The 87,206-nt window shown below is 37.9% G+C and carries 98 protein-coding genes, 2 pseudogenes and 1 riboswitch; of the genes and pseudogenes, 27 read left to right on the forward strand and 73 right to left on the reverse strand.

The features are described 5' to 3' along the window. Window positions 1–331: 331 nt before the first annotated feature. The gene (locus AC1UFB_RS13155; RefSeq protein WP_100347764.1) at window positions 332–778 is read right to left on the reverse strand and encodes a DUF6376 family protein; all 447 of its coding nucleotides are present in this window, start codon (window positions 776–778) and stop codon (window positions 332–334) included. Between the two features lie 344 nt (window positions 779–1,122). Between AC1UFB_RS13155 and AC1UFB_RS13160 the strand changes: the two genes are divergently transcribed. Further along, on the forward strand, window positions 1,123–1,701 hold the full coding sequence (locus tag AC1UFB_RS13160; RefSeq protein ID WP_025911058.1) for an exonuclease domain-containing protein: 579 nt from the start codon (window positions 1,123–1,125) through the stop codon (window positions 1,699–1,701). 8 nt (window positions 1,702–1,709) lie between these two features. Here AC1UFB_RS13160 and AC1UFB_RS13165 read toward each other — a convergent pair. From AC1UFB_RS13165 to AC1UFB_RS13220, 12 genes and pseudogenes are all read right to left on the reverse strand, one after another. Further along, window positions 1,710–1,973, reverse strand: a pseudogene (locus AC1UFB_RS13165) (GNAT family N-acetyltransferase); the annotation flags it as partial. A gap of 56 nt (window positions 1,974–2,029) precedes the next feature. Continuing rightward, the gene (mug, locus tag AC1UFB_RS13170) at window positions 2,030–2,533 is read right to left on the reverse strand and encodes a G/U mismatch-specific DNA glycosylase (RefSeq protein ID WP_025911062.1); all 504 of its coding nucleotides are present in this window, start codon (window positions 2,531–2,533) and stop codon (window positions 2,030–2,032) included. A 59-nt stretch (window positions 2,534–2,592) separates the two neighbouring features. Beyond that, the gene (locus AC1UFB_RS13175) at window positions 2,593–3,918 is read right to left on the reverse strand and encodes a C40 family peptidase (protein WP_076512970.1); all 1,326 of its coding nucleotides are present in this window, start codon (window positions 3,916–3,918) and stop codon (window positions 2,593–2,595) included. Window positions 3,919–4,122: 204 nt separating this feature from the next. After that, window positions 4,123–4,938: a uroporphyrinogen-III synthase gene (locus AC1UFB_RS13180; protein ID WP_100347761.1), complete on the reverse strand. Its 816-nt coding sequence runs from the start codon at window positions 4,936–4,938 to the stop codon at window positions 4,123–4,125. A 24-nt stretch (window positions 4,939–4,962) separates the two neighbouring features. After that, entirely contained in the window at window positions 4,963–5,742 is a 780-nt protein-coding gene (locus AC1UFB_RS13185; RefSeq protein ID WP_482589388.1) for an IclR family transcriptional regulator, read from the reverse strand. A 156-nt stretch (window positions 5,743–5,898) separates the two neighbouring features. After that, on the reverse strand, window positions 5,899–7,278 hold the full coding sequence (gene accC, locus AC1UFB_RS13190; protein ID WP_482589389.1) for an acetyl-CoA carboxylase biotin carboxylase subunit: 1,380 nt from the start codon (window positions 7,276–7,278) through the stop codon (window positions 5,899–5,901). 21 nt (window positions 7,279–7,299) lie between these two features. Beyond that, window positions 7,300–7,737, reverse strand: a complete 438-nt coding sequence (accB, locus tag AC1UFB_RS13195; protein ID WP_100347758.1) for an acetyl-CoA carboxylase biotin carboxyl carrier protein — start codon at window positions 7,735–7,737, stop codon at window positions 7,300–7,302. Between the two features lie 21 nt (window positions 7,738–7,758). After that, a complete protein-coding gene (locus AC1UFB_RS13200; RefSeq protein ID WP_061784620.1) occupies window positions 7,759–8,742 on the reverse strand; it encodes a 5-oxoprolinase subunit C family protein in 984 nt (327 codons plus the stop codon). 2 nt (window positions 8,743–8,744) lie between these two features. Further along, window positions 8,745–9,494 carry a 5-oxoprolinase subunit PxpB gene (gene pxpB, locus AC1UFB_RS13205; protein WP_100347757.1) on the reverse strand — a complete coding sequence of 250 codons (750 nt, stop codon included), beginning with the start codon at window positions 9,492–9,494 and terminating at the stop codon, window positions 8,745–8,747. Window positions 9,495–9,508: 14 nt separating this feature from the next. Then, window positions 9,509–10,294: a putative hydro-lyase gene (locus AC1UFB_RS13210; protein ID WP_061784622.1), complete on the reverse strand. Its 786-nt coding sequence runs from the start codon at window positions 10,292–10,294 to the stop codon at window positions 9,509–9,511. 56 nt (window positions 10,295–10,350) lie between these two features. Beyond that, window positions 10,351–11,580 carry an NRAMP family divalent metal transporter gene (locus tag AC1UFB_RS13215; RefSeq protein WP_078989765.1) on the reverse strand — a complete coding sequence of 410 codons (1,230 nt, stop codon included), beginning with the start codon at window positions 11,578–11,580 and terminating at the stop codon, window positions 10,351–10,353. An 18-nt stretch (window positions 11,581–11,598) separates the two neighbouring features. Further along, entirely contained in the window at window positions 11,599–12,363 is a 765-nt protein-coding gene (locus AC1UFB_RS13220) for a LamB/YcsF family protein (protein ID WP_025911075.1), read from the reverse strand. A 256-nt stretch (window positions 12,364–12,619) separates the two neighbouring features. On the opposite strand from AC1UFB_RS13220, the gene AC1UFB_RS13225 reads away from it, so the two are divergent. Further along, window positions 12,620–13,465, forward strand: a complete 846-nt coding sequence (locus AC1UFB_RS13225) for a C40 family peptidase (protein ID WP_051567191.1) — start codon at window positions 12,620–12,622, stop codon at window positions 13,463–13,465. On the opposite strand, the gene AC1UFB_RS13230 is transcribed toward AC1UFB_RS13225, so the two are convergent. The 4 genes from AC1UFB_RS13230 to AC1UFB_RS13245 all read right to left on the reverse strand — a co-directional run bounded on the left by AC1UFB_RS13230 (window position 13,440) and on the right by AC1UFB_RS13245 (window position 19,207). Next, window positions 13,440–14,090, reverse strand: a complete 651-nt coding sequence (locus AC1UFB_RS13230; RefSeq protein ID WP_061784627.1) for an MtnX-like HAD-IB family phosphatase — start codon at window positions 14,088–14,090, stop codon at window positions 13,440–13,442. The two genes, AC1UFB_RS13225 and AC1UFB_RS13230, sit on opposite strands and share 26 nt — an antisense overlap. Window positions 14,091–14,111: 21 nt before the next feature. After that, window positions 14,112–17,312, reverse strand: a complete 3,201-nt coding sequence (locus tag AC1UFB_RS13235; protein ID WP_328100718.1) for a DEAD/DEAH box helicase — start codon at window positions 17,310–17,312, stop codon at window positions 14,112–14,114. Window positions 17,313–17,440: 128 nt separating this feature from the next. Then, window positions 17,441–18,076 carry a response regulator gene (locus tag AC1UFB_RS13240; protein ID WP_482589390.1) on the reverse strand — a complete coding sequence of 212 codons (636 nt, stop codon included), beginning with the start codon at window positions 18,074–18,076 and terminating at the stop codon, window positions 17,441–17,443. Window positions 18,077–18,088: 12 nt separating this feature from the next. After that, on the reverse strand, window positions 18,089–19,207 hold the full coding sequence (locus AC1UFB_RS13245) for a GAF domain-containing sensor histidine kinase (RefSeq protein ID WP_482589391.1): 1,119 nt from the start codon (window positions 19,205–19,207) through the stop codon (window positions 18,089–18,091). A 286-nt stretch (window positions 19,208–19,493) separates the two neighbouring features. Between AC1UFB_RS13245 and AC1UFB_RS13250 the strand changes: the two genes are divergently transcribed. Together AC1UFB_RS13250 and AC1UFB_RS13255 are read left to right on the forward strand one after the other, a co-directional pair. Then, window positions 19,494–19,832 (forward strand): hypothetical protein, encoded by a 339-nt coding sequence (locus AC1UFB_RS13250; protein ID WP_025911084.1) that lies wholly within the window; start codon window positions 19,494–19,496, stop codon window positions 19,830–19,832. 171 nt (window positions 19,833–20,003) lie between these two features. Next, window positions 20,004–20,282 carry a hypothetical protein gene (locus tag AC1UFB_RS13255; protein WP_062686307.1) on the forward strand — a complete coding sequence of 93 codons (279 nt, stop codon included), beginning with the start codon at window positions 20,004–20,006 and terminating at the stop codon, window positions 20,280–20,282. Window positions 20,283–20,361: 79 nt separating this feature from the next. Here the strand turns inward: AC1UFB_RS13255 and ilvD are convergent, their stop codons facing one another. The 6 genes from ilvD to AC1UFB_RS13285 form a co-directional block, all read right to left on the reverse strand. Further along, complete coding sequence (ilvD, locus tag AC1UFB_RS13260; RefSeq protein ID WP_025911088.1) at window positions 20,362–22,038, reverse strand: dihydroxy-acid dehydratase; 1,677 nt, start codon at window positions 22,036–22,038, stop codon at window positions 20,362–20,364. 193 nt (window positions 22,039–22,231) lie between these two features. Further along, window positions 22,232–23,158 carry a manganese-dependent inorganic pyrophosphatase gene (locus AC1UFB_RS13265; RefSeq protein ID WP_025911090.1) on the reverse strand — a complete coding sequence of 309 codons (927 nt, stop codon included), beginning with the start codon at window positions 23,156–23,158 and terminating at the stop codon, window positions 22,232–22,234. Window positions 23,159–23,633: 475 nt separating this feature from the next. Continuing rightward, on the reverse strand, window positions 23,634–23,816 hold the full coding sequence (locus AC1UFB_RS13270) for a hypothetical protein (RefSeq protein ID WP_328100721.1): 183 nt from the start codon (window positions 23,814–23,816) through the stop codon (window positions 23,634–23,636). A gap of 134 nt (window positions 23,817–23,950) precedes the next feature. After that, window positions 23,951–24,193 (reverse strand): hypothetical protein, encoded by a 243-nt coding sequence (locus tag AC1UFB_RS13275; protein WP_025911092.1) that lies wholly within the window; start codon window positions 24,191–24,193, stop codon window positions 23,951–23,953. Window positions 24,194–24,306: 113 nt separating this feature from the next. Beyond that, a complete protein-coding gene (locus AC1UFB_RS13280) occupies window positions 24,307–25,380 on the reverse strand; it encodes a branched-chain amino acid aminotransferase (RefSeq protein ID WP_100347749.1) in 1,074 nt (357 codons plus the stop codon). A gap of 136 nt (window positions 25,381–25,516) precedes the next feature. After that, on the reverse strand, window positions 25,517–26,002 hold the full coding sequence (locus tag AC1UFB_RS13285; protein ID WP_076512975.1) for a hypothetical protein: 486 nt from the start codon (window positions 26,000–26,002) through the stop codon (window positions 25,517–25,519). A 261-nt stretch (window positions 26,003–26,263) separates the two neighbouring features. On the opposite strand from AC1UFB_RS13285, the gene AC1UFB_RS13290 reads away from it, so the two are divergent. Genes AC1UFB_RS13290 through uraH form a run of 3 tightly spaced genes read left to right on the forward strand, consistent with a single transcriptional unit; the run spans window position 26,264 to window position 29,447 of the window. Then, window positions 26,264–27,586: a nucleobase:cation symporter-2 family protein gene (locus tag AC1UFB_RS13290; protein ID WP_482589392.1), complete on the forward strand. Its 1,323-nt coding sequence runs from the start codon at window positions 26,264–26,266 to the stop codon at window positions 27,584–27,586. Window positions 27,587–27,598: 12 nt separating this feature from the next. Next, window positions 27,599–29,089: a factor-independent urate hydroxylase gene (gene pucL / locus AC1UFB_RS13295; RefSeq protein ID WP_100347747.1), complete on the forward strand. Its 1,491-nt coding sequence runs from the start codon at window positions 27,599–27,601 to the stop codon at window positions 29,087–29,089. Between the two features lies 1 nt (window position 29,090). After that, window positions 29,091–29,447, forward strand: coding sequence for a hydroxyisourate hydrolase (gene uraH / locus AC1UFB_RS13300; protein WP_100347746.1), 357 nt, complete (start codon window positions 29,091–29,093; stop codon window positions 29,445–29,447). 40 nt (window positions 29,448–29,487) lie between these two features. Here the strand turns inward: uraH and AC1UFB_RS13305 are convergent, their stop codons facing one another. Then, window positions 29,488–29,994, reverse strand: coding sequence for a GNAT family N-acetyltransferase (locus tag AC1UFB_RS13305; RefSeq protein ID WP_025911101.1), 507 nt, complete (start codon window positions 29,992–29,994; stop codon window positions 29,488–29,490). A 338-nt stretch (window positions 29,995–30,332) separates the two neighbouring features. Here AC1UFB_RS13305 and AC1UFB_RS13310 point away from each other — a divergent pair, with 338 nt between their 5' ends. Then, window positions 30,333–30,815, forward strand: a complete 483-nt coding sequence (locus AC1UFB_RS13310; protein ID WP_100347745.1) for a hypothetical protein — start codon at window positions 30,333–30,335, stop codon at window positions 30,813–30,815. A 44-nt stretch (window positions 30,816–30,859) separates the two neighbouring features. Here the strand turns inward: AC1UFB_RS13310 and AC1UFB_RS13315 are convergent, their stop codons facing one another. Then, the gene (locus AC1UFB_RS13315; RefSeq protein ID WP_482589393.1) at window positions 30,860–31,660 is read right to left on the reverse strand and encodes an HAD family hydrolase; all 801 of its coding nucleotides are present in this window, start codon (window positions 31,658–31,660) and stop codon (window positions 30,860–30,862) included. Window positions 31,661–31,858: 198 nt separating this feature from the next. Here AC1UFB_RS13315 and AC1UFB_RS13320 point away from each other — a divergent pair, with 198 nt between their 5' ends. Next, window positions 31,859–32,308, forward strand: a complete 450-nt coding sequence (locus AC1UFB_RS13320; RefSeq protein WP_025911105.1) for a MarR family winged helix-turn-helix transcriptional regulator — start codon at window positions 31,859–31,861, stop codon at window positions 32,306–32,308. A gap of 28 nt (window positions 32,309–32,336) precedes the next feature. Here the strand turns inward: AC1UFB_RS13320 and AC1UFB_RS13325 are convergent, their stop codons facing one another. The 13 genes and pseudogenes from AC1UFB_RS13325 to AC1UFB_RS13385 form a co-directional block, all read right to left on the reverse strand. Next, window positions 32,337–32,771 carry a hypothetical protein gene (locus AC1UFB_RS13325; RefSeq protein WP_100347744.1) on the reverse strand — a complete coding sequence of 145 codons (435 nt, stop codon included), beginning with the start codon at window positions 32,769–32,771 and terminating at the stop codon, window positions 32,337–32,339. Window positions 32,772–32,888: 117 nt separating this feature from the next. After that, window positions 32,889–33,974: a tyrosine-type recombinase/integrase gene (locus AC1UFB_RS13330; protein ID WP_061784636.1), complete on the reverse strand. Its 1,086-nt coding sequence runs from the start codon at window positions 33,972–33,974 to the stop codon at window positions 32,889–32,891. Window positions 33,975–34,265: 291 nt separating this feature from the next. Next, entirely contained in the window at window positions 34,266–35,459 is a 1,194-nt protein-coding gene (locus AC1UFB_RS13335) for a TcaA NTF2-like domain-containing protein (RefSeq protein ID WP_100347743.1), read from the reverse strand. 29 nt (window positions 35,460–35,488) lie between these two features. Continuing rightward, window positions 35,489–36,433 carry a TcaA NTF2-like domain-containing protein gene (locus AC1UFB_RS13340; RefSeq protein ID WP_157803600.1) on the reverse strand — a complete coding sequence of 315 codons (945 nt, stop codon included), beginning with the start codon at window positions 36,431–36,433 and terminating at the stop codon, window positions 35,489–35,491. Between the two features lie 185 nt (window positions 36,434–36,618). Further along, window positions 36,619–37,191, reverse strand: a complete 573-nt coding sequence (gene thiT / locus AC1UFB_RS13345; protein ID WP_482589394.1) for an energy-coupled thiamine transporter ThiT — start codon at window positions 37,189–37,191, stop codon at window positions 36,619–36,621. A 60-nt stretch (window positions 37,192–37,251) separates the two neighbouring features. Then, a riboswitch (TPP riboswitch) is annotated at window positions 37,252–37,354 on the reverse strand. 67 nt (window positions 37,355–37,421) lie between these two features. After that, window positions 37,422–37,916 carry a GNAT family N-acetyltransferase gene (locus AC1UFB_RS13350; protein WP_482589395.1) on the reverse strand — a complete coding sequence of 165 codons (495 nt, stop codon included), beginning with the start codon at window positions 37,914–37,916 and terminating at the stop codon, window positions 37,422–37,424. A 95-nt stretch (window positions 37,917–38,011) separates the two neighbouring features. After that, window positions 38,012–38,590: a cysteine hydrolase family protein gene (locus tag AC1UFB_RS13355; protein WP_025911113.1), complete on the reverse strand. Its 579-nt coding sequence runs from the start codon at window positions 38,588–38,590 to the stop codon at window positions 38,012–38,014. 21 nt (window positions 38,591–38,611) lie between these two features. Continuing rightward, window positions 38,612–38,923, reverse strand: a complete 312-nt coding sequence (locus AC1UFB_RS13360; protein ID WP_100347741.1) for a cupin domain-containing protein — start codon at window positions 38,921–38,923, stop codon at window positions 38,612–38,614. Further along, complete coding sequence (locus tag AC1UFB_RS13365) at window positions 38,898–39,665, reverse strand: YqcI/YcgG family protein (RefSeq protein WP_328100723.1); 768 nt, start codon at window positions 39,663–39,665, stop codon at window positions 38,898–38,900. The genes AC1UFB_RS13360 and AC1UFB_RS13365 overlap by 26 nt, the downstream gene beginning before the upstream one ends. Before the next feature lie 162 nt (window positions 39,666–39,827). Continuing rightward, window positions 39,828–40,166: pseudogene (locus tag AC1UFB_RS13370) on the reverse strand (alpha/beta fold hydrolase); the annotation flags it as partial. 173 nt (window positions 40,167–40,339) lie between these two features. Next, on the reverse strand, window positions 40,340–42,772 hold the full coding sequence (gene parC, locus AC1UFB_RS13375; RefSeq protein ID WP_328100724.1) for a DNA topoisomerase IV subunit A: 2,433 nt from the start codon (window positions 42,770–42,772) through the stop codon (window positions 40,340–40,342). Beyond that, the gene (parE, locus tag AC1UFB_RS13380) at window positions 42,769–44,745 is read right to left on the reverse strand and encodes a DNA topoisomerase IV subunit B (protein WP_025911122.1); all 1,977 of its coding nucleotides are present in this window, start codon (window positions 44,743–44,745) and stop codon (window positions 42,769–42,771) included. Before parE ends, parC begins: the two co-directional genes overlap by 4 nt. A gap of 297 nt (window positions 44,746–45,042) precedes the next feature. Further along, window positions 45,043–45,465 (reverse strand): CoA-binding protein, encoded by a 423-nt coding sequence (locus AC1UFB_RS13385; RefSeq protein WP_242531504.1) that lies wholly within the window; start codon window positions 45,463–45,465, stop codon window positions 45,043–45,045. 187 nt (window positions 45,466–45,652) lie between these two features. On the opposite strand from AC1UFB_RS13385, the gene plsY reads away from it, so the two are divergent. Further along, complete coding sequence (gene plsY, locus AC1UFB_RS13390; protein WP_482589396.1) at window positions 45,653–46,243, forward strand: glycerol-3-phosphate 1-O-acyltransferase PlsY; 591 nt, start codon at window positions 45,653–45,655, stop codon at window positions 46,241–46,243. Window positions 46,244–46,612: 369 nt separating this feature from the next. Further along, entirely contained in the window at window positions 46,613–46,903 is a 291-nt protein-coding gene (locus tag AC1UFB_RS13395) for a HesB/YadR/YfhF family protein (protein WP_025911127.1), read from the forward strand. A gap of 34 nt (window positions 46,904–46,937) precedes the next feature. On the opposite strand, the gene AC1UFB_RS13400 is transcribed toward AC1UFB_RS13395, so the two are convergent. The 7 genes from AC1UFB_RS13400 to acnA all read right to left on the reverse strand — a co-directional run bounded on the left by AC1UFB_RS13400 (window position 46,938) and on the right by acnA (window position 53,401). Next, on the reverse strand, window positions 46,938–47,360 hold the full coding sequence (locus AC1UFB_RS13400; RefSeq protein WP_242529468.1) for an acyl-CoA thioesterase: 423 nt from the start codon (window positions 47,358–47,360) through the stop codon (window positions 46,938–46,940). Window positions 47,361–47,444: 84 nt separating this feature from the next. Continuing rightward, on the reverse strand, window positions 47,445–48,872 hold the full coding sequence (locus tag AC1UFB_RS13405) for a phospholipase D family protein (protein ID WP_482589397.1): 1,428 nt from the start codon (window positions 48,870–48,872) through the stop codon (window positions 47,445–47,447). 100 nt (window positions 48,873–48,972) lie between these two features. After that, complete coding sequence (gene tlp, locus AC1UFB_RS13410; RefSeq protein WP_100347738.1) at window positions 48,973–49,218, reverse strand: small acid-soluble spore protein Tlp; 246 nt, start codon at window positions 49,216–49,218, stop codon at window positions 48,973–48,975. Between the two features lie 121 nt (window positions 49,219–49,339). Further along, window positions 49,340–49,483 (reverse strand): acid-soluble spore protein N, encoded by a 144-nt coding sequence (locus AC1UFB_RS13415; protein WP_025911133.1) that lies wholly within the window; start codon window positions 49,481–49,483, stop codon window positions 49,340–49,342. Window positions 49,484–49,526: 43 nt separating this feature from the next. Next, window positions 49,527–49,670, reverse strand: a complete 144-nt coding sequence (locus AC1UFB_RS13420; RefSeq protein ID WP_076512981.1) for an FbpB family small basic protein — start codon at window positions 49,668–49,670, stop codon at window positions 49,527–49,529. Window positions 49,671–49,909: 239 nt separating this feature from the next. After that, the gene (locus AC1UFB_RS13425) at window positions 49,910–50,503 is read right to left on the reverse strand and encodes a peroxiredoxin family protein (RefSeq protein WP_025911136.1); all 594 of its coding nucleotides are present in this window, start codon (window positions 50,501–50,503) and stop codon (window positions 49,910–49,912) included. Between the two features lie 177 nt (window positions 50,504–50,680). Then, the gene (acnA, locus tag AC1UFB_RS13430; RefSeq protein ID WP_062686302.1) at window positions 50,681–53,401 is read right to left on the reverse strand and encodes an aconitate hydratase AcnA; all 2,721 of its coding nucleotides are present in this window, start codon (window positions 53,399–53,401) and stop codon (window positions 50,681–50,683) included. A gap of 218 nt (window positions 53,402–53,619) precedes the next feature. Between acnA and sspO the strand changes: the two genes are divergently transcribed. Next, a complete protein-coding gene (gene sspO / locus AC1UFB_RS13435; RefSeq protein ID WP_025911139.1) occupies window positions 53,620–53,769 on the forward strand; it encodes a small acid-soluble spore protein O in 150 nt (49 codons plus the stop codon). A gap of 118 nt (window positions 53,770–53,887) precedes the next feature. Here the strand turns inward: sspO and AC1UFB_RS13440 are convergent, their stop codons facing one another. Continuing rightward, window positions 53,888–54,148, reverse strand: a complete 261-nt coding sequence (locus AC1UFB_RS13440; RefSeq protein ID WP_061784643.1) for a hypothetical protein — start codon at window positions 54,146–54,148, stop codon at window positions 53,888–53,890. 150 nt (window positions 54,149–54,298) lie between these two features. On the opposite strand from AC1UFB_RS13440, the gene AC1UFB_RS13445 reads away from it, so the two are divergent. Beyond that, complete coding sequence (locus AC1UFB_RS13445) at window positions 54,299–54,442, forward strand: small acid-soluble spore protein P (RefSeq protein WP_061784644.1); 144 nt, start codon at window positions 54,299–54,301, stop codon at window positions 54,440–54,442. 11 nt (window positions 54,443–54,453) lie between these two features. Here AC1UFB_RS13445 and AC1UFB_RS13450 read toward each other — a convergent pair whose 3' ends face one another. Then, window positions 54,454–54,600, reverse strand: coding sequence for a hypothetical protein (locus AC1UFB_RS13450; RefSeq protein WP_153301167.1), 147 nt, complete (start codon window positions 54,598–54,600; stop codon window positions 54,454–54,456). Window positions 54,601–54,694: 94 nt separating this feature from the next. On the opposite strand from AC1UFB_RS13450, the gene AC1UFB_RS13455 reads away from it, so the two are divergent. Beyond that, entirely contained in the window at window positions 54,695–55,138 is a 444-nt protein-coding gene (locus AC1UFB_RS13455) for an Hsp20/alpha crystallin family protein (protein ID WP_100347737.1), read from the forward strand. Window positions 55,139–55,277: 139 nt separating this feature from the next. After that, complete coding sequence (gene ku / locus AC1UFB_RS13460; RefSeq protein WP_025911144.1) at window positions 55,278–56,093, forward strand: non-homologous end joining protein Ku; 816 nt, start codon at window positions 55,278–55,280, stop codon at window positions 56,091–56,093. Window positions 56,094–56,107: 14 nt separating this feature from the next. Here ku and AC1UFB_RS13465 read toward each other — a convergent pair whose 3' ends face one another. Beyond that, complete coding sequence (locus tag AC1UFB_RS13465) at window positions 56,108–56,512, reverse strand: hypothetical protein (protein WP_025911145.1); 405 nt, start codon at window positions 56,510–56,512, stop codon at window positions 56,108–56,110. 196 nt (window positions 56,513–56,708) lie between these two features. On the opposite strand from AC1UFB_RS13465, the gene AC1UFB_RS13470 reads away from it, so the two are divergent. Beyond that, window positions 56,709–57,161: a YndM family protein gene (locus AC1UFB_RS13470; protein ID WP_076512982.1), complete on the forward strand. Its 453-nt coding sequence runs from the start codon at window positions 56,709–56,711 to the stop codon at window positions 57,159–57,161. Window positions 57,162–57,396: 235 nt separating this feature from the next. Here AC1UFB_RS13470 and AC1UFB_RS13475 read toward each other — a convergent pair whose 3' ends face one another. The 5 genes from AC1UFB_RS13475 to AC1UFB_RS13495 form a co-directional block, all read right to left on the reverse strand. Next, window positions 57,397–57,795: a DUF2750 domain-containing protein gene (locus AC1UFB_RS13475; RefSeq protein WP_025911147.1), complete on the reverse strand. Its 399-nt coding sequence runs from the start codon at window positions 57,793–57,795 to the stop codon at window positions 57,397–57,399. 108 nt (window positions 57,796–57,903) lie between these two features. Next, window positions 57,904–58,341, reverse strand: a complete 438-nt coding sequence (locus tag AC1UFB_RS13480; protein ID WP_482589398.1) for a nuclease domain-containing protein — start codon at window positions 58,339–58,341, stop codon at window positions 57,904–57,906. A gap of 23 nt (window positions 58,342–58,364) precedes the next feature. Continuing rightward, the gene (locus AC1UFB_RS13485) at window positions 58,365–59,255 is read right to left on the reverse strand and encodes a DUF2357 domain-containing protein (RefSeq protein ID WP_198511896.1); all 891 of its coding nucleotides are present in this window, start codon (window positions 59,253–59,255) and stop codon (window positions 58,365–58,367) included. Beyond that, window positions 59,218–59,529: a hypothetical protein gene (locus tag AC1UFB_RS13490; protein WP_482589399.1), complete on the reverse strand. Its 312-nt coding sequence runs from the start codon at window positions 59,527–59,529 to the stop codon at window positions 59,218–59,220. The genes AC1UFB_RS13485 and AC1UFB_RS13490 overlap by 38 nt, the downstream gene beginning before the upstream one ends. A 74-nt stretch (window positions 59,530–59,603) precedes the next feature. Next, on the reverse strand, window positions 59,604–59,927 hold the full coding sequence (locus tag AC1UFB_RS13495; protein WP_100347733.1) for an MrcB family domain-containing protein: 324 nt from the start codon (window positions 59,925–59,927) through the stop codon (window positions 59,604–59,606). A gap of 283 nt (window positions 59,928–60,210) precedes the next feature. On the opposite strand from AC1UFB_RS13495, the gene AC1UFB_RS13500 reads away from it, so the two are divergent. The 3 genes from AC1UFB_RS13500 to AC1UFB_RS13510 all read left to right on the forward strand — a co-directional run bounded on the left by AC1UFB_RS13500 (window position 60,211) and on the right by AC1UFB_RS13510 (window position 62,575). Further along, window positions 60,211–60,339 carry a hypothetical protein gene (locus AC1UFB_RS13500; protein ID WP_257788883.1) on the forward strand — a complete coding sequence of 43 codons (129 nt, stop codon included), beginning with the start codon at window positions 60,211–60,213 and terminating at the stop codon, window positions 60,337–60,339. Between the two features lie 151 nt (window positions 60,340–60,490). Further along, the gene (locus tag AC1UFB_RS13505; protein ID WP_025911150.1) at window positions 60,491–61,249 is read left to right on the forward strand and encodes a TrmB family transcriptional regulator; all 759 of its coding nucleotides are present in this window, start codon (window positions 60,491–60,493) and stop codon (window positions 61,247–61,249) included. A gap of 156 nt (window positions 61,250–61,405) precedes the next feature. Further along, the gene (locus tag AC1UFB_RS13510; RefSeq protein ID WP_100347732.1) at window positions 61,406–62,575 is read left to right on the forward strand and encodes an MFS transporter; all 1,170 of its coding nucleotides are present in this window, start codon (window positions 61,406–61,408) and stop codon (window positions 62,573–62,575) included. Between the two features lie 28 nt (window positions 62,576–62,603). Here the strand turns inward: AC1UFB_RS13510 and AC1UFB_RS13515 are convergent, their stop codons facing one another. The 4 genes from AC1UFB_RS13515 to AC1UFB_RS13530 form a co-directional block, all read right to left on the reverse strand. Beyond that, entirely contained in the window at window positions 62,604–63,404 is an 801-nt protein-coding gene (locus AC1UFB_RS13515; protein WP_025911152.1) for a YihY/virulence factor BrkB family protein, read from the reverse strand. Window positions 63,405–63,742: 338 nt separating this feature from the next. Then, window positions 63,743–64,042: a TIGR04104 family putative zinc finger protein gene (locus tag AC1UFB_RS13520; RefSeq protein ID WP_025911153.1), complete on the reverse strand. Its 300-nt coding sequence runs from the start codon at window positions 64,040–64,042 to the stop codon at window positions 63,743–63,745. 138 nt (window positions 64,043–64,180) lie between these two features. After that, a complete protein-coding gene (locus AC1UFB_RS13525; protein ID WP_061786634.1) occupies window positions 64,181–65,326 on the reverse strand; it encodes an MFS transporter in 1,146 nt (381 codons plus the stop codon). Window positions 65,327–65,331: 5 nt separating this feature from the next. Next, a complete protein-coding gene (locus tag AC1UFB_RS13530) occupies window positions 65,332–65,739 on the reverse strand; it encodes a MerR family transcriptional regulator (RefSeq protein WP_078989783.1) in 408 nt (135 codons plus the stop codon). 266 nt (window positions 65,740–66,005) lie between these two features. On the opposite strand from AC1UFB_RS13530, the gene AC1UFB_RS13535 reads away from it, so the two are divergent. Both AC1UFB_RS13535 and AC1UFB_RS13540 read left to right on the forward strand, forming a co-directional pair. Next, window positions 66,006–67,646, forward strand: a complete 1,641-nt coding sequence (locus AC1UFB_RS13535; protein WP_482589400.1) for a SulP family inorganic anion transporter — start codon at window positions 66,006–66,008, stop codon at window positions 67,644–67,646. Between the two features lie 124 nt (window positions 67,647–67,770). Continuing rightward, complete coding sequence (locus tag AC1UFB_RS13540) at window positions 67,771–67,926, forward strand: hypothetical protein (RefSeq protein WP_482589401.1); 156 nt, start codon at window positions 67,771–67,773, stop codon at window positions 67,924–67,926. A gap of 65 nt (window positions 67,927–67,991) precedes the next feature. On the opposite strand, the gene AC1UFB_RS13545 is transcribed toward AC1UFB_RS13540, so the two are convergent. Genes AC1UFB_RS13545 through AC1UFB_RS13555 form a run of 3 tightly spaced genes read right to left on the reverse strand, consistent with a single transcriptional unit; the run spans window position 67,992 to window position 70,537 of the window. After that, window positions 67,992–68,357: a GNAT family N-acetyltransferase gene (locus AC1UFB_RS13545; RefSeq protein WP_326046601.1), complete on the reverse strand. Its 366-nt coding sequence runs from the start codon at window positions 68,355–68,357 to the stop codon at window positions 67,992–67,994. A 12-nt stretch (window positions 68,358–68,369) separates the two neighbouring features. Next, window positions 68,370–69,056: a response regulator transcription factor gene (locus AC1UFB_RS13550; RefSeq protein ID WP_035321211.1), complete on the reverse strand. Its 687-nt coding sequence runs from the start codon at window positions 69,054–69,056 to the stop codon at window positions 68,370–68,372. Window positions 69,057–69,070: 14 nt separating this feature from the next. Then, window positions 69,071–70,537, reverse strand: coding sequence for a sensor histidine kinase (locus AC1UFB_RS13555; protein ID WP_119544053.1), 1,467 nt, complete (start codon window positions 70,535–70,537; stop codon window positions 69,071–69,073). 175 nt (window positions 70,538–70,712) lie between these two features. On the opposite strand from AC1UFB_RS13555, the gene AC1UFB_RS13560 reads away from it, so the two are divergent. Continuing rightward, a complete protein-coding gene (locus tag AC1UFB_RS13560) occupies window positions 70,713–71,222 on the forward strand; it encodes a GNAT family N-acetyltransferase (RefSeq protein WP_157803598.1) in 510 nt (169 codons plus the stop codon). Window positions 71,223–71,234: 12 nt separating this feature from the next. Here the strand turns inward: AC1UFB_RS13560 and AC1UFB_RS13565 are convergent, their stop codons facing one another. After that, window positions 71,235–71,750: an SMI1/KNR4 family protein gene (locus AC1UFB_RS13565; RefSeq protein ID WP_025911166.1), complete on the reverse strand. Its 516-nt coding sequence runs from the start codon at window positions 71,748–71,750 to the stop codon at window positions 71,235–71,237. A 215-nt stretch (window positions 71,751–71,965) separates the two neighbouring features. Here AC1UFB_RS13565 and AC1UFB_RS13570 point away from each other — a divergent pair, with 215 nt between their 5' ends. The 3 genes from AC1UFB_RS13570 (at window position 71,966) to spoIIP (ending at window position 74,085) form a co-directional block, all read left to right on the forward strand. After that, window positions 71,966–72,097, forward strand: a complete 132-nt coding sequence (locus AC1UFB_RS13570) for a hypothetical protein (RefSeq protein WP_326046653.1) — start codon at window positions 71,966–71,968, stop codon at window positions 72,095–72,097. A gap of 133 nt (window positions 72,098–72,230) precedes the next feature. Continuing rightward, window positions 72,231–72,767, forward strand: a complete 537-nt coding sequence (locus AC1UFB_RS13575) for an RQC domain-containing protein (RefSeq protein ID WP_100347727.1) — start codon at window positions 72,231–72,233, stop codon at window positions 72,765–72,767. 130 nt (window positions 72,768–72,897) lie between these two features. Beyond that, window positions 72,898–74,085, forward strand: coding sequence for a stage II sporulation protein P (spoIIP, locus tag AC1UFB_RS13580; RefSeq protein WP_100347726.1), 1,188 nt, complete (start codon window positions 72,898–72,900; stop codon window positions 74,083–74,085). A gap of 28 nt (window positions 74,086–74,113) precedes the next feature. On the opposite strand, the gene AC1UFB_RS13585 is transcribed toward spoIIP, so the two are convergent. The 6 genes from AC1UFB_RS13585 to AC1UFB_RS13610 all read right to left on the reverse strand — a co-directional run bounded on the left by AC1UFB_RS13585 (window position 74,114) and on the right by AC1UFB_RS13610 (window position 78,836). Further along, window positions 74,114–75,241 (reverse strand): ATP-binding protein, encoded by a 1,128-nt coding sequence (locus AC1UFB_RS13585; protein ID WP_482589402.1) that lies wholly within the window; start codon window positions 75,239–75,241, stop codon window positions 74,114–74,116. A 137-nt stretch (window positions 75,242–75,378) separates the two neighbouring features. Then, the gene (gene cobA / locus AC1UFB_RS13590) at window positions 75,379–76,125 is read right to left on the reverse strand and encodes a uroporphyrinogen-III C-methyltransferase (RefSeq protein ID WP_035321217.1); all 747 of its coding nucleotides are present in this window, start codon (window positions 76,123–76,125) and stop codon (window positions 75,379–75,381) included. Next, complete coding sequence (locus tag AC1UFB_RS13595) at window positions 76,122–77,504, reverse strand: cobyrinic acid a,c-diamide synthase CobB (RefSeq protein WP_100347724.1); 1,383 nt, start codon at window positions 77,502–77,504, stop codon at window positions 76,122–76,124. The genes cobA and AC1UFB_RS13595 overlap by 4 nt, the downstream gene beginning before the upstream one ends. Window positions 77,505–77,794: 290 nt before the next feature. Then, window positions 77,795–77,992 carry an IDEAL domain-containing protein gene (locus AC1UFB_RS13600; protein ID WP_025911177.1) on the reverse strand — a complete coding sequence of 66 codons (198 nt, stop codon included), beginning with the start codon at window positions 77,990–77,992 and terminating at the stop codon, window positions 77,795–77,797. A 320-nt stretch (window positions 77,993–78,312) separates the two neighbouring features. Further along, entirely contained in the window at window positions 78,313–78,624 is a 312-nt protein-coding gene (locus tag AC1UFB_RS13605) for an ammonium transporter (protein ID WP_100347723.1), read from the reverse strand. After that, a complete protein-coding gene (locus tag AC1UFB_RS13610; RefSeq protein WP_156474913.1) occupies window positions 78,624–78,836 on the reverse strand; it encodes a hypothetical protein in 213 nt (70 codons plus the stop codon). The genes AC1UFB_RS13605 and AC1UFB_RS13610 overlap by 1 nt, the downstream gene beginning before the upstream one ends. Before the next feature lie 292 nt (window positions 78,837–79,128). Here AC1UFB_RS13610 and AC1UFB_RS13615 point away from each other — a divergent pair, with 292 nt between their 5' ends. Further along, on the forward strand, window positions 79,129–79,563 hold the full coding sequence (locus tag AC1UFB_RS13615; protein WP_328101174.1) for a helical membrane plugin domain-containing protein: 435 nt from the start codon (window positions 79,129–79,131) through the stop codon (window positions 79,561–79,563). Between the two features lie 46 nt (window positions 79,564–79,609). Next, window positions 79,610–80,788: an NAD(P)/FAD-dependent oxidoreductase gene (locus AC1UFB_RS13620; RefSeq protein WP_025911184.1), complete on the forward strand. Its 1,179-nt coding sequence runs from the start codon at window positions 79,610–79,612 to the stop codon at window positions 80,786–80,788. Between the two features lie 35 nt (window positions 80,789–80,823). Here AC1UFB_RS13620 and AC1UFB_RS13625 read toward each other — a convergent pair whose 3' ends face one another. The 6 genes from AC1UFB_RS13625 to AC1UFB_RS13650 all read right to left on the reverse strand — a co-directional run bounded on the left by AC1UFB_RS13625 (window position 80,824) and on the right by AC1UFB_RS13650 (window position 87,018). Next, window positions 80,824–82,068, reverse strand: coding sequence for an amidohydrolase family protein (locus AC1UFB_RS13625; protein WP_035320049.1), 1,245 nt, complete (start codon window positions 82,066–82,068; stop codon window positions 80,824–80,826). 72 nt (window positions 82,069–82,140) lie between these two features. Further along, on the reverse strand, window positions 82,141–83,142 hold the full coding sequence (locus tag AC1UFB_RS13630; protein WP_061785424.1) for an ABC transporter substrate-binding protein: 1,002 nt from the start codon (window positions 83,140–83,142) through the stop codon (window positions 82,141–82,143). A gap of 17 nt (window positions 83,143–83,159) precedes the next feature. Then, window positions 83,160–84,008: an ABC transporter permease gene (locus AC1UFB_RS13635; protein ID WP_025908039.1), complete on the reverse strand. Its 849-nt coding sequence runs from the start codon at window positions 84,006–84,008 to the stop codon at window positions 83,160–83,162. A gap of 12 nt (window positions 84,009–84,020) precedes the next feature. After that, on the reverse strand, window positions 84,021–85,367 hold the full coding sequence (locus tag AC1UFB_RS13640; protein WP_482589403.1) for an FAD-binding oxidoreductase: 1,347 nt from the start codon (window positions 85,365–85,367) through the stop codon (window positions 84,021–84,023). A 12-nt stretch (window positions 85,368–85,379) separates the two neighbouring features. Then, window positions 85,380–86,177: an ABC transporter ATP-binding protein gene (locus AC1UFB_RS13645; RefSeq protein WP_404826846.1), complete on the reverse strand. Its 798-nt coding sequence runs from the start codon at window positions 86,175–86,177 to the stop codon at window positions 85,380–85,382. 25 nt (window positions 86,178–86,202) lie between these two features. Further along, the gene (locus AC1UFB_RS13650) at window positions 86,203–87,018 is read right to left on the reverse strand and encodes a creatininase family protein (RefSeq protein ID WP_025908042.1); all 816 of its coding nucleotides are present in this window, start codon (window positions 87,016–87,018) and stop codon (window positions 86,203–86,205) included. Window positions 87,019–87,206: the final 188 nt, after the last annotated feature.

Consider the following 87,206-nt stretch of genomic DNA (forward strand, 5'->3'; position numbering starts at 1 on the left):
CGTATCATACCAAGAGGGCTCTTTTTTGTTCAAGTCCCCGAAAATCCTTCTAACAGGAATGCTCCTTATTAAAAGTCTTTATCTTTACAATACTAGAATTACAGAAAAAAAGACAGCAGACATTCTGTTCACTATTCTTTAAGAGAATTTTTATAAAAAGGTAATTTTTCATCGTTTTTTCACTTTTCTCTTATATAGTAAAGACAGTACTTTTTTTTATAGATATGCCCCTTTTCACTCGTCTCTTGTAGACGAGCTTTTTTATGTTCTAAAATATGGCTAATATAGAAAAGGTATCGGACTAAAATCCAATACCCTTTTCGTTACGAATTTATAATCCCAAGTCTTCAATTTGTTTAACGATGCTTGAGATGTCTTGAATGGATTGAAAGAGCTCCGTATTTTCAAGCGCTGCAGGATCCAACTTTCCACCCTCTATGTTTTCTAGATACGTATTGATTCCGGCTAGCGCTTTCTCATTTTGCTCTAGTACCTGGTTGTGTAAGTCAGCTGCTAATTCAGGGGCATTGAGCTCATTGAAGCTTTCAATTTCTCCTTTCATGTCTTCTAGTTTCGTTTCAAATTCCGCTGCGGCTTTTGAATCTGTAATGGCTTGCTGTGCTAATTCGGGTGCTTCTTCAGCAAATGTTTTTGCCTCCTGTACATAGTCTGTCGCTTCGTTTACGTATGTGAGTGCGTCATTTGCTCCTTCCAGCATTGAACAGCCACCTAATGCAAAAGACGTGCTGGCTAGGATTCCTATCAACCATTTTTTCATTTGTTTTCCTCCCAGAAATTTATTTTCAACCTTTTAAGGTAGAAACCAATAAAAAAACCATCTTCACAATGTTTTTTGTAAAGATGGTTAAAATGACCTTTACCAAAAAACATTTGGCAAAGGTCTCGCTAACAATATTACATATTGCCAACAAAGCCGGAGAGATTCTCTCGGAATGACAACCTTGCTGTAGCAGCTACTCCCCTTTGGGAATTCCGTATAAATTTCTAACATCATTCTACCTTATTTATAAGAAACGCGTCAATTCTCACGAAGGAATGGTTTTTCCATTTAGATAATCAATGGTAGAATAAGAGAATCATAATGATAAGGGAGAGAACGTCTTGTCTGGACAGTCTAAAATACTCGCGTTTGTGGATATTGAAACAACCGGCTTAAGTCCCGCTAGTTGTGAAATGATTGAACTTGGAATTTTACTTTATGAATACGACGAACAGCTCCAAACCCTCACGGAGCTAGACCGCTATAATGGATTTGAAATGCCGACATACCCAATTTATCCTCATATTACTCGGCTAACTGGGATTACAAATGAAATGGTGGAAGGTCAAAGATTTAATGATGAAAAAGTGATCGAGTTGTTTAAGCAAGCTGATGGTATTATTGCGCACAATGCTTCTTTTGACCGTAGCTTTTTACTAAAGCGCTATTCCTTTTTACAAGACCTGAAATGGCACTGCTCGATGAGATCAGTAAAATGGAAAGAATACGGATTTGTCAATAAAAAGCTAACAACGCTCTTAGATGCACATGGAATTTCTAGAGAACATGCTCACCGTGCGATGGATGATATTGAAGCAACTGCTTTCTTGTTACAAAAAACCAATCCAGAGGGTAATATGTATTTAACCGAAGTTTTAAAGAAAGCCATGGGCAAACCAAAATCTGTTGTGAAACGATAAAAAGCATCTCATTTAGCTGAGATGCTTTTTTGTACTAAAAATGGGTTTTTCCATTCCATTAGCGTTCCGTAGTTACAAGACTCTTCATCTTCTAAATAGTTCTCTATCACTTTAAGCGGTGTTCGACCACAGCGCAGCAAAAATGTAATAACAGGATCTTGAATGGTACCTTTTGAAATTTCTTGGATATATTGCTCTGGCGTTAGCTTATCCTGATATAGGTGATAAGCAGGCATCCTCCCTCCACCTATTAGCCGGTCTAGTTTCAGATGATACTCGAAGTTTCATAGGTTCCTCCTTCCCAAACTTATTTGTCTATTTTTTTCTTTTAGTAAAAAAGATCTGCTAGCTCTCGGTAAATGGCCACAATATCGTCTATTTTCATTCGCACTAAGCCGCTTGAGGAAGGAGCCACGAAGTCAATTGTCCCTTCAATAACCGAAACCTCTTGAATTCCCCAAGGAACGTTTCTGCGTTTGCTGTATTGTTCGTAGACACCTTTTCCGACGAAGCAAACGACTTTTGGTTGATAAGTACGAATTTTATGAGCGAGCTGCTTTCGTCCTTCTTCATATTCTTCTTTCGTAATTTCCGCTGCCGCTTTTGTAGGACGATCTACAATATTCGTAAGACCATAACCAAGATCTAGTAAATCTACATCCTCTTCAGGCTTATAAAGTCGTGGTGTTAATCCGGACTTGTATAAAATACTCCAAAATCGATTGCGAGGATGTGCAAAGTGATAGCCTGTTTCACTTGATCGAATACTTGGATTAAAACCGACAAATAGAATTCTTAAGTCTTTCTTAATGCAATCTTGTACCAAATCCATGCCGTACCTCCTAAAAAAATCATCCATCTAGTATGAATGATTTTTTAGAAAATTATACGTTAAATACGAACAACGCGTCCGTTAAATTTTTTCTTCCAATAGCCTTGGGTCATATCAGCAATGCCGACGCCTTTACTTTGAGCACCAATGAATTTTCCATTTCCTACATAAATGCCAACATGTCCATCTGTTTTATATGTGTTAAAAAAGACAAGGTCGCCTGGCTGCATTTGTGAAGCGGAAATTTGTGTACCAGCATGCTTTAATGTTTCAGTGCTTACATAGCCGCGAGGTCCTAGCTCAACGCCGACTTGTGAATATGCCCAGTGTACAAACGATGAGCAATCAAAGAATCCGCGGTTGATATCCGCTTGGGTACGACCTCCACCAAATACGTATGCAGAATTACCAATCCATTTATTCCCAACCGTTGCGACATTAGAATGAGATGCAGCAGGAGCTGATTTAGCCGCTGGTGCTTCAACAGTAGCTTTTGATGTAGCTTTCGTACTTTCATTGTCTTGAGCAGGAGCTGCTTTTTCAGCAATAGATTGACTTGAAGCTGTAGCTACCTGCTGCTCAGCTTTTTCAGCTGCTTCTTTTTGTTCTTGCTCTCTTTGTTTTTTAGCTGCAATGCTGTCTGTTAACGTTTGTTCTTGCGTTGATAAATCTGTTTCTTGTTCCGTTAAAGATGCTACTTGCTGTGCATTTTCTGATTTTTTTTCATTTAACTGAGCAGCAAGGGTTTCTTGCTCCGCTTTTTGCTCCGCTAAATATTCATTAATACCCTTTAGCTCTTCTTTCATCGCTTCAAGATCTTTTAGTTTACCTTTTACAGAAGACTGTTTCTGTGCTACTTCATCTTGCATCTCTTTAGTTTCTTTTAGAATATCACGGTCTGCGCTAATGATTGTTGACACAGCTACCGAGCGGTCAACGAAATCCGAAAAGCTTTGTGAACCAAGAAGCACTTGAACATAATCAACGCTGCCTCCAGCTTCTTGAAGTGCTTTTGCACGCTGAGCCAAAACTTGATTGCGCTCTTCTAGCTTTTCATTTAGCGTATCGATGTCTTTTTGAAGGATGTCTATTTTTTCAGTTGTCTGCTTAATGCTGTCTTCTGTATCCGTTACTTTCTTTTCGTTTTCCTTAGCTGCTAATTTTAAACGCTCCAACTGAGCTGATAAGCTGCTTTGTTCTTTTTCTAAACGCTTCTTTTCTTCATTTGCGCTTGAAATTTTCCCTTGTAGTTCTTCACGCTCTTGTTGAATCGTCGTTTTTTGGTTTTCCATTTCATTTATCGTTGAGGCAAATGCTTCAGTTGAAAACACGCTTGATAGTCCTAAAACAACCGCTGCATTGGCAAAAATAGCTTTTTTATTCACTTTAAATTCCTCCATTACTTCATCTGTCTAATCCTCTATGTATATATCGAACTATTATTGTCGAAAAATAGCTAAAAATAGTCTTTTACTACGAAAATTATACCACGATGTATTTATATGAAATATTACAATTTCATTTCATAATTGGAAGACTTAGTGAAATAGAAGAAAAAAATAGCACGCAAACGCGTACTATTTTCCTGATTACTTCTCTATAGTTTGCTGATAGTATTGCTCTAGAGCTACAATCGCGCTCCCCATTCGTTCCTGAAGCGGAACTACCACGCGCTTCACGCCTTGATCATTTAACGCAGCAGCCGTTACTTTTCCAACTGATAACGCCACAACGTCTGTCTCAAATGCTTCTAAAACCTCTTGTTCTTTTCCTTTTTCGCGCGCAAACGAAAAAAGGTTACGAGGCTGAGGAGCGCTTGTAAAGTTGACTGCGTCTACCTTCCTAGTTAGTATTTCATCTAACAGTTGCTCCATCACGTCAGTTTGAGGAGGAATGTGCTTATAAGGAAGAATATCTTTGGCCTTGGCGTTTTGATCATTTAAAAAGGTCATTAATGCAGGCGCAGGATCTCCATGAAGCTGAAGCGCAACTTTACATCCATCAAATGAGTGACTCTTTAACTCTCGCACCAGACCAGCTGTACTGCCATCATCATCGCGAACCGTTGGTGTAAGGCCTATCTTTTTTAGCATATTAATGGTTTTATAGCCACGAGCCCCGATTTTAGCGCTCTTTAATGCCGCTAGGAATTCAGAAGCTAGCCCCATTTTATCAGCGGTATTGTATAAGATTTCTGTACCAATACCCGTAGTGAAAATAAACCAGTCGTACGTACCTTGAACAAGATCTTTTACGTCTTCTTCAAGATGAGTGTCATCTAAAAAAATTGTTCCTTGTGCCGGTCGAATAAGAGCCGTCCCACCTAAGTTTTCTACGATTTTTTTAATGTCCTCTACTTTTCGCTGACCAGCAAGGGCGACTCGTTTTCCTTCTAATCGTCTCATTGTAAACTCCTCCGTTTATGTAAATTACTGCGCAAATGGAGATGTGTGTTGAGGAATATATCCTAATTTCACTGAAATCTCCGCTGCTGCCGTTGTTACTTTTTTAATTAAAAATGGCATTCTTTCTTCATGAAAATGTGCATCAATTCCTGCAACGCTAATTCCCGCTACAATTTCTCCTTTATGGTTAAAGATTGGAGCTGAAACAGCTGTTGTATAATCTTCAAGCTCAGAATGGCTAATTGTATAGCCGTTTACACGTGCTTTATGAAGCTCTTCATTTAATTTTTCTTTGTCGGTAATTGTGCCTATGCCTATTGGTTTTAAATCGGTTACCTCTAAATAGCGCTGCTGCTCTTCAGATGATAAAAAAGATAAAATAATGCGAGAACAAGCACCAGCATAAAGCGGCGATTTTCGTCCAATCGATGTATAAAGACGTACGGGGTGCACGGCTTCAATCTTTTCAATATACATCGCTTCATCTCCATCGCGAACGATCAGATTAACGGCTTCTTCTACTTCATCGCGAAGCGCTTGCATAATCGGCAGCGCAAGCCCTCTAACATCTAGTCGATCGGCTACAAGCTGACCAAACTGCAAAAAAAGAAGCCCAAGCTCATAGTGGCCATATGGATTTTTCGTTAAAAAACCCATTTCTTCTAAGGATCCAAGCATTCGGTGCAGCGATGTTTTAGGGATATTTGTCTTATTCACTAACTCATTGAATGTAAGGCGAGGGTGATCAATGAACAGCGTTAGAATGCTCATCGATTTCACAACCGTTTTATTTTTATCCTGCATACTCACGCTCTCCTTTAATTTGAACATATTTTCACAATCTTTGTTTTATTATACAACAAACTAGCGGAAAGTACCTTATTTTAGGATGTTTTTTCGCCTTTAATTAGACATAAAAATAAAGAAAGCACCCTATATAAAGGCGCCTTCTGTTATTACTTATAAAGTTGTTGCTACCTGCTCTGGCTGAATCTCATATATTTCTAAAAACTTCGTTGTAAAATCTCCTTCTAAAAATTTCTCATGTTCTAGAAGGGATAAGTGAAACGGTATGGTTGTTTGCACTCCTTTAATATAAAATTCGCTGAGTGCACGCTTCATGCGCTGAATAGCTTCCGTACGATTTTTTCCGTAAACAATCACTTTAGCAATCATCGAATCATAAAAAGGTGGAATTGTATAACCTGCATATACTGCGCTATCTATGCGTACCCCAAACCCTCCAGGTGGAATGTACTCTGTTACTGTTCCCGGTGAAGGCATAAAATCACGCCAAGGATCTTCCGCATTTATGCGACACTCAATTGCGCATCCAGAAAAAGTAGTGTCTTCTTGCGTGAAGGATAGCGGATAACCTGCTGCTGCTAAAACTTGCTCTTTAATCAAATCTACCCCTGTTACTAACTCTGTTACTAACTCTGTTACTGGGTGCTCAACTTGAATACGCGTATTCATTTCCATAAAATAAAACGCACCGTATTTATCCAGTAAAAATTCAACCGTACCTACACCATAGTAGTTCACTGCTTTTGCAGCTTTCACAGCAGCATCTCCCATCTCATCCCGGAGCTTTTCGCTAAGCGCTGGTGACGGTGACTCTTCGATAAGCTTTTGATGACGCCTTTGGATGGAGCAGTCTCGTTCTCCTAAGTGAACAACGTGTCCATGCTTGTCCGCTAAAATTTGAATTTCAACATGACGCGGGTCTTCAATAAACTTTTCCAAGTACACGCCTTTGTCTCCAAACGCTTTTTCCGCTTCTTGCTGAGCTTGACGAACTGCTTTGTGAAGCTCTTCTTCATTAAAAGCCGTGCGCATTCCTTTACCGCCTCCACCAGCGGATGCCTTTACAATGACAGGGTAGCCAATTTCTTTTGCAATCGCAGCAGCTTCTGTACTACTTTTAATTAAACCGTCGCTTCCTGGTACAATTGGTACGTTTGCTCGCTTCATGGTATCACGAGCTTTTGCTTTAGCTCCCATATCTAAGATAGCCTGAGATGAAGGACCAATAAACGTTATCCCATACTCTAGACAAGCATCTGCAAACTGTGCACTTTCAGATAAAAAACCATACCCAGGATGAATCGCATCTGCATGTGACACGTCCGCTGCGCTGATGATGCTTTTACTATTTAAGTAGCTATCTTTAGGACTTTTCCCACCGATGCAGTATGCTTCATCAGCCATCTGTACATGAAGTGCATCGCGGTCTCCAGTAGAATACACAGCTACGGTTTTGATGCCAAGTTCCTTACATGCACGAATCACACGAACAGCAATTTCTCCTCTGTTAGCAATCAACACTTTTTTAAACATCGTCTCACTCCTTATTAGCGCTTATTGTTTGATTAAAAATAGAGGTTGGTCGTATTCAACAATATCGCCGTCTTTCACAAGAACCTCTATAATTTCTCCTTCAATTCCCGCTTCTACCTCATTAAAAAGCTTCATTGCTTCTACAGTACAGACGATATCATTAGCACGAACTCTATCACCTTCCGATACAAAAGGTGAAGCTCCTTGTTCAGGAGAGGAGTAGAAGGTTCCGACCATAGGAGAACGTACTTCGCAGACCGCTTTTGATGGCTCCTCATTTTTTAATGGAGGTGTGAGTTCTACCTCATTGTTTTTACTAGGCGTTAACACTTTTGTTGCTTCTTCCGTTAGTGTTTTATCAAGAACAATCACTGTTCCATCGTGTTCCACATGTAGCTTTTGAATGCCACCTTCATTCATTAAAGCTATAACCTCTTTTAATTCTGCAGTATTAATCATCCTTTTCTCCCCTTTCGTTTTTTAAGCTTCTTTTTGATAAAGTGCAATTGAACACGCTAACTGCTTCATAGTTTTTTCGTTTTCTAAATAAATTTGTTCAGCTTCTTCTAGGGTAATATATTGAAAATAAATGCTTTCTCCAGGCTTCACCTGAGCTAGAACTGGTAAGTCAGCCGTGATAACCTGAGCCATTTTTGGATAGCCACCCGTGGTTTGTCGATCTGCTAATAGAATGATTGGATTTCCGTCTGGCGGTACTTGAATAGATCCATTCGTTACGGCTTCTGATAGCAACTCTACTTTTTCAGTAAGTACCATTTCAGGACCAGCAATTCGATAGCCCATACGATCTGATTGAGTACTAACTTTAAAGGCTTGTTCACTAAAGGCTTGTTGACTTTCTTTAGTAAACAAATCAAATTGACTGCCTTTTATTACACGGATAATCGGCTTTTTTTCAAACGGTAAGCGTTCGTGAAAATTCACGTACCAGTTTGGCATATGTACACGGCTTGCCAACTTTACATGCTGATGTTGAGAACCCGTGAATTTAATTACATCGTTTGCCTGTAAAGCGCGCCCTTTGAAACCACCTAACTCGCCGCGTAAATAGGTACTTTTACTATTCATAACAGGAGATAGTAAAAAACCACCCTTTACTGCCAAATAAGCTCGACATCCTTTTTTACATGGTCCAAATTGAAGGGTACTTCCTTTTGACACGTAGATTGGTTTCCACATATGAACGGGTTCATTGTTAATGCTCGGTGCTAAATCACCTCCAGTGATAGCGATTACACAATCCTTTTCAAATTCAATTGTTGGACCCATTAAAGTCATTTCTAAGCAAGCCTCTTTTTCATCGTTCGCAACTAATAGATTTGCTACGCGCAAAGAATACGTATCCATAGCTCCGCTCACTAAGACACCGTGTTTTTGGAAGCCAGTTCGTCCTAAGTCTTGTATAGTCGTGAGTAAACCTGGCTTTAAGACCTTTATGCTCATGCTTATCTCTCCTTTGTAAATTTTAAAAATTCATGCTCTGTAATAGGGATGAATTTGACGATATTACCTGCTTCAAGTAAGCTAGGTGGATTTTGCTCTGGTAAAAATAAAGGCTTTGGCGTTTGACCAATCAACTGCCATCCTCCAGGCGTAGAGATGGGATAAACGCCTGTTTGCATTCCAGCAATCCCAACAGACCCTTTTGGAATGCTGGCGCGAGGAGACGACCTTCTCGGTGCCTTGATTTTCTCTGACATACCGCCTAAGAATGGAAATCCAGGCGCAAATCCAACCATATATACGAGGTATTCACCACTTGAGTGGATGGATATAACTTCATCAGGCGTCAAGCCATTGATCTTCGCTACATCTTGTAAATCGGGTCCATATTCGCCACCGTAGCAAACCGGAATTTCTACAGTATGAGATGGTTGATTTTTATGGTGCGTTAAACTAGCAAGCTTTTTCTCTATTAGAGCTGAAACAATTTTAAAAGGAGATATTAAAGATGAATCTTTGCCTTGATATGTTTGATAGACAATAAGCGGGTCGTAAAAAATCGTTAGGTTTGTAAATGCAGGGACACTCTCGACAAACCCTTCAAACGGTGTATCTTCAAGCATATTCATAAGCGCCATGATTTGTTTATGAGTACTAATGCTCATTTCTGAACCAAATGTTACAACCACAGCCGAATCTCCAAGTGGGGTCAGCTCTGCAATTGTTTTCTTGTTATCTACTGCTTTAATCATGTCTTTCACCTCGTTTATAAAATTCCAAGTTCATCATCACGTATATCGGTAATGAGCATGTGCCCTGGAGCATGCGTAATCATAATAGACGGTTTAACCTCCATCGCAACAGCTTGTGGAGTAACTCCACAGGCCCAAAAAACAGGCACTTCACCTTCGTGAATGGTCACTGCATCACCAAAATCAGGATGATCAATTTGTTGGATACCGATTTCTTTTGGACTACCAATATGAAGAGGACTTCCATGAACGGAAGGAAAGCGCGAGGTAACCTGCACCGCGCGAGGTACGTCTCGAGAAGGCATAGGACGCATACTTACAACCGTTACGCCTTTAAATAAGCCAGCTGATTTACATTCAATATTGGTTTTGTACATCGGGACATTACATTTCTCCTCAATGTGTCGGATAGGTATACCATTATTTAACAAGGCGTCTTCAAACGTAAAGCTGCAACCAATCAAGAAACCTACCATATCTTCTTCCCAAAGCGATGTAATATCCGTTATTTCTTCCGTTAATACACCTTCTCGATATACGCGGTACTTAGGTAAATCTGTACGAATATCTGCTCCTTTTGCAACGGTTAAATACGGTGATCCAACCTCTGTTACGTCTAATAATGGACACGACTTTGGGTTACGCTGACAAAATAGTAAAAAGTCATACGCATGTTCTTGTTTTAAGATTGCTAGATTTGCTTGGGCGTATCCATTCGCCATCCCTGCTGTTGGTCCAGTAATTTTCATTTCACGAATAAGCTTACGAATTTTTTCAGGTGTTTCAGTTGCGTAACTCATATTTGGTCTCCTTTCAACAATACGGAGGTGAATAAAATAATCCACCTCCAGCTCAGTTATTTAAATAATAAAGGCAGTTGATCAATTAATGTATATCCCCCCATTAACGCCATCACGATAACCACAAGGCTACCCGAGATCGTTAACCAAAGAGGGTGTTTATAATCTCCTACAATATCTTTTCGGTAAGCAGCAACTAAGAGCGTTCCAAGAGCAATTGGTAAAATCAATCCATTTATTGCGCCAACTAACAGCAATACTTTAACTGGCTTTCCAATGACTACAAAACATAGTGTTGACATAATAATGAAGCTGATAATTACCCAGTTATGATGCTGCTCTAAGCGTTTGCTAAATGTACGAATGAACGATACGGATGTGTAAGCAGCTCCAATAACAGACGTAATTGCAGCTGACCACATAACAACTCCGAAAATTTTATAGCCAATATTTCCTGCCGCTAGCTGAAAGACTGAAGCGGGTGGATTGCTTGCATCTATTTGAAGCCCTTGTGATACAACGCCAAGAACTGCTAAAAAGAGCGCAATACGCATAACAGACGTGATTAAAATTCCTACAACAGAACTCTTTGTCACTTGTGGTAGTGCATCAACACCTTTTATTCCTGCATCTAATAGGCGGTGACCTCCAGCGAACGTAATATAGCCACCTACCGTTCCACCCACTAACGTGACAATAGCAACAATATCAATCGTATCCGGCATTACTGTTTTTACTACAGCTTCTCCAACAGGAGGTGCCGTTTTAAACGCTACAAAAAACATTAAACCAATCATGACAAAGCCTGCGTACTGTGTGAAACGATCCATGGCCTTTCCAGCTTCTTTAATTAAAAAGATTGCCACTGCAATGATTGCACTTACAATTGCACCGTATTCAGGTGCGATACCAAACAAAGCATTTAATCCTAATCCAGCTCCTGCAATGTTTCCTACGTTAAAAGCAAGGCCACCCATAACAATTAGCCCAGCGATGACATAACCGAGGCCTGGCAACACCATGTTCGCAATATCTTGTCCTCTTTTTTCGGATACAGCGATAATTCGCCAAACGTTGGTTTGTGCAAAGATATCTAAAATAATTGATACTAAAATAACAAATCCAAAACTAGCTGCTAACGTTTGAGTAAAAACAGTAGTTTGAGTTAGAAACCCAGGACCAATAGCAGACGTGGCCATTAAGAAGGCGGCCCCCATCATGAGCGTCCAGTTAAGCTTAGGTACTGGCGACAGTTGCTGTTTTTTTGATTGTTTTATTGGCTCCATAATTAATTCTCCTCTCGATTAGCGGCATGATACGGCGACGCGTGTAATATCTGCTTGCTTAAAGGCTGTGTTAAGTGCATGAGCAAACTGCAAGGCATGTGTTCCGTCTCCATGAATGCAAACTGTATCTGCTTGAATCGGCACTGTTGTTCCTTGTTGAGACTGTACTTCTTTTCGCTCAATCATTCCAATAACTTGATTAATTGCTACTTCATCTTCTTCGATTAAAGCACCTTTCATTGTTCGAAGAGTTAAAGAACCATCTTCTTGATATGTACGATCAGCAAATACTTCATTTGCTGTTTGAAGCCCTATTTCTTTTCCTGCTTTTATGAGTTCACTTCCAGATAAGCCGAATAAAATAAGTTCTGGATTTACTGCATATACGGCTTCAGCAATTGCTTTTGATAATGCAGCATCTTTCGCCGCCATATTATAGAGAGCACCGTGTGGCTTTACATGCTGCATAGTACCTCCTTCCGCCTTTACAAATCCGTAGAGTGCACCAATTTGATATACGACTAAATCATACGCTTCACTAGGACTAATTTGAATATTCCGACGTCCAAACCCGCGTAAATCCTGCAAACCAGGATGAGCGCCAATAGCTACATCATGGTGCAAGGCAAGTTTTACGGTTTCTCGCATGACGGTTGGATCTCCAGCATGAAAGCCACACGCGATATTAGCCGAAGAAACAAACTTTAAAATCTCTCTATCATTTCCAATCTTATAAACGCCATAACTTTCACCTAAATCACAGTTCACGTCAATTCGTTTCATTTCTTCATCCCCTTATCTATCTTGTTGTACCGAAAAATGGAACTTAAATTCCGTTTTTCGGTTAAATTGATTTTATCATTTAAATGTCTGATACACAAGATAGTTGTCAGAACATTTAATATATTAGGTCAATTCTATTAATTGAAAGGTTTCTAGATAGGTATTTCACTGCAGGAAAAAAGAATCTCGAAATCCAAGGTTTTCTAAGTCATAATTCAAAAGGTAGTCTTTTTTACAAATGGATAGGAGGAAGAGAATGAAAAAGCATCAACTAATTGCTGCATCTATTGTAGGTATCAGCTTACTTTGGACCACCCCTACTGAGTTCAAAGCAGCGGAAATGGATACTACTAAAGTGGTGAAGACGGCTGCTGAATTATCAGGAATCGACTATGTAAGCGGTGGTGAAACAAAATCAGAAGGATTCGATAGCTCAGGGTTCATTTACTATGTAGTAGAAACGGCTTTAAATGTAGATATGCCGCGCACGTTAGAAGGGCAAGGTGAGTTAGGAACAGAAGTGAATAAAAGTGATTTAACAACCGGAGATCTGTTATTCTTCTCTACAAGCTCATCTACCATTACAAGCGCTGCAATCTATATTGGAGATGGAGAGATGATTTTCCCTTCTACTTCAAAAGGTGAAGTGGTTAAAGAAAGTTTCAAAGATAGTTCATTTTGGAATGAACATTTTATCAAAGCGAAAAGACTCAGTGCCTCTACCTTTTCATTTCCAGACTATAAAATTGTCTCGGAGAGTCGAGAGCAGCTAGGCGTTTCGTATCAATTTGGAGAAGAACGTCCAGAAGTTGGTTTTGATTGTTCGGGCTTTATTCAATATGTATTCAAAGAAGCATATAACGTAGCGCTCCCACGTTCTACGGATCAACAGTGGAACTTTGGTACATACGTTAAAAAAGAAGACCTACAAGTCGGAGACGTTGTCTTTTTTGAAGATACATACCGCAGCGGAATTTCGCACGCAGGTGTTTACATTGGTAAAAACCGTATAATGTGTATCTGTTACGACTGTTTCAAATGTAATCATGCTGTTAACTTTCCTTTCGTATATATGCTTAGTTCCACAAATGTTGTTGATTAAAATAAGATGTAATTTCTTGAAAGGATGCTACTTTTACGTGCGGAACGTTCTTTTCATCTAACAAATCTTGAAGAGCAGCTTTTGCAAACGTGATGTCTGCGCAAGCCGCTGGGTGTGAGTCTGGTTCACTATCACCGGCAAAATAGACCTGCTCATATTTTTTCTTGAAATCCTGAATAACTAACGATTTATCAATTCCGTAACGCTCAGAATAGCTCCAGTGCTTAGGATCAATTTGCAAGTGAACATTTTTTTCATGGAACACACCGGTATTTGAAAGTACTTCCACATTCTCTACACCATGCTTCTTCAGAAGAGGTCGAATATAGTAATCTGAACCTGCGCTTAAAACATAAAAATCTCCTCCTCTTTTTTGTACTTCTTGAATAAAAGCAGGAACTCCAGGATCAATTTCAATTCCATCAATGTCTTGTAAAATGACGTCCTCTGTTTGGTTAATTGAGCTGAAGACAGTTGACAAAAAGTCAATGTCCTTCAGCTTACCTGACTTCCATTCTTTATATAGCTTTCTACCTTCAGGAAAATGTTTTTCAATCACAATCCAATAAAAATCCTTTTGTGAAATGGTACCATCAAAATCTGATACAAAAGCAAAGCGTTTCATTTTATCTTCCTTTCATGTGAGCTACATCTCTAAAAGTTCTCGCAGTTCCTCTTCCGATAGACTTGTTAGCATCGTTTCACCCGGTTGAATTACCTGGCTAATCAACTCTCTTTTCTTCTGCTGCATCTCATAGATTTTTTCTTCAATCGTTCCTTGCGCAATTAAGCGAATTACTTGTACAACATTCTTTTGACCAAGGCGATGGGCTCGTCCGGCAGCCTGTTCTTCAACCGCTGGGTTCCACCATAAATCATATAGAATTACGGTATCTGCACCCGTTAAATTCAGCCCTGTCCCACCAGCTTTTAACGAGATTAGAAAAATATCATGCTCGCCTTTATTAAAACGGTTGGCCATCTCTACTCGGTCTTTTCCATCTGTTTGGCCATCCAAATAGAAAAAGGAAATGTTCTGTTCTGCAAGCTTTTCTCTAATGATATGAAGCATGCTCGTGAACTGTGAAAAAATTAGCATCCGCTTTCCGTTAGCTAATGCTTGATGAACGGTTTCAAGTAGCTGTTCCAACTTGCTGGACTCAGCTTCGTAGTTTTCAATAAAGAGAGCTGGATGACAGCAAATTTGACGTAAACGCGTTAAGCCAGCTAAAATCTTCATACGGTTTCGCTGAAAATCTTCTGTAGTTAACGAGCTTTTTAATTGCTCTAAATATCCAACGTACAGCTCTTTTTGTTCTTTTGACAGCTCTGAGCGCTGCGTTGTTTCAATTTTATCAGGAAGTTCTTTTAGAACGTCCTTTTTCACGCGACGGAGAATAAACGGGCGCACTAATTTGCTAATCCGCTCTGAGGTCATCTTTTTAAACCCTTGCTGACTTGGTAACAACCCAGGTAATATCGTTTGAAAAATAGACCATAGCTCTTCAAGTGAGTTCTCTATCGGTGTACCGCTTAATGCAAATCGCTTTGGAGCAGATATTGCCCGCACCGCTGCTGCCGCTTTCGTAGCATAGTTTTTAATCGTTTGAGCTTCATCTAAAATTAGAGCATGAAACTCTCTTTCTTTATATAACGACATATCCTGTCTAAGCGTTGGGTAAGACGTAATAAAAATATCTGCGTTCTCTTGAAGCAAATCGCTTCTCTCTTTTGGAGTTCCAGCAATCGTGTGCACCTTTAAAGAAGGCGCGAATTTCTCAAATTCATTCTTCCAGTTGTAAACTAAAGAAGCTGGTACAACAATTAAAGATGGATGCAATACAGCGTCTTGTTCTTTTTCTGAAAGTAAATAAGCAATGGTTTGAAGCGTCTTTCCAAGCCCCATATCATCAGCCAGTATACCGCCTAATGAATAGGTTGATAAAGATTTAAACCACCGAAATCCCGTATACTGATAGTCTCGAAGCTCTGCATGCAGCCCCGAAGGTATACGCCAATTACTTTGATCAGGTGCTCCGATACGTTTAACAAGCGTTTGAAACGCTTCGCTTAATCGACCTTTAGCCTCCTGTGATCGACCAAGAATTTCTTCAACTTGCATTCCTTTATATAGCGGAACGTGAAGGCGATTCTCTTCTAACTCTTCTTTTTTCACATTTAGCTCTGTAAACAAGTCCTGAATCCTCTGAAATCCATCTTGCTCAAGAGAAAGAAATGCTCCATTGTTTAAACGATAATATTTTTTCTTTTCAAGGACAGACCTAAGAACTTCTTGCACCGTTTTTTCATCAATTCCAGCCAAGTCAAAGTTGATTTCTAATAGATTGTTTTGCTGTTCTAAATCAATGCTTGTGATCAAATTTGAAGCATCATAGAGGGTTTCTTGTTTTGCTTCTTCACTTATACGGATGTCTACAAGTTCTTCAAGTTGAGGAAGAATACGAAATAAGAATTCAAACAACGCTTCTTCATCTTGCTGAAGGTAAAGCTGGTTTTTATAAATATTAATGGGTGCATGTTCAATAATATCCATAATAATTGCTTCTTTTTCCATATCTCGTACCAGAATAAACTTAGGTTTTTCATCGGTATTGTGAAAGGGATTAATCATAAAATCACCGTAGTGATATTCAAGCGTCACAAGAAGCTGTTCGCTTTCTTTCTCTACCCACAGCTTTGCCTGTAATGGCGGAGACATAACTTGATTTTCTACTGCTTGTGAAATTTTCACTTCTCCTACTTTGCGTAGGCCAGGTACTACTTGTGATAAAAACGTTCCCATCTGTTCATCATCAACTGATAGAACCGGCTGAACCGGCATGTTTTCCAGTAATCCTTCTACAAGCTTCCGCTGCTTCTTCGTGAGCTCATAAAAATGACCACTCGCAAAAATCCAATGATAACGATTAAAAAAAGAAGCTTCATCTAGGTCCCGAAAATTAATTTGAAACTCTTTGGCTTGATTTTCATCAATAAAAAAAGAAAATGGAAGGCCTTCTTTTTTCAGTAACACATCTCTATACGTCTCATCTTCATGAACAAAAGTCCAGTCTCTTCCTTGAAGTGCGTGTAAGAGTGATTTTGCTACAGACGTCGGGATAACAAGATCTTTGTTAGTAACGGTTCGCCTCGGAGAAGCATAGGTTTGTTTATAAAAGCGTTCGCTTTCGACAATTTGCTGTAAAAGGTTAAGAACGACTTCATCTTCTTTCGCAAAATAATGTACAACCGGATCATATGAAAACCGCTTGGTGAATTCATGCGGTTCATCCTCAGCTACATCATCTAAAAAAGACCGTAAATTCTTCACAACATAGGTACGCTCAACCCCTACCTTTACCTCAATTGTTAAGTAGAGCTCTCCGTCTCTAGAAAAGCGTTCTGAATGCGACTTACAAATATATTCAACCGATAATTGTTCTTTCTCATCCCTGCTATCACTTTCAATAACTGATTGATGAAAATCTGCGAAGGATTGAATAAAAGAATTGACGCGCTGGTGTTCATAGCTTTTCCGGCGAGATGTTGATGCAACGTCAGTTTTTGTTGCTTGTTGTTCACAAATGGCTAAAAGAACCGCTACCTCATGCTTACATTCACCAAACTCATGATAAGCTAGGCATTCACAAGAAGAAGCGTAACCTTGTTCTTTCATTTGAATCATAACCGTATATGATTCCGTTCCTTCAACAAACCCTATCCATGTTTTCGTTTGTTCATTGTATTCTAAGTCTGTTACTCGCTGTTGTTGATAATATGTATGACCTCTATAGTAGGTTCGACTTGAATATGCATCTTTTAAATACGCTTCATTTAACATTCGCATCTTTTTAAATCTTCCTATCGCTAAATTTTTTCCTCATAAAACAAATCATGCTCAAGTAATCTTGAGCATGATTTGTTTAATCTCTCTATTATATCATGTACATCCATTCGGTACTACCGAGCACATTTTTAAATATGATGCTCTACAGCATATAGAGCAGCTTGGGTGCGATCTTGAACCTGAAGCTTTGATAGAATGTTTGAGACATGCGTTTTAACCGTCTTTTCTGTTATATGTAAAGCAGCTGCAATTTCTTTATTACTTTTCCCTGAAGAAATTTCTTTTAACACTTCACGCTCTCGCTTTGTTAATAAATCTAACAATAAAGGCTCTTTTTTAACAGGTTGGGTTAATTTATTTAATAAATGAGCTGTTATCTTGGGACTTAACTGGTATTGACCGTTTATTACATTTCGAATTCCCACTATCAGCTCATCAGGGTCACTTTCTTTTAACTGGTAACTTTCCGCCCCTGCTTCTAATGCCGGTATTACGTGATCTTGATCTGAAAAGCTCGTTAGAATCAGTACTTTCACATTTGGCTGCTCTTGCTTAATTTGTTTAGTAGCCTGAATGCCATCAAGCTCTGGCATTGATAAATCCATCACGACAAGGTCAGGCTGTAGTTCTTTCACTTTTCGAACGGCTTCCTGGCCGTTTGACGCTTCGCCCACAATTTCTATATCGGGCTGGGTTTGTAAAAATAACGCTAACCCTTTGCGAACAACATGGTGGTCATCTGCAATTAAAATACGTATGCTCATCTTTCTCTCTCCTTAAAACGGAACAACAATTTGGATCGTTGTTCCTTCTCCTAGTTTACTAGTTACATGGAATGTACCGGATTGCTTTTCGACTCGTTGCTTCATTGCTCTTAAACCAATTGTAGGAAGCATTGCCGACTCATACTCTTCATAGCAAAAACCCATTCCTTTGTCGCTAACTGTCATAGTAACCTTTTCTTTTTGGATTGATAGAAAAAGATTTACATCGTGTACATCGGCATGCTTTCGGCAGTTATTCAAGGCCTCCTGCCCAGCTCTAAACAGCATTTCTTCCACAGAAGCTGGTAGAAAAGCCGTTCCTTCTCGAATTGCATTTACGTTTAAACCAATCATTTCACCATAGCTTGTTAATGCACAAACAAGCCCTTGCTGTAATCCATCTGGACGAAGCTGTAAAATCAGCGCTTTCATCTCAGCTTGCGCTTGACTAGCCGTTTGTTGAATTATTTCAAACATATCCCTGGACGCCTCATGGCCAGTTTTTGTTCCTGCTTTAGCCGTGAGCTGAATTGAGAATAAAAGCTGATTAACAGAATCGTGAAGGTCTTGTGCTAAGCGATTTCTTTCATCTCTTAGTCGCATTTCTTGTTCTTTTTTTGTTAAGTCTAACCGTTTAATAGCCGTTCCAATTTGGAGCGCAACAGCACCTAATATATCAAGCTCTTGTTGATCAAAATACTGTTTTCCTGGTGCCGCAACGTTCAATATGCCAAACTTTTCTTTTCCTGAATAAAGAGGAACGGTTGCGTGATGAGTGATGTTATTTGTTTCTCCCCAATCGTGAACTGTAGCTTCATCCAGCCTTTTGCATTCCATTGTATTTGTCGCTTTTGTTAATTTACCATTACAATAGCGGCTAACACACCAACAGCTGCCGTTACGCATAGGTTGAATTTGATGATTCGTTAACGCGTCCGGTAGATTATGAGCAGCCATGAGTTCATAATCTCCACACTCGTCAATTAAAAAAATCCACCCCGTATGTAATTGAGTTGCTTTAAGCAATTGAACCAGGGTATCTTGAAGCATTTGCTTTACGTCTGTACTTTCATTTAGGATTTCTGCAATATCCTTTAATATCTTTAGTTCCTTCAATTGTTTTTTTGTCATCTTCATCACCTAACTTAGTTATATAGCTATTTTATCATAAAGTAATAGTAGTTCATTCCAACTATCGTTCGTTTTTTGAAAAATATAAAAATAGTTTGTTAGATTCTTTAACAATTCGCTAGCGTTCGATTTTCATTCAAACTATACTACAATTAATACAAGAAATCGCAAAAAAAATGTCAGAAATTGATGATTTATTTCATAAAAAAATATTATTGAAAACGCTTCCAAAAATAGATTGTTAGTGCTAAAATGAATTTATTAAAAGGATAGGGATGTGACCGTCATGAATAAATTGTTTTTAGAAGAATTAAAATACATTATCCAATGCGAAGTGCCTCTGACAACATATCGCTTAACGCAATTAGAAGAAAAATTCTCAAAGCGATCAGAGCTTATTATTGAAATGTATCAACTTCTCTTCGAAAAGCGTCATGTTCTTTTATTTATAGACAATCTGGAAGCGGCCGTGTACGAATATCTTGTGAATCGTGAAATCTCAAATGCAAAAACTCGTTACGGTGCGGTTTTGTTTGTGGCAAATTTATTTGGTGAAACACCTACATATATAAAATGTAAGATTGCGAAATATCAGCAGTCCTCTATTTCGAATATGAGTGCGTAGTAATAGGTTGTTTGCGAAGAGAAATCCTTCAACCGAGGATTTCTTTTTGCTATTTAACAATCGTTCCTTTTTCCTCAGCTGGAAGATAAAAGGTTGTGATTGAAAATCGTCTATCATGTAAAATCTTCAGCGTATGACATACTGACTTATAATTTAAAGGAGGCTGATAAGATGAAGGTTATGTTTTTGGTAGACCGCTATTTTTTTCTTGAAAAGCAGGTTCACGAATACATGAAATTACTAGTTGTCAAAACCCCTGAACAAGTACTGCATTATTTTGAAAAACAATTAATAAGATATCAACGTTTATTATTACTCCAAAACCTTGACGCGTATCCTGATAGTGTTATTACCTCGATTCATTATCTAATTAAAGATTACTCTTCTGCTATTCACAAAGTCCAAACTTATTTAAGCTATCAAAAAGAACTACAAGTGTTAAATGATTAATGACAAGGAATGTTACATGAAAAAGCCCTCTAGCTTATTCATTTTATCTAGTAAATGAGCTAGAGGACTTTTGCTTGTTTTAGATTTTCATGATTCCGCCTGTGCTTGCCGATGTAACAAGTTTAGAGTAACGAGCAAGATACCCTTTTTTCACTTTTGGTTCAAAGCCTTTCCAATTAGCTTTACGAGCTTCCCAAACTTCAGGTGCCACTTCTACGTCCATGCGGCGCTCTTCAATATCAATTACGATATGATCTCCATTTTCAACAAATGCAAGTGGTCCACCTTCAGCAGCTTCTGGTGAAGCATGGCCAATTGATAAGCCACGTGATGCTCCAGAGAATCTTCCGTCTGTTAGTAAGGCTACTTTTGCCCCTAATCCCATTCCCATAATTTGAGAAGTAGGAGCTAACATTTCAGGCATTCCTGGTCCCCCTTTAGGTCCTTCATAACGAATGATAACTACGTCTCCGGCTTTGACTTTGCCGTTTGCAATACCGTGAAGGGCTTCGTCTTGAGAATCGAATACTACAGCTGGGCCTTCATGACGTGTTATACCGTCTTGAACACCACCAGTTTTAATGATAGCACCATCTGGAGCCAAGTTACCAAATAAGACAGCTAGTCCACCTTTTTCTGTAAACGGCTTATCAATTGGATGAATAACATTGTAGTCTTGTACTTCACACCCCGCAATGTTTTCACCTAATGTTTTACCTGTAACGGTCATTGTATCTAAATGAAGTGCACCTGGCTTTTTCGCAAGCTCATTAAGTGCAGCAGATACACCACCTGCTTCGTGTAAATCTTCAATAAAGACATCAGATGCTGGTGCAAGCTTAGATAAATGTGGTACGCGTGCTGCTACTTCATTAATGCGTTCAAGCGGATAGTCGATTTCTGCTTCGTTCGCAAGCGCTAGCGTATGTAAAACAGTGTTTGTTGAACCACCTAGAGCCATATCAAGCGCAAACGCATTGTCAATTGCTTTTTCTGTTACGATATCACGTGGTTTTAAATCTAGCTTAATTAATTCCATTAACTGCTTCGCTGATTTTTTCACAAACTCTTTACGTTCAGGTGCAACAGCCAAGATTGTACCATTTCCAGGTAGCGCTAAGCCTAATGCTTCAGCTAAACAGTTCATTGAGTTAGCCGTGAACATCCCAGAACATGAACCACATGTCGGACAACCAAACTGTTCTAATTCTTGAAGTCCTTTGCCATCAATTTTCCCTGCTTGGTAAGCACCTACGCCTTCAAATACTGAAGATAATGAAATGCGTCGACCATCGCTTGTTTGTCCGGCTTTCATCGGTCCGCCGCTTACAAAAATAGATGGGATATTTAAGCGTAAGGAAGCCATTAGCATTCCTGGCGTAATTTTATCACAGTTTGGAATACAAACCATTCCGTCAAACCAGTGTGCTGAAACAACTGTTTCTACTGAATCGGCAATGATTTCGCGACTTGGAAGTGAGTAGCGCATACCGATATGTCCCATTGCAATCCCATCATCTACGCCGATTGTATTCATTTCAAACGGAACGCCGCCCGCTTCGCGAATAGCATCTTTTACAATTTTCCCGAACTCTTGCAAATGTACATGCCCAGGTACAATATCAATATATGAATTTACAACAGCGATAAACGGTTTATTAAAATCTTCTTCTTTTACTCCAGCAGCACGTAGTAAGCTTCTATGAGGTGCTCTGTCAAAACCTTTTTTGATCATGTTACTTCTTAATTCTGTCACAATAATTCCCTCCGTATTCGTAACGATCCAAAGAAATATAAGTCTTTTAAATTATTTAACAATTTTTAATATAGATACTAATTTAACAAATTAACATGTGCTTTGTAAAGGCTTATAACAAAATAAGCAGATTTTTATGTTGAAATAATAAAAAAACCTCGATGGTTTCGAAGAACCTCGAGGTTTTTAGGGATTATGCAAATACTGAAGTTAATACTGGAACAACTTGTTTTTTACGTGATACAACGCCTTTTAATAGCGCCATGTTGTTCACTAGCGGTACTCCATATGCTTGCTCTACTTTTGAAACTTCTGCGCCAAGTGCAATAGCAGTTGAATCACTGTTTAAGATATCTGTTACAACAAGTAAGAATAAGTCTAATTCTTTCGCTTGGATTGTTGCTGCAATTACTTCTTCAATTTCTGTTTTACGTTCAATCACATCATTTACATCCACTGCGTTTACTTGAGCAATTTCTACTTTGCTAGCGCCCATTGTAAATTCTTTTGCATCAAGTGAAATTAATTCAGCTGCTGTTTTGTCTCCAAGGTCTGCACCTGCTTTTAACATTGCTAGTCCATATTCTGCTGCATCTACACCAGCGATAGCTGCTAGCTCTTTTGCTGCTGCAACGTCTTGGTCTGTACAAGTTGGTGATTTAAACAATAGTGAATCAGAAATAATAGCTGATAACATTAACCCAGCAATATTTGGCTCGATTTCAACACCATTTTCTTTGTACATTTTGTTTAAAATTGTTGCTGTACAACCTACAGGCTCTGCACGATAGTATAGTGGATCTGCTGTTTCAAAGTTTGCAATACGGTGGTGATCAATTACTTCAAGTACGCGTACTTGGTCAATGTCTATTGCACTTTGTTGACGCTCGTTGTGGTCAACTAAAATAACTTCATTTACTTCTTTTGATACTTCAGCTACAAAGCGTGGTACTTCTGCGTTGAACTTCTCTAACGCAAATTGTGTTTCACCATTAATGTCCCCTAAACGTACAGGTTCTGCATTCACACCTAGCTTTGTTTTTAAATCCGCATAAGCAATTGCCGAGCAGATTGTATCTGTGTCTGGATTTTTATGTCCGAAAATAAATACTTTTTCCATAGAACTCTCTCTCCTTCTAACTATGTAAATAAAAGTCTTGTTCCTTTGACGTAAACTCTACGCGTTAGGAAGCAACATTGACATTTTAACACAAACTTTCCTGTTCGTTTTACTATTTATTGAAAAATTCTTTTCTTTAGATAAAATAATTCCTTTTTATTCGGTATGAATGGATGGAATTATTTTATGTGAGCGCTTTATTATTTGATTTCAATTTTAAATGCACTATCTTGCCACCTCTGATAAAGATAAAAAAGAATGGCCAAAGCGGTCATAATTTAAAAAAGCTGGAATGCATTTACAGAGTGCATTTCATAAATCCCTAAACGTTGGAAAAATGGGCTCATTATATAAGCTTGAAATAAATCAAAGATGGCATTTAAGATAAAAAACGCCCAAAAGCCGGGATAAGTAAAATAAAAAATAAGAAGTGTACCCACAAAAAATACGCCAAATACAAACGGGGTCATATCCTCTAAGAAAAACAGCGTTTGGTTAACTTCCCACCAATCATAGCGTTTAGCCATTTCAAAGAAATCGTCAGCATAACAATCCCAAAAAGCCCAGCGAAAACATACCGCTTTATGCGATTGCTATCAAAGAAAAAGAATAACAGCCATGGTCCAATAAACAATCCCAACATTACGGTTTGTGCCACGCATATAGCCTCCTTTAATTACATTTTACTGTTAATGTGCGTAAAAGAGGGAATTATATGAATAACTATCAAAAAAAAGAAAGCTAGCACGCATGCTAACTTTCTTTTTTTTGGGGGAGATTACACCACTTCTATTAAACGCTCTCTGTGGGTGCAGATTCTTTTAGATGGTGGTAAAAATCGTGTAGCTGCGATTCATACTGAATTCTCAGCTTGTACTCACAGGGGGTAAATTCAACTAGATGAGACGCAAATAAATAACCAACCAATCGATGAAGTTCACCAGCATTCATTTCCACTCCAGCTATTTCGCATAACTTTCTTTGAATAACCTCTTCTAGTACACGCACTTTTTCATCATGTGATAAAAATAGCACCCCACCAACCCCTTATCTTTTCTAATGAAACATGTTCACCTTAAGTATAAAGTAAAAACCAGGAAAAAAGAACTGTTTCCCTGGTTTTTACTAACATTTTTATTGAATTATACCTACTTTACTTCTATACACCAATTAAAGTGATCTTCAACCATTCCACTTTGTATGCCTGTTAGCGTATCATACAATTTCTTTGTAACTTCTCCAGTTTTTCCACCATTGATACTCATACCTTCATTTTGCCAGAATAGCTCACCTACTGGAGAAATAACCGCTGCTGTTCCTGTTCCAAATGCTTCTTCTAATTTACCAGCTGCATAGGCTTCCTTAATCTCAGCAATTGAAATCTTGCGTTCTGAAACAGGGATACCCCAGTGCTTCAATAGCTCAATAACTGATTTGCGGGTGATACCTTCTAGAATACTACCGTTAATAGACGGAGTAATAACTTCACCATCTACTTTAAAAAAGATATTCATACTTCCTACTTCTTCAATATATTTGCGCTCTACGCCATCTAACCAAAGTACTTGAGAGTAACCTTTTGTACCAGACAGCTGCTGCGCTTTTAAGCTTGCCGCATAATTTCCGCCTGTTTTCGCACTACCTGTCCCTCCAGCTACAGAGCGGACAAATTCATTTTCAACCGCGATTCGTACCGGAGCAATGCCTTCTTTATAATAAGAAGCTACAGGCGATAAAATAATAATAAATTGATAACGATCAGATGGTGAAACGCCTAAATATGGTTCTGTTGAAATAATAAATGGACGAATATATAAAGACGTACCTTCAGCATTTGGAATCCAATCGCGGTCCACTTGAATTAGTGTTTTTAGCGCTTCTAACGCTAACTCTTCATCTAAGTGAGGAATACATAGACGATCATTTGATTTGTTTAATCGTTTGAAATTCTCATCGGGTCTAAATAATAATACCTGCTCTTTTTTTGTTACATATGCTTTTAAGCCTTCAAATACTGATTGACCATAATGGAAAATCATCGATGCTGGATCTAACGTAAGAGGCTGATAAGGAATAATTCTCGGATCATGCCAACCTTGACCTTCTGTGTAGTCCATAATGAACATATGGTCCGTGAATACTTTACCGAACTCCAATTCACTAGCGTTGGGTTTTTCTTTTTTTGTTTGAGTTAATGTTACATCAATATTGTACTTTGTCATGGTTGCTTCTCCTTGCTTTCTTGAATTTAAGGGTTATTTACCTTTATATAAATTCCATTGTACATCTAGATGGAAGATTGTCACAATAGGTAAAGATGAAAAATTCTAAATTTTTTATAAAAAGATTTTTTAACACTTACATTCCGATTTTCACACGCAGTTTATTATCCTGAATGGAAAACTGCTTAATCGTTCCGATTGGAATCAGTTTCACTTTATCAATTTCGTTCAGATCAATGTGGATTTGCCCATCTTTATAAGTCGTTACTGGAGGTTTATCAAATAGTCTCTTTTTAAGAAAATCGCGGTTGGTAGGTTTCATTTCATGAATTTGAAATAAAAGCACACGTCCGTTAGCTGAAGAAGGTTCCAACTTTATTTGAAAGGGAATCTTTAACAAATATTTATGAACACTACCTTTTACTTCAATGATATTTTCTTGAAAAATGATACTTAAATTCTGAATTTGATCTTGTTTCTTTAACTGTCTCTGAAACAAGCGCATAAGCATAGCAGCTGAGATAGGTACTGTAATTCCCCCATCCGCTAGCTTTTCTTTTGCTTTAAGCGTTCTCTCGTCATTTGCTACCTGTTGAAATTTGCGTTGTATCCATTCTTTCATGATGCACCTCCATAGTTTAATAACGTCTTGTAATAGTGTATGAGTAGAGAGCTTATTCATTTTCATAAAATTATCATGCTCTTTTATGTGTCACAAAACATACCACCGGGTTATTTTTTTGGAAAAATAGCGAAAAAAAACTTATATTTTTTAGTTACATTCACTAATGACAGAATATTCAAAACGGATTAAGATGGTATCAACACCTATTAATGTTACATTTTATAACATCAATTGTGATATAATGAAAGGAGATTTTGTATGAAGAAAACACAAAATCCATTAGCACTTACTTCATTAGGCTTGCAACACGTACTTGCGATGTATGCTGGAGCTATCCTTGTTCCGTTAACCGTGGGGCGCGCTTTGCATTTAAGCGCACATGAACTCGCCTATTTAGTTGCAATTGACTTACTAACATGCGGCATCGCTACCTTATTGCAAGCTTGGAACAACCGCTGGTTTGGAATCGGATTACCGGTTGTACTCGGAAGCTCGTTTGTTGCGGTTACACCAATGATAGCAATTGGCTCGCAGTATGGAATTAACGCAGTATACGGCGCTATTATTGCAGCGGGACTGTTTATCGTTTTATTCGCTAACTTTTTCGGTAAAATCGTTAAACTTTTCCCACCGGTTGTAACAGGGACAGTCGTGACGATGATTGGCTTGTCACTTGTGCCATCAGCCGTTCGAAACATGGGTGGTGGTGTTGGCAGTGAAGAGTTTGGATCCGTAGAAAATTTAGCATTAGCTTTTGGCGTTCTCGCTTTCATTTTATTTTTAAATCGTTTTTTCACAGGTTTTCTACGAGCATTGTCCGTACTTCTGGGCATTGTAGTAGGAACAATTGTTGCAGCGTTTATGGGCATGGTTAATTTATCAAGTGTAAAAGAAGCCTCCTGGCTACATATTCCTACTCCATTTTATTTTGGTGCACCCACATTTGAAATTGGACCTATCCTGACTATGATACTAGTTGGTGTGGTAATCATAATTGAATCTACGGGTGTTTTTCTCGCACTAAGCAAAGTCTGCGAGCGTGACTTAAACGATCAAGATTTTATTAAAGGTTATCGTGCTGAAGGGTTAGCTATTATGCTAGGTGGTATTTTTAACGCTTTTCCTTACAATACGTTTGCTCAAAATGTTGGACTTGTTCAACTCTCAAGAGTAAAGACAAGAAATGTCGTAGTGGTAGCAGGAGTCATTTTGATTACGTTAGGTCTTATTCCTAAAATTGCTGAATTAACAACAGTTGTTCTTACTCCGGTACTCGGTGATGCTATGATTGTATTATTCGGAATGGTTATTTCATCAGGAATTAAAATGCTGAGCAACGTTGATTTTTCTAATCAAAGTAATTTATTAATCATTGCCTGTTCATTATCACTTGGATTAGGGGTAACGGTCGTACCTGATTTATTCGCCCAGCTCCCAGCTGGACTCAAGATTATTGTAAGTGATGGTATTATTACAGGAAGCATTGCTGCTATTTTACTAAACATATTCTTTCGTTCTAGCGAAACTACGAATAGGCCTATCGTGACGTTCAAAAAAACTGATTATTCAGAATCAAAATAATGAGGTGCTAACATGATGAAGCAAACGATTCATGAAGTAAATGAATTACCTGAGCAAACATTTATTGGATTATTTCAAGATATCTATGAACATTCTTCTTGGATTGTAAAAAAAGTTGCTCCACTCCGGCCGTTTAGTTCTCTCCAAGAATTTCATCACCAAACAATCAGAGTTATTGATGAAGCTTCTAATCAAAGAAAATTAGACTTACTACAAGCTCACCCAAATCTAGGAGCTAAAATCGCCATGACGACTCACTCTATAAATGAGCAAACGGGCGCCGGTTTAACCTCTCTTACAGCGGAAGAGTATGAACATTTCACAAACGCAAACAAGACCTATATGAATCGCTTCGGTTTCCCTTTTATCGTTGCTGTAAGAGGAAAAACGAAAAGCACAATCTATCAAAGCTTAATTGATCGACTACAAAACGATAAAAAAACAGAGTTTACAACAGCGTTAGCTGAAGTATATAAGATTGCTTATTTTCGATTGGTAGACAAAATAAAAACTGAGGAGCGTGTTACAATGACGAATCAATCAAATCGCCAAATGTATTATGGAAAAGGAGATGTATTTGCTTATCGTACGTATTTAAAACCACTTAAAGGTGTGAAGGTCATTCCAGAATCCGAATTCAGTGGCCGAAATAACATCGTATTTGGCGTCAATGTAAAAGTGGCAATAGGAGGAAGTCAGTTTTTATCTTCGTTTATAGAAGGTGATAATAGTCTTGTTGTTGCAACAGACTCTATGAAAAATTTTATTCAGCGTCATTTAGGCAGCTATGATGGTTCAACAATCGAAGGCTTCTTAAAATATGTTGCTGAAGCATTTTTAGATAAATATCCTCAAATGGAAACAGTTCAATTAACTGGAGACGAAGTTCCATTTGAAGCCACAAACGGTATGGTAGGCAATACGCTAACTGAAAGCAAGCTTGTTTACAAAAGATCTCGAAATGAATATGCTCAAGCTGGTATTAAAATAGAACGAACGGTCCAAGGTCAACAAATTACTGAGCAATATAGTAAACTAAAAGATTTACAGCTAATTAAAGTAGAGGGAAATTCATTTGTCGGGTTTGTTCGAGATGAATATACAACGTTACCCGAAGACTCTAATCGCCCACTTTTTGTTTATTTAAATATCGGATGGACATACACCCAACCAGAAGACGCAATAGGTGATGCCCCTCTTTCTTATGTAGCAGCCGAACAAGTAAAAGACATCGCATGCTCAGTGTTTAACGAGACTGAAACACCATCTATTCAAAATTTAATTTATCTAATCGGCATTCGCGTGCTCGAACGCTTCCCTCAACTAAAAGATGTCACGTTTGAGTCACAAAATCACACGTGGGATGCAGTCGTTGAAGATATTCCAAACTCTAATGGCAAAGTGTATACTGAACCAAAGCCACCGTTTGGTTTCCAAGTCTTCACGGTAACACAGGAGGATGTCAAAATAGCTGTTACATCCGCACTTGAGGAGTCAAATTAACATGACCACGCTTTCGACTCATGTTTTGGATTTAGCGAGTGGAAAACCAGCTAAAGGGATAGCTGTTTCACTCTACAAACTTCAAGACGATAATGAACGGTTGTGGATTGGAGATACAATTACAAACGAAGGCGGACGAATTGACCAACCTTTTTTTAGTAACGAAACGTTCACCCCAGGCGAGTATGAGCTTTTATTTGATATCGAACCTTACTTTATAAGAGAATCAGTTCAAACGAGCACGCCTGCTTTTTTAACAAAAGTAGCGGTTAGGATTGGGCTTTCAGAAGCATTTGAGCATTATCATGTCCCTCTTCTTGTTTCTCCATGGGGATATCAAATCTACCGAGGTAGTTAAACAAAAAGGAGCAGCGTAGACTGCTCCTTTTTGTTTAAACTTATTCAACATCTAATAATTTACTCATGATGTATTCGTCTACATATTGCCCATTAATTCGCAGCGAATGCTTTTTTGTGCCTTCAATTTGAAACCCGATTTTTTTATACAAATGAATTGCAATTACATTTTCAACTACAACTGTTAGCTCAAGGCGGTGAATTTGCTGTTCTTTTGCCCATTCTTCAAGCTGTTGAAACAACTGCAAACCAATACCCATTCCTCGATAGTCTTTTAAGATTCCCATCGACACATACGCGATATGGGCACTTCGGTTCACCACTCCACCTACAGCCTGTAAGTAACCAACCAGTTCACCCTCTACTTCTGCTACTAAAAGCGTAGAGTTTCGCTGTTGTTTCATCATTTCAATTTGCTTTTCCTGTTGCTCTGAACTTAGCTTTCGTTCGTTTTCTTCAAAAAGCATATACTGACTTTCAGTTTCTACTTGCTTAATCATCTCAACAAATTGAGGCGCATCAGTCATCTCTATTTCACGTATCACAATTGACTCCCCTTTTTTCTATCTATCTTTCTATCTAGCATTTATTTTAAAGGAATATGAAAAGTAACGCTATTGTCTTGCTTCGAATGACTCATGTGAAGAATGTACAAAAAGACGCCCAATTGGGCGTCTTTGATGCGTTTTGAGGCGAGGACCGTATGACCACATTCATACGTTTAGCAAAAGCATATCCTTCGACTTACACAAATTAGCTCATCGCTTCTTTACTATAGCACGGTCAAAGCGGAACAGCAAGCTTTTTTTAATTCTTTCGTCATTTTTCGTTCTAAACTTCAGGGAACTTCATATGTATGCTACAAAAGGATAAGGACGTGATACTTATGCTTCTAGCGAACCCTCCTCGTTTTTTTTGGTCACTCGCTCGCCATAATCAGATGATAGAGTGCCCAAGAAAATATGCTTATCAGTACTATTTTTCCCATCATGGTTGGCTTTCTTCTTCTACTGAACTTGCAAAACAAGCCTATCGCTTAAAGAAAATAGTTACTTTGCCGCTATTAGTGGGACAAGCAGTCAAGCAAGCTATTCGGAATTATTCCTTTACCACAAACACAGAATCAATCGAAGAGCACATGACTGCAATGCGTAATTTCATTGATCAAGAACTGCGTCGTGCTTATTTGCAAACACGAGATCATGGCGACGATTGGTATCATGAACCGAACGTGTACACCATGATGCTCGAATACTACCAAAAAGGTTATTTAGCAGATTATGAAATTCAACAAACAAAAACGTCTATCGAGAGGTGTGTAACCAAAGCCACTAAGCGCTTTTCCGATGAAACAAAGTACTCGCTGTAAACAATGTGTTTACCAAGAGCTCTGTGAAAAAACAGATTAAACGATTATTCTTGATTTAAAAACTCATGTAATTCACTCAGCCTCTTAATTTCATGAAACGGTACAACTTTATCCGCTTTTTTGTCATCACGATTCACCCAGACAGAGCGTATCCCAGCTCGAGAAGCGCCAAGAATGTCCGTCATTAAATTATCACCAACCATAATCACTTCATCTTTTGATAAGTTTAACAAAGATAAAGCATGCTCAAAAATCGACGGATCCGGCTTCCCTCTTCCAAATGCTCCAGAGATGACAATCTCATCGAAATAAGGAACAATTTCTGGCGTAATCTCTAGTTTTATATTCTGAAGTTGAGGCGACCCGTTTGTTAATAGCAACAGCTTATAGTTTGATTGTAGTTCATTTAACACATCAAACGTATCTTCATATACGAACGGATTACGGCGACGCTCTTTAGGGAATCGCTCTGCAAGCTCTGCACCAAATGCTTCGTCATCAATTCCAAGTGACTTTAATCCTTGCGTCCACGCATTCTTGCGATAGATTGGTACAATTTGTTTCATTTTTTGGAAGTTCTCATGTTCATCATGGAAATCTCCCCATAGCCCTTCAAATGGATTAATACCAATCATTTTTGTAAACTCGTACGTTTCGTATGTAGCATAAAGTGAAGAAGCCGCTTCGCGTACAGCTGCTTCTAACTCAATAGGATCAACATCATATTTTTCACTCGCGTACTCACACGTTGCACGGAACGCTTCCGCAACGCTTTTTTTATCCCATAACAACGTATCATCTAAGTCGAAAAAAATTGCTTTGATGTTCATTTTACCAGTACTCATTCAGACACCTCTTTTATTTATTGAAAAAGTTGAACTATTCTAACACTAGATTACCTTGTTCAATTAAAGAAGTCTAGCTAAATTCGAACTCTACCTAAATGATAGCGTTATCATTTTAAAAAACCTTAGTTAGAATGTAACTGAGAGAGTAGAATGTGATATGATGAAAAGACTGAGTATGTACTTGGAGGTAAATAAATGAAATCAATGGAAGAAATGTACGGTTTTACGACTGCGAAGGTTGGAAAGCGCCTGAGTAGGCTGGTAGCTAGTTTTCTAAGACCCTACGACATAACGCCTGAACAATGGACGGTATTAAAAAAGGTATCAGAATCTGATCGAATTACTCAAAAGCAGCTAGCGATAAAAGCAGATAAAGATCAAGCTACACTCACAAAAATTTTAGATTTGTTAGAAAAAAGCGGTCACTTACAGCGTATTAGAAATCCTGAAGATCGCCGCTCTTACTATATTCAACAAACAGAAAAAGGAATGGCTTTGCAAGAGGAAATAACAGGTCCGATTGAAGACCTTTTTAAAATGCTAACAGCAGAAATTGATGAAGCCGATTTAGCTGCTTATTTTAACGTACTTCAACAATTAGAAAAAAAAGCAGAATCTCTTCAAGAAGAGATTGGACATACATAAAGCAGGCATTTCACTTAAAGCGCCTGCTTTAAATACATCTTGCCATTTTTAGCACATCTTCAATTTGTCTCAGCGTTTCCATTGCTTCTTCATCTAGTGCCGTAAACTTAAACGCAATTGACTCGGCCTCTGCGTTAACGAAGGGTTCTTTGTTAGTATCCTTTCGAAACGCTGTAATGTTTTCAAGTAAATATTTAAATGGTGATGTTAAGTTACTTCTTCGAAAGCGTAAACTCACCGTTGAAGGCGTTCGTTTTTGCAACTCATTACTACCTTCGTATTGAATAGCTCCTATGTACCGATCTCCCGCTTCTCTTGATTCTTTATTCCGGTATAGCTGTACAGTTTGTGTCGTGCCGTGCCCATCAATGTACAACCCTGCGCTTTCACATAAATCATGAATGTAATGAAAAATTTCGGTCACTTCTCCGAAATGATGTTGAAGCGGATGCTTAACACCCATTGCACTTCGCCTCCCTTTTTTAGACCATTATATTTGATGAATGAAGGGTTTATTCGAAAAAAGAAGCGAAATGAGAGAGTTTCATTTTATAAGTTTACATAATATAGTTATAGGAACCTAACGATAACCGGAATTTCGAAATGCATCATAAACCGTATCTTCTTGTAATTTTTCTAGGTAAATATTAGTCGTTGCAATGGAGGCGTGTCCAACTACTTGTTTCACCACCGATAATGGTACGTCATTCGCTAAGCTGTTCGTAATGAACGTATGACGAAACCAGTGTGGTGAAATAGACGAATTACCTTGAATCGCATAAACCGCTGTTTTGATGAGCCGATAAAGTGTTGTATACGATAATCTTTTTTTAACTCCTGTTTTGACAAATGGTTTAAGCTGAAAGAAAAGCGGCGTTTCATCCGACGGATTCAGCATCGTCGATTCTCCTAAACTTTCTCGGTAGTGAAATAGAGCATTTTGAACGTCTTTAAATACTGGAATTGTTCGCTCTTTTTTTCCTTTTCCGAACACATCTACTAACATATTGCCACGACGATCTTCACGAAAGCTTCCCCAATTCAAGCTTAATACTTCACTAGACCTCATTCCACTTAAATATAAAAGCATACCGATTAAGCGATTTCGTGCTTGGTACTCTTCTTTTAGCATGGAATGTTTTACGGTATCTTCAAGCGCTTTTACAATGAGCTCAGCTTCTCTTGTGCTTAACTCTCTGTATTCCGTTCGATTAACCTGTTTCTTTTCGCTATAATGTCCTTTTGAAACAGTAGGCTTTTCGATCCATGTTGTATAGAGCGCACTATAAAAATGGGTTTCATGACCAAACGTGAGCATCCTTCTGAAAAACTCTAGTTTTCTTGCTGCGCTTCTTTTGGCATAGGTTTGATTCATCCAATGATTAAATGCCTTCACTTCCATAAACCCAATCTCTTTTAAGGAAACGTCTAACTCTTTAAAAAAAGTCAAAACTGTTTTTAAATCTTGATTGTACGCTCGAATGGTATGCGGAGATAGCTCAGGTTTTATCATTTTAATTTTCATAAAAAGCTCAACAAACGTTCCATCGTCTGTATGACCCAACGATAGATTTTGGTTTTCATCTAGTAGATTTCCCCACTGTTCTTTTAATTGCCGAAATGACAGAGAGGATTGACTTTGTATCAATACGTTGTCATTTTTCATCATTTCCACCTTCTTTTAACTAATATCTTTTATAAGCTTCAAAATCTACCCTAAGGCGTTTTTTACATCTTGAATGTATTGGTATTAAAATCAATTTAAAACGAAAAATAAACCTATTTAAAGAGGTCGTTTTTTTAAACGACTCAATAATCGTGTAAAAATATGTAATTTATTAGCGGTTTTTCCGTTTTTTCTTTACTTTATCATACTAACGCAAGATAAGAAAGAGTTATCTTGCGTTAGTATAGTAAAGTATTTTCTTATAAAAAAGCTCAGGTAGACTCTGAGCTTTCAATAAGATTCTAACTGAGTAATGACGAGCTTTTCATTTTCATGTACGATTGTGTACACTCGGTAATACTCTTTTTCTTCTGTATGTTCATTAATGGTAATGTTCATAACTTCTTTCGTTTTTACTTCGTAGCTATTTGCTTCTTTAGACGTCCATTCTAAAACTTCAACCGTTGCAAGATCTTCTCGTATTGTTCGATCATAGAGTGTTTTGACAAGCTGCTGTTGTTCGCTAAACAACGTGCTATCTTTTTCAAAATAATGTTGAATGCGATCAAACTCATTAAGATTAATTGCTTCTGTTAAATCACGTAAATACGTTTCCGTAAACGAACGAACAACCGAAGCGTCTACTTCTGTAACCTTGTTCAAATCTACATCATTATCTTCCAAAGGCAAAGTTACTGGCACATCCTCTTGAACTTCGTTAATCCGCTCTGAACTCTTTGCCAAAACACCAAATTCTCCAGAATCATCTTTAAATAGTAAGATTTTTTCTTGATTACCATGTTCATCTTCAATAGTCGTTTCTTTGTTAAACGAAACTGCTTCGTTAGGCGTTATTTTTTTCAGATATTCTAAATACTCATCTGACGAAATATCTAACGGTTTTTGACGATACGTCATTTCGTCCCATTCATTTAACTTCCAACCATCTTTTCCGTATTTCATATTCAAGTAAATAGTTATACCTCCGTTCCCTTTTTCGTCCAGTGGCTGAATAGCTGAGATTGAAAATTGACCGGGGCGGTTGTTAATCACTTTAAAACGTACGGTTGTCGCTAGATTTGGAATAGACTGCTCATCACATTGACAGTAATAAGAAGTGGCGATCGTTTTTAGTTTCGTAGCAACTAATGAACTCGTAGCAAATTCTTTGAGCCTAGGGCTTAGCAATTGAAAATCTGCTGGTTTCTCTTCACTGTCCCATCCCTCTTGTTTACCTAAGGTATCAAATGTTTGGATAACATTTTTCAACGAATCTGTAGCAAGCTGTTTGGCTTCTTCATTTGTCACAACGGGAAGAGAAGAACTCTTTTGTGTCTCATTAGCAGACTCATCGACATCAACCAGAACGGTAGCTTCTGATTCAGGCTCTTTTGGTGTCGGAGCCGGAGCAGACTTTGTCTCACTACATGCTGACAGCACAAGCCACAGGGAACAAATTATGGCCACCATATATAGATTTCCCATTTGAATCCCCCTTTTTTCTTTTATCTTGTTTAACTTTCAAACGTGGACAGCTCAAATGCGCCTGCAGGAATCGTCCATTTAGACTCAGAAGCCTTTTCTAAATGATGAATAACAAAAAGAGAATTTGCTTTTAGGGTCACGACAATTGTTCCTTTATTTCCATTATTGTCCGTATCGTAATGAATAACAGCTTGATTATGTTTAAAAATTATGTTTTCTGCTTCTACTGTAGCTACTTCTACTGAATTTGGTGGCTTATAGGCATGAATCTTCACCGTAGCCTCTGAGCTAGAAGAAGCATAAAACTCTACGATTGGAGCACCTTTTAAGTCAGAATTGGAAGTGGACCATTTACCGTTATATTCATTTAAGCTAGCTGCTCTTGTAATAGCTGGTGCATTTGACTTCGTTTCTTCTGCTTTATCCATTGTATACGGCTCTACGCTTTTAATTCGCAATGTACCTTGATCGCTTATTAGCGTATACAATTGATTAATACTCTTTGTATAATCCTTTTTATTAGGTTGATGGATGGTGACTTCTTCAAACGTTTGTAAATTTATTTGATTTTTCTCAGCTTCATACCAGTTCACAACTTGAAACGTCTTTAGTTCTTGACGAATTCCTTGCTCCGAAAAATTATCAATTTTCATTACTTGCTGTTTATAAAACTCACTATCTTCTATTATATATGTCTGAATTGACTTAGCTGATTTATGAAGGATTCCATCATGTAAAGCCTTGAAGTAGCTATTCATAAACTGCGAGATTATTTTTTCATCTATTGTATCTGAAATATCATATCTGTACTGGTTTTCAACAACATCTTTCTTTGCTTCTTGATCATGACTTTCTATCTCTCCTGCAATCATCAAGTCCGTATCGACTTCAGTTGCTTTTTGAGCTTTTTGCTGACATCCTGCGAGTAAAAGGGATGTTGCAATCGTCATGTAAAGGAGATTACGTTTGTTCATTAACATGATTCCTTCCTACAAAAAATGGTATGTATATTCTTCCAACAAACAGACCTAGTATACCATTCTACAAAAAAACCCTCAACCCTTTCATAAAAAGAACAAAAACACTGAAAACATGTAAATTGGTTTAAAAACGCAAAAAACCTATAGGATGTTACTCCTATAGGTTTCATTCCTTTTATTTATGATGCGCGATTTAATACCACTCTTGCAGCAGACGGAATTAATACGGCTAAAATGATTAGGCAAGCAATCATGGATCCCACCATTGCTAGTCCGTTCATCGTAAATGAATACCATAATGCAGATACTCCTTTTGGCGCATAAGAGCCCCAAAAAATAATCCCTGCAACAAAGTGCCAAAAATAGCGAGCAACGCTGCCGATAACAATTGCTAAAATAATAAATGTAAATGCTTTTGTTCGATTGTTAGTAGCTAAGTTCTGCTTAATAGCACCAGACAATAGCCCTGCTAGACCAATGAATGCAAATGCAATAAAATATTCGATAAATGCTTGTAGAGGTGTTAATACATAAGCAGTACCCGTGACAACTTGTAGCAATCCCCACAAAAATCCAGCTACCACGCCTGATGTAAATCCCCATCGAAAGCAAATAATGAAGATTGGTACCATGGAAAATGATATGGACACGGCAGGTGCAATTGTAATTGATGGCAATATATCAATTATCATTGCTAGAGCTGCAAAGATTGCCACTTCAATTTTCGCTTGTAAAGACATTCCTTTGTTCATCGTCTTTTCACTCCTGTTGTAAAATCATTAGTATTCAACGACAAACACAGGAGGCAGCACAAGCTGCACGCTCCACACTCCCTACGCTAGCATTAACTAACAGGTTCAAAGGGTCAGAACAATTGGTTCACTCTCAGCCATTCAGGCTCCCCCTGTGGTACGTTGATATGTATTATTAGAACGCTTTCTATTATAACATAATTCTCAAACAAGATACTATTTAATTTCACTTAAAGAATCAGTTGATAAAACAGAACATCTTGCCATTGATTGAACTTCCATCCTACTTCTTTAAATTCCCCACAAAAGGTAAATCCAAACTGTTCATGCATTTTAATACTTTTATCGTTTCCTTTTGTAATACCAGAAATAACAACGTGATGATTTAACTCTTTTGCTTGTACTAGAATAGCTTCCATTAACCTTTTACCAATTCCAAATCCTTGGTGAGCTTCATCTACATAAACGGAGAGTTCAACTGTTCGAATATATGCTTCTTTATCACGGTAGGAAGACAAAGATGCGTATCCAGCTACTTCACCATTTCGTTCAGCAACAAGCAGTGGAAACAGTTGACTTTGGTCGTGAGATTCAAACCAGCTTTTACGTTGCCCAATTGTTACAGGAGTTAAGTCAAATGTTGCTGCGCTTTGGTGTACTGACTGATTATAAATAGCCACCATTGTAGGTAAGTCTTCTGCTAAAGCTTTTCTAATTACTGTCATGATGTATCGTGCTCCTTTTTCAAAATGATGTTTCTATTGTACTTGTTTTTGTCAGAATAATCTACACAAAAAACCTGATGCAAAAGCATCAGGCCTCATTTTATATATTGATAGGATTGCAGTACGCGTAGGGCTTCGGATGTTGAAGTAACCGTTGCAAATTCATTGTGAAGAGATGATAAGCTTAAGCGATGAACATCTTCTGCTGCAAAAGTTGTTTCACCGTCATATGATAACAGATTGAAACACGCAGTTGCATCGTGGATGACGTAAGTGCGATAACCTAAGTTTCCTGCCATGCGTGCCGTTGTAGAGACGCAATGGTTCGTTGTTAAACCTACTAGTATAAGCGTATCGTATCCGTTTTCCTTCAGATAGTTATCCAGTTCTGTTCCTATAAAACAGCTATTTTTATGCTTTCGAATTAAGTATTCATCACCAACAGGACCGAAACCTTCTTTGAAACGGAATCCTTCCGTCCCTGGAAAAAGAGGAGATGTTTCGCTTTTTGAAGCATGCTGGACATGAATAACCGGAAACTGCTGTCTCCTCCAAGCTTGTAAAAGAGTGAGCATATTATCTTCTGCATGAATATTATTACGAGTTCCCCAAGCATCTTGTTCAAAACCTTTTTGTACATCTATTATGATTAAAACAGGGTTTGATTGAATCATTCCAGTCATCAACTTCTTTCATCAAAATTTTAAAATGGAGATTACATACGTACAACCATTCACATCAGCTTTTGACGCATGCTTTGTGTGTTTTGGTAAATAAATACGATCTCCCGCTTCGCACCGAGTTATTTCTCCCTCAACTGTAAAATAAATAGATCCTTTAATAATATGAAGAATCTCGTCGGTAGGGTGAGTATGACTTGGGTGTTCCTGCCCTGCAACATCATGTTGAACCTCTACATAACCGGTATGTTTTGGAAGTAGTTCATGTATAACTTCTTCAAGACCACCGCCAATTCCTTTTTTAATAAAGGCTTTTTTTAACTCCATCTCTTTCACTCCTTTTTAGCTTGAATGGACATTCTGTTGGGAACGAGTTGTTAACATCTCGTAAGAAATACTGCTTCCATTCATGATTTTCTTGATCTCCATACCATCCTAGATGAGGATGCGCTTCAACTTTGTCGTAATCTTCAAGTCGATTCCGAACCGTTTTTTGAACTTGCTGTCCCATTTTTGTATGAGGAGTCATTCCCTCAAACACCCATCTAGGCTGAAATGTAATTATGAAACTGCTGCTCTTTCGGCTTTTTCGTAATTCATGTACAGGCGTATTACAGACAACAAATATTGGCTCACCTTCAAAACAAAACTCCCATAGAGGATCGTTAGGGTTTTTGGGGATTTCTTCGGGCCAAGGCTTTCCATCAATTCGATGTAAAAATGTGAGCGTATCCCAAAACATCGTTTCATACTGAGTCATCGTACGTTTTTTATGTTCAGGCTCAAAGAACACAACAAATGATGTATAGCGACCTAATGTGCGAAAGCATGCCATATATTCTTTAAGTGCATCTGCACAGAGCCTGATATCTTTATAATTATATGGTGAAGACACAAACGCAAATCGCAGCAAATCTTTTTTTAATCCCTCTACTCCTAAAATGCAGGGGAAAGGGTTCTTTTCAGAAAGCATGTCTTGACTAAAATCACTAAAAACCGCTTTTCCCCATTCAGGAACAATAGGCGAATCCATAATTTCCTTGCTATTGAATAGCTTTTTATTTCTCATTAAAACCCTCCTTACAGATTTCCACCAGATATTTTTATTAGAAACAGGGACGCTTTATATTCGTTTTCCTTGTATTTTCCAAATTCACAAACGACCGGAATAGGAAATAAGTAAACTTTTAGAAAGAAAGGCTTTTGGTAGGAATTCCACCGATTTGCCTATAAATCCTAAATGTCTACTCATATACCGCAGGGCAATTGCTCCTCCCATTGAAAAACCAACTAACGTTAGAGCTGAAAGTTGTAAGGCGTGAATAACTGCTCGAACATCGTCGGCTAATGAGTTATATGTATAGCCTTTGAACGGTCGACTTGATTTTCCAAACCCGCGTAAATCTATTGCAATGCAGCGAATCCCATGTTTCGGAAGCTCATTAAACTGATATTCAAACATTGTATGATTAACTGGCCAGCCGTGAAGAAACAGTATAGGCATTCCACTTCCAATGTCTTCAACATATATTTTCGTACCCTTTTGATCAACGGTAAGGTAATATCCCATAAAAATACACTTCCTTTCATTATGCCTACTTTATTTTTATGTTGATATTCTCTGTTCATGTTGATATTTTCTTAGCTGCTATTTTTTATTTATATTGATTATTTAGAACATAGTTTATATAGAATTTATATAAACTAAAAAGAACGCTGCAAAACAGCGCTCTTTTTAGTTTATTATTTTGTTTTTTTTTCAATCCACATATCAATAACGTCCCCGGATTCCGCTTGATCGATTGCAAATGAACCGTTGCTATAGCGATCGCTTGATCGCATTGACGCTGGATCAATGCGCTCTGTTTGATTTTTCTCAGACTGTATCACAACCTCATCTTCCTTCGTGACAATCTGCACTTTTGTAATTTGATGAGGATTTGCTTTTAATTCACGAACCATTACTAATCCACGTTTCGCTCGAGATGACTGCTCAAATTCTGTCATTTTTGTTTTCTTAATAGCACCTCGGTGCGTTGTAATAAATAAATCTGTTTCCTTCACTTTTTCTTCACTAAAAACAGCTCCGCTAACGACATAATCATTTTCTTTCAAATTGATTCCTTTTACACCTGCAGCGCGCGTTCCAACAACATTGACTTCCTCTTCAGCAAACCATAAGCCGTATCCTTGGCGAGTGGCAATAAAGACCTGCTGCTTGCCATTTGTTACGTACACATCAACTACTTCGTCATTACCTTTTACATTCACAGCGACTAGAGCTTTAGAATAACGTTGCGCCTTATACTGTAGCAACTCAGATTTTTTAATCATGCCGTTTTTCGTAAAGAATAATAAATAGTAATCTTCTTTAAACTCTTTAATTGGAATGGCTTTCACAATATGGTCGTCTTTATCAATTGGAACAATGTTCATGATATGCTGCCCCATATCCTTCCATCTAATATCAGGAAGTTCATGTACAGGGAGATATAAATAGTTTCCTTTTCTTGTGAAAATTAAGAGCGTTTCTGTTGTATTAATTTCTAACTTTGAAAGAATCCGATCCGTGTCCTTCATACCAAAATCCTGTCCATTCGAAGCTGAATATGAGCGTAAGCTTGTGCGTTTGACATAGCCATCCTTTGTGACCGTCACAATGACATCTTCAGAAGGAACCATAACTTCTAGGTTAATTTTAATTTCTTCAATCTCCGCTTCAATCTTTGCACGGCGCTCGTCACCATACTGCTTTTTCACGCGGCGAAGATCTTTTTTAATAACGTTAAAAAGCTTTTTTTCACTTGCTAGAATGGCCTCTAGCTCTATAATCTTTTCTGTAAGCTCTTTTGACTCCTGTTCTAACGCTGTAATATCAGTATTTGTTAAGCGATATAGCTGTAAGGAAACGATTGCTTCTGCCTGCTTTTCTGTAAAGTCAAATTGCGTGATTAAGTTATCCTTCGCATTTCGCTTGTCTTTTGACGCTCGAATGGTGGCAATTACTTCATCTAAGATGGATAAAGCTTTAATTAAACCTGCAACAATGTGTTCGCGTTCCTTCGCTTTTGTTAATTCATATTTCGACCGATTGGTTACGACTTCACGCTGGTGCTCAATATAAGCATCCAAAATGCTTGGTAGATTCATTAACTTCGGTCGTTTCTTTGAAATAGCTACCATATTAAAGCTGTAAGGCACTTGTAAATCAGTATTTTTATATAAATAGTGTAAGACACCTTGTGCATTAGCATCTTTTTTTAATTCAATGACAATTCGCAGACCTGTGCGATCGGTTTCATCACGAACTTCTGCAATGCCTTCTACTTTGCGATCAATGCGAAGCTCATCCATTTTTTTAACAAGGTTTGCTTTATTCACCTCAAACGGAATTTCTGTAATCACAATTTGTTGCTTTCCGCCGCGCACATCTTCAATTTCTGCTTTTCCGCGAATGATTATTTTCCCTTTACCTGTTTCGTAAGCTTTTTTGATTCCATCAATGCCTTGTATAATACCCCCAGTTGGAAAATCTGGACCATTAATGACGGTCATTAGCTCCTCCACTGAGCTTGATGGGTTATCAATTCGCATAATCGTTGCGTCAATGACTTCTCCAAGATGGTGAGGTGGAATTTCAGTAGCATACCCGGCAGAAATTCCAGTTGAGCCATTTACAAGTAGACTCGGGAACATGGCTGGGAGCACCGTCGGCTCTTCGCTAGTGTCGTCAAAGTTAGGAACAAACTCTACCGTTTGTTTGTCAATATCACGTAATAACTCAGATGCTATTGCTGATAAACGTGCTTCCGTATAACGCATTGCTGCCGGTGGATCACCGTCAATACTACCGTTGTTCCCGTGCATTTCAACAAGTACGTTTCGTACTTTCCAATCTTGACTCATACGCACCATCGCATCATAAACCGAGGAATCTCCATGCGGGTGATAGTTACCGATTACGTTACCAACTGTCTTTGCTGATTTACGAAACCCTTTTTCAGCCGTGTTTCCTTCCACATGCATTGCATACAAGATGCGGCGCTGTACCGGCTTTAATCCGTCTCTTGCATCGGGTAGCGCGCGCTCTTGAATAATATATTTACTATATCGTCCAAAGCGGTCGCCAATTACATCCTCAAGAGGTAAATCTAAAAATCGTTCTGTTTGTGTCATTGTACATCCTCCTCTGAGACCGTTACTACATTTTCGTTATCTAAAATATTTGGATCTTCTTCTAGTCCAAACGCTACGTTACTTTCAATCCATTTTCGTCTTGGTTCTACCTTATCCCCCATTAGCGTAGTAACACGACGATCTGCTCGGGCTGCGTCATCAATGCGCACACGAATAAGCGTTCTTGTATCAGGATTCATAGTGGTTTCCCATAGCTGATCTGCATTCATTTCTCCTAAACCTTTATAACGCTGAATCATATAGCCTTTGCCAACTTTTTTTATCGCCCCTTCTAATTCTTCATCACTCCAAGCATATTCTAGAACTTCTTTCTTTCCAGTTCCTTTGCTTACTTTATACAGAGGCGGAAGGGCAATAAATACTTTTCCTGCTTCAACTAATGGTTTCATATAGCGATAGAAGAATGTTAAAAGTAGTACTTGGATGTGAGCTCCATCTGTATCGGCATCGGTCATAATGACAATTTTGTCATAGTTAATATCATCCACTTCAAATTCAGCTCCAACACCGCCGCCAATTGCGTGAATAATCGTACTAATCTCTTCGTTTTTAAAAATGTCTTGAAGCTTCGCTTTTTCAGTATTAATAACTTTACCTCTCAAAGGCAGTACAGCCTGAAAACGACGGTCACGACCTTGTTTAGCAGAACCACCAGCAGAGTCTCCCTCAACTAAATATAGCTCATTTTTTTGTGGATTACGTGATTGTGCAGGTGTTAACTTACCGCTTAGAACCGTTTCTTGACGCTTTCTTTTTTTACCGTTACGTGCGTCTTCTCTTGCTTTTCTCGCAGCTTCTCTTGCTTGAGCAGCTTTAATGGCTTTTTTTACAAGCAGCGAGCTTACGTCTGGATTTTCCTCTAAAAAATACGCTAACTTTTCGGAAACAACAGCATCTACAGATGAACGTGCCTCACTTGTCCCGAGCTTCCCTTTTGTTTGACCTTCAAATTGAAGAAGTTCTTCTGGGATACGAACAGAAACAATCGCACCTAATCCTTCACGTATGTCCGTCCCTTCAAGGTTTTTATCTTTTTCTTTTAGAAGATTTACTTTTCTTGCATATTCGTTAAACGCACGTGTCATCGCCGTTTTTGCTCCGGATTCGTGCGTTCCACCGTCTTTTGTACGAACGTTATTAACAAAGGATAAAATCGTCTCTGAATAACCATCGTTAAATTGAAACGCAAATTCTACTTCAATATTATTCTGAAAACCTTCAAAAGAAACAACTGGATGCAGCGTATCTTTTTCTTCATTTAAATATGTAACAAAAGCTTCAATTCCCGTTTCATAGTGAAACACTTCGTGCTGATTATGTCTCTTATCAATTAGTTCAATTTTAAAACCTTTTAACAAGAACGCCGATTCACGTAAGCGTTCGCTTAATGTATCAAAGTTATAAACAGTTGCTGAGAAAATGGATGGATCCGGCTTAAAATGAATGGTCGTTCCTGTTTTTCTCGTTGTTCCCTTTTTCTCTAACGTTGTAACGGGTTTCCCGCCGTTTTCAAAGCGTTGTTCATAGATGGTACCATCGCGGTAAATTGTAACCGTTAACCATTCAGATAACGCATTTACAACCGATGCACCTACACCATGTAAACCACCGCTTGTTTTATAGCCACCTTGCCCAAACTTACCTCCAGCATGAAGTACTGTTAAGATAACTTCAGGTGTAGGTTTTCCTAATTTATGCATACCGGTCGGCATTCCGCGCCCTTTATCCTGCACTGAAATGGAATTATCTTGGTGAATGGTTACAATGATTTCTTCACCATATCCTGCTAGCGCCTCATCAACCGAGTTATCGACAATTTCATAAACTAAATGGTGAAGCCCTCTTGTATCTGTGCTTCCTATATACATTCCTGGTCGTTTACGAACAGCATCTAATCCTTCTAATACTTGAATTGCATCTTCGTTATAATTAAATTTTTGCTTTTGAGCCATTCATACATACCCCTTCCATACAAACACACTTTCCTCATTATGTAGAAGACAGCAGTGCGCTGCCTTTTATATGTTTATCTTTACTCGTTCGTGTTTCATCCGCTCAGTAAGAACATACGTTTCTATTTTAGCACACTTAAACGATTTTAGCACATATTTCCGTATTATAAAAGCTTATATAGCTCTATCCCTTGATTATAGATGACCTTTGAAGCGTTGTCTAACAGTCATTTGATCGAAGATATGAAAAACCCATGCTTCCATTCACGCATGGGTTTTTCATATCCTATCAAAGATTTATTTCGTTAACGCATGTTCCACTTTAATACAACGATCCATAACAACCGTATAGCCTTTACTTGCTAAAAGTTCATATGCCTCTTCATTTATTAGTCCTAGCTGAGCCCAATAAATATCCGCATCAATTTCTAAGAACTCTTTCGCAACATCTAATAAATGCTCAGATCTTCTGAACACGTTTACAATATCAACATGCCCCTCAACATCTGTTAATGATTTTACGGCTTTCACACCTAATACTTCATCGACTAATGGGTTAACTGGTATAATTTCATAACCAGCTTTTTGCATAGCTTCTGAAACCATATACGACGTTCGTTCTGGATTATCTGATAGCCCTACTACTGCAATTCGCTTACTATCTTTTAGAATCTTTCCTAATTCTTCACGTGATGGAATTTGAACTGTCACACTTTTCATCTCCTTTTATGCTTAAACGTTCGATGTATAAACTAAATTTCCTGCATATGTTACCCGTTTTTTAATATTTTGTAAACATTTCCTTCAAACTTACAGAAAAAAAGACTCTGCTGAAAAACTATGTATGGTGTTTTTGCTATCTCATGGTAAAATAGATACGATATATAGATAAAGGAGCTTTTGTCAAATGGATTATCTATTACCTATTCTGGCCTATATCATCGGCTCTATTCCCTTTGGACTAGTTGTTGGAAAATGGGGATATGGCATCGATATACGTGAACATGGGAGCGGAAACCTAGGAGGGACCAACAGCTTTCGAACGCTAGGAGTAAAAGCAGGTATCCTTGTAACGCTGGGAGACATTTTAAAAGGAACGTTTGCTGCTTCATTAGCTGTTTTGTTTCATTCAGGGGTTCATCCTCTTTTCGTCGGTTTATTCGCCGTTATTGGACATACATATCCGCTATTTGCGAAGTTTAAAGGTGGCAAAGCCGTTGCCACATCTGCAGGTGTTTTATTATTTTATGAGCCTCTTTTATTTTTAACATTGCTTGCTTGCTTCTTCATTTGCTTATACATCACCAAGTATGTATCGCTATCCTCAATGATTGCAGGTATCATTGCATTTATTTATACACTATTTACAGGCGAACTAATTTTAATCATCATTGTTGGATTCTTGGCTTTTTTTGTCATTTATCGCCACCGCGCGAATCTTGGTCGAATTCGTCAAGGGACGGAACCAAAAGTTACGTTTTTCTCAAAAAAGAAATGAAGGTAAAAAGCCTTCATTTCTTTTATTTTCATCGTTGTAAGCGAATACATTTATATTTTTTAGCTATACTGACAGTAGGAGGTGATTGAGATGAAGCCGAGCCGCTGTCCAATGTGTAAGCGTGAAAAAAAGATTCATAAACAAACGCAAAGCAGTCGTTATTGCATTCATTGCTGGGAAACAATTGAGAAGCCCTATGAATTTAAATGAAGAAGGTAGTCAAAGTGGTTATTTAGAACATTGTTTACTTTATAACTCCTTTGACTATCTTTTTTACCCTTCCACGTTCATCCAATTGTATTAATGGTAATTTTAGCTTTTTTCTACTATAATAAGAAAGGAAACCTAGTGATGGAAGGAGCACACACAATGAAATTAAACGTAACAGAACAAGCTGCCCAATGGTACAAAGATGAAATGATGTTAGAAGGCAATGAACATTTGCGCTTTTTCGTTCGCTACGGTGGTTGTAGTAATGTTCAAAAAGGATTCTCGCTTGGTATTAATAAAGACCAGCCGTCCAATATCGGTGTCAAAGCTGAAGTTAATGGTTTAACATTCTTTGTAGAAGAAGAAGATCTTTGGTATTTCGATGGTCATGATTTAAAAGTTGTCTTTAATGAAGAGGCAAGTGAACCTGAATTTATTTACGAAGCATAATAAAAAAAGCATCGACTATACATCGATGCTTTTTTTACTCTTTGCCTTTTTTAGCGTTTTCATAAGCTGCATGCCATTCCGGCAACTGCTTTCGAATGGAAATCGGCTTGAAGTTTTCTTTTTTCACGCAAACATGCGAAGAAGTTCCAGTTAGAGCAATACTTCCATCTGGCGTTATAATTTCATATCCATACACAACGCGCAAGCCATCATAATAATCAAGCCACGTTTGAATTTTAGCTGTTTCTCCGTAATGAAGTGGCTTTTTATAGGAAACGTTAATGTCAATGACTGGTGATAAAATACCATCTTTCTCCATTTCAGCATAATTAAAGCCCAAATCTCGAATAAACTGCGTACGCCCTAATTCCATCCACACTAAGTAGTTCGCATGATACACTACGCCCATTTGGTCCGTTTCACTATAGCGTACATCAATTTCTTTTATTGAAATCATGATTTTATTTCCTCCTACATCGCAATCATACGGGTACTATATTACCACAAATTGGTGTAGTTTCACTACTTATCGGCTCGCGTTTTAATACGTTGTGAAACTAAGCATCTTCTGGATACGATACAGCAATGTTTGAAAAATGGTTATTTTATTTTCATATTTTTCATACGGAAGAGTATAGGTTGCATCTTCGTTTCCCCATAAGCGTGTAAAATATTTATTCATTTCTTCCGAGATATCTTCGTCAGATCCTGCGGTAATTTTAATATTGGTTTCTAAATTCAAGTCATCTAAATTACGCTTTGTAAAATTGGCTGATCCCCCAATGATCGTACTCTGGTCCTTTCCGCGAACAAATAGAGTTTTTGGATGATACTGTTCTTTGTCTGTGTTATACCATCGTACTTGTATTTTATTGCTTGAATCATCTAATAGCTCAGCAGCTACAGGGCGATTCGGAAGGCCAATTTTTTCTTGTCCAAAAGCATTGACGTTCGGGTCTAAAACAAGTCGGACTTTAGCTCCTTTATTTGACGATTGTACTAGCTTTTCTACAACTTTGCGATCAGCAAGATAAAACATACCTAGCCATACTTCATCCCCTGATTCTACTTGATCCAGTGTATTGAGGATTTCTTTATACACTTTTCCTTCCGTTAATAGCTGTACACCAATGTCACCGCTCGGAGCTTTTTCATAGCTCAGCTTCGGGATTTGTACATCGCTCGAAAAATCGACAACTGCTTTTTCTGTTTTAACAATCTCACCAATGATATCTCCCTGCACTTCAAAAGCCATATTGGAATGATGACCACTTGCATCGTGAGGGTTGGCTGATGAAATAACGGCTGTCTTATCAGTAGCTACAACTTTCCGATGGTTAGCTTTTACATTAAAAAGCTTTAAATAGGACCTCGCCGTAATTTTCGGTGCATTCTCACCAAATGGATTGGCAAGCCATCCTTCTCCAGATTGTCCAAACCACTGTAAAAAACTTCTCCAAACGCTTGAGTATAGAGGGTTGGAGTCTCTAAGCTTTGTAACATCTGTCTCAACAACCTTAATCCCCGCTCGTTTTAATGATTCTAGCCACTCTGATTCATGTGAACCATACGTTGTATTTACCTCATCGGTAATGAAATAGATGTCTACGTTTGGTTGCTCCTTTTTCTTTTCAATTAACTTTCTCGCTAGCGTATCGCTAATAGGTGGATAGGTTTCACCTTGGTCATAGTAGCCGTTAAATAAGAACATATCCATAACGATAAAGTTTTCTGCATTGTCAATCGCTTCAAAAATCCGCCGAAAAATTTGCTGCTCGCTTTTAACTTCATCACCGCTTTGATAAGTTAAGTCATATAACAGCGATACGTCCTTTACGTAGTGTACGTTTCCTTCGTATGAAACGCCTTCAGGTAGCGGCTTATATGTATGATAGCATGCGACAATTGTCAGTAATAATATAAGTGCAAGCATGAGATATGTTGCTTTTTTTGTTAATAGGCGCCCCACCAGTTCTCCTCCTCATAAGTAGTATCAGCTGTTTATTCCCTTTCCTTGTTCATTAGAAACATAAAAGAAACATAAAGGCCAATTCTGGCCTTTATGTTTCTTAGTTAGTCGAATTAGGATATCCTTCTTCACGAGCTTTAGATTCGTCTTGAATTTCATTGCGCATTGCCTCTATACTTACTTCTCGATTATGATTTTTTTGCTCAATTTTCGCACGCTCTTCTCCAGTCGCTCGCGTCGTTGTAGCCTCAGCTTTTTCGATATTATCAATCGTGTTTTGAACCATTGATTGTAAGCGTTCTACATTGTTGCTACGATCATCTGGGTTTGGTTTACTCCATGTCATAGTAAAATCCTCCTTTAAAATCCTTTTTTTGTACATCTCTAGTATGCAGCGGTTTTTTCTTTGTATAAGTGGAAAATAACACCCTTTTAAAACACAAAAAAAGTCGCTGTTCAGCGACTTTCTATTCTCCCTTTGTTTGAATAACCTGAGGGTGTTTTCCTGATTTATCTTGCATTTTCTTGCCATTGTTACCACCGGCTTCTCGCGGCTGAGTGCCAATGTGGTCAGGTACAAAACGTTTGGCGAATTTCTTCGGATTTCCCATGTTAACCCCTCCTTGCTGTTACTGTAACCAGTTTCAGAAGGAACTATTCAGCCTTTTCAAGCATACGTTTTTCTAGACGCTCTTCAATCGCAAGCTCAATTCGCTCGATCTCTTGTTGGTCTTCTAACAACTTGCTTTTATTCTCTCTTACTAACTCTTCAAACGTGCGTTTATTTACTCTTCTCATCTTTATCACCTATCCTTTTTAATTTTTGAAAAGTCTGAAAAATAACTATACAATAAATTACTATTATTTTTGCCATAATCCTTCACATTAAACCTAAAAAATTCAAAATGCTCCAAATTTGATCATTTTTTTTGTTAAAACACGTAGCTTTTTCTAAAGTAACGATCGATTTTTGAGCATACTTTCTATACGAACATGCCTATGAAAAGGTTTCATTTTATTCAAAAAAAAAGCAGCCATTATGAGCTGCTTTCAGACGCAAAGGTCTCCATTTGTTCTAGCGTCATTGGTCCGTTAATACGCTTAACAATTTTACCTTTTTCATTAATAAAGTATGAAGTTGGGATTGTCATCACACGATATGCTTTCGTAGCTACCTCATCTTTTTCATCTAGAAGCACTTGAAACGATAGTTTGTTTTCTTTTAAAAAGGTTGAAACACTTTGTTTACTACCTTCAGACGACGTTAAATTTACAGCTAGGATATGAACTTCCTTTCCTGATGTGTCGTGAAACTGCTGCATAGCTGGCATTTCTTCTTTACAAGGAGGGCACCACGTAGCCCAAAAATTCAAGATAATCTTTTTTCCTTTAAAGTCTGATAGCTGAACTGATTTACCTTGTGTATCCTTTAACGTAAACGGAGGAGCTTGATCTCCAGGTTCTAAACCATACGGCTCTCCATTTGCTACTTCAGCTTGTCCTTCTTTTATGTTCAAGTCTTCATACGATGATAACTTTTCTCCTTCATCATCTTTTGGTGCTAAAGCTTGCCACGCTGCAAAGCTTGCAAAGCCTACCAGTAAAAGTGTTGCTATAACTTTTTTTAGCATTATGCTTACTCCTTTCAGCCAGCTTCTATGAAATTACAGACCCTTTTTCTTTATATATGTACAAGAACATGCAAAATCATCCTAAAATGTGAATCTTTTATTATCATACCATATCCGAAAGCGTTTTATGAAAAACGAAAAGAAAAACGCACCTTAAAAAGGTGCGCTTCTGCTATCTTATGCGTGCGTTTTTGATTGAAGCTTATCGCGTAGTACCATCTGTAAGATACCACCATGACGGTAGTAATCAATTTCAACTTCGCTATCAAAACGAACTAATACGTCGAACTCTTTTTTGTTCCCAGCTTCATCCGTTGCAGTAACTTTTACAAAGTCACGTGGTTTTACTGTTTCATCAATTTGAACACTAATTGTTTCAGTTCCAGTTAAGCCTAATGTTTCAGCGCTTTCGCCTTCTTTAAACTGAAGTGGAAGAACACCCATTAACACAAGGTTTGAACGATGAATACGCTCAAAGCTTTCAGCGATAACCGTTTTAATACCAAGTAAGTTTGTTCCTTTAGCAGCCCAGTCACGAGAGCTTCCCATTCCGTAATCTTTACCTGCTAATACAACAAGACCTGTGTTTTCTTCTTTATACTTCATACAAGCATCGTAAATGCTCATCACTTTATTTTCAGGCCAGTACGTTGTCCAGCCACCTTCAGTACCTGGTGCAATTTGGTTTTTAATACGGATGTTTGCGAACGTACCGCGCATCATTACCTCGTGGTTACCACGACGAGATCCGTATGAGTTAAAGTCTCTTGGCTCAACGCCTTTATCTTGTAGATACAGGCCAGCTGGTGATGATTTTGCAATTGAACCTGCTGGTGAAATATGGTCTGTCGTTACAGAATCTCCAAACTTCGCTATAACACGCAGGTCATTTAATGCTTCTACCTCACCTGGCTCTTCAGATAACCCTTCAAAGAACGGCGGGTTTTGAATATATGTTGAGTCATTATCCCACGTGTAAAGCGCTTCTTCACTTGTTTCAATTTCGTTCCAACGCTCATTATCATCAAACACGCGATCATACTCTTTACGGAACAATTCTGGCGTTACAGTTGCTTTTACTACTTCTTTAATCTCGTCTTGAGAAGGCCAGATATCGCTAAAGAATACTTCTTTACCGTCTGCTCCTACACCAATCGGATCTTTCTGCAGGTCAATATCAACTGTACCAGCAAGAGAATACGCTACAACAAGCGGTGGAGATGCTAAATAGTTTCCTTTTACAAGCTGGTGAATACGACCTTCAAAGTTACGGTTACCTGACAACACTGACGTAACTAATAAATCGTTATCTGCAATTGCTTGCTCGATTTCGTCTTCTAATGGACCAGAGTTTCCGATACATGTTGTACAGCCGTATCCAACTACGTTGTAACCAATTTTTTCAAGGTAAGGAAGTAAGCCTGAGCTTTGTAAATAGCCCGTTACAACTTTTGAACCTGGTGCTAATGATGTTTTTACGTAAGCTGGAACATCTAATCCTTTTTCAACTGCTTTTTTAGCTACTAAACCAGCCGCTACTAATACGTATGGATTTGATGTATTTGTACAGCTTGTAATTGCAGCAATAGCAATTGCACCTGTTTTCATTGTTGTTTCTGTACCGTCAGCAAGCTTAAATGTTACTTCTTTTTCTACATCAGAAGTACTTAAGCCAAAGCTTTGATTACTTACAGGAGCTATTAGCGCTTTTTTAAATTCACTTTGCATGTCTGAAAGTGGAATTAAATCTTGAGGACGCTTTGGACCTGAAAGGTTTGATTCAATTTCGGCTAAGTTAATTTCTACTACATCTGTAAACGTTGGCTCTACTGCATCTGGAGTATAGAATAAGCCGTTTTCTTTTGTATATTGTTCGACAACCTGAATATCAGCTTCATCACGACCCGTAAGACGCATATAGTCTAACGCTTCGCTATCAACTGGGAAGAATCCACAGGTTGCTCCATATTCCGGTGCCATGTTAGCAATTGTGGCGCGATCTGCTAATGGAAGTTGAGCTACACCTGGTCCGAAGAATTCAACAAATTTTCCAACAACACCTTTTTGACGAAGTACTTGCGTTACTTTTAAAGCAAGGTCTGTTGCTGTTGTACCATTTGGTAATTCACCAGTTAGCTTCACTCCAATAACTTCTGGTACTGGGAAATACGAAGGTTGACCAAGCATTCCTGCTTCTGCTTCAATACCACCAACGCCCCAACCTAGAACGCCAATACCGTTAATCATTGTTGTATGAGAGTCAGTTCCGACCAATGTATCTGGAAACGCTAAGTACTCTCCGTTTTCTTCTACTGCATGGACTACGTTTGCTAAATATTCTAAATTTACTTGGTGTACGATTCCTGTTGCAGGAGGTACAGCACGATAGTTATCAAATGATTTTTGAGCCCAGTTTAAGAACTTATAGCGCTCTGTGTTGCGTTGAAACTCAAGATCCATATTTACTCGTAAAGAATCTAATGTTCCCGCTTTATCTACTTGAACTGAGTGGTCAACTACGAGATCTACTGGAATTTCTGGATTAATTTTATCTGGGTCTCCACCTAAATCAGCCATTGCTTTACGTAAAGATGCTAAGTCAACAACTGCTGGTACACCTGTGAAGTCTTGAAGAATAACTCGTGATGGCTTAAACGGCACATCTACTTCTTGAATTTCATCAGTTCCCCATTTTGCTAAATTTTCTACGTGCTCTTTTGTGATTACACGTCCGTCTACTTGACGAAGAACGGATTCTAATAATACTTTAATTGAATACGGTAGTTTTGAAACTGCTCCTAAACCGGCTTCTTCTAATGCTTGTAAGCGGTAATAATTATATGTGCTACCGTTAACTGTGAATGACGAACGAGCGTTAAAAACGTCTTTTTTAGTCATTTCATTACCCCCTTAAATGCTATGTATAAAGGATTTTACTTACCCCATCCTCTATTCCCTTCACCATCTATCTTAATATAATGTTATACATAAGTAAATAAAAAGAATGTTATTAATTTACATAAGTTTTTCTTATAACATAATCATTAATCACAAACATTTTCTAATAATTCATATTTCATCGACTTTTGTGCATATTAAAAATGGAGGTGAATAAAATGGCTAATCATAAATCAAAGCACGTCATTCCTGGAGCTAACGCTGCTAGCGCTCAGGGAAAAGGAGCAGGTTACAATGAAGAATTTTCAAATGAGCCGCTAACTGAACAACAAAAGCAAAATAATAAAAAACGCAAAAAAAATCAATGAGCTAGTTTAACATCGTGCTTTATCGTTCATAATGATTATCAGTGTTAGATAAGCACATACCTTAAACCTCATGATTTCTAGCATAAAAAGCCATGTTTTCACATGGCTTTTTGGCTATTTATTCATTCACTTCGTTCATAATTCCCTGCAAGTCCTGCTGAAACTGTGTAAGCTGCTGACGCTGCGTTTCAGTAGCTGTTTCCAGCGCATTGTTAATTTGTTCATATGTTTCATTAATTTCTTCTTTAAGAAGCTTTAGCTCATGCCCATACGCCGCATCGTGTTTTACAATATTTGATTGTGCATACGCATCTAGCGTTTGTTTATGGCCTTGTTGAGCTGCTTGAAAAGCCTGCTGACTATTTTTATGATATGGCATAATATCTCTCCTTTTTTACATTGTTCTGTTGTATTGTTTCATATCCCTCTGCTATTCATACCCCTCTTTTACAGGTTAAAAATGCCGAGCATAGATGCTTCTATAATGAGCGACATTAAGAAAGAAGCAACGAAAAGGAGGAGCTTTCATATGAACAAAAACGATAGTAAAGACATGCATAAAAACGCACCTAAAGGACATCAAACTGGGCAACCTGAACCGCTTAGTGGATCTCATAAAGTAAAGAATCGTCAACATACTCGTCAAAAGCATAATAGCGGTCACGATATGTAAAAAAAGAGCCCTTAACGGCTCTTTTTTTGTTTATTAGCTTGCATCGCTTGAATTTCCTCTGGCAGCTCGTTATCTCTTTCTTCTGAAAGAGGTAACGGCATAACTCCTGATAAAATTTCTGTTGTAACTTCATCATTTCTGCGTTCATTTCGAGTCACAGTATCTTTTCCTTTCTATACATCATTTCACAATCTTTGAAAGCTTGCATATGATGGTTATGGAAGAACGTGTATCATAACGGAGGAAACAAGTATGAACAACAAACATTCTAAAAACGATTGCTCAAAAAGTTTTCAAGAACTGCTAGAGTTAATTTTGGAAAATCCTTTTATGAGCTATTTAGATTATGATTCTGTTCGCGCAGATTTATTCGAAACGGAAGATACTTATATTGTGGAAATAGAGCTTGTTGGCTATCATCCTCACCATATCCATGTATCAGTTGAATTACAAACTCTTCTTCTTGTAGCAACAAAGCAAGTGAGCTATGAGCAATATGATGATAAACGGCATACGTCTCAAAAAGCTTTACGTGAGGAAAAAATTGGAAAAACAATTGATTTTCCTTTTTTGTTAACCAATAAAAAAATTGTCGGAACCCTTCAGAATTCCATACTAGAAATTACCATTTACAAAAACTCCAACGTGACTTCTCCCACTGCTTATGTTCCTATCCAACCCTTCTTCAGCGAATAAACTCTATTCAAATGCTCTCTTAAATTGTTTATTTAGAACATAGATTAATTAAGGCTATTTACGTTTTAATAGTCTTAATTAATGATGTACATATCTTCTCTTCCTCGTTGCACACTATAGAAAAAAACGAGGTGATCTTTTGCTTCATACAGCATGGAAAGGCCAGCTGTCTTTTGGACTGATTGAATTTCCAATTAAGCTTCACGGGGCAGTTGAAGACAAGGACATTAAATTACGAACGCTGCACTCGGTTTGTTATAAACCCATCCATCATGTAAAGCGCTGTGAACATTGTGAACGTGATGTTGCATCAGATGAACTAATTAAGGGGTATGAAACAAGTGAAGGTCATTTTGTGACATTATCAGAACATGAGCTAGATGAGCTAAAAAAGCGATTTTCTCAAAGTAAGACCATTGACATTTTACATTTTGTCGAGCTAGAAGAAATTGATTCAATCTACTTTGATAAAAGTTATTATATTTCAGCCAATGAATTTGGTGGGTACGAATATAGCGTCTTATTGGAGGGGCTTGCACTAAGTGGAAAGGTTGGTATTGCAAAGGTCTTTCTATATTCCAAGCAGCAGCTTGCAATCATTCGTTCTTATGGAGACTGCCTTTTATTACAAACGCTGCACTTTCATGAAGAGCTTCGCCATGTACAAGACGTGCCTCATGTCGACGCCTTGCCTTCTCTATCAACCAAAGATCGTGAAGCAGCTATGGAAATCATTAATAAGTTGTCCGCTCCGTTTGAACCAAAAATGCATCATAACGACTATCGTGATATGCTACATGAACTAATTCAAAGCAAAGACGCTATGGCTTCTTTCAGTCAACAGCAGTCTGAACAAGACGTTACAAAGCTTATGCAAATGTTAAAACTAAGTATCGATCAATCCAACTTAAAGCCGAGAAAGCCTCGTAAAAAGGCGATTCAGAAAAAGGCATAAAAAAGCGAACAATATTAATTGTTCGCTTTTTTCACTACAGATTCTTTAGGAATAATGGTTCCATAATCTACGGGAACTTTTATATACTGAGTAATTTGTTTGTTTTCTACAAATACAACTACATTTTCCTGACTATTTAATACGCTGTTTAATGTAGCATCCGACCATTTAAATCCAAGTTCTTTATTAACATCCTTTACTGACGCTTCTGGGCCAAAGACATATACTTCATCCCAGTTAAAATCAAAGAGTTCATTAAAATCAATCACTGCGTAGTCGCTTTTCGTTTCTTCTTTTGTTTTATTTATCTCATCTACTAATTGAGACTCTAGCTGTGCCTGATTGCGTTCACTATAGGCACGATCAATAAAAAATGTAGCTAATAATGCAGCTACTGTGAATAGTAAAATCTTCTTCACAACCTGCTCCTCCTGTCAGATTCATCGTTGTCGTATATACATATGATGCGACTCTATCTTTTTACATTTTAGAAAATTCAACAAGAAATTACAACTAATATCTAAATTTGTCACAGAAATATTACATAAAGTTTGCTTTTGTATAAAAAGTAATTCTTCGTCCATACTAAGAAGAAAAGGCAGGTTTATAAAACACATGAAGCACATTTCCATTATCATCGTAAAATTCATTTCGTGTATGATTGCGTTCGCTATTGGACTGGATTTATTTTTCGATGCAACGTTTGTTGACATTTTATCGTTTAGCGCTTTTGTAACCGCTGCATCTTACATATTAGGTGATCGCATTATTCTTCCCGCTTTAGGTAATAAAGCAGCTACTGCTTTTGATTTTATTTTGGCCTATATGAGCGTATGGATATTCGGGACAATTCTATTAAATAACTATATGCAAATCGCATGGGGAAGCATTTTATCCGCAACGATTATTACCGGTGTTGAAGTGCTTGTACATCGCTACTCATTAGCGCACTTCTTTCAAAATCGAACGCGTACTGTAAAAAGAACAGAGTTTCGAAAAGGTTTTGCATATGGCACTGAATTTGCGGAAGAGCACGATTCAGATATTCATGATCCTCAAAAAAAATAACCGGAAAGCAGGCGCTTTCCGGTTATTTTTTTATTTTGACTAGTGACCAATACTGATTATTACGTATAATAAAAGTAAAGAAAGGTGGTGATTACCTATGAAAAACCGCGACAAACAGCGAAAGAAAAAGCGCAAGATCCTACAGGATTATCTCAAAAACAAGCTTAAAAATTTAAACCCAAAACAGTCTAAGGGTCCTGTATCTAATTATAAAAACCGCTAAAACCTAAAAGGGTTAATGAATAATCTCTGTCTTACCAATTTCCCACTCTAAGTCGAATAATAGCTGATCAACACCGATAATAATAGTATCTAATCCATTCCAAAACACAGAGGATAACATGCCCTTTTTCTTCATACCTAACAAGAGTTCATTCATAAATGTCTCAAGAGAAATGTCAATGACTCTGCAGCCAGATGGTGCATGCTGTAAACAACACTGTGCATATTCTTTGCAAGGCCATACGGGTACTAATCGCTTATTGTCATCATTTCCGGTCATCTTTACCTGATTATGTTCATCAAGAACAATCCAAACTCGTTTGCATTTAATTACTTGCTCGATAAAATACGTGTAGCGATCATGAGCAGAAGCATTTACTAATTGCTGAAATATTGATTGTTCTACCATCATTGTTCCCCTCCATTTTCTATTTTTTTAAAGGAGTTCAATTGAACTTATTTTCAGTATATAGATTCGTTAAGAAAACGGTGCCACCTTACGTTTCTTTTAAAGAATATACTAGTTAAATTTAGTCAAAAGACCTAAGATAAAGTCTTGGACTATTTTTTCATTGGTTGGTAAAAAAGGAAGAGCTCCAATTCCTATTTTTTCAATACTTTTAAGAAAGTAGTCTACAGATGTTTTATCATTGCTTGGGAACAATACAATCGCCTTTTCAATGATGCGCTCATTTTTACTATTTAAAATGGCATCACGATATCGATGCATCGTATTCAGGTCTTCTTCTTTAGGAATAAAATCGTGACCTTTTCGGTGTACCCGATATTTGGCATCAAAAACATAGTTCACGTATTCTCCACTATTTTTTCCCAATGTCAATACTAAATCTGGTCTTTGGGTGGTCGTGTGCTTTGATCTGAATTCCTTTTGATAAAAAAGATAGATACGTTTTCCGCTCTTTGAAACGAATTCATGATGTGATGCTCCTGTATTCATGAACAGCTCATTTTGTGTTATTTTTATGCTGTTATGTGTTTTAACATCCATTTTACCGTTTGATTTTCAAACGTATCTACGGTATCGCTTCTACTTGTGCCAATGACTTTGTTCGGTATTACATACTTATTTCGTTTTAAGCGAACACCCCTTTTAGCAGGTACGAAATAATTAGGGTGTTTACGCAAGTATCCTATTGATAAGCTATCTGACTTTTTGAGCTGGTCTCCTCTCATAAAATCTCTCTCTTTTAAAACAGTGCGTGTTGGCTGCTTTTCTATCTGCTTAATATATTTCATAAATGGTTGAAAATGATGAGATATAAGGTGGTAAAACTCGAGCCAATTCCCGTCTTTTACTGTTAAATTCAAAGATCCTTTTAAATACGTATTACCTACCAGTTTGTAGGCCATCCCATACGTTGATTGATTAATGGATTCAACTATGGAAAGGTAATCGCTTTTATAGTCCATTTTGGTAGGAAAGATTTCAAGCGTAAAAGCTATTATTTTCTCTGTTCCGCTCATAACATGAAAAGTTGTATAGCCAATTTCATTTTGTAGAAGAATTGTACTGAACAAAATTGACTGTCCGTCTCCATACACACTCCGACTTTTTTGCTTGATGCCTGTCATTTCATTTACTAAAAACAGCTCTTTTTGTCCCTTTGACACCACCATTACTTCATACTGTTCATTTTCAAAAAATAAGGGCTGGAGAGGTGAATTTTGTACATGCTCTCTCTCCTTAGGATGATACACTTCGACCTTTTCAATATCTTGCCCTGTACAAGAAAAAAACATCGACTCGCTTACTTCCTCATTAAGTGTTTCAGCTTTTCCGCTAATGGTGACGGTACAGTTTCTCATGGCAATTTTAACGAACGGTATTTGTCCAGAATGATGTATATCCAAATGCCTCATACCTTCTAATCATCTCCATTACTTTTTTCGCACTGCGAGGAAAACGCATTCGTTCCGCTTCAATAACAGCTGTTTCAATATTTTGATCAACAAATGTATTCGTACAGTAATAGTATAGTTCCTTTAATACGTCAAACGTGTATACGTCACCTCCACTAATGCGTGGAGCTATTTTTTGTAACAGCTGAAAGTCAAATGCCTGATCAAACGTAAACACGCCGCTTTTAATAGCATAAATCATATAAAAACAGATTTCGTCTCTCATTCGATAACCAACTTGACAATCGATAGGCCTTAATAATTCATTTAGAGACATTAACTCATTTGTAACCTCATTAATTAGCTCCCCATGCTCAACGTATGCATCGGTGCATCTTCTTCTTCTCTTTTTAACACAAGGTATAGTCTCTGTCCGTCTTCACTCAGCGCATACGATATCGCAAGGCCCGTTACGCTCTTTTTGTCCACAATGTTGATATAGGGGAAAAGCGCTGTTTGCATTCCGGTTATTTTGAATTCTTCGCGGTTAACTTCAGAAAGCTTATAAAGTGAAAGTGGAATTCGTCTCGTTAGCATATTGTCGACTTCGTGAGAAAGCAAAGCATCGCTTTCTTTTGCAGAAAAATTTTCAGCAACGTATAGCAATCGTTCTCGTAAACTCATCGACTCATTCCTCCTTTTCTATACGTAAAAGCATCGCCAAAAGACCATGCTTGTTTTCTCCAGTATTTTCTTATCTTTATTATATAGTATGCGCTTTAATTAGAGAAATGTTATGAAAGCCTGTTTCCTTACAGTCTTGTAAGAAAACTGTAAGCTCGTGTAGTAGGGTGTGATTATTACCTTATTTTATAATTGAGAAACAAAAGTAATCTTCCATCCAAAGTAAACACACTCACTAATTAAATTTTAAATAGAAAATAAAGGATTAAAGGAGAGATTTAAATTGAAGTATTTTTTCCAAGCAGGCGCATGCGTCATTTTACTAGTAGGTGGTATTGTTATTTTCACTTATGCCGGCATTCAATTTCTATACGGAAAAGTAAGAGAATCAACAGCCAGAAATCACGGATAAAACCATGCTATAACAAGGAGTTTATCATGCCTCTATTTATTACTATGAATAGATAATAATCGCACTATTCTCGTTGACAACATGGTTTTGTAAACTAGATTTGTTATAATAAAATACATATAACTTATTACAAGAGACTCTTGGAGGTTTTATGTTACAAAAGTTCGGTTATTCTCAATATGAAAGTCAAGTATATGAAGCGCTTGTATCGAGCGAAGAGTCGTTGGACGCAACGGCTATCGTGCGTGCATCTCAGGTACCAAAAGCAAAAATCTATGAAGTATTAGATAAACTCATTGAAAAAGGTGTCGTGTTAAACACTCTTTCCGGTAAAAAAAAGTTTTACTCTGCGGTATCACTTGATGTCATTATTAAAAAGTTAAGCTTAGAATTTGAAGAAGATATTCGCGATTTGCAGTCTTATAAGATTAAGAAAGTTAGTCAAGATGATCACGTGTGGACACTAAAAGATGAAGCAACTATCATAGCTACAATCGATGAACTTATTCAAGATGCGTCGCATTCCATTTTGCTATCGGCTTGGAATACAACGCTTGAGCACTACCGCCCCTTGTTAGAAGAGAAAGAAAGAGAAGGAATTTCAGTTGAAATCTTAACAATTGGAGATTTGCGCACGACGTTGGAAAATACGAGCACGCTTCACCCCATGGAACACCATGAGAAGCTAGAACCATCTCAGCTCGTCATCGTGGATGAACAGTCCTTGCTGTTTGCAGGAATTGAAAACGAGACGTGGAAAGCCATTAAGACAAACTCTCAGCCCCTTGTTAAAGTATTTACCGACTTTTTTTATCATGATGTCGCTCTTACATATATCACAAAAAAATACCAAGAGCAGCTGCTGGAAGATGAAACGATTATGCGACTTCTTACTCGTCTTCGCTATTAGTAATCTCCCCAGCTCTCACGCTACTTTCTTACTCCATATAGACGTTAATTAAAAAAAGATTGCTTTTACGCAATCTTTTTTTAATTTTGCACTTGAAAGGAGCTACAATAAAGGTTACTATTACAGTTGTAACTTTTATTAAAAGGAGTTTTATTTATGAATCATAAAGTGTACATACTTGCGATTGCTTCCTTCGTTGTAGGAACTGTTGAGCTTATTTTAGGAGGCATTCTCGACCTCATCGCAAGTTCATTTCAAGTATCAATTGCAAAGGCTGGATATCTAATCTCCATTTTCTCCCTTGTCTATGCAATTTCAGCACCTGTATTGTTAAACATTACGGCAAAATTCGAACGTAAAAAAGTTTATTTATGGGCTTTATTTATCTTTTTACTAAGTAATATCGTAGCGTTAGCTAGTACGGGTTACTCCATGCTGATGGTTTCTCGCATATTAGCTGCTATGAGCGGATCGTTCATTATTGTGTTATCTACAACAATGGCATCGCGCCTTGTGAAACCTGAATATCAAGGCAGAGCACTAGGAATTGTATTTATGGGTATTAGCGCTTCGTTAGTACTTGGGATTCCGATTGGCATTTTTATTGGAAACGCGTTTGGTTGGCGTGAAGTCTTTATTTTAATTGCACTTTTAACAGCGATTATTATGGTTATCGTTGCAATTAGCATGGATCGCTTAGAACCTGCTCCAGTAGTACCGATTAAACAACAGCTTAATGCACTTCGCAATACAAAAATGCTGTCTATTCATATCGCAACCTTTTTTGTATTAGCTGGTCACTTAACGCTGTATGCTTATTTCACACCGTTTTTACAAGAAACATTTGGATTATCAAGCGGAATGGTGACGCTTGTATACGGCATTTTCGGATTAGCAGCCGTAGCAGGTGGAGGTTTTGGTGGCGTTCTTTCTGATAAACTTGGAGCACCTACTGCCGTCATTGGAATTATCGGTGCCTTTTTTCTAAGCATGGTCGCTCTTCCTTTTGCCGTTAAGCTGCCTTTTATTTTATTCTTAATTGTGATGACGGTTTGGAGCGCTCTAAGCTGGGCCGTTTCACCAGCTCAGAACAACTTAATTATTCAAAGCGCCAAAGACAATCCCGATGTATTGATTAGTACAAATGTTGCCATTTCTCACTTGGGAATTGCTGCAGGATCTTACGTGGGTGGAATTATTATTAACGGCTATTCATCTCTCTTTAACGGTTGGGTTGGTTCTATTTTAGTTTTACTAGGTCTACTAGCAACCGTAATTGCTGTAACGCGCCCAAGCATTTCCACTAACTCTATTCAAAGTAAATAAGAAAACCCGCTGCTTGTAGCAGCGGGTTTTATCGTTGATAACGATGACCGTTTATTAGCCCTCCAATTAATAAAATAGCAGCGGTTAAATAAAACCAAATCATTAAGATGATAATACTCCCCAACTGACCATATATTTCAGAATAACTACCAAACTTCACGTAATACGAAAACCCAGTTGAAGCCACTTGCCAGCCTAGCGTTGCAAAGATAGCCCCTGGCAATACTTCTTTCCATGCAATTTTGGCACTCGGTACCATTTTATAGAAAAAGATAAAGAATAAAAGCAGAAAACTCGTACCGATTCCCCAACGAATAATGGTCCAGCTTGTATACCAAAAATCCGGAATTTTAACTTTTGTTACGATAAAGTGTCGTGAAATTTCCTCTATAATTGGAACGAAAAGCGACAGTGACACGATAATCATAAAGCCAAGCGTCAAAATCAAATCATTTATTAATGCATGAAGAAAAGTTTGCTTTCGCTCAATTTGATGCGCATCATTTAACGAGCGTACAAGAGACTGAATCGCCATTGAAGCAAGCCAAAACGTAGCAATTAAGCTAAAGGACAATAATTTCTTTCCGCTTTGGTTTAAAACAGACGTAACCGACCTTTCAATAATATCGTATGCACTTTCCGGCACAAACGGCTGAATAAGCACCAATAAATTATTGGTATCAATCGGAAAGAAGCTTAGCAATGAAAATAAAAAAATGATAAATGGAATAAAGGACAATAAAAAATAGTATGCTGTTTGCGCTGCTTGGTCAAAAAAACGCTCTGAAAAAAAACGTTGCAAGACCGTTTTTGATGTTTGAACTACCATTTGTATACACCTTCTTTTTGTACATGCACTTTGCTTTAGTATAATAAACTAAAATATGTTTCATTACTTATTTCTTCGTAAAGCATCTCACCCCTTTGCTTAACCAAACGAGTAAATCAGCATATAAGATCATCAGAGACTTGAAAAATGAGCTGAAATTCCTAAAATAAATATCTAGGTGTTTCGTCGTTAGCCATGAAAAATATAAATTTATTTCCCTTTTTTATCTGTTGTAAACATTTTGGTACTAAATAAGTCTTTATTATTAGACTTTGTTACGATGATGGCTTTTATTAGTAGCTTACACGCATAAAAAAAAGCTCATGTAGACATGAGCTTTACCATAGTGGCTCTTCTTCATCACTTAACTCGTATGAAAAAGGCATCATCATAATTGAAACAACAAATCCGAGGACGGTAACCGTCATTACATTTTGAAGAGGAAAATTAAGTACGGATAAGATAAGCCAAAGAATCAGAGGTGTAAATAAGTAGATTGACAATCTTTTTTGAGATTTTGCGGACATATATTGCTCTTCTCCACAATGTGGACACTTCATCACGTTTCGAAGCGTTAATAATTTTTTAACAGATGTTTTCCAATTCCATTTATGGTCACAGTTCTTACAGGTGGCCATTCGCATCACACTCCTATAATATAGAACACAAATTTACGTTCTTGTCTCCATTATACACTATTTTTTGATTTCCTCAAAATTAGTCAAAAAAAGAGAAAGGCTACGTGCCTTTCTCTCGGTACTTTTATCCTACTATCTCTAAACTTTTTTTACTTTCACTTTCATGATAACAAACGCTACAACTGCTATGATAGCAGCAACTAAGAAAGGTGCTTGAGGCGCTATTGCATGACCGATTACACCTGATAATAACGGTGCAAATGCAGCTCCTAACCAGCGAAGGAAATTATATCCACCTGAAGTAATCCCTCTTTCATACGGTGATACTTCCATAACGTAGCTTGTAAATAGTGCATTGTTTAGTCCTGATACTAAGCCTGATGCCATAACGAGAATAATACGTAGCGCCGTATTATCTGTTACAAATAGTAAAGCTAAGATAACAGCAAAGATAATCAAGCTAATATGCAGCACTTGTTTCGGCGGATACTTCATTTCTAATTTATGAGCTAAAATAGCAGATCCGTAAGCTAAGCATAACCCCCAACCAAAGAAGACAAAACCAATTTGCAAGGCACTAATCGGTAAAATAAGAGGTGTATAGGCTAAGACCGTAAAAAAGCCATAATAATAAAGCATTCCGGAAAGCGCACCTTGGGTAAACGGCTTACACTTATAGAGCTGAATAATATCTTTAAAGCCTGCTGCCTTTCTTGGCCTACTAGAACCAGGTTGTTTAACGATTGTTAAAACGAGAATAAATGCAATAAAAATCAAAATACTAGTTCCGATAAACGGTAGTCTCCATGAAGAGCTACCAAGTACACCACCAACAAGTGGTCCACCTGCCATTCCTAATCCGATAGCTGCTTCGTACATTCCAACCGCTTGTTTCACTTCACCTGATAGTGCAATTAACAGCGTCATAGCAGTTGCGAAGAAAAATGAATTACCTAACCCCCAGCCGGCACGGAAAATGGATAGCTGTGGAATATTATTAGACAAGCCACAAAGCGCAGCGAAAATTGTTACGATAATAAGTCCTGTAACCATCAAGCGTTTATCTCCAAATCTGGAAGCTAAAATCCCAGCTGGAATCATCATGATAGCCATCATTAATAAGTATGACGTAAATAGCATTTCAACTTGCCAGTGAGAAGCTCCTATTTGAGCCGCAATCTCTGGTAAAATTGGATCTACAACTCCTATTCCCATAAATGCTAAAAACGTAGCAAAAACCGTGATGACTTGACCAACACGGCTTTTAGAATGTTGTTGTTCCACACGCGTCACTCCTCTTGTTCCTTTCGCTTCCGAATGTCTGTAGCTCGTTTATGCATGGCCTCTAATTCCTCTTTAAATGTCATCATCTTATCGACTTTGTACATAATCATTTCCATTTGAGTATGAATCATATTTTCAATTTCCAATACATCTTGAGCTGAGACATCCTGATCTCTTTTTGCTTGTTCAATCGTTCTTTTTAACGACATAAACTCTTGAAGTTCTTGCAGGGAAAAGCCAAGTACTTCTTTTGCTTCTGCTACTTTTTTCAACTCACTTACTTCATCTTCCGTGTAGAGTCGAACATTTCCCTTTGTACGTGAAGGAGGCAAAATTAGCCCTATTTCTTCATAGTAGCGAACTGCTCGTTTTGTTAAACCTGTCATTTTTGTTACTTCATCAATTTTGTACATGTACAGTAAACCTCCAGGGATATAACATTAACGTTAACGTAAACTTTACTTTCATAAGAATACCTAACGTTAACGTTAATGTCAACGTATTGATTTTGATTCACTTATAATTTCAAGCATATTTTCACTCTATATTTTAGATAAGTTTTGCCGTCTTTTAAGAAATTTTTAAGAATTCCTTTCACTTTTCTTTACGATTGCTCCTTAGACTAAGTGTATCACCTTAGAACAGACCGTCTATTGATTATACAAAGGAGGATACTCAAATGAAAAAGGCGACTAGGTTTCAAGATTATAACGGAGAACGCTTTCAAAAAGATTTGATTGCTGGACTCGTGGTAGGTATTGTAGCAATTCCTTTAGCTATGGCATTTGCCATTGCTTCTGGCGTTCGACCGGAATATGGTATTTATACAACGATTATTGCCGGGATTTTGGTCTCCTTATTCGGAGGATCCAGATTCCAAATCGCAGGTCCGACAGGTGCTTTTGTTCCTATTTTATTAGGAGTTGTCATGCAATATGGTTATGAGAATTTAATTATAGCTGGCTTTATGGCAGGAATTATCTTAGTTACCGTTGGACTTCTTAGGCTTGGAAAGTTTATCAAGTTCATTCCAAAACCAGTGACAATTGGTTTTACTGCCGGCATTGCAATTATTATCTTCTCAGGACAAATTGCAAACTTTTTAGGATTACACAATATAGAAAAACACGAAGCTTTTCACCTTAACATGTGGGAAATTATCACAAACCTATCTGCTGTCAATATTTATAGCATACTAATAGCTATTATTTGTTTAGTAATTGTCCTTATTGCACCGAAATTTATTCCAAAGGTTCCTGGTGCGTTGTTAGGCATTCTATTTTCCACTTTGATTGCCGTTCTTTTTTTTCAAGACAAGGTTGCCACCATTGGATCAACCTATGGTCCAATCCCAAATGAACTCCCTACTTTTCAGTGGCCTGAATTAACAATTGATACCATTGTTATGCTATTACCAGCAGCACTTGTAATCGCTATGCTCGGTGGAATTGAATCGCTTCTATCAGCTATGGTAGCTGACAGTATGACAAAGACAAAACACAACAGCAACAAAGAGCTTGTGGGACAAGGAATTGCCAACATGACCACTTCCTTATTTGGAGGTATTCCTGCAACAGGAGCAATCGCTCGAACAGCAACAAATATTCGTAACAGAGGAACTTCGCCTATTTCAGGAGTTGTACACGGCCTTGTTGTACTCATCGTTTTGTTGGTATTAGCACCTTATGCATCTCATATTCCACTAGCAAGCATGGCACCTGTATTAATGGTCGTTGCTTTTAATATGAGCGAACGAAAAGAATTTGCTCATATTTTCAAAACAAAAACTGCAGACTCTGCAGTTTTAGCAATTACGTTCTTACTAACCGTATTCTTCGATTTAACAACAGGTGTTGGGGTAGGATTGCTCTTTGCCATTATTATGTTTGTTAAGCGTATGAGCCAATCGCTTCACGTGTCAAAAACAAACCATGATGATGAAAAATCCCAGCTTCAAATGTACACGCTAGAAGGCTCGCTCTTTTTCGGCTCGGCTGAACGCTTAGAAGAAGCAACGGATAGTATCATTCAATCGAATGCAGACGTTGTTATTTTAAAAATGGAGCAGGTTTCATTTATTGACACCTCAGGCGAAAATCTACTATCAAACGTTCATCAAAGGCTTAATGAAGATAACCGGGCATTATTAATTACAGGGCTAGATGCTCAGCCAAAAGAGATGTTTCTAAAAACTGGACTGTATGATCGAATTGGACGGCAACACTTTTTTTCTCAGGCAGGTAAAGCACTTGATTATGCACAATCTTTTGTTCATACAAAACGTAAGCGAAAAGCTAATCAACCCGCATTTTCTTCTTAAATACAAAAGAGACTGAGACATAAGTAGTTCAGCCTCTACTATACCTGAACGATTGAGAGTTGATAACTTTTAATCGTTCAGGTTTTTTGGTTGATTGTGAAAACAATGTTGGAAACAGGGTGGAATGGAGCGTAGGACACTCGACTCCTGCGAGAAAGAGAGGGAAAACTGTGATCCCGCAGCGCAGCGAGGAGCTCAGGTTCCTCCCCGCGGAAAGCGAGTGGCCGTAGCGCAATGGAACGAATGTGTTGAGACAAACCAAAGAGATGGGAACAGCTAGTGTTCGTCTTTTAGAAGCCATCATTTTGTTATGTCCCAAACTCTTTTTTACTTATTGATATTCCATTAACCAATAGCGTTCAGATACAGGGCTTCTTCAACCACTTGCACCCACCCCTTCTTCTTATAAAACAGCAGCGCTTTGTCATTTTTTGATACGCACTTCAGACGCAGTGGCGGATTCATTTTTTGAATGGATGCATCTACTAACGCTGTTCCAACACCTTTTCTTGAATAATCGGGATGCGCAAATAAGCAGTGAATAAAATTATCAGGAAGATACAAAGATACAAACCCCACAACTTTATCATCAAGCTCAGCAACTAGTAGATGTTCACCTACCATATCCCTATCAAAATCCTCAAGCTGAAAGGCTTCAGCTTTCATCCAATGAAAGTGGTGACTGCGAGATTCCAAATAAATAAATCGCAATTTCCTTCCCCCTTAAATATTAAAGCGATATCCCGCTCCCCAAATTGTCTCTAAGTACTGAGGCTGGGCAGGGTTTTGTTCAATTTTCTCACGCACTTTTCGTACATGCACCGTAACAGTTGAAATATCTCCAGTCGAATCAAACCCCCATAAGTTTTCAAACAGTTGTTCTTTGCTAAGCACTTGGTTTGGATGAGTAATAAGAAATAATAATAAATCGAACTCTTTTGTAGTAAATGTTACTTCCTGATTATAAACGAAGACGCGACGGGCTAGCTTATCCAATTCAATATGATGAACTTTAATTAGTTTTTTTGTGTGATTGCGCTCGCTCAAGCGCTCATAGCGAGATAAATGCGCTTTTACTCTTGCTACAAGCTCTCCAGGGCTAAATGGCTTTGTGATATAATCATCCGCACCCAGCCCAAGACCTCTAATCTTATCGATTTCTTCTTTTTTAGCTGATACAAGTAGAATAGGTATATCTTTTACCGCTCGAACTCGTTTGCACACTTCAAATCCGTTTAGCTTTGGGAGCATAATATCTAAAATGATTAGGTCAAACTCTTCGTTTAAAGCTCTTTCTAAACCTTCTTCTCCGCTATGCTGCACATGTGCTTCAAACTGGTTAATTTCTAAATAATCACGCTGTAACTCTGCAATACTTGGCTCATCCTCAATTAGTAATATACGCTTCACTCTTGCTATCACCTCTATTTAGTTATTTTTCGCAAAGAAAAATAGATGCTTGTTTCTTTATGTAATGTACTTGTTGCCCAAATTGATCCACCGTGCGAGTCAATGATTTGTTTGGCAATTGCTAGCCCTAGACCACTTCCACCCGTCTGCGTATTTCTCGATTCTTCAGCTCGATAAAACTTGTTAAATATGTAAGGAAGCGCTCTCGGCTCGATACCGCACCCATTGTCTACTATTCTTACAATTACTTCACTTTCATTTTCACTGAGCACCAGTTCAATACGCTTATCCTCTTTATCCATAAATTTGATGCTATTTGTAATTAAGTTCATTATTACTCGCCGCAGCTTATCTGTATCTGCTTTTACATAAGCTCTTTTAGAAAGCGTTGTATAAAAGCGTAATAGCACTCCTTTTTCTTCTAACTCAAATTGCAGCTCCTGGTTGAGGTTCTCCATAAAATCATTAATATTCACGGTTTCAAAATGAAACGGTACTTCATGCAAATCTAGTTTAGAAAATAAAAAGAGCTCGTCAATTAAGCTATTCATATCCTTTGCTTTTGTAGAAATTGTTGATAAGTATTTTTCAAGCTTTTCAGGTGTGTTGGCTACGCCATCTTGTATCCCTTCAACATAACCAATGATTGAGGTAATCGGCGTCTTTAGGTCATGTGAGATGCTTGACAGCAGCTGCTTACGATTTTCTTCATAATGAACCTGAAGGTCAATAGATGATTGCAGCTTTTTTCTCATTTCTTCAAAAGAATTGGTTAACTCGTTTATTTCATCTTTGGAATTGTGCTTATACGGTATTGAGAAATGAACGTCTCCTTGACGAATGCGTTCAGCTGCTCGCTTTAATCTATAAATTGGCTTAATAACGCTTCTGGACACAACATAGTTAACAAAACCAATGATCACCACAAATAAAAGCAAGAGAAAAATAAATAAAAACGGAAAAACTTTATGAACAATTCCAACGTAAGGGCTAATGCTTCGTAAAACAAAAACAGTTCCTTCATCCCGATTTGGAAAGAAAAAATCTAATTTGATGTATGAATAAAACTTATTTTTAATTCGAATAATGTCTTGTTCATATGTAGCTGATTTTGTACTTTTTTCATTAAAATGCGGCAGCTCTTTGTCCACTGTTCGCTGATCTATAGAGAACGATGAGTACGTCACTTCTTCATTCTTTCTGACAATTACATCAATGCCTTCTTGCTCATAACTTTTAATTATTTGCTGATTTAAAAGTTGATTTGGGTCCTCTTGACTCAGCAGCTTTACATTTAAAAATGTCGTTTCTTCTTCCGGTGTTAAGAGCTTATATACATATGCATTGGAGTATGTTTTTTGCAGAAAGTTAGCATCCCCTGTAATTGAAAAAAACACTAAGAAGCCAAAAAGCAAAAGCAGAAGCACAAAAACTAAAACCATGCTAAGATAGGTTAATAAAAAGCGAAGTTTTAATGACATGTCCACATCCTTTCTTCTTGCTGAAAAAGAAATTATTATTAAACTATTTTGATAATTAAACCATATCACAAAAAAAATTAAGAATCTCTTAATATGGTCCTACATTACAATTATTTACATTTCGTTCATGTTATTCATTCATTTTTGTATACGGAGGGTTCACACATTGCAGTTCATGAAAGCAAATTTTAGCCATATAAACAGTATTTCAACATTATATATTGATAGTTGGAAAACCACTTATCGCGATCTAGTTCCAGACTCTTATTTAGAAAAGCTCTCCTATCAAGAAAGCGAAGAAAAGTGGAGCAATTTTTTACAGAAGGACGGGGCTTCTATTGTAGCAGCCTTCAGCGATCAGCAAACTATCGTTGCTTTTGGTGCGTATGAACAATACAGCCACTCATCACATAAAGGTGAATTGGTTGCATTATACATTTCAGAAGGCACACAAGGCCAAGGACTTGGAACCTTGTTAATGGACTTTATTAAAAGGGACCTTTATTCCTTAGGCGTCCAGTCAATCGATATTTGGGCCTTAGGAAAGAATAAGCGTGCAGTCAACTTTTACAAACGTCAAGGGGCACGGTTCGTAAAAAACCAGCCCCACGAATTTGACGGGGTATTTTTAGACGACGTTTTATACACCTATGATCTTACAAACAACAAGACGTGCCGCTCATAGCAGCACGTCTTGTTATTGAAACCGTTTAATTCGTACAAGAACTGGCTGAACGGACCACGTCCAAAATAAATTACCTTGGCTCATTATTAGTCGATCAAACCACTGTTCAAAAGTCATATGTAAGTTCACCGCTTGCTCAACCGGCTCATATTTGCTTTTAATTATGACTGAGTGCTCGCTTGCTTCTACTCTTCGGAGTAAAATCTCATTCTGATTGACAGCTCCAATAGTTATATAGTCTTCACTACATTGACTCTCCGTATCTTCCAAACGGTATAAGACAACGCTGTTTTCTACTAGATTTGACTCAAATAAGCGACAGCCGTTCGTTTCCCTTAAAAATTCTCGGTAGTCTTTTGGCATAACGCACCTATGCTTTTGTTCAAATTGATGAATTATTTCTTCTACTAAACCCTCGTAAAATGTGCACGTGGTGAAATTAACTTCTCCATTCCCTTTATACACTTCAATTACATCGTTATTTTCCCATAGCCTTTGTTTTAGTGCGTTTATTGTTTTTTTGACCATAAGATCCTCCTATTTTTGGATTGAACAAAAAAACATACATACACTAATTACACAAATGGGTTCTTAATTCCTTCTTTCACTTATAAATACAGCTACCATTAAATACTTTCTCCCTTATTTTAAAAGTAAAAATTTATTCAGAATTCAACACATCAAAACTTTTTCTTTTATGAAAATGTAGCTACAATACAACCTACAGGAAAGGAGTTACGATAATGGCAGTATCTGAAAACTTATCGATTCAGTTTGAAGATTATCCGCAGCTAACTTTTATACTGCTCGGTCGCAAAAACCAAACGGTGCGCTCATTGAGTACAAAAAAACAAAAGCATTACTCACTCGTTTGAACGAAGCTGTTTTATTAGCTCTTCAAACATATTCCATAGATGAGCAATTGCTTCTTAATTCGTTTTTATATAATAATGCAGCTGACGGTTTTCCTATTCCAATTGACCGAATGGAAACAATTTATCCACACCTTTGGAAACCACAGTCGTTTCTAATGAAGAAATTGAGCTGTCACTACCCTACTTTTCTAAATGGAACGTTGAATCACATACTGCACTGTTTCAAACAATGGAAGCCTATGTTGCCTTATTAAATGAAAGTGGCATACATCAGCAGCTTGATGGATTTTCATCTATGTACAAACAGGAATTAAATCAGATTCAAAAAGAACCAGTAGAAGTACCAATAATGGTCCAAAAGAAACCACTTTCTTCTCTGTCTTTTTATAAGCTTCTAGAATTGATAGAGCTACTACAGGATTCTCAAACACAAGAAGTTTATTTCCAAGTAGTTGAAGGTCAATCAACAAACAGTATGCGCCAAAAAGGCTTAACAAACTTACACGCACACGACCTCTTGAACAACGTGAAGCGAAAGCATATTATAACGGTATTTGACCAACTTCAACATTTAAATCTCATACCAAAGAATAGCCGAAGCTTTACGCTGACTCCTAAAGGTCGTCGAATTTATCAACTGTTAACAGCTAAACATGCTTCTGCTAGCTAACCGATTCGGTTCAGCTAGCATTTTTTCTAGCAATTACTCTATTATGTTCGAAAATGTCCTCATATTTCCTTTCCATTCCTCATAAACTAGTTACTAGATTCAGAAGCGGTCTTGAAGGGAGTAAGCGATATTGAAATCTAGTAACGATAACCGTGCTAACTTTTTTGTTCTCACATATAGAATGATTATGGTCATTATATGCGTTGTTGTCCTCATTTCTTCAGCAGTCTTTGTAGTAAGCTACTCCGCATTCAAAGAGCAGTTTCATTCATCGATTGTGTATCAGACGTTATCAAAACATAAAGCAGAAACTCTATATTATTTAATGAGCCAAGAAAATCAGCATTTTAAGAAAGCGTTTGACGATAATTTTTCTACGCCTTCTTTATCTTCCACTCTACTAGAACTTTCCACTAGCATACGAACACAAGATGCGAGAAGCTTATTTGGATCTGAAATTCCAGGTTTTAGCATTTTCGACTCGAATTTAATTATTGCGGGTGAAGGAACTAATTTTACAAACTTTCCAAAAGAATCAGCTCCTCCAATCGAAGAAGTGTTAAAGGAAAGAGAAGTAGACAAGGAAGAAGTTGAACAACCTTCTACGGAAAAGGAAAAAGAGCAAGAAGAAAAGCCTCCAGCTAACACAACAAATGGACGAAAAGTCGTCTATATCTACCATACGCACAGCTGGGAGTCCTATTTGCCTTTACTAGGTTTAGAAGGCGATGGTAATGCTGATAAAGCAGCCGATAGTAAAACTAATATTAGCATGGTCGGAGAAATGCTCGGGAGAGAATTAGAATCACAAGGTATTGGTGCTGAAGTCGACACAACAAATATTGGCGCAAAGCTAAATGAAAAGGGTTGGAAACCACCGCGCTCTTATGCGATGTCTCGTACTATCGTACAAGAAGCCATGGCACAGAATAAAGATTTAACCTACCTTATTGACCTGCATCGAGATTCCCTTCGTAAAAAAGATACAACGATTCAAATTAATGACAAGTCGTATGCACGCGTCATGTTTGTATTGGGAAAAGAAAATCAAAACTTTGAGCAAAACTTAAAGCTTTCAAAAGCGCTTCATGAAGGGTTAGAAAAGAAGTATCCTGGATTAAGTCGTGGTGTACTCGGTAAAAGCAAAGCGAGCGGAAATGGAGTTTACAACCAAGATTTATCCACTAATGCTATTCTCATTGAAATGGGTGGCGTTGATAACAATATGGAAGAATTAACGAATACCGTAAAAGCGCTAGCAGATGTTCTCAGTGAATTTTACTGGGATGCTGAAAAGGTTAACGGAAATGAATCATAAGAAAAAGCTGCCAAGAGGCAGCTTTTTCTTATGATGTAGCGGGTAGTTGAATACTAACAACGGTCCCTTCATAATCATTTGCAATACTCATAAAGCCTTGATGCTCTTTAATAATGCTTTGACAAATAGAAAGACCTAACCCTACCCCTTCATCTTTCGTTGAAAAAAAGGGATCTCCAATTTTATTAATAATCGACAACGGAATACCAGGACCGCTATCTTTTATAAACAAACAGACCGTATCCTCTTTGTTTTGAACGTAAACTGCTATTTTCCCATTATGACCAATCGCTTCAATAGCATTTTTTATAATATTTAAAAACACCTGCTTTATCTGTGAAGCATCAAGCCATAACTTCGGCACGTAGTCGTCCGTTTCCAAGCAGATAGAAATATTATGTAGGTTCACTTCGCTTTGCAATACGCCAATTGTTGCTTGCATAACGTCAGTAATGGAAGTTAGTGTTTTTTTAGGCGCAGTGGGCTGCGTGACTAGTAAAAAGTCACTGATAAGCTCATTCATTCTATTTAATTCTGTTAACACAAGATCTTTAATATGACTACTGGTTTGGTTGTGCTCTTCAAATAGAAATTGGATAAAGCCTTTTACTGACTGCATAGGATTTCTAATTTCATGAGCTAAACCAGCGGCAAGTTGACCTACAAGCGCTAACTTATCTAAATGCTGTATTTTCTCTTCAAACTCTGGAATAATTACCTGCTGCTGTTGAGAAATGATGGTACCTAATACGTTTGCTAAGCGCTTAATTGATGAAACTTCTTGTTCTGTAAAAGTCTGTGGATTGGGATCTACTACGCATAGAGTTCCAAAGAGTTTACCATTTTCTAATACAATTGGTGCACCTAAGTAAGAGCCAACATCCGCATCATAAATAGCCTGCAGATGTTTTGTTCGAACATCGCACTTCGTATCAGAAATGACAAGTGACTCTTCACACGTTACCAAATTACAAATCGAAAGCTCAATTGGTAACGTTAATCCCTCATGGAGTAGACTTCCACCTTCGCTATTTACAATTTTCATAATTGAAAACACGTCATCAAGCGTGCCGATAAAAACCGTGCGACTTTTAATGAGGTCAATGGCTATTTGAAGTATATCTGTCAGCGCATCTTTATTGAAAACTTTATTCACTGTAATCACCCGTAGCTTTGGATTCTTTTACATTTATTATAAGGTTTTTACCGCTTCAGGTACACTATCTTTAGTCGCTTTTTTCAGAAAAACCCTTCAAAGTCACATGGGCATAGTAGCCAACTTACTTAATCTTCTTATTCAAACCAGCGGATAGCTTCTCTTACCCCAACCACATCTCCTATAAGGACAATTGCAGGATGCGCTACTTTCGCTGTCTCTGCAATCGTTACGATATCTTCTAACGTTCCTGTTACCGTTCGCTGCTTTTCTGTTGTGCCCCATTCAATAAGCGCTACCTGCGTATGTGGATTACGTCCATGCTTAATGAGCTGCTCACAAATATACGGCAGATTACCAACCCCCATATAAAACGCAATCGTATCAATACCCGTTGCAAGCGCTGGCCAGTTTAGGAAGTCTTGTCCTTTTTCTTCTCGACCGTGTCCTGTTACAATTGCAAACGATGTAGCATGATCGCGATGAGTCACAGGAATTCCAGCATAAGCAGGTGCTGCAATTCCTGATGTAATCCCAGGTACTACTTCAAAAGGAATACCATGCTGAACAAGAAACTGTGCTTCTTCTGCTCCGCGTCCAAATACAAACGGATCTCCTCCTTTTAAACGAGTGACCGTTTTTCCAGCAAGGGCATGTTCTACTAATAAGCTATGAATTTTATCTTGAATAACCCCATGCTTTCCCGGTAGCTTCCCACAAAAAATTAGCTCTGCATCCGCTTTTGCATATTCTAATAATTTTTCGTTAGCCAGTCGATCATATAAAATAACATCTGATTGTTGAATGCATTCAACGCCATAAACCGTAATTAATTTCGGGTCTCCAGGTCCCGCTCCCACAAGAAATACTTTCCCAGCTGTCATAGTGAATCGCTTCTTTCTCTTTTAAATTTTTCACATTTGTTTATCCAGTTTTCAACAAGCTCCGTTGATGATCCGAAATGAAAGTGCGTATAGCCTGCAACAAGATTCTCTTTTAAATAGCCTTCATCTTTTACCCCTACCATACTTGTTGTCTGATAAGCGTGTGGAAGCTTTTGGGCTGAATGAAAAGTTGAGTAATGAAACTCATGCCCTCTTGCTTTTACGCCGCCTTCTAATAAAAAGTTGCCTTTAGCACCTTCAATTTCTCTGTAACCAAGCGCAGCAAGCTGCGTTTGCATATGTGCCTCTCCAGGAATGATGCCAACCATTTCAAACTTTTCTTTATCTGTCGTGACGATTGCTTCGGTTAAATACATAAACCCTCCGCACTCTGCTAACGTCGGTGTTCCACGATGAATTGCTTGCTTAATAGACTCTTTCACTTCGTTTTTATCAGCTAACTCTGCTGCAAACTCTTCAGGAAACCCCCCTCCAATATAAAGACCATCTATATTATTAGGAACCTCTTCACCTTGCAATGGTGAAAAATAAACAAGTTTCGCACCTTTTGCTTTTAATAACTGTAGATTTTCTTCATAATAAAAATTGAAGGCTGCATCTCTTGCAACAGCAATTTTCACTTTAAAAGGTATTTGAGGCGAAAAGATAGCAGTATAACCTTTAAGAGTGGGCGCCTTAGAAAGCTCATAAATTTTTTCTACATCAATCGTTTTTAAAATGGCTTGACTTAACTCATGAAAAAAGGGTTGCAAGTCACCACGTTCTATTGAAGGGATAAGGCCCAAATGTCGTTCCGGCATAGAGAACTGTTTGTATCTTGGCAAGTAGCCTACAACTGGAATTCCGCACTCCTTCTGAACCGCTGCTTGAATTAGTTGAAAATGCCCTTGACTGCCGACTCGATTTGCAATAACGCCTACGATGTTGACTTCTTCTGAAAGAAGCTGAAAGCCTTTCACAATTGCAGCAGCACTTCTTGCCATTCCAGAGCAGTCAACAACTAAAATGACGGGGCTGTTTGTTAAAATACTAAGCTCAGCGGTGCTTCCATGATTGCTGGTTGGTGCTTTTCCATCATAAAAGCCCATCACTCCTTCTATAACTGATATATCAGCTCCATCGCTCGCATGATTCATAATTGCTGCTATCATCTTTTCCTCAAGCATCCAGCTATCAATGTTCCTTGAAACCCTTCCCGTAACAGCTGTATGATACGTTGGATCTATGTAGTCTGGTCCGCACTTGAAGCCCTGTACAACATAGCCTTCTTGACGGAGTGCTCCCATCAATCCAATTGTAAGAGTCGTTTTGCCTACTCCGCTTTCAATTCCTGCAATGACTATTCTTCGATTAGACATGCAATCTCCTTTCTTCTTGCTTATGTAATGTGCAATATCCTACTATACCTATCGTGATAATCCTTCACATAGTAGCTTATATTACTGAATTTTTCAACTCCTTTTAACGGAATATAAAAAGCTGCAGGCGCTTAGAATGTCTAAACGACTGCAGCTTTTTTACTTTTATTATCCTTATACTGCTGACAACCTTAGTCTAGCATCATTAAAATAAACAACTTCCGAGTTTGATGCATTAAAATCGTTCCTGTATAGTAGAGGCTGAACTACTTATGTCTCAGCCTCATCTATTAAGAAATACTCTTTAGCTGATCGGTTAGTTTAAAGAAATCTTCTTTGCTTTTCTTTTCTAATGACTGGTCGATTTCTTTTTTCAATTTCGCTTTTTGAAAGTCTGCAATAACTTTATCTAAGAACATTTCGGCAATTAGGGAATCTAACACTTTCACATTCGATTTCGGCGACGAATTCAGCAAATTTTTCTTCATAAGAAATCAACTCCTTGTCTTTTTTATACTATAACATAAATTTTCTGACTTTTCAATCATTTTGTAGGAATTAGAAAAATTCTTCTTTTTTTACACATAAAAAGAAGCTGGGACATACCAAAATAATTTCTTCTCACAGACGAATGATAACTGTTCTACCATCGTTAGGTTGGAAGAATAAGTTTACTCCATTACGCTACAGAAATTCGCTTTTTTTAATTGTCTTTGGAACCAACAAAAAATATCCGAACTATCAAAAGTAGTTAACTCGCAATAGTTCGGATAGATTATTGACTGAAATACTTATGTCTCAGCCTCTTTTATTTTTGTTCTGTTTGTTCGTACTGGTTATAGTATTCAATAAATTCATGAGACTGATTGGCAGCTATAATACCGTGGTAGCTAATATCTAACCCTACTTCTTCCTCTTCCTCTGTGGAGCGAAGCGGTACAAGTAGCGCAATTGCTTTTAAACCAAACCACGTTGCTATAAAGCCCCGCGCGGACAATGCTACTAAGCCAATGAACTGAATCCCTAGTAGCTCAAAGCCGACTTCCATTAATAGAATCATAGCAGCCGTTAGTACCACCCACGTTGTATTGACGCCCAAGCTAAGTTCTTCAATCCCCATTATCTTTCCTCCATTCGCGATAAACCTTCTACAATCGCTGATGTTAAAACGATTGCCTCGATGACAACCTCTTGTGTTAGCAGTTCAAGCACACGTTCAACTTCACGAATTTTCCCTTTAAACTGCTCAATTTTACGAAACCTGTCCTTTACATGGACCATATACTTTTCACGATTAATTTCAAATATAGCTGTTTGGTATAGTTCATTCATGACCTTCACGTCATATCTTCTCACATCGAATGTTATGTTTTAGATTGTATGTGAGAATCGATAAAATCGTCAATCTAAAAATCGGAATTTATTCTTATTTTCTGAATAAACAGAGTTCATTTCCGATAAATGCATCGTTCGACTCTTTCTTAGGTTTTTCCACCAAACCGGTTGCTTTTATAAGGCAATAAATTTACAATAGATAAATGTGCAGGACTTCACAACAAAACTAGAAGTCTAGCAGCTAAAGTGTCTACATATGCAACAATATACAGCAAAGGAGGACGTTCTTATGTCTCAATCAACTATCCAAAAGCCGGCTGAAGAAGCGATTCAAGCTAAAGGTGCAACTCAATCAGATGTACTTGATCAATTGCTAAAACCAGAAGTTCAAGAATCATTAACAGTTCTTGTTGACAACTTACCAAAGCTAACTGAAATGGTAACTGTATTAACAAAAACGTACGACTTAACACAGTCTCTATTAACAGATAACGTGTTAAAAGAAGATTTACTTGCTGGTGCTAAAGAATTTATCGAACCAATTGAAGGAAAAGTGAAAGATCTTGCTGCTTCAGCAATCGAAGCAAGTGATCGTGCGGAAGCTAACCAATCAACAACTATCGGTTTGTTTGGTTTATTACGTATGCTCAAAGATCCACAAGTTCAAAAACTATTCCGCTTTGCGCAGGCTTACTTAGAAGTAACAGGCGAAAAACAAAAATAATAACAATCTATCATTTTATAAAGCACGAACGGAGGATCGATCTACTATGTCAAAACATATTTTAATTTTAGGTGGCGGCTATGGTGGTCTACTAACAGCCCTAACAGCTCGTCAACACTTAAGTGCATCTGAAGCAAAAATTACAGTAGTAAACCGTTTTTCTACTCACCAAATCATTACTGAACTGCACCGTTTAGCAGTAGGTGGACTATCTGAACAAGCAGTAGCTCTTCCATTAGAAAAGTTACTAAAAGGTAAAGATGTAGAATTAAAGATTGCTACAGTAAAAGAAATTTCACCAGACCAACGTGAAGTGGCATTAGAAGACGGAACAAAATTAAGCTATGACTACTTAGTAACTGCATTAGGTAGTGAAACTGCTTACTTCGGCATTCCAGGACTAGAAGAAAACAGCTTTGTGTTGAAATCAGTAAATGATGCAAACCGCCTACGTGCACACGTAGAAGAGCGCATTGTTGAATTTAGCAAAACAAAAAATAAAGCTGACGGAACAATCGTTGTCGGTGGTGGCGGTTTAACAGGTATCGAGCTTGTAGGTGAATATGCTGACCTTATGCCAAGCCTTTGCCTAAAACACGGTATTGATCCAAAAGATGTTTCTCTATACTGTGTAGAAGCTGCTCCAACTGTTCTTCCTGGTTTCCCAACTGAACTAGTAGAACGCGCTCAATCAAGCTTGGAAAAACGTGGCGTAACATTTGTAACAGGAACTCCTGTTACAAAAATGGATGCTACAACAGTTGAGCTTAAAGACGGTAGCAAAATCGAAACAAAAACAATGGTATGGACTGGCGGAGTTCAAGGTAACTCAGTAGTTGCTAACTCTGGTATCGAAGTAAACCGCGGTCGTGCTCTTGTGAATGAATTCTTACAATCTACTTCTCACGAAGACATTTTCGTAGCTGGTGATAGCGCGGTTGTTATGGGGCCTGAAGGACGCCCTTACCCACCAACTGCACAGCTAGCTTGGCAAATGGGAGAAGTTATTGGCGTGAACTTAGCAGTAGCTATTAAAGGTGGCGCAATGCACGGGTTCTCTCCAGTATTCTCTGGTACATTAGGAAGCCTTGGACGTAAAGATGCAATTGGTACAATCGGCGGAAATAAAACGCAATTAAAAGGTTTGCCAGCGTCTCTAATGAAAGAAGCAAGTAACGTTCGTTACTTGTCACACATCAAAGGTTTATTTGCTCTAGCATATTAATACAGAAAAGCCAACGCAGACACGCGTTGGCTTTTTTACATAAGTTGCAAAGAACACCCCCACTTCGTATAAGCCGGAATCGTTTCAGCTATAACTTTCCCTCTTCTGATTACATATCTAGGCACCGACTGGTTAAGCATAAGCTCACGAATCGTCCGCTCCTCAAAAAGTAAAAAATTAGCTTCACTTCTTTCTTGAATTCCATACGCTTTGCCTTTTCCAAAAGCAGCGGCTGGTCGTTCTGTAATCATGGATAAAACCCTTTTCACTGGTTCTTCTCCTGTCATATGAGCTAAATGCGCTCCCATAAAAGCGGCTCTTAGCATATTTCCGTCTCCGAAGGGATAAAAAGGAGTCTGAATATCGTCATGAGCAATACAAATATTAATATTTTTGGTATCTAATTCTTTCACCCTGGTAATTCCTGTCGCTTTAGGATATGCATCATTTCTTCCTAGCATCGAACTGTTAATAAGTGGACAACTAACAACGGTTAAACGAGCTTTCTTTATAGCCTCCATTACTGATTCAGCATATTTACTTTCATAATAAGCCAGCGCATTTACGTGGCTGACTACAACCCTACCTTCAAACCCATTTTCAATGGTTAAATTCGCTACTTCTTGTACAAATGTTGAGCTCACTTCGTCTACTTCGTCACAAAAAATATGAATATAGCTTCCATACTCTTTGGCGAGACTAAAACAGTATTCCAAAGAGCGCACCCCTTCTTCTTGACTACTTTCTAAATGTGGCACAGCACTTACTGCGTCAGCTCCCATTTCAAGTGCTTTCCGCATTCGCCCCTGATTTTCAAAGCACTTCCACAACCCATCTTGCGGAAAAGCAATAATTTGTAAATCGATAATTTGTTCATACACTTTTTTTATTTGCAGAATAGCTTTTAAAGCCGTTAAATCATCATCAGATATGTCCACTGCTGCTCGAACACTTAACACCCCATGCTTGATGTACATCTTTAATGCTTGTTCAGCCCTCTCGTTCACGTCCTTGATGGTAAGACTTTTTTTCCGTTTGTTCCATATTGAAATTCCTTCTTGTAACGTACCGGTTCGATTAAAGCTTGGCCAACCTGCAGTCAAAGCGGTATCAAAATGAGTATGCAATTCTACGAAAGGAGGAATAACTATCCCCCCTTTGGCATCTATCACTTTCTTTCCATCTACTAGATCTTTTGTTATATGCATAAACCTTCCATTCGATACTCCAATATTTACAACTTCCACTGCGTGTAACAACCGAGCATTTTTAATGGCCATATCATACAATAGAATCTTCCTTTCTACTAAAAAAGAGAAGATCTACTCTTCTCTTTTCTCTACATTTACGGTTTATTTCTTTAAAAATTCTGTTGTAAAAATCCCCTTAATATCTTCTTTATTTTTAATAATCCCTAAGTCAAGAAGCTGCATTTGAAGTTTATCCCAGCGCTCCGCTGACATATAACCGAAACCTCTTTCAGCAGCATCTCCTCCGAAGATCAATTCTTCTTGTGCTTTTGCACCATATTCCATCGCTTCCATCTTCAAGTCTGGATTTCTCTCTTGAAGGAACGGATTGATTTCATCTGAACTTTCTCGGTAATACTCCCAGCCTTTTACCGTAGCATTCATAAATGATTGAACCACTTCAGGGTTTTCTTTAATCATCTTTTCAGTTGTAAAAATCACGTTTGCATACGTTTCAAATCCAGCATCATGAATGAATAAATAATCGTTTTCTATTCCTTCTTGTTCAAGAGAAAACGGCTCTGACGTCACGTACCCTTGTGTGACCGCATTTTCATCCTCAATAAAGGTTGCTAATGAGCCCGTATACGCACGATCTTTTACCCTATCTAAGTTATAGGCTTTTTTAATATATTCCCAATAACCACTCCCTGGTGCTGTATACACTGTCTTTTCGTTCAGCTGCTTAAAATCTCCTACCGTTCCTTTATGGGTAATTAATACCTGCGGGCTTTTTTGAAAAATTGCTCCAATCGCAACAAGAGGTATTCCCTTATCTCTTGCAATTAAAATATCTTCCGCTTGCGTATAACCAAATTCAGCCTTTCCAGAAGCAACGACTTGGGTTGATGAAATTTGAGGTCCTCCCGGTTCAATTATCATGTCGAGACCTTGTTCTTTATAAAAACCTTTTTTTAATGCCGCGTAGTTACCGCCATGTTCAGGTTGTGCAAACCAGTTTGTAATAAGGGTTGCCGTTTCTAATTTTTTCTCAGTATTATCACTCCCAGACGTCTCTTCACTTCCACATCCTGCCAGAAATAATGACAGTGATACAGCACCAATTAAACCGATTTTTTTTAAAACCCCTTGTTTCACACTCATTTCCCCCTTTTAGAAAATTAGTTCTCTCTCTTCATTTCCGACTCATGCCATGAACCTAACAAAAGCTTAGAAAATAAATTGACCAGCAAGAAAAAGCCAATACCTAAAACAGATGCGGAAATACCACAAGCGAATAGGTATGCCGTTTCCATCCGAGAGGAAGCTACCGTAATGGCATAGCCTAAACCACCGTCGCCCCCACCAATACCGGCTATGTATTCTCCTACGATTGCTCCTACAACTGCTAAGGTACAGGAAATTTTCAATCCTGCCATGATATAAGGAAGAGCAGCTGGAATTCGCACTTTCCACATAATTTGCCAAGGTGACGCTTGGTACAGCTTTAACAAATTAATCATGCCACGATCCGTTGCGTTTAAGCCAATGAGCGTGTTGGATAGCATAGGGAAAAAGCCAATTGTAAACGCAATGATCACAATAGCATTCATACCTGAACCAAACCAAATCACGATGATAGGTGCAATGGCCACAATCGGAATAGTCTGTAATAAAATGGCGTAGGGGTATAAGCTGCGTTCTAGAAGCTTAGAGCTAGACATCAATAGCGCGCCAACCACTCCACCTATTACGCTAAACATAAACCCGAGCATCGACTCTGTGATTGTTCGAATAACAGCACCGCTTAGGTTACTCCAATTCATTACGGCAGCTTCTACAATATCCATTGGTTTTGGCAATAAGTAAGGTGGAATTTGAAGCAGCTGGGTACCAAACTGCCAAAATAGCATAAAAAGCATAAATACGATAACCGGTGGAAGATACGTATTCAATATTGGCCACGTGTTTTTCTTATAGGTGACGTTTACTTCTTGAACTCGATTTAACTCCTGATGCGAATGTTCCATGTTTTCCCCCTCCTATAACTGAAATTCTTGGACTTCTTTAGCCGTCGGCAACTTACCAGGATTCAATAAGTTATAAGGGTCGTTTAGCTCTTTTCGTTTTAATAACTCTTTCATTCTCATGTTGTATCCACCAAACCCGAGTATATATGTGTGCGGATCATTAATTTCTACTTCAATCGTTTTACAAAACTGGATGATTTCATATAACCTCTCTTTTGACTGATATTTCACCACCGGTAGTGAAGCGGGTACAATTTCTCCTTGAATTTTAATGTATTCAAAGTGAAACTGAATTTCATCACCAAATTTACTTCGAAGATCTGCCATCTGCTCAAATATTCGATCAGTTTGAAAGCGAGCCTGCAAGTAGGTTAAATTGTCTCCATGCTTATGAGCCCATAATGTCGCATGATTCCATGTAAAATCAGAAAGCTTTAGTCCTTTTTGATAGTTTTCAGCAGGAATTGTGTATCCTATGTCTCCATCATATTTATCTGCCAAACAATCTAATAGATGAACTGATTTTTCGTCAATTTCAAGCATGACAATTGACTGACCTTCCCGTAATACTTTCTTCAAGGGGTGAAAGTGAGCTGGAATTGGCCATTCACACACGGAAACCAAACGCTTAAGGATTTCTTCACTATGGGCTAGTTCATCGCTAAACTTAATAGCTTCACGAAAATCATGAAAGAAAACGATATGTTGTGACCATGACACCTTTGATTCTATCGGCAGCTTCACTTCAACAATAAGACCGGTTGTGCCATAATTGTGAATGTACTGCTGCATGTTATCACCTGAAACAGTTAACAGCTGGGGCATTTCCTCAACGGTCATAACCGTAACGCTACTTACATTATCGTCCCATAAATTCCCCCAACGAATCGATCCGATTCCACCGGAGCCTCCGCATAAGAATCCCCCCACCGTTGCCTTCATATAAGTGCTCGGAAAAATACGAAGTTCCCGATTGTTTTGACGCAGCGTCTTTTCCAATACACCTAAGCGAACGCCAGCCTGCACGGAAACTAAGCGATCTCCTTGCATGTCAATACGATCAAGTTTTGTTAAATCAATAATGATTCCACCTTGTAATGGAATTGCTTGGCCGTAGTTTCCTGTTCCCGCTCCTCTTGGCGTAATAGCTACTTTATTTTTAACGGCAAACGAAACGATACGCTGTAGTTCATCGATTGATGTAGGCGCAATTGCACAATCGGCGATTTTATTTTTAAGCTGCTCATACAGTACTGGAGAATACCAATAGTAGTCTTTTGATAGCTTTTCTCTTAAGACCTCGTTTACAATAACAGCATCAGTTCCAAACTCATTTATGAATTCTTGTAACCACACCATAAATCACCTCATTTAAAATTTTAAATCGTGAGATACGTTAGCAACGATACTACTAAACTGTGGATCTGTCCGAATTTCTGCTTTACGAGGGAAGGGTAGATTCACTTCTACCATGGATTCAATTTTACCCGGACTAGGCGTCATTACCGCAATTTTGGTCGATAGATACACAGCTTCAAATACATTGTGTGTAATAAAAAGCACCGTCATCTTTTCGTTTTCCCAAATTCGCAATAACTCACTTTGTAAATTTTGCCTTGTAATTTCATCAAGGGCACCAAACGGCTCGTCCATCAACAAAAGCTTCGGCTTTGCAATTAATGCTCTGGCAATAGAAACACGCATTTTCATTCCACCTGATAATTCTCGAGGTAGCGCTTTTGTATACTCTTTCAGCCCTACCATTTCTAGTACTTTATAAGCGCGCTCCTTCTTTTCAGAATGGGCTATATTGCGAAACTCTAGAGGAAGCATTACATTATCAATAACTGACCTCCATGGTAGTAACGTAGCATCTTGAAACACAAAAGCCACATCCGTACTTTCTTTTTGAGCGTCACGAGGTGTCTTTCCAAGAATGTCAACGTGACCACTTGTTTGATCAATCAGTCCTGAAATCATTTTAAAAATAGTTGATTTTCCACAACCTGAGGGGCCGACAAATGAAACGAATTCTCCTTGTTGAATCGTCAAATTAACATCTTTGACAGCGACTTTACCGTTTGCATACATTTTATTAACTCGGTTCATTTGTACAATTGTGGGGCTACTCTCGTGCTTTACCTCATTTATTTGATTCACCTGCTGAATGCTCACGATACTGGACCACCTCGCTTCATTTATTTACATAGTCTTTCTTTAAATCACCTAATGAAAAATGCTTCATTTCTTTTAATGTTTTAACAAGCTCACTCACGATGAGTTCTTTCATCATTTTCCCTTTTTCTTTCGTTGCCTGTCTGGCATCTCCAGCTATACCCGTGTTTGAAATATCGTTCATTACCCAGGCAAAGTAGCTATTTCCTTTCAAATGTAAATGATGGTTATTGGATAAATTAACAAACTCTGTTGGACTTTTATCAAATTGCACCCAATCCCCCTTCAACTCCATTATTAATGATGTTTCCACTTCACCTCCATGTATCCCAAAGCGCTGTTCTTGTTGTGAAATTAAGCGGTTGACTGCTTCAAATCCAGGATTTAACCGAAATACCATCAAGCCAGTTTCTATGCGTATTTCTCTCGCCATCATATTGAGCAGGTCATGATTTCCGCCGTGTGTGTTGAAAAGCAAAAGCTTTTTAAAGCCACTTTTACAGACGCTGATAGCTAAATCCATTACAACTGCTTGTAATGTAGAAGCTGATAAGCTCATTGTTCCCGATAGACCTAGATGCTCATTGCTTTTACCATAAGGAATGGCTGGAAGAACCCAAATATTTTCGTGCTGAAGCTGAAGCATTGCTTCTTCTAAAAGCCCTTCTGCAATTAAAGTATCGGTATAAACAGGAAGATGCGGACCATGTTGTTCAACTGCACCGATTGGTAAAATGACTAGTGCGTCCTCTTTAGAGAGGTGCTCAATATCTACACTCGATAATCTTGGTAAGAAATTTTCTTCAAATGCGAAACCACTATACCGTTTGTTCATCACACTTTCACCTCTTTGGAAAATTATTTATTTTCTGAAAATTTAACATATAATGTAATAAGATATAACGTTTTGTGTAATAAGTTTATTTTATTACATTAATTTTCAAGAATCATTACACTAGTGTTGCATTAATTTAAATTAACTATTAAAAAGACTCAAAATCTTCAATTTTATTATTTTAGGCA

The organism is Priestia sp. KCTC 13724 (assembly GCF_056820425.1).

Coding starts and splice junctions, on each gene's coding strand:
- AC1UFB_RS13155 (WP_100347764.1), bottom strand. CDS start 778: ATGAAAAAATGGTTGATAGGAATCCTAGCCAGCACGTCTTTTGCATTA.
- mug (WP_025911062.1), bottom strand. CDS start 2,533: ATGGATTTGGTACAAGATTGCATTAAGAAAGACTTAAGAATTCTATTT.
- AC1UFB_RS13180 (WP_100347761.1), bottom strand. CDS start 4,938: ATGAGACGATTAGAAGGAAAACGAGTCGCCCTTGCTGGTCAGCGAAAA.
- AC1UFB_RS13185 (WP_482589388.1), bottom strand. CDS start 5,742: ATGCAGGATAAAAATAAAACGGTTGTGAAATCGATGAGCATTCTAACG.
- accC (WP_482589389.1), bottom strand. CDS start 7,278: ATGTTTAAAAAAGTGTTGATTGCTAACAGAGGAGAAATTGCTGTTCGT.
- accB (WP_100347758.1), bottom strand. CDS start 7,737: ATGATTAATACTGCAGAATTAAAAGAGGTTATAGCTTTAATGAATGAA.
- AC1UFB_RS13200 (WP_061784620.1), bottom strand. CDS start 8,742: ATGAGCATAAAGGTCTTAAAGCCAGGTTTACTCACGACTATACAAGAC.
- pxpB (WP_100347757.1), bottom strand. CDS start 9,494: ATGATTAAAGCAGTAGATAACAAGAAAACAATTGCAGAGCTGACCCCA.
- AC1UFB_RS13210 (WP_061784622.1), bottom strand. CDS start 10,294: ATGAGTTACGCAACTGAAACACCTGAAAAAATTCGTAAGCTTATTCGT.
- AC1UFB_RS13215 (WP_078989765.1), bottom strand. CDS start 11,580: ATGGAGCCAATAAAACAATCAAAAAAACAGCAACTGTCGCCAGTACCT.
- AC1UFB_RS13220 (WP_025911075.1), bottom strand. CDS start 12,363: ATGAAACGAATTGACGTGAACTGTGATTTAGGTGAAAGTTATGGCGTT.
- AC1UFB_RS13225 (WP_051567191.1), top strand. CDS start 12,620: ATGAAAAAGCATCAACTAATTGCTGCATCTATTGTAGGTATCAGCTTA.
- AC1UFB_RS13230 (WP_061784627.1), bottom strand. CDS start 14,090: ATGAAACGCTTTGCTTTTGTATCAGATTTTGATGGTACCATTTCACAA.
- AC1UFB_RS13235 (WP_328100718.1), bottom strand. CDS start 17,312: ATGCGAATGTTAAATGAAGCGTATTTAAAAGATGCATATTCAAGTCGA.
- AC1UFB_RS13240 (WP_482589390.1), bottom strand. CDS start 18,076: ATGAGCATACGTATTTTAATTGCAGATGACCACCATGTTGTTCGCAAA.
- AC1UFB_RS13245 (WP_482589391.1), bottom strand. CDS start 19,207: ATGACAAAAAAACAATTGAAGGAACTAAAGATATTAAAGGATATTGCA.
- AC1UFB_RS13250 (WP_025911084.1), top strand. CDS start 19,494: ATGAATAAATTGTTTTTAGAAGAATTAAAATACATTATCCAATGCGAA.
- AC1UFB_RS13255 (WP_062686307.1), top strand. CDS start 20,004: ATGAAGGTTATGTTTTTGGTAGACCGCTATTTTTTTCTTGAAAAGCAG.
- AC1UFB_RS13265 (WP_025911090.1), bottom strand. CDS start 23,158: ATGGAAAAAGTATTTATTTTCGGACATAAAAATCCAGACACAGATACA.
- AC1UFB_RS13280 (WP_100347749.1), bottom strand. CDS start 25,380: ATGACAAAGTACAATATTGATGTAACATTAACTCAAACAAAAAAAGAA.
- AC1UFB_RS13285 (WP_076512975.1), bottom strand. CDS start 26,002: ATGAAAGAATGGATACAACGCAAATTTCAACAGGTAGCAAATGACGAG.
- AC1UFB_RS13290 (WP_482589392.1), top strand. CDS start 26,264: ATGAAGAAAACACAAAATCCATTAGCACTTACTTCATTAGGCTTGCAA.
- pucL (WP_100347747.1), top strand. CDS start 27,599: ATGATGAAGCAAACGATTCATGAAGTAAATGAATTACCTGAGCAAACA.
- uraH (WP_100347746.1), top strand. CDS start 29,091: ATGACCACGCTTTCGACTCATGTTTTGGATTTAGCGAGTGGAAAACCA.
- AC1UFB_RS13310 (WP_100347745.1), top strand. CDS start 30,333: ATGCTTCTAGCGAACCCTCCTCGTTTTTTTTGGTCACTCGCTCGCCAT.
- AC1UFB_RS13315 (WP_482589393.1), bottom strand. CDS start 31,660: ATGAGTACTGGTAAAATGAACATCAAAGCAATTTTTTTCGACTTAGAT.
- AC1UFB_RS13320 (WP_025911105.1), top strand. CDS start 31,859: ATGAAATCAATGGAAGAAATGTACGGTTTTACGACTGCGAAGGTTGGA.
- AC1UFB_RS13325 (WP_100347744.1), bottom strand. CDS start 32,771: ATGGGTGTTAAGCATCCGCTTCAACATCATTTCGGAGAAGTGACCGAA.
- AC1UFB_RS13330 (WP_061784636.1), bottom strand. CDS start 33,974: ATGAAAAATGACAACGTATTGATACAAAGTCAATCCTCTCTGTCATTT.
- AC1UFB_RS13335 (WP_100347743.1), bottom strand. CDS start 35,459: ATGGGAAATCTATATATGGTGGCCATAATTTGTTCCCTGTGGCTTGTG.
- AC1UFB_RS13340 (WP_157803600.1), bottom strand. CDS start 36,433: ATGAACAAACGTAATCTCCTTTACATGACGATTGCAACATCCCTTTTA.
- thiT (WP_482589394.1), bottom strand. CDS start 37,191: ATGAACAAAGGAATGTCTTTACAAGCGAAAATTGAAGTGGCAATCTTT.
- AC1UFB_RS13350 (WP_482589395.1), bottom strand. CDS start 37,916: ATGACAGTAATTAGAAAAGCTTTAGCAGAAGACTTACCTACAATGGTG.
- AC1UFB_RS13355 (WP_025911113.1), bottom strand. CDS start 38,590: ATGATTCAATCAAACCCTGTTTTAATCATAATAGATGTACAAAAAGGT.
- AC1UFB_RS13360 (WP_100347741.1), bottom strand. CDS start 38,923: ATGGAGTTAAAAAAAGCCTTTATTAAAAAAGGAATTGGCGGTGGTCTT.
- AC1UFB_RS13365 (WP_328100723.1), bottom strand. CDS start 39,665: ATGAGAAATAAAAAGCTATTCAATAGCAAGGAAATTATGGATTCGCCT.
- parC (WP_328100724.1), bottom strand. CDS start 42,772: ATGACACAAACAGAACGATTTTTAGATTTACCTCTTGAGGATGTAATT.
- parE (WP_025911122.1), bottom strand. CDS start 44,745: ATGGCTCAAAAGCAAAAATTTAATTATAACGAAGATGCAATTCAAGTA.
- AC1UFB_RS13385 (WP_242531504.1), bottom strand. CDS start 45,465: ATGAAAAGTGTGACAGTTCAAATTCCATCACGTGAAGAATTAGGAAAG.
- plsY (WP_482589396.1), top strand. CDS start 45,653: ATGGATTATCTATTACCTATTCTGGCCTATATCATCGGCTCTATTCCC.
- AC1UFB_RS13395 (WP_025911127.1), top strand. CDS start 46,613: ATGAAATTAAACGTAACAGAACAAGCTGCCCAATGGTACAAAGATGAA.
- AC1UFB_RS13400 (WP_242529468.1), bottom strand. CDS start 47,360: ATGATTTCAATAAAAGAAATTGATGTACGCTATAGTGAAACGGACCAA.
- tlp (WP_100347738.1), bottom strand. CDS start 49,218: ATGACATGGAGTAAACCAAACCCAGATGATCGTAGCAACAATGTAGAA.
- AC1UFB_RS13415 (WP_025911133.1), bottom strand. CDS start 49,483: ATGGGAAATCCGAAGAAATTCGCCAAACGTTTTGTACCTGACCACATT.
- AC1UFB_RS13420 (WP_076512981.1), bottom strand. CDS start 49,670: ATGAGAAGAGTAAATAAACGCACGTTTGAAGAGTTAGTAAGAGAGAAT.
- AC1UFB_RS13425 (WP_025911136.1), bottom strand. CDS start 50,503: ATGCTAAAAAAAGTTATAGCAACACTTTTACTGGTAGGCTTTGCAAGC.
- acnA (WP_062686302.1), bottom strand. CDS start 53,401: ATGACTAAAAAAGACGTTTTTAACGCTCGTTCGTCATTCACAGTTAAC.
- sspO (WP_025911139.1), top strand. CDS start 53,620: ATGGCTAATCATAAATCAAAGCACGTCATTCCTGGAGCTAACGCTGCT.
- AC1UFB_RS13440 (WP_061784643.1), bottom strand. CDS start 54,148: ATGCCATATCATAAAAATAGTCAGCAGGCTTTTCAAGCAGCTCAACAA.
- AC1UFB_RS13445 (WP_061784644.1), top strand. CDS start 54,299: ATGAACAAAAACGATAGTAAAGACATGCATAAAAACGCACCTAAAGGA.
- AC1UFB_RS13455 (WP_100347737.1), top strand. CDS start 54,695: ATGAACAACAAACATTCTAAAAACGATTGCTCAAAAAGTTTTCAAGAA.
- AC1UFB_RS13470 (WP_076512982.1), top strand. CDS start 56,709: ATGAAGCACATTTCCATTATCATCGTAAAATTCATTTCGTGTATGATT.
- AC1UFB_RS13475 (WP_025911147.1), bottom strand. CDS start 57,795: ATGATGGTAGAACAATCAATATTTCAGCAATTAGTAAATGCTTCTGCT.
- AC1UFB_RS13480 (WP_482589398.1), bottom strand. CDS start 58,341: ATGAATACAGGAGCATCACATCATGAATTCGTTTCAAAGAGCGGAAAA.
- AC1UFB_RS13490 (WP_482589399.1), bottom strand. CDS start 59,529: ATGAGAGACGAAATCTGTTTTTATATGATTTATGCTATTAAAAGCGGC.
- AC1UFB_RS13495 (WP_100347733.1), bottom strand. CDS start 59,927: ATGAGTTTACGAGAACGATTGCTATACGTTGCTGAAAATTTTTCTGCA.
- AC1UFB_RS13505 (WP_025911150.1), top strand. CDS start 60,491: ATGTTACAAAAGTTCGGTTATTCTCAATATGAAAGTCAAGTATATGAA.
- AC1UFB_RS13510 (WP_100347732.1), top strand. CDS start 61,406: ATGAATCATAAAGTGTACATACTTGCGATTGCTTCCTTCGTTGTAGGA.
- AC1UFB_RS13515 (WP_025911152.1), bottom strand. CDS start 63,404: ATGGTAGTTCAAACATCAAAAACGGTCTTGCAACGTTTTTTTTCAGAG.
- AC1UFB_RS13520 (WP_025911153.1), bottom strand. CDS start 64,042: ATGGCCACCTGTAAGAACTGTGACCATAAATGGAATTGGAAAACATCT.
- AC1UFB_RS13530 (WP_078989783.1), bottom strand. CDS start 65,739: ATGTACAAAATTGATGAAGTAACAAAAATGACAGGTTTAACAAAACGA.
- AC1UFB_RS13535 (WP_482589400.1), top strand. CDS start 66,006: ATGAAAAAGGCGACTAGGTTTCAAGATTATAACGGAGAACGCTTTCAA.
- AC1UFB_RS13540 (WP_482589401.1), top strand. CDS start 67,771: ATGGAGCGTAGGACACTCGACTCCTGCGAGAAAGAGAGGGAAAACTGT.
- AC1UFB_RS13555 (WP_119544053.1), bottom strand. CDS start 70,537: ATGTCATTAAAACTTCGCTTTTTATTAACCTATCTTAGCATGGTTTTA.
- AC1UFB_RS13560 (WP_157803598.1), top strand. CDS start 70,713: ATGAAAGCAAATTTTAGCCATATAAACAGTATTTCAACATTATATATT.
- AC1UFB_RS13565 (WP_025911166.1), bottom strand. CDS start 71,750: ATGGTCAAAAAAACAATAAACGCACTAAAACAAAGGCTATGGGAAAAT.
- AC1UFB_RS13570 (WP_326046653.1), top strand. CDS start 71,966: ATGGCAGTATCTGAAAACTTATCGATTCAGTTTGAAGATTATCCGCAG.
- cobA (WP_035321217.1), bottom strand. CDS start 76,125: ATGACAGCTGGGAAAGTATTTCTTGTGGGAGCGGGACCTGGAGACCCG.
- AC1UFB_RS13595 (WP_100347724.1), bottom strand. CDS start 77,504: ATGTCTAATCGAAGAATAGTCATTGCAGGAATTGAAAGCGGAGTAGGC.
- AC1UFB_RS13600 (WP_025911177.1), bottom strand. CDS start 77,992: ATGAAGAAAAATTTGCTGAATTCGTCGCCGAAATCGAATGTGAAAGTG.
- AC1UFB_RS13605 (WP_100347723.1), bottom strand. CDS start 78,624: ATGGGGATTGAAGAACTTAGCTTGGGCGTCAATACAACGTGGGTGGTA.
- AC1UFB_RS13610 (WP_156474913.1), bottom strand. CDS start 78,836: ATGAATGAACTATACCAAACAGCTATATTTGAAATTAATCGTGAAAAG.
- AC1UFB_RS13615 (WP_328101174.1), top strand. CDS start 79,129: ATGTCTCAATCAACTATCCAAAAGCCGGCTGAAGAAGCGATTCAAGCT.
- AC1UFB_RS13620 (WP_025911184.1), top strand. CDS start 79,610: ATGTCAAAACATATTTTAATTTTAGGTGGCGGCTATGGTGGTCTACTA.
- AC1UFB_RS13625 (WP_035320049.1), bottom strand. CDS start 82,068: ATGGCCATTAAAAATGCTCGGTTGTTACACGCAGTGGAAGTTGTAAAT.
- AC1UFB_RS13630 (WP_061785424.1), bottom strand. CDS start 83,142: ATGAGTGTGAAACAAGGGGTTTTAAAAAAAATCGGTTTAATTGGTGCT.
- AC1UFB_RS13635 (WP_025908039.1), bottom strand. CDS start 84,008: ATGGAACATTCGCATCAGGAGTTAAATCGAGTTCAAGAAGTAAACGTC.
- AC1UFB_RS13640 (WP_482589403.1), bottom strand. CDS start 85,367: ATGGTGTGGTTACAAGAATTCATAAATGAGTTTGGAACTGATGCTGTT.
- AC1UFB_RS13650 (WP_025908042.1), bottom strand. CDS start 87,018: ATGAACAAACGGTATAGTGGTTTCGCATTTGAAGAAAATTTCTTACCA.